Origin of the sequence: Micromonospora humidisoli, from assembly GCF_016900955.1 — a bacterium.
GTDB classification, from domain to species: Bacteria; Actinomycetota; Actinomycetes; order Mycobacteriales; family Micromonosporaceae; genus Micromonospora; species Micromonospora wenchangensis.
Genome location: NZ_JAFEUO010000001.1, coordinates 519,043 through 634,385 on the forward strand (window position 1 = coordinate 519,043; position 115,343 = coordinate 634,385).

At 73.4% G+C, this 115,343-nt stretch carries 94 protein-coding genes and 2 pseudogenes (2 of these 96 only partly in view); 60 read left to right on the top strand and 36 right to left on the bottom strand.

All coding sequences use genetic code 11. The annotated features are described in order from the left end of the window. Together JQN84_RS02285 and JQN84_RS02290 are read left to right on the top strand one after the other, a co-directional pair. A protein-coding gene (locus JQN84_RS02285) for an RCC1 domain-containing protein (protein WP_204956727.1) crosses the window boundary here: on the top strand, positions 1 to 865 show its 3' portion. It extends 371 nt beyond the left edge of the window; only the last 865 of its 1,236 coding nucleotides appear in the window; its start codon lies beyond the left edge, outside the window; it ends in the stop codon at positions 863 to 865. 327 nt (positions 866 to 1,192) lie between these two features. Further along, positions 1,193 to 3,643, top strand: a complete 2,451-nt coding sequence (locus tag JQN84_RS02290; protein WP_204956728.1) for a ricin-type beta-trefoil lectin domain protein — start codon at positions 1,193 to 1,195, stop codon at positions 3,641 to 3,643. An 80-nt stretch (positions 3,644 to 3,723) separates the two neighbouring features. Here JQN84_RS02290 and JQN84_RS02295 read toward each other — a convergent pair whose 3' ends face one another. From JQN84_RS02295 to JQN84_RS02320, 6 genes are all read right to left on the bottom strand, one after another. Beyond that, a complete protein-coding gene (locus JQN84_RS02295) occupies positions 3,724 to 4,758 on the bottom strand; it encodes a glycoside hydrolase family 11 protein (protein ID WP_204956729.1) in 1,035 nt (344 codons plus the stop codon). A gap of 481 nt (positions 4,759 to 5,239) precedes the next feature. Further along, positions 5,240 to 5,923 carry a DUF5825 family protein gene (locus tag JQN84_RS02300; protein ID WP_204956730.1) on the bottom strand — a complete coding sequence of 228 codons (684 nt, stop codon included), beginning with the start codon at positions 5,921 to 5,923 and terminating at the stop codon, positions 5,240 to 5,242. 11 nt (positions 5,924 to 5,934) lie between these two features. Next, positions 5,935 to 7,902 carry a RiPP maturation radical SAM C-methyltransferase gene (locus JQN84_RS02305; RefSeq protein WP_204956731.1) on the bottom strand — a complete coding sequence of 656 codons (1,968 nt, stop codon included), beginning with the start codon at positions 7,900 to 7,902 and terminating at the stop codon, positions 5,935 to 5,937. Positions 7,903 to 8,137: 235 nt separating this feature from the next. Next, positions 8,138 to 9,955 (bottom strand): prolyl oligopeptidase family serine peptidase, encoded by a 1,818-nt coding sequence (locus JQN84_RS02310; protein WP_204956732.1) that lies wholly within the window; start codon positions 9,953 to 9,955, stop codon positions 8,138 to 8,140. Beyond that, the gene (locus tag JQN84_RS02315) at positions 9,952 to 11,274 is read right to left on the bottom strand and encodes an MFS transporter (RefSeq protein WP_204956733.1); all 1,323 of its coding nucleotides are present in this window, start codon (positions 11,272 to 11,274) and stop codon (positions 9,952 to 9,954) included. The genes JQN84_RS02310 and JQN84_RS02315 overlap by 4 nt, the downstream gene beginning before the upstream one ends. Before the next feature lie 498 nt (positions 11,275 to 11,772). Next, complete coding sequence (locus JQN84_RS02320; protein ID WP_204956734.1) at positions 11,773 to 13,050, bottom strand: chymotrypsin family serine protease; 1,278 nt, start codon at positions 13,048 to 13,050, stop codon at positions 11,773 to 11,775. A 277-nt stretch (positions 13,051 to 13,327) separates the two neighbouring features. Here JQN84_RS02320 and JQN84_RS02325 point away from each other — a divergent pair, with 277 nt between their 5' ends. After that, entirely contained in the window at positions 13,328 to 15,817 is a 2,490-nt protein-coding gene (locus tag JQN84_RS02325; RefSeq protein ID WP_204956735.1) for an ATP-binding protein, read from the top strand. Positions 15,818 to 15,874: 57 nt separating this feature from the next. Here JQN84_RS02325 and JQN84_RS31885 read toward each other — a convergent pair whose 3' ends face one another. From JQN84_RS31885 to JQN84_RS02345, 4 genes are all read right to left on the bottom strand, one after another. Beyond that, a complete protein-coding gene (locus JQN84_RS31885) occupies positions 15,875 to 18,013 on the bottom strand; it encodes a CotH kinase family protein (protein WP_204956736.1) in 2,139 nt (712 codons plus the stop codon). Then, positions 18,004 to 18,840, bottom strand: coding sequence for a polyphosphate polymerase domain-containing protein (locus tag JQN84_RS02335; protein WP_204956737.1), 837 nt, complete (start codon positions 18,838 to 18,840; stop codon positions 18,004 to 18,006). Before JQN84_RS02335 ends, JQN84_RS31885 begins: the two co-directional genes overlap by 10 nt. Beyond that, the gene (locus JQN84_RS02340; protein WP_204956738.1) at positions 18,837 to 19,439 is read right to left on the bottom strand and encodes a DUF4956 domain-containing protein; all 603 of its coding nucleotides are present in this window, start codon (positions 19,437 to 19,439) and stop codon (positions 18,837 to 18,839) included. The genes JQN84_RS02335 and JQN84_RS02340 overlap by 4 nt, the downstream gene beginning before the upstream one ends. Before the next feature lie 328 nt (positions 19,440 to 19,767). Then, entirely contained in the window at positions 19,768 to 20,619 is an 852-nt protein-coding gene (locus tag JQN84_RS02345) for a DUF72 domain-containing protein (protein ID WP_504739422.1), read from the bottom strand. 157 nt (positions 20,620 to 20,776) lie between these two features. On the opposite strand from JQN84_RS02345, the gene JQN84_RS02350 reads away from it, so the two are divergent. Next, the gene (locus JQN84_RS02350; protein WP_204956739.1) at positions 20,777 to 21,505 is read left to right on the top strand and encodes a Clp protease N-terminal domain-containing protein; all 729 of its coding nucleotides are present in this window, start codon (positions 20,777 to 20,779) and stop codon (positions 21,503 to 21,505) included. A 97-nt stretch (positions 21,506 to 21,602) separates the two neighbouring features. On the opposite strand, the gene JQN84_RS02355 is transcribed toward JQN84_RS02350, so the two are convergent. Both JQN84_RS02355 and JQN84_RS02360 read right to left on the bottom strand, forming a co-directional pair. Continuing rightward, positions 21,603 to 22,121 carry a hypothetical protein gene (locus JQN84_RS02355; protein ID WP_204956740.1) on the bottom strand — a complete coding sequence of 173 codons (519 nt, stop codon included), beginning with the start codon at positions 22,119 to 22,121 and terminating at the stop codon, positions 21,603 to 21,605. Positions 22,122 to 22,343: 222 nt separating this feature from the next. Further along, positions 22,344 to 22,544: a DNA repair protein gene (locus JQN84_RS02360; RefSeq protein WP_204956741.1), complete on the bottom strand. Its 201-nt coding sequence runs from the start codon at positions 22,542 to 22,544 to the stop codon at positions 22,344 to 22,346. Positions 22,545 to 22,741: 197 nt separating this feature from the next. Between JQN84_RS02360 and JQN84_RS02365 the strand changes: the two genes are divergently transcribed. Both JQN84_RS02365 and JQN84_RS02370 read left to right on the top strand, forming a co-directional pair. Further along, positions 22,742 to 23,404 carry a GNAT family N-acetyltransferase gene (locus tag JQN84_RS02365; protein ID WP_204956742.1) on the top strand — a complete coding sequence of 221 codons (663 nt, stop codon included), beginning with the start codon at positions 22,742 to 22,744 and terminating at the stop codon, positions 23,402 to 23,404. Positions 23,405 to 23,783: 379 nt separating this feature from the next. Then, positions 23,784 to 24,125: an STAS domain-containing protein gene (locus tag JQN84_RS02370; protein ID WP_204956743.1), complete on the top strand. Its 342-nt coding sequence runs from the start codon at positions 23,784 to 23,786 to the stop codon at positions 24,123 to 24,125. Between the two features lie 126 nt (positions 24,126 to 24,251). Here JQN84_RS02370 and JQN84_RS02375 read toward each other — a convergent pair whose 3' ends face one another. After that, entirely contained in the window at positions 24,252 to 25,712 is a 1,461-nt protein-coding gene (locus JQN84_RS02375) for a glycoside hydrolase family 3 N-terminal domain-containing protein (RefSeq protein ID WP_204956744.1), read from the bottom strand. 199 nt (positions 25,713 to 25,911) lie between these two features. On the opposite strand from JQN84_RS02375, the gene JQN84_RS02380 reads away from it, so the two are divergent. Continuing rightward, on the top strand, positions 25,912 to 27,087 hold the full coding sequence (locus JQN84_RS02380; RefSeq protein WP_088641729.1) for an ROK family transcriptional regulator: 1,176 nt from the start codon (positions 25,912 to 25,914) through the stop codon (positions 27,085 to 27,087). Between the two features lie 96 nt (positions 27,088 to 27,183). Here the strand turns inward: JQN84_RS02380 and JQN84_RS02385 are convergent, their stop codons facing one another. Next, positions 27,184 to 28,197, bottom strand: coding sequence for an ABC transporter permease subunit (locus JQN84_RS02385; RefSeq protein ID WP_204956745.1), 1,014 nt, complete (start codon positions 28,195 to 28,197; stop codon positions 27,184 to 27,186). Continuing rightward, positions 28,194 to 29,192: an ABC transporter ATP-binding protein gene (locus JQN84_RS02390; protein WP_204956746.1), complete on the bottom strand. Its 999-nt coding sequence runs from the start codon at positions 29,190 to 29,192 to the stop codon at positions 28,194 to 28,196. The genes JQN84_RS02385 and JQN84_RS02390 overlap by 4 nt, the downstream gene beginning before the upstream one ends. A gap of 75 nt (positions 29,193 to 29,267) precedes the next feature. Here JQN84_RS02390 and JQN84_RS02395 point away from each other — a divergent pair, with 75 nt between their 5' ends. Both JQN84_RS02395 and JQN84_RS02400 read left to right on the top strand, forming a co-directional pair. Next, positions 29,268 to 30,155 carry an ABC transporter ATP-binding protein gene (locus tag JQN84_RS02395; protein WP_204957293.1) on the top strand — a complete coding sequence of 296 codons (888 nt, stop codon included), beginning with the start codon at positions 29,268 to 29,270 and terminating at the stop codon, positions 30,153 to 30,155. A 206-nt stretch (positions 30,156 to 30,361) separates the two neighbouring features. Beyond that, positions 30,362 to 31,261: a ribokinase gene (locus JQN84_RS02400; protein WP_204957294.1), complete on the top strand. Its 900-nt coding sequence runs from the start codon at positions 30,362 to 30,364 to the stop codon at positions 31,259 to 31,261. Between the two features lie 8 nt (positions 31,262 to 31,269). On the opposite strand, the gene JQN84_RS02405 is transcribed toward JQN84_RS02400, so the two are convergent. Then, positions 31,270 to 31,998, bottom strand: coding sequence for a hypothetical protein (locus tag JQN84_RS02405; protein WP_204956747.1), 729 nt, complete (start codon positions 31,996 to 31,998; stop codon positions 31,270 to 31,272). A gap of 193 nt (positions 31,999 to 32,191) precedes the next feature. Between JQN84_RS02405 and JQN84_RS02410 the strand changes: the two genes are divergently transcribed. After that, positions 32,192 to 33,832 carry an alpha/beta hydrolase gene (locus tag JQN84_RS02410; protein ID WP_204956748.1) on the top strand — a complete coding sequence of 547 codons (1,641 nt, stop codon included), beginning with the start codon at positions 32,192 to 32,194 and terminating at the stop codon, positions 33,830 to 33,832. 46 nt (positions 33,833 to 33,878) lie between these two features. Here JQN84_RS02410 and JQN84_RS02415 read toward each other — a convergent pair whose 3' ends face one another. Both JQN84_RS02415 and JQN84_RS02420 read right to left on the bottom strand, forming a co-directional pair. Further along, positions 33,879 to 34,361 (bottom strand): DUF6232 family protein, encoded by a 483-nt coding sequence (locus JQN84_RS02415; protein WP_204956749.1) that lies wholly within the window; start codon positions 34,359 to 34,361, stop codon positions 33,879 to 33,881. Positions 34,362 to 34,507: 146 nt separating this feature from the next. Beyond that, complete coding sequence (locus JQN84_RS02420; RefSeq protein ID WP_204956750.1) at positions 34,508 to 35,035, bottom strand: DUF6232 family protein; 528 nt, start codon at positions 35,033 to 35,035, stop codon at positions 34,508 to 34,510. Between the two features lie 100 nt (positions 35,036 to 35,135). Here JQN84_RS02420 and JQN84_RS02425 point away from each other — a divergent pair, with 100 nt between their 5' ends. From JQN84_RS02425 to JQN84_RS02440, 4 genes are all read left to right on the top strand, one after another. Next, complete coding sequence (locus tag JQN84_RS02425) at positions 35,136 to 35,909, top strand: enoyl-CoA hydratase-related protein (RefSeq protein ID WP_204956751.1); 774 nt, start codon at positions 35,136 to 35,138, stop codon at positions 35,907 to 35,909. Positions 35,910 to 36,049: 140 nt separating this feature from the next. Next, entirely contained in the window at positions 36,050 to 37,672 is a 1,623-nt protein-coding gene (locus JQN84_RS02430; RefSeq protein WP_204956752.1) for an acetolactate synthase, read from the top strand. Between the two features lie 144 nt (positions 37,673 to 37,816). Further along, entirely contained in the window at positions 37,817 to 38,785 is a 969-nt protein-coding gene (locus JQN84_RS02435; RefSeq protein WP_204956753.1) for an ATP-binding cassette domain-containing protein, read from the top strand. After that, positions 38,782 to 39,600, top strand: coding sequence for an ABC transporter permease (locus tag JQN84_RS02440; RefSeq protein ID WP_204956754.1), 819 nt, complete (start codon positions 38,782 to 38,784; stop codon positions 39,598 to 39,600). The genes JQN84_RS02435 and JQN84_RS02440 overlap by 4 nt, the downstream gene beginning before the upstream one ends. A gap of 117 nt (positions 39,601 to 39,717) precedes the next feature. Here JQN84_RS02440 and JQN84_RS02445 read toward each other — a convergent pair. The 3 genes and pseudogenes from JQN84_RS02445 to JQN84_RS02455 form a co-directional block, all read right to left on the bottom strand. After that, a pseudogene (locus JQN84_RS02445) lies at positions 39,718 to 40,101 on the bottom strand (PLD nuclease N-terminal domain-containing protein); the annotation flags it as partial. Positions 40,102 to 40,128: 27 nt separating this feature from the next. Then, a complete protein-coding gene (locus tag JQN84_RS02450; RefSeq protein ID WP_204956756.1) occupies positions 40,129 to 40,455 on the bottom strand; it encodes a DUF202 domain-containing protein in 327 nt (108 codons plus the stop codon). Further along, on the bottom strand, positions 40,452 to 40,874 hold the full coding sequence (locus JQN84_RS02455) for a YidH family protein (RefSeq protein WP_204956757.1): 423 nt from the start codon (positions 40,872 to 40,874) through the stop codon (positions 40,452 to 40,454). Before JQN84_RS02455 ends, JQN84_RS02450 begins: the two co-directional genes overlap by 4 nt. An 11-nt stretch (positions 40,875 to 40,885) precedes the next feature. On the opposite strand from JQN84_RS02455, the gene JQN84_RS02460 reads away from it, so the two are divergent. The 4 genes from JQN84_RS02460 (at position 40,886) to JQN84_RS02475 (ending at position 44,055) form a co-directional block, all read left to right on the top strand. Then, entirely contained in the window at positions 40,886 to 41,683 is a 798-nt protein-coding gene (locus tag JQN84_RS02460) for a GNAT family N-acetyltransferase (protein ID WP_204956758.1), read from the top strand. After that, positions 41,680 to 42,102 carry a hypothetical protein gene (locus tag JQN84_RS02465; protein ID WP_204956759.1) on the top strand — a complete coding sequence of 141 codons (423 nt, stop codon included), beginning with the start codon at positions 41,680 to 41,682 and terminating at the stop codon, positions 42,100 to 42,102. The genes JQN84_RS02460 and JQN84_RS02465 overlap by 4 nt, the downstream gene beginning before the upstream one ends. A gap of 202 nt (positions 42,103 to 42,304) precedes the next feature. Beyond that, entirely contained in the window at positions 42,305 to 43,084 is a 780-nt protein-coding gene (locus JQN84_RS02470) for an electron transfer flavoprotein subunit beta/FixA family protein (RefSeq protein WP_204956760.1), read from the top strand. 11 nt (positions 43,085 to 43,095) lie between these two features. Beyond that, positions 43,096 to 44,055 (top strand): electron transfer flavoprotein subunit alpha/FixB family protein, encoded by a 960-nt coding sequence (locus JQN84_RS02475; protein ID WP_204956761.1) that lies wholly within the window; start codon positions 43,096 to 43,098, stop codon positions 44,053 to 44,055. 137 nt (positions 44,056 to 44,192) lie between these two features. Here the strand turns inward: JQN84_RS02475 and JQN84_RS02480 are convergent, their stop codons facing one another. Then, on the bottom strand, positions 44,193 to 45,134 hold the full coding sequence (locus JQN84_RS02480) for an anti-sigma factor (protein ID WP_204956762.1): 942 nt from the start codon (positions 45,132 to 45,134) through the stop codon (positions 44,193 to 44,195). Next, positions 45,088 to 45,690, bottom strand: coding sequence for an RNA polymerase sigma factor (locus JQN84_RS02485; RefSeq protein ID WP_281899975.1), 603 nt, complete (start codon positions 45,688 to 45,690; stop codon positions 45,088 to 45,090). Before JQN84_RS02485 ends, JQN84_RS02480 begins: the two co-directional genes overlap by 47 nt. A 250-nt stretch (positions 45,691 to 45,940) precedes the next feature. Here JQN84_RS02485 and JQN84_RS02490 point away from each other — a divergent pair, with 250 nt between their 5' ends. The 7 genes from JQN84_RS02490 (at position 45,941) to JQN84_RS02520 (ending at position 52,824) form a co-directional block, all read left to right on the top strand. Then, a complete protein-coding gene (locus JQN84_RS02490; RefSeq protein WP_204956764.1) occupies positions 45,941 to 46,771 on the top strand; it encodes a DUF4397 domain-containing protein in 831 nt (276 codons plus the stop codon). Next, positions 46,768 to 47,436, top strand: coding sequence for a class F sortase (locus JQN84_RS02495; protein ID WP_204956765.1), 669 nt, complete (start codon positions 46,768 to 46,770; stop codon positions 47,434 to 47,436). Before JQN84_RS02490 ends, JQN84_RS02495 begins: the two co-directional genes overlap by 4 nt. 103 nt (positions 47,437 to 47,539) lie before the next feature. Then, positions 47,540 to 48,715 (top strand): cysteine desulfurase family protein, encoded by a 1,176-nt coding sequence (locus JQN84_RS02500; RefSeq protein ID WP_204956766.1) that lies wholly within the window; start codon positions 47,540 to 47,542, stop codon positions 48,713 to 48,715. 429 nt (positions 48,716 to 49,144) lie between these two features. After that, positions 49,145 to 50,218 (top strand): tRNA 2-thiouridine(34) synthase MnmA, encoded by a 1,074-nt coding sequence (gene mnmA / locus JQN84_RS02505; protein ID WP_204956767.1) that lies wholly within the window; start codon positions 49,145 to 49,147, stop codon positions 50,216 to 50,218. Positions 50,219 to 50,262: 44 nt separating this feature from the next. Further along, on the top strand, positions 50,263 to 51,270 hold the full coding sequence (locus JQN84_RS02510; protein WP_204956768.1) for a methionine synthase: 1,008 nt from the start codon (positions 50,263 to 50,265) through the stop codon (positions 51,268 to 51,270). Between the two features lie 37 nt (positions 51,271 to 51,307). Continuing rightward, on the top strand, positions 51,308 to 51,676 hold the full coding sequence (locus tag JQN84_RS02515; RefSeq protein WP_204956769.1) for a VOC family protein: 369 nt from the start codon (positions 51,308 to 51,310) through the stop codon (positions 51,674 to 51,676). 134 nt (positions 51,677 to 51,810) lie between these two features. After that, positions 51,811 to 52,824, top strand: a complete 1,014-nt coding sequence (locus JQN84_RS02520; protein ID WP_204956770.1) for an ADP-ribosylglycohydrolase family protein — start codon at positions 51,811 to 51,813, stop codon at positions 52,822 to 52,824. Positions 52,825 to 52,899: 75 nt separating this feature from the next. Here the strand turns inward: JQN84_RS02520 and JQN84_RS02525 are convergent, their stop codons facing one another. After that, positions 52,900 to 53,412: a type II toxin-antitoxin system PemK/MazF family toxin gene (locus tag JQN84_RS02525; RefSeq protein ID WP_204956771.1), complete on the bottom strand. Its 513-nt coding sequence runs from the start codon at positions 53,410 to 53,412 to the stop codon at positions 52,900 to 52,902. 181 nt (positions 53,413 to 53,593) lie between these two features. Between JQN84_RS02525 and ligA the strand changes: the two genes are divergently transcribed. The 6 genes from ligA to JQN84_RS02555 all read left to right on the top strand — a co-directional run bounded on the left by ligA (position 53,594) and on the right by JQN84_RS02555 (position 64,458). Further along, entirely contained in the window at positions 53,594 to 55,732 is a 2,139-nt protein-coding gene (gene ligA / locus JQN84_RS02530; protein ID WP_204956772.1) for an NAD-dependent DNA ligase LigA, read from the top strand. A 173-nt stretch (positions 55,733 to 55,905) separates the two neighbouring features. Then, positions 55,906 to 58,368 (top strand): putative bifunctional diguanylate cyclase/phosphodiesterase, encoded by a 2,463-nt coding sequence (locus JQN84_RS02535; protein WP_204956773.1) that lies wholly within the window; start codon positions 55,906 to 55,908, stop codon positions 58,366 to 58,368. A 188-nt stretch (positions 58,369 to 58,556) separates the two neighbouring features. After that, positions 58,557 to 58,862, top strand: a complete 306-nt coding sequence (gene gatC / locus JQN84_RS02540) for an Asp-tRNA(Asn)/Glu-tRNA(Gln) amidotransferase subunit GatC (RefSeq protein ID WP_088641698.1) — start codon at positions 58,557 to 58,559, stop codon at positions 58,860 to 58,862. 94 nt (positions 58,863 to 58,956) lie between these two features. Beyond that, complete coding sequence (gene gatA, locus JQN84_RS02545) at positions 58,957 to 60,432, top strand: Asp-tRNA(Asn)/Glu-tRNA(Gln) amidotransferase subunit GatA (RefSeq protein ID WP_204956774.1); 1,476 nt, start codon at positions 58,957 to 58,959, stop codon at positions 60,430 to 60,432. Between the two features lie 13 nt (positions 60,433 to 60,445). Further along, positions 60,446 to 61,945, top strand: a complete 1,500-nt coding sequence (gatB, locus tag JQN84_RS02550; RefSeq protein WP_204956775.1) for an Asp-tRNA(Asn)/Glu-tRNA(Gln) amidotransferase subunit GatB — start codon at positions 60,446 to 60,448, stop codon at positions 61,943 to 61,945. A 155-nt stretch (positions 61,946 to 62,100) separates the two neighbouring features. Beyond that, positions 62,101 to 64,458, top strand: coding sequence for a thiamine pyrophosphate-binding protein (locus tag JQN84_RS02555; RefSeq protein ID WP_204956776.1), 2,358 nt, complete (start codon positions 62,101 to 62,103; stop codon positions 64,456 to 64,458). Between the two features lie 519 nt (positions 64,459 to 64,977). On the opposite strand, the gene JQN84_RS02560 is transcribed toward JQN84_RS02555, so the two are convergent. The 3 genes from JQN84_RS02560 to JQN84_RS02570 form a co-directional block, all read right to left on the bottom strand. Continuing rightward, a complete protein-coding gene (locus JQN84_RS02560; protein ID WP_204956777.1) occupies positions 64,978 to 66,612 on the bottom strand; it encodes a metallophosphoesterase in 1,635 nt (544 codons plus the stop codon). Positions 66,613 to 66,714: 102 nt separating this feature from the next. After that, positions 66,715 to 67,878 (bottom strand): PQQ-dependent sugar dehydrogenase, encoded by a 1,164-nt coding sequence (locus JQN84_RS02565; protein ID WP_194821141.1) that lies wholly within the window; start codon positions 67,876 to 67,878, stop codon positions 66,715 to 66,717. A gap of 71 nt (positions 67,879 to 67,949) precedes the next feature. Next, positions 67,950 to 69,755, bottom strand: a complete 1,806-nt coding sequence (locus tag JQN84_RS02570; RefSeq protein WP_204956778.1) for a GAF domain-containing SpoIIE family protein phosphatase — start codon at positions 69,753 to 69,755, stop codon at positions 67,950 to 67,952. 168 nt (positions 69,756 to 69,923) lie between these two features. Between JQN84_RS02570 and JQN84_RS02575 the strand changes: the two genes are divergently transcribed. Further along, positions 69,924 to 70,850, top strand: coding sequence for a 2-hydroxyacid dehydrogenase (locus tag JQN84_RS02575; protein WP_204956779.1), 927 nt, complete (start codon positions 69,924 to 69,926; stop codon positions 70,848 to 70,850). 27 nt (positions 70,851 to 70,877) lie between these two features. On the opposite strand, the gene JQN84_RS02580 is transcribed toward JQN84_RS02575, so the two are convergent. Continuing rightward, complete coding sequence (locus JQN84_RS02580; RefSeq protein ID WP_204956780.1) at positions 70,878 to 71,252, bottom strand: PH domain-containing protein; 375 nt, start codon at positions 71,250 to 71,252, stop codon at positions 70,878 to 70,880. A gap of 177 nt (positions 71,253 to 71,429) precedes the next feature. On the opposite strand from JQN84_RS02580, the gene JQN84_RS02585 reads away from it, so the two are divergent. Further along, complete coding sequence (locus JQN84_RS02585; protein ID WP_307820963.1) at positions 71,430 to 73,991, top strand: putative bifunctional diguanylate cyclase/phosphodiesterase; 2,562 nt, start codon at positions 71,430 to 71,432, stop codon at positions 73,989 to 73,991. 28 nt (positions 73,992 to 74,019) lie between these two features. Here JQN84_RS02585 and JQN84_RS02590 read toward each other — a convergent pair whose 3' ends face one another. Further along, positions 74,020 to 75,039, bottom strand: coding sequence for a LacI family DNA-binding transcriptional regulator (locus JQN84_RS02590; protein WP_204956781.1), 1,020 nt, complete (start codon positions 75,037 to 75,039; stop codon positions 74,020 to 74,022). Between the two features lie 384 nt (positions 75,040 to 75,423). On the opposite strand from JQN84_RS02590, the gene JQN84_RS02595 reads away from it, so the two are divergent. The 8 genes and pseudogenes from JQN84_RS02595 to JQN84_RS02630 all read left to right on the top strand — a co-directional run bounded on the left by JQN84_RS02595 (position 75,424) and on the right by JQN84_RS02630 (position 86,662). After that, the gene (locus JQN84_RS02595; RefSeq protein WP_204956782.1) at positions 75,424 to 76,701 is read left to right on the top strand and encodes an ABC transporter substrate-binding protein; all 1,278 of its coding nucleotides are present in this window, start codon (positions 75,424 to 75,426) and stop codon (positions 76,699 to 76,701) included. A gap of 47 nt (positions 76,702 to 76,748) precedes the next feature. Continuing rightward, positions 76,749 to 77,762, top strand: coding sequence for a carbohydrate ABC transporter permease (locus JQN84_RS02600; protein ID WP_204956783.1), 1,014 nt, complete (start codon positions 76,749 to 76,751; stop codon positions 77,760 to 77,762). Between the two features lie 55 nt (positions 77,763 to 77,817). Beyond that, positions 77,818 to 78,720: a carbohydrate ABC transporter permease gene (locus JQN84_RS02605; protein ID WP_239484635.1), complete on the top strand. Its 903-nt coding sequence runs from the start codon at positions 77,818 to 77,820 to the stop codon at positions 78,718 to 78,720. Continuing rightward, positions 78,717 to 81,188 (top strand): glycoside hydrolase family 2 protein, encoded by a 2,472-nt coding sequence (locus tag JQN84_RS02610; protein ID WP_204956784.1) that lies wholly within the window; start codon positions 78,717 to 78,719, stop codon positions 81,186 to 81,188. Before JQN84_RS02605 ends, JQN84_RS02610 begins: the two co-directional genes overlap by 4 nt. Before the next feature lie 133 nt (positions 81,189 to 81,321). Beyond that, the gene (locus tag JQN84_RS02615; RefSeq protein WP_204956785.1) at positions 81,322 to 83,331 is read left to right on the top strand and encodes an FAD-dependent oxidoreductase; all 2,010 of its coding nucleotides are present in this window, start codon (positions 81,322 to 81,324) and stop codon (positions 83,329 to 83,331) included. A gap of 161 nt (positions 83,332 to 83,492) precedes the next feature. After that, positions 83,493 to 84,386 (top strand): acetyltransferase, encoded by an 894-nt coding sequence (locus JQN84_RS02620; RefSeq protein WP_204956786.1) that lies wholly within the window; start codon positions 83,493 to 83,495, stop codon positions 84,384 to 84,386. A 144-nt stretch (positions 84,387 to 84,530) separates the two neighbouring features. Beyond that, positions 84,531 to 84,854: pseudogene (locus JQN84_RS02625) on the top strand (ArsR/SmtB family transcription factor); the annotation flags it as partial. Between the two features lie 143 nt (positions 84,855 to 84,997). Beyond that, entirely contained in the window at positions 84,998 to 86,662 is a 1,665-nt protein-coding gene (locus tag JQN84_RS02630) for a SulP family inorganic anion transporter (RefSeq protein ID WP_204956787.1), read from the top strand. Between the two features lie 219 nt (positions 86,663 to 86,881). On the opposite strand, the gene JQN84_RS31190 is transcribed toward JQN84_RS02630, so the two are convergent. Then, positions 86,882 to 87,142, bottom strand: a complete 261-nt coding sequence (locus JQN84_RS31190) for a hypothetical protein (protein WP_239484636.1) — start codon at positions 87,140 to 87,142, stop codon at positions 86,882 to 86,884. On the opposite strand from JQN84_RS31190, the gene JQN84_RS02640 reads away from it, so the two are divergent. Further along, positions 87,116 to 89,038, top strand: a complete 1,923-nt coding sequence (locus JQN84_RS02640) for an RHS repeat domain-containing protein (protein WP_204956788.1) — start codon at positions 87,116 to 87,118, stop codon at positions 89,036 to 89,038. The genes JQN84_RS31190 and JQN84_RS02640 overlap by 27 nt on opposite strands. Before the next feature lie 26 nt (positions 89,039 to 89,064). Further along, a complete protein-coding gene (locus JQN84_RS02645; protein WP_204956789.1) occupies positions 89,065 to 89,466 on the top strand; it encodes a hypothetical protein in 402 nt (133 codons plus the stop codon). Positions 89,467 to 89,523: 57 nt separating this feature from the next. On the opposite strand, the gene ilvD is transcribed toward JQN84_RS02645, so the two are convergent. Continuing rightward, the gene (ilvD, locus tag JQN84_RS02650) at positions 89,524 to 91,371 is read right to left on the bottom strand and encodes a dihydroxy-acid dehydratase (protein WP_204956790.1); all 1,848 of its coding nucleotides are present in this window, start codon (positions 91,369 to 91,371) and stop codon (positions 89,524 to 89,526) included. 110 nt (positions 91,372 to 91,481) lie between these two features. Between ilvD and JQN84_RS02655 the strand changes: the two genes are divergently transcribed. The 5 genes from JQN84_RS02655 (at position 91,482) to serA (ending at position 99,800) form a co-directional block, all read left to right on the top strand. Next, positions 91,482 to 93,896, top strand: a complete 2,415-nt coding sequence (locus tag JQN84_RS02655; protein WP_204956791.1) for a putative bifunctional diguanylate cyclase/phosphodiesterase — start codon at positions 91,482 to 91,484, stop codon at positions 93,894 to 93,896. A gap of 239 nt (positions 93,897 to 94,135) precedes the next feature. Next, positions 94,136 to 96,019 carry an acetolactate synthase large subunit gene (locus JQN84_RS02660; RefSeq protein WP_204956792.1) on the top strand — a complete coding sequence of 628 codons (1,884 nt, stop codon included), beginning with the start codon at positions 94,136 to 94,138 and terminating at the stop codon, positions 96,017 to 96,019. 66 nt (positions 96,020 to 96,085) lie between these two features. After that, positions 96,086 to 96,601 carry an acetolactate synthase small subunit gene (gene ilvN, locus JQN84_RS02665; protein ID WP_204923742.1) on the top strand — a complete coding sequence of 172 codons (516 nt, stop codon included), beginning with the start codon at positions 96,086 to 96,088 and terminating at the stop codon, positions 96,599 to 96,601. Between the two features lie 70 nt (positions 96,602 to 96,671). Beyond that, positions 96,672 to 97,685 carry a ketol-acid reductoisomerase gene (gene ilvC, locus JQN84_RS02670; RefSeq protein ID WP_204923743.1) on the top strand — a complete coding sequence of 338 codons (1,014 nt, stop codon included), beginning with the start codon at positions 96,672 to 96,674 and terminating at the stop codon, positions 97,683 to 97,685. A gap of 516 nt (positions 97,686 to 98,201) precedes the next feature. Beyond that, positions 98,202 to 99,800 carry a phosphoglycerate dehydrogenase gene (gene serA / locus JQN84_RS02675; protein ID WP_204956793.1) on the top strand — a complete coding sequence of 533 codons (1,599 nt, stop codon included), beginning with the start codon at positions 98,202 to 98,204 and terminating at the stop codon, positions 99,798 to 99,800. An 85-nt stretch (positions 99,801 to 99,885) separates the two neighbouring features. On the opposite strand, the gene JQN84_RS02680 is transcribed toward serA, so the two are convergent. Next, a complete protein-coding gene (locus tag JQN84_RS02680; protein WP_204956794.1) occupies positions 99,886 to 100,242 on the bottom strand; it encodes a hypothetical protein in 357 nt (118 codons plus the stop codon). Positions 100,243 to 100,600: 358 nt separating this feature from the next. Continuing rightward, positions 100,601 to 101,476 carry an FAD:protein FMN transferase gene (locus JQN84_RS02685; RefSeq protein ID WP_204956795.1) on the bottom strand — a complete coding sequence of 292 codons (876 nt, stop codon included), beginning with the start codon at positions 101,474 to 101,476 and terminating at the stop codon, positions 100,601 to 100,603. A gap of 221 nt (positions 101,477 to 101,697) precedes the next feature. Here JQN84_RS02685 and JQN84_RS02690 point away from each other — a divergent pair, with 221 nt between their 5' ends. Together JQN84_RS02690 and JQN84_RS02695 are read left to right on the top strand one after the other, a co-directional pair. After that, positions 101,698 to 102,729, top strand: a complete 1,032-nt coding sequence (locus JQN84_RS02690; protein WP_204956796.1) for a 3-isopropylmalate dehydrogenase — start codon at positions 101,698 to 101,700, stop codon at positions 102,727 to 102,729. Positions 102,730 to 102,840: 111 nt separating this feature from the next. Then, entirely contained in the window at positions 102,841 to 103,938 is a 1,098-nt protein-coding gene (locus tag JQN84_RS02695) for a branched-chain amino acid aminotransferase (RefSeq protein WP_204956797.1), read from the top strand. Between the two features lie 699 nt (positions 103,939 to 104,637). Here JQN84_RS02695 and JQN84_RS02700 read toward each other — a convergent pair. Both JQN84_RS02700 and JQN84_RS02705 read right to left on the bottom strand, forming a co-directional pair. Beyond that, on the bottom strand, positions 104,638 to 105,393 hold the full coding sequence (locus JQN84_RS02700) for a tyrosine-protein phosphatase (protein WP_204956798.1): 756 nt from the start codon (positions 105,391 to 105,393) through the stop codon (positions 104,638 to 104,640). Between the two features lie 78 nt (positions 105,394 to 105,471). Continuing rightward, positions 105,472 to 105,930, bottom strand: coding sequence for a PRC-barrel domain-containing protein (locus tag JQN84_RS02705; protein ID WP_204956799.1), 459 nt, complete (start codon positions 105,928 to 105,930; stop codon positions 105,472 to 105,474). A 286-nt stretch (positions 105,931 to 106,216) separates the two neighbouring features. On the opposite strand from JQN84_RS02705, the gene cimA reads away from it, so the two are divergent. Beyond that, positions 106,217 to 107,800, top strand: a complete 1,584-nt coding sequence (gene cimA, locus JQN84_RS02710) for a citramalate synthase (protein WP_204956800.1) — start codon at positions 106,217 to 106,219, stop codon at positions 107,798 to 107,800. A gap of 15 nt (positions 107,801 to 107,815) precedes the next feature. Here cimA and JQN84_RS02715 read toward each other — a convergent pair whose 3' ends face one another. Then, positions 107,816 to 108,751, bottom strand: coding sequence for an endonuclease/exonuclease/phosphatase family protein (locus tag JQN84_RS02715; RefSeq protein ID WP_239484811.1), 936 nt, complete (start codon positions 108,749 to 108,751; stop codon positions 107,816 to 107,818). Between the two features lie 397 nt (positions 108,752 to 109,148). On the opposite strand from JQN84_RS02715, the gene JQN84_RS02720 reads away from it, so the two are divergent. From JQN84_RS02720 to JQN84_RS02760, 9 genes are all read left to right on the top strand, one after another. Beyond that, on the top strand, positions 109,149 to 109,670 hold the full coding sequence (locus JQN84_RS02720) for a hypothetical protein (protein WP_204956802.1): 522 nt from the start codon (positions 109,149 to 109,151) through the stop codon (positions 109,668 to 109,670). 226 nt (positions 109,671 to 109,896) lie between these two features. Beyond that, the gene (locus JQN84_RS02725; protein ID WP_088641647.1) at positions 109,897 to 110,946 is read left to right on the top strand and encodes an AAA family ATPase; all 1,050 of its coding nucleotides are present in this window, start codon (positions 109,897 to 109,899) and stop codon (positions 110,944 to 110,946) included. Next, positions 110,943 to 111,938, top strand: a complete 996-nt coding sequence (locus JQN84_RS02730) for a DUF58 domain-containing protein (protein ID WP_281899919.1) — start codon at positions 110,943 to 110,945, stop codon at positions 111,936 to 111,938. Before JQN84_RS02725 ends, JQN84_RS02730 begins: the two co-directional genes overlap by 4 nt. Continuing rightward, positions 111,935 to 112,894, top strand: coding sequence for a VWA domain-containing protein (locus tag JQN84_RS02735; RefSeq protein WP_204956803.1), 960 nt, complete (start codon positions 111,935 to 111,937; stop codon positions 112,892 to 112,894). Before JQN84_RS02730 ends, JQN84_RS02735 begins: the two co-directional genes overlap by 4 nt. Before the next feature lie 57 nt (positions 112,895 to 112,951). Further along, the gene (locus JQN84_RS02740) at positions 112,952 to 113,815 is read left to right on the top strand and encodes a S1C family serine protease (protein WP_204956804.1); all 864 of its coding nucleotides are present in this window, start codon (positions 112,952 to 112,954) and stop codon (positions 113,813 to 113,815) included. Between the two features lie 52 nt (positions 113,816 to 113,867). Further along, positions 113,868 to 114,005: a hypothetical protein gene (locus JQN84_RS02745; RefSeq protein WP_204956805.1), complete on the top strand. Its 138-nt coding sequence runs from the start codon at positions 113,868 to 113,870 to the stop codon at positions 114,003 to 114,005. 9 nt (positions 114,006 to 114,014) lie between these two features. After that, a complete protein-coding gene (gene arfB / locus JQN84_RS02750; RefSeq protein ID WP_088641642.1) occupies positions 114,015 to 114,440 on the top strand; it encodes an alternative ribosome rescue aminoacyl-tRNA hydrolase ArfB in 426 nt (141 codons plus the stop codon). A gap of 131 nt (positions 114,441 to 114,571) precedes the next feature. Beyond that, complete coding sequence (locus JQN84_RS02755) at positions 114,572 to 114,970, top strand: DUF4180 domain-containing protein (RefSeq protein ID WP_204956806.1); 399 nt, start codon at positions 114,572 to 114,574, stop codon at positions 114,968 to 114,970. Between the two features lie 88 nt (positions 114,971 to 115,058). Continuing rightward, a protein-coding gene (locus tag JQN84_RS02760) for a cellulose binding domain-containing protein (RefSeq protein WP_204956807.1) crosses the window boundary here: on the top strand, positions 115,059 to 115,343 show its 5' portion. Its footprint extends 870 nt past the window's final position; 285 of the gene's 1,155 nt are visible here — the first part of the coding sequence; it begins with the start codon at positions 115,059 to 115,061; its stop codon lies off the right edge, out of view.

Below are 115,343 nucleotides of genomic sequence, written 5' to 3' on the forward strand. Positions count from 1 at the left end.
CGCGATCCGCACCGACGGCACGCTGTGGTGCTGGGGCGGCAACTACAACGGGCAGCTCGGTGACGGCACCACCACCAGCCGGAGCACCCCGGTGCAGGTCGGCACCGCCACCACCTGGGCCAGCGTCAGCGCGGGCGCCAACCACACCTGTGGCGTCCAGACCACGGGCACCCTGTGGTGCTGGGGCCTGAACCGCAACGCGCAGCTCGGCGTCGGCACGTCCCCCTCCCGGGCGACCAGCCCGGTGCAGGTGGGCACGGAGACCACCTGGACGAGCGTCACCACCGGGTACGCGCACAGCTGCGGCGTGCGCTCCGGCGGCACCCTGTGGTGCTGGGGCGACAGCACCGACGGGCAGCTCGGCGTCGGCATCCTCGGCTACCGGGCCACCCCGGCGCAGGTCGGCACCGCGACCTCGTGGGCGGGCGTGACGGCCGGGCACGCGCACACCTGCGCGAACCGCACCGACGGGACGCTGTGGTGCTGGGGCGAGAACGGGTACGGCCAGGTCGGCGCCGGCACCGGCGTGCAGACCAGCCCGATCCAGGTCGGCACCGCGACCACCTGGACGAAGGTGGACGCCAGTGTGGACTCGTCGTGCGCGGTGCGTACCGACGGGAGTCTGTGGTGCTGGGGCAACAACGGGTTCGGGCAGTTGGGTGACGGCACCACCACCCACCGGTCCGCACCGCTGCGCGTCGGCACCCTGACCACGTGGACGCAGAACCTGTCCGTCAGCTACCACAGCTGCGGCGTGCGTACCGACGGGAGCCTGTGGTGCTGGGGCAACAACATGTCCGGGCAGTTGGGTGACGGCACCACCACCCACCGCTCGACCCCGGCGCAGCTGGTCCTGCCGGGCTGATCCGTACGCGCCACGCCGCCGACCCGCGCCGCCGCCCATCCGGCGACGGCCGGGTCGGCGGTGTGCCCGCCTCCTGCCGGCGCGGAGCTCCGCCGGAACATTCGTCTGATCATTACAAAAGTCTGCCGTCGGATCCGTTCATCAAAAGGCGCGCTGATCGGCGGTTTCGCTCCACTGGTGACGTTGACCGCAGCGCGTTACGGTGCCTAACATGTGACGTCTGATCATCGATGATCAACGATGTCAGGGCCGCGTGGGTCGACGGGCAGCGTCCCGTCCCGCGCCGGAGAGCTTCGGGGCCGGAGACCGGCTGGGGAGGCGAGTCAGATGTTCAGTTCAACAAGTCGTCGACGGGGTGTGGGTGGCGGCGGGGCACCGCGCGGACCGTGGCACAGCGGATGGCGTCCCCGGCGGTGGGCCGTATCGTTGCTCGGGGCGACGGTCGCGGCGGCGGCCGTGCTCACCGGGTTCGCCTCACCCGCCCAGGCGGCCACCGCCATCACGATCAACGGCGGGTCCGGCGGCCGGGCGCTGGACGGCATCGGCGCGGTCAGCGGCGGTGGCGGCAACAGCCGGCTGCTCGTCGACTACCCGGAGCCGCAACGCAGCGACATCCTGGACTACCTGTTCAAGCCGGGCTACGGCGCGGCGATGCAACTGATGAAGGTGGAGATCGGCGGCGACACCAACTCCACCTCCGGCGCCGAGCCCAGCCACGAGCACACCCGGGGCAGCATCAACTGCAACCGGGGCTACGAGTGGTGGATGATGGAGCAGGCCCGCGCCCGTAACCCCAACATCGCCCTGGTCGGCCTGGCCTGGGGTGCGCCGGGCTGGATCGGCAACGGCAACTTCTGGTCCACCGACTCCATCGACTACCTGGTGGCCTGGCTGGACTGCGCAGGCACCCACGGGCTGACCATCAACTACCTGGGCGGGTGGAACGAGAAGGGCTACAACGCCACCTGGTACAAGAACCTGCGCTCCACCCTCAACGCCCGGGGCTACGCCAACGTGAAGATCGTCGCGTCGGACGACTTCGGCTGGGGCGCCGCCGACGAGTCGCTGCGCGACCCGGCCTTCGGCAACGCCGTGCAGGTCTTCGGCAGCCACTACGTCTGCGGCTACCGCAGCGCCCAGACCAGCTGCCCCAGCTCGAACAACGCGGTGTCCACCGGCAAGTCGCTGTGGGCCAGCGAGAACGGCTCCGACGACTACAACGCGGGCGCACAGGCGCTCGCCCGGGGCATCAACCGGGGCTACCTCGACGGCAAGATGACCGCGTACATCAACTGGCCGGTCATCGCCGCCATCACCCCGAACATCCCGTGGGCGACCACCGGTGTGGCGGTGGCCCAGCAGCCCTGGTCCGGGGCGTACTCGATCGGCAAGAACGCCTGGGTGATGGCGCAGACCACCCAGTTCACCGCCCCGGGCTGGCGCTACCTCGACGCGTCGGGCGGGTATATCGGCGGCAACCGCAACAACGGCAGCTACGTCTCGCTGAAGTCCACCAACAACAGCGACTACAGCACCATCATCGAGACGATGGACGCCGGTGGCGCGCAGACCCTCGACTTCACCGTCACCGGCGGCCTGTCCACCGGCACGGTACGGGTCTGGTCGACCAACGTGCGCTCCAACAACACCGCCGACCACTTCGTGCGGGGCAGCGACATCACCCCGAGCGGCGGGCGCTTCTCGCTCACCGTCCAGCCCGGCTACGTCTACAGCATCACCACCACCAGCGGGCAGGGCAAGGGCACGGCGGTCAGCCCGGCGCAGGGCAACCTGAAGCTGCCGTACACCGACACCTTCGACTCGTACGCCACCGGCCGTGAGGCGCGGTACCTGATGGACCAGCAGGGCTCCTTCGAGATCGTCGGGTGCGCCGCCGGCCGCAGCGGGCAGTGCGTCCGCCAGATGTCCGAGCAGGCCCCGATCTACTGGACCTCCGGGCAGGCCGAGCCGTACACCCTGCTGGGCGACCTGACCTGGCGCAACTACACGGTCTCCTCCGACGTGCTGCTGGAGAAGTCCGGCTACGCGCAGCTCATCGGGCGCGGCAACACCTACAACCACCAGGGCCCGCAGAACATGAACGGGTACTACTTCCGGGTCACCGACGGCGGGGCCTGGTCGATCCGCAGCAACAACACCAGCGGCAACTGGCGCACCCTGGCCAGCGGCAACACCTCGGCGCTGGGCACCGGGCGGTGGCACAACCTGGCGTTCACGCTCAACGGCAGCACGCTGACCGCCGCCATCGACGGCACCACCGTCGGCACGGCCACCGACTCCACCTGGGTCGCCGGCCAGATCGGCTACGGCACCGGCCAGGGCGTCACCGCCCAGTTCGACAACCTCTCGGTGACCGCCGTCGGCTCCCCGGGCACCCCGACGGGGGAGATCCGGGGCGCGGGCTCGAACCGGTGCCTGGACGTCAACGGGGCCAGCCAGACCGACGGCGCGGTGGTGCAGATCTGGGACTGCAACGGCGGTGCCAACCAGCGTTGGTCGCTCACCTCGACCAACCAGCTCACCGTCTACGGCAACAAGTGCCTGGACGTGGCGAGCGCCGCGTCGGGGACCCGGGCCCGGATCTGGAGCTGCACCGGCGGCACCAACCAGCAGTGGCGGCTCAACGCCGACGGCACCATCGTCGGGGTCGCCTCCGGGTTGTGCCTGGACATCAACGGCGGGGCCACCGCCAACGGCTCCGCCGTCCAGCTCTGGACCTGTAACGGCGGCAGCAACCAGCAGTGGATACGCGGCTGACCGCAGGCAACGGCACGGCGGGCGGTCCCGGTGTCACCGGGGCCGCCCGCCGCTGTGTCGTGCTCAGGAACCGGTCGGGATCAGGCCGTTCGACAGCTGACCGTCGGCCAGCTCCAGTTGCCGTTCGCCATGATGGTGATGCCGAAGTTGTTGCCGTTGCCGTTCGGCCTGGCGGTGACGGTGCCGCTGGTGCCGCTGACCGAGGCGTTCCAGCTGTTCTGGATGCTCTGGCCGCCGCCCAGGCCGAGGCTGACCACCCAGTTGCTGGTGCCGCTGACCGCGACGTTCAGGTTGAACCGGTCACCCCACTGCTCGGCGGCCGAGAGCACCGCGGTGCAGTTGCCGCCGGCAGGCGGGGTGGTGGTCGGGTTGCCGGTCGGCCCGCTGGTCGGGTTGCTGCCGCCACCCTCGCGGACGGTGATGTCGGAGCTGCCCTGGCTCTGGTAACCCTCGGTCGCCATGATCTGGTAGCTGTGGTTGGTGCCGAGGTTCAGGCCGGCGCGGGCCCAGGCGTCGAAGTGGTTGGCGGTGGTGATGGTGCCGCTGCTGCGCTTCTGCTGCCTGACGCTCCAGTACTGGTAGAACGTCTGGATGCCGTCGATCGACGGGGCGTTGGTGCGCAGACTGCGCAGGATGTCGTAGGTGCCGCCGTCGGTGGTCACCGTGCCCAGCCGGGTCGCGCCGCTGCTCGGGTTGTAGCTGCCGAAGTTCTCCACCACGTAGTACTCGATGAGCGGGTTGCGGGTCCAGCCGTACAGGGCGAGGTAGGTGTTGTTGTTGCCCGGGTTGTAGCTGCCCGAGTAGCTGACCGTCCGCCGGGTGCCGGTGGCCCAGCCCTTGCCGCCGACCCAGTTGTTGGTGCTCCGGTCCCAGCTGCTGCTGTAGCGGCCGTCGGCACGCAGCGTCATGCTGGCGTTGCCGCTGTCCTTCCAGAACGAGAAGAAGTAGCCGTTGTGCGTGCCGGTGAGGTTCGAGGTGAGGGTCCGGTCGTTCTCCGCGTACGCGTTGGGCGAGGCGATGAACGTGCCGGTGACGGCGAGCGCCGCGGCGCACGCGGCGCTGAGCAGCAGCCGCAGGCGACCGCTCCTTCGCGGTCGGGTCGAGGTGTCGCTCATGTACGTGTTCCTCCTCGTGACAGCTGGCGGACGCCAGCGACGCGGTACGACCCGGTGGACTGTCCGTGGCCAGGTGCGGCAGCCGGTCATTCGGTGTGTGCCACCACGCGGTGGTGGGCCGGTCGTCCAGCAGAAACCGGGGGGACGGGTCGCGGTGGGTGGTGTCGACAGCATCGAGTGCCGTCGATGGCGACGGTAGGGTGTCGATGCTCCACCTGTCAACAAGTTTCGGAAATCTTCCCGAAACATCGTCCTGAGCGGCGGTCCGACGCGGAACCGATTTCGACGGGCTGACGTCGGCTGTCACCGAGATGGGGCCGCAGGGGGCGTGTGTTAATTCGGCCGCGAGGGGGCCGCCTCTCCTGTATACCCGAAACTTTCGAGAACCGCCAGCCGAGGGTGGACGCGAGACCGCCCGCCCACCGGCCCGGGGTCGCGGGCGGGTGGGCGGGCGGTCGGTGACGCGGCCGGTGCCGGGCGGTCAGATCACCATCGACGGCAGGGGCCAGCGGCGCAGCCGGTGCGGCAGCCACACCAGCAGCTCGCCGATCTTCGTGACCAGCCCCTCCGCGCCGAAGTCACGGGCGATGGCGAGGTCGACCTCCGTGACGGCGGCACCGTCCAGCAACTGGTCGAGCACCGCCAGGTACGCCGGATCGTCGATGGTCAGCAGGTTCAACCGGCCGGAGCGGCGGTCCCGCACCTGGACGAACCCCGGACCCCGACGGTAGGTGCACTTGTCGAAGTAGAAGCCCCGGACCCAGGCGTCGAGCTGCCCGGCCGGGTCACCCTCGCCCCCCGGTGCCGCGAGCAGCTCGACCGGTGCCCGCAGGTGGCTGTACGGGAGCCACTCGTCGGCCTCGACGCCCGGCAGCCGCAGCCGCCAGTCGACGGCGATGCCGTGGCTGGTCAGCTCCCGGACCAGCACCAGCCGGCGGACCGTGTCGACGGCCGTCGCGCCGTCCCCGGTGACCGTCAGGTCCACCGGGTCGGGAACGTCGACCCGGCGTACCCCGTCGGCACGCCAGCGGGCGACCGCGTCGGCGGCCGGTTCGCGCAGCTCGGCCGGACCGATGGTCATGCCGGGGATGGACAGGACGGCCGGGTCGTGGTCCCGGGCGAGACCGACCAGGATGGGCCGTAGACCGGTGTCGGTGGTGGACACGTTCCCTCCCCTCAGACCGCGCTGAGCACGGCCGGCTCGCCCGCCCCGGCGGCTGCCCCGGTCTCCGCGGCCTCGCGTTCCAGGTGCAGGTGGTCGATGCGCAGCAGATCCTGGTTCATCGCCTGCGGGGCGATCTGGATGAACTGCCCCGCGTCCTCGTAGACCAGGCCGAGATCGCGCCAGCGCCTCAACAACGCCGTAAGGAACGGCTCGTCGACCGACAGCCGTCGGCTCAACGTGGCGATGCTGTGCGGCTGGTCGAGCTGCCGGAAGACGGCCACCTCGACGGGGTCGGTCAGCCGTAGCAGGTGCCAGTCGAAGTGCTTGCGCCGGCTGACCAGCACGATCTCGTCACCGAGGTCGTGGTGGGTGAGCCGGCTGCGGGCGTACTCGTGTTGCCACTCGGTGACCGCCCGGCCCAGCCGGTCGGCCGTCGCGCCGTCGATGCCCTGCGGCGCGACGTCGAACAGGTAGGCCAGGTCCATCAGCTCCGACTCGGGCAGGTCGTAGATCAGCCGGTACTGCGCCGCCGGCCGCAGGTCGGTGAAACCCAGCTCGGGACGGACGAAGAACGGGCTGAACCGTTCGATGGCGATCCGGGTGCTGCCGTCGGCCGGGCACAGGTGGTGCAGGGCCGGCATCTGCTCGATGACCGGCAGGTAGTCGGCCTCGGTCTCGCCCGGGAACCCGTACAGGTAGTTCCAGGCGATGGTGATGCCGCTGGTCTCGGCGTCGCGCAGCATCCGGATGTTGAGGCAGCCGCTGACCCCCTTGTCCATCAGCTTGAGCACCCGGCTGTTGAGGCTCTCGATGCCGGGCTGCACGCTGACCAGGCCGGCGTCGGCCAGCGCCTGCACCTGCGGGCCCTTCATGTTCGACTTGATCTCGTACTGCAACCGCAGGTCGTAGCCGGACTCGGTGAGCCGGGGCAGCAGCGAGGTCACGTAGCTCATGTCGAGGATGTTGTCCACGACGAACATGTCCAGCACCTGGTGCCGCTCGACCAGTTCGATGATCTCGTCGTAGAACCTGCCCGGGTGCTTGCTGCGGAACTGCATGAACGACCCGTTGAGGCCGCAGAACGTGCAGTGGTGCTTCTCGCCCCACCAGCAGCCCCGCGCCCCCTCGACGACCAGCCGGGGCTCGACCCAGTTGCGGGCCCGGGAGGCGGCCAGCCGCTCGAAGTAGCCACCGTAGTCCGGGGCGACGATCTCGGCCGGCGGCAGCGGTTTGCTGCTCATCGGGTTGGCCACCGAACGACCGTCGGCGTCGGCCCAGCACAGCCCCTCGATGCCGGTCAGCGCGTCCGCCGGCACCGCGCCGGCCGGGTCGGCTGGCTCGGCCGGGTCGGCTGCGGGCAGTGTCGCGCCGATCGCGGCGAGCAGTCTGGGGAACACCGCCTCGCCCTCGCCACGGACCACGTAGTCGACGAACGAGAAGTTGCGGTGGATCGCGGCACCCTGCTCGCCGTCGCAGTTCGCGCCGCCCATCACCGTACGGATGCCGGGCGCCCGCTGCTTGACCGCCCGTGCGGTGGCGAGCGCGGCGGCGTTCTGCTGGAACGTGGAGGTGAAGCCGACCACGTCGGGCTTCCTGGCGACGATCCGGTCGGCCAGTTCGGCGACGAACTCCGGCGCCAACCGGTGCAACTCCAGGTTGAGCGCGAGTTCCCGTTCCGTCATCTGGGTCCGGACGCGGTCGGTGAACTCTTTCACGCGCCATTGTGGATCGTCGTACAGGGCGGAGGAGAAGACCCAGTCGCCGCAGCCGGCAAAATAGGTGAACAACGAGTAGTAGTAATAGTCGCTCAGCCCGAACTCCGTCCGGTCGACCACCCAGTCGACGAAGTCGAGATTCGCGTGGACGGCCTCGACCTCGGCATCCGGCAATTTCTGGCGGACACTGTTGGTGAGGATTCCGATTGCCAACGAGGGGACGTCGATGGAAGTCCAGGGCGTATTGACCAGCAGAACCCGCACGTGAACTCTCCTTTCTCGTGATGTCCGGGCCGGATGACGGGGGATACGGGGCGCGGGCCACCTGGACCCGCACCCCGTACGGCCGCTAGAAGCTGACCTTGACCGTGACCGTGACCGTGACGTTCGAGGCCCGAAGCTGGTCGCGGTTGCCGTTGATCGGGTCGTTCTCGACAACGTTCTTGCGCATGTCGTTCACCTCCTCTCCGGTATCGGGGGGACAGGTCACGTGCCGGGGTCAGCCCACCGGGCGCGCCATCGCGAGCGCGACCGGGGTGCCTTCGTCCTGCACGCCGTCGAAGTGCCGCTGCATGAACAGCAGCACGGTCTGCATCAGAGCCAGGTGGCTCTGCGCGTCGAAGTCCTCGTGTCCGGCCCGCCGCCGGACCACCTGGTGCGGGATGCGCCGCTCGGCCAGCAGCCGCGCGTAGTGCTCCACCGGGGCCGGCGGGCAACGCACGTCACCCGTGGAGATGGCCAGCAGCACCGGCGCCCGGACCCGGTCGACGTAGGTGACCGGCGAGGAGCGGGCGTAGCGCTGCGGCACCTCGTCCGGGGTGCCACCGAACAGCAGCACGTCCAGCTCCCGGAGCGCCGGGGTGGCCGCCTCGAACGCGGCGACGTAGTCGGCCACCGGGCTGATCGCGATGCCGAGCCGCCACAGCTCCGGTTGCCGGCCGAGCGCGAGCAGGGTCAGGTAGCCGCCCCACGAGGTGCCCCACAGCGCGGTGCGCCGCTCCTCGACGACACCCTCGGCGACCAGGTGGGCCCGGACCGCGGCGAGATCCTCCAACTGGGTGAGGCCGACCCCGGCGGAGAAGTCGTTGCGCCAGGCCGCGCCGTACCCGCTGGAGCCCCGGTAGTTGACCCGGACCACCGCGCAGCCGGTGCTGACCAGGATCTCGACCAGCGGGTCGTAGGCGTCGCGGGCGTGCTGGAACGGCCCGCCGTGGACCAGGAAGACGGCCGGCCGGGGCCCTTCCCGGTCGGCCGGGAGGGCCACCAGCGCGGGGATCGGGCCGCCCGGTCCGGGCACCAGGATCTCCTCGCGGCGGTAGTCCGTAGGTGCCGCGACGGCCTCCGGCCCGCCCACGTCGGGCCGACCGCCGGGGTGCTGCGGCAGCTCCACACCCCGCACGGAGCGCAGTTGCGGCGGGGTCACCGAGTCGGTCCACACGTACGCGATGTCACCGTCCGGCCAGACCGCGGCGTCCAGGACGCTGCCCGCCGGGGTGTCGACCACCGCCCGGGTACGGGCGGCGAGGTCCACCTCGTGCAGCAGGGTGCGGGCGTGCCGGTCCTGTCGGACGAGCAGGCGCTGCCCGTCGGGGAACCAGCCGGCGGTGATCTCGGTGTCGAAGCGGCACCAGTCGTGCCTGACCACCCCCTCGGCGGCGGTCCAGGTGGCCGGCAGGTAGCCCCCCTCGTCCTCGACGACCAGCAGCAGCCGGGCCAGGTCGACGCCCGGCGCGAAGCCGAGCGCCCACACCCGGCGGTCCGGCCCGCCGGGGATGTCGGCCAGCCGGGTGCCGTCGGCGGTGAACACCGTGACCGCCCGGTCGGTGGCGGCGTCGCCGCCGACCACCAGCAGCCGGCCGGCCGGGTCGAGATCGACCAGGTAGGCGTAGCCGCCGACGTGGACGCGTTCACCGACCCGCCCGTCGCCGGTACGCAGGAAGACGGTCATCCCGCCGTCGTCGGAGAGGCCGACGGCGGTGCTGCCGTCGGCGGCCATCGCGATGCCGGCATGCCGGGCGGGCAGCACCGACGGCAGCGCCCGCGTCGACCGGTCGGGCCGGTCGAAGTCGCACGTCCGCCAGGTGCCCACACCGCCGAGATCGTCGTCGAACCACCAGATGGTGGCCCCCGTCGGGTCGAGCGCCGCCCGGACCGTGCCGGCCGGGCGGTCGGTCACCTGCCGGGCGGTGCCGGCGGCCCGGTCCCAGGCCAGGATCTCGCAGCGGCCGTCGGCGTCGCCGACGTAGACGGCCCGGTGCGGGGCGTGTTCGGCGACGACCGGCAGCGCCGGGTAGAAGAGCCGGTGGCCGCGACTCATCGGTGGGCCTCCTCGGGATCGGCGCTGGCCCCGGCGTCGCCGTCGGCGGTCCCGTCGGGGTCGGCGGCGACGCCGTCGTCGGTGCCGGCCGTCGCGCCGGCGCCGGCCCGGAGCTGGCGCACGACGAGCGTGGTGTACGTGGCCAGCACCGCCAGCGCGGCGGCGAACACCAGGGCGACCGTGGCCGGGCTGTACCAGGCGACCAGCACCCCGGCCAGCAGCGGTGCGGGCGTCTGGAGCACCTCGCCGACGGTGCCCATCACGGTGGCCACCCGACCCTGGAGCCCGTCGGGCGTCACCGCGATCACCCGGGACTGGAAGATCACCCCGAGCAGCGGGCTGAGCAGGAAGACCAGCCCGAACAGCAGACCGTAGCTCCAGGTCTGCCGGGCCTGGGACATCGCGACGACCAGGGCGACCATGGCCCACGAGGCGAACACGATGACGGTGACCGGTCGGACCCGGCTGAAGATCATCGGTGCGGCCAGCGCCCCGCCGAGGCCGCCGACGCTGGCGATGGTGAGGATAAGGCCGATCGACGCGGCCGGGGCGCCCTGCCGGCCGGCGGTCAGGATGGCGTAGTAGACGAGCGCGCCGAAGGTGACGTTGATGCCGGCGGCCCAGATCGTCACGAAGCGCAGGAACGGCTGCCGCCAGACGAACCGCAGCCCCTCCCGCAGGTCGGTGCGGAACGAGGTGCGCTCCCGGCGTTCGGGGGTGAGGTCGGTGCGGATGGTGGCCACCAGCCCGGCCGCGACCAGGTAGGACACCACGTCCGCCAGGAACGGCAGCCAACGCGCGAGCTGGTAGAGCGCGCCGCCGAGCAGTGGGCCGACGATCCGGGCGGCGTTGTTGCGGGCCTCCAGCCGGGCCAGCGCCTTCTGGTCGTCGGTGGGCAACAGTCGCCGGATCGCGCCGGAGCCGGCCGCCTCGTAGCCGCTCTGCGCGACCCCCTCGACGAACGCGGCGGCGGCCAGCAACCCGAGGGTCGGCACGCCGGCTGCGACGCAGACGAGGATCGCGGTCATCGCGCCGGCCGCGACCAGCAGCGAGACGATCATCATGCGTTTGCGCGGCAGCCGGTCGGCCAGCACCCCCGCCACCGGCGCGGCGACGAGCCGGCCGGTGAGGGCCAGCGCGCCCACCAGCCCGGCCGCCGCCGGTGACCGGGTCACGGCCAGGGTGGCCAGCGGGAGCACGATGCCGGTGGCCTGCGATCCGAGCTGGTCGATCGCCCCGGCTATCCAGTAACGGTGGAAATCGCCGCCGCGGTGGGGGTTCTCGCCCGGTTTAACCGCTGCGGTGGGGGTGGCTGTCATAGCCTCGTCCGCACAGTTTCCATGATTTTCCCAAATCTGTGTGCGAGGTCTGTCGGTAAGAGTTCGCGTGATCCGGGTGACATTTGTCGGCCCCAATGGTCGCGGGGGGTGTCCACGAGGCTAACAATGCAGTGTGCGGAAAGCAAGGATTCGAATACGGCCGGTTATGGCACTTATTCGGTTGTGGGGATGATGGGCGGCTTGTGCACCTCTGTCAATGAATCTGCACTACGCGCCAAACCTCCGGGCGGCGGTCTGTGTCGATTGTTTTCGGCCCGCCGTCATTTGTCGTGAATTAGTGACGTGCGACGATGTCACAAGATGATGCCGTCATTCCGGTCGACGATTTCGTGAATCCCGCGCCGACCGGTCGATGACGAGCGGCCGGGTCGGTACGCGAGCCACGCGTACCGACCCGGCCGTCGGGTGGACCGGCGCACGGGGCCGCGCCGGTCCACCCTCCTCCGCCGGCCCCCCGTCGACCGGAGACCTGGTCCGTCAGCCGAGGATCACGCCCGAGGCGCCGACGCCCGCCATCCCGGAGATGATGTCCTCGTAGTACATCCGCCAGGCGCAGACCCGACCGGTGGGCCGGTAACCGGTGCAGGCGGTCACCGCGCCGCCGTCGTCGATGGCGGTGTTGGTGCCGGTGGCCCAGACCTGGAGGGTGTTCGCCGCGTTGACGATCTCCACCGGGCCGCCGCTGTCGCCCTGGCCGACCGCGTTGGTACGGGTGGTGCTCTCCGCCTGCACCTGGCCGCAGACCGTGCCGAAGTCACGCACGTTGATGCACAGGTTCCGGGCCTTGACCTGGATCGAGCACCGGGTTCCCGAGTACGCCCCCGAGGTGCAGACGAAGTTGCCGACCTGGCTGGCCTGCGCGCCGATCACCTGGTTGCTGAACTCGCTGACCACCGCGCCGTTGGCGTCGGTGCTGTTGTTGAAGACCCGTCCGCCCGAGGCACCCGACAGCAGCAGGGTGTCGGTGCCGGCGTTGCGGGTGCCGACGATGCCCATCGACTGCCCGGTCGGGTCGGTCGCGGCGTTGTTGATGTTGCCGCAGTGCGCGGCGGAGAGCATCCGCGCCGACCCGCCCTGGAAGACCCCGAAGCCGGTCGAGCAACCGCCACCGGTGGTGGCGTTGCGCCACGCGCCGCCGCCCCACCACGGGGCGGTGTCGTCCCACCGGGTGGCGGGCGCGGCGGCGACACCGGTCTGCACGGTCACCGGGACGCCGGCCATGCCGGCCGCGCCGAGCAGGCCGCTCTGCGTACCGACGAGGAGGCCGGCACCGTCGGCGCGCGGCCCGACCGTGGTGAGCCTGTCACCGGCCGCCCGGCGTAGCCTGGCCGCCGCGACGTCCAGCTCCCGCCGGGTGTACGCGGCGGGCAGCACCTCGGTCGGTACGGTGGCCCGGCTGGTCGCCACCAGGCTGGCCGGTGCCTCGCCCTTCCAGAAGACCTGCAGCTTGCGGGTGGTGGGATCGGCGATCACCCCGGCGAAACCGGACTTCGCGTCGCGCTGCGCGAGCTTCGTGATCCGGGCGGCGGCGGTGTTCATCCGCTGCTGGAGTTCGAGCAGCTCCTTCCAGGAGGCGAAGCCGCCCGGCACCGGCGTACTGTCGACGAACGACCCGGCGGCGGTCACCTTGCCCCCGGCGGCGGGAGCGGGCGCGGCGGTGGCCGGTGCGGTGGCCACCGCGGTGACGAGCACGGTGACGCCGAACGCCGCGGCGGCGGCCCGGCGCAGCAGCCCGGTCGGGTGTGGACGAGACATACGTACCCCTTCCCCAGGGTTTCGTGGTGCGGGCCTCAACCCGCCCTGGGGACATTGGCAGGTGCCCCGGGTGTCCGGCGGCGCATCCTGGACACGGCCGGACACCCCCGGACAACGCCGGACGGACGGCGGACGAACGCTGGAGGACTGCGGTCGACGAAACCGGACCGACATGAAACTGTCATACATCGGCGGTCGCCTACCCGACGCTGTGCCGCCGGTCCTACCCTCCCCCTGTCGGCATCCGGGGCGACGGATGGCCGGGGGTGGAGGCCGCATGTCCGACCAACGGGTCCCTTCGGGCATCCGGCAGCCGACGGCCGGGACGGTTCGTGCGGCGGCCCCGATGTCCCCACTGGACACCGGGATACACACCGTCGAGGAACTGGCCGCCCTGCTGCGGCAGCTCCGCCGCCGGGAGGCCCGGCAACAGGGCGAGACCCCGCTGACCTACCGCCAGCTCGCGGCGAAGACCGGCTGGTCACGTGGGGTGATCGGGGAGTACTTCGCCGGGAACATCCTGCCCCCGCCGGAGCGGTTCGACACCCTGATCCGGTTGCTCGGGGCCAGCCCCGCCGAGCAGGGGGCGCTGGCCACCGCGCGGGACCGGGTCGAGGAGCGCCGCCGGCTCGCCAGCCCGGAACACCCCTCCACCGGCCGGGCCGGTCGCGCGGTCGTCCGTTCCCGGGCCGGCGGCGGGCGGGCCGGCCTCCCGCCGACCCGGCTGCCGGTGCCCCGCCAGCTACCGCCGGCGCTGCCCGGCTTCGTCGGCCGGGCCGCGCAACTCGCCCAGCTCGACGCCGGCTGCGCCGGACACGACACACCCGACGGTGACGGGCCGACCACCACGATGACCCTGTCGGGTACGGCCGGCGTCGGCAAGACGACCCTCGCCGTGCACTGGGCCCACCGGGTCGCCGACCGCTTCCCCGACGGACAGCTCTACGTCGACCTGCGGGGATTCGACGCCACCGGCGCGGTGGTGACGCCCGCCGAGGCGGTCCGGGGTTTCCTGGAAGCCCTGGAGGTGCCGCCCGACCGGGTCCCCACCCACCTGCCCGCGCAGGTCGGGCTCTACCGCAGCCTGCTCGCCGGCCGACGGATGCTGGTGCTGCTGGACAACGCCCGCGACGTCGAGCAGGTACGGCCGCTGCTGGCCGGCAGCCCGGGCTGCCTGTTCCTGGTCACCAGCCGCAACCGGCTGGCCGGCCTGATCACCGCCGAGGGGGCCCGGCAGATCGCCGTCGACCTGCTCAGCACCGCCGAGGCGTGGCAACTGCTCGCCCGACGGCTCGGCCCGGACCGGCTGACCGTCGAGCCGCAGGCGGTCGACGAGATGATCGAACGCTGCGTACGGCTGCCGCTGGCGCTGGCCGTGCTCGCCGCGCGGGGGGCGGCGCACCCCACGTTCCCGCTGGCCACCATCGTCGCCGAGCTACGCGGGTCGCCGCGTCTGCTGGACTCCTTCGACGGCGGGGACACCGGGACGGACGTGCAGTCGGTCTTCTCCTGGTCGTACCGGAACCTGACGCCGGCGGCGGCGCGACTGTTCCGGCTGCTGGGCTGCCATCCGGGGCCCGACGTCGGGCTGGCCGCGGCGGCGAGCCTGGCCGGCCTGCCCCGCAGCCAGGTGTCCCGGCTGCTGGCCGAGCTGGCCCATGCCCACCTGGTCACCGAGCACGCACCCGGCCGGTTCGTCGCGCACGACCTGCTGCGCGCGTACGCGGGGGAGCTGGCCGAGAACCTCGACCCGGGCGAGGACCGGCGGGCGGCGGTCCGGCGGGGGCTGGACCACTACGTGCACAGCGCCCACGCGGCGGCACTGCTGCTGCAACCGGGCCGCGACCCGGTGGCCCTGGCCGACCCGCTGCCCGGGGTGCACCCCGAGGAGCCGACCGACCACGGGCGGGCGCTGGCCTGGTTCACCGCCGAGTACCCGGTGCTGCTGTCGGCGGTCACCCACGCCGGGCGGCACGGCTTCGACGGTCACGCCTGGCAACTGGCCTGGAGCCTGGTGGATTTCCTCCAGCGCCGGGGCAACTGGTCGGACCTGGCCGCCGCCCAGCATGCCGCCCTGGCCGGGGCGCGGCGGGCGGGCGACCGACCCGGGCAGGCGAACGCCCACCGTGATCTCGCCCGGGTGCTCAGCCGGCTGGGCCTGGTCGACGAGGCGGTGGAGCACTACCGGGAAGCGCTGAGCCTGTTCGGGGCGCTCGGCGACCGCACCGGTCAGGCGCGTACCCACCGGGCGTTCGGGGCGATGCTCGACGGGCTCGGCCGGTACGCCGAGGCGCTGGGGCACGGGCAGCGGGCGTTGGCGCTGTACCGGGCCGCCGGCCACCCGGCGGGGGAGGCCAGCGCCCGCAACGCGGTCGGGTGGGCGCACGCCCAGCTCGGCCAGTACGGGCCGGCGCTGGAGCACTGCACCCGGGCGTTGACGTTGCTGCGCCCGACCGGCGACCGGCACGGCGAGGCGAACACCTGGGACAGCCTGGGCTTCATCCACGACCGGCTCGGCCACCACCGGCAGGCGATCCGCTGCTACGGCCGGGCGCTGGCGCTGTACCGGCGGATCGGCGACCGGTACGACGAGGCGGACACCCTGACCCGGCTCGCCGAGGCCCGGCACACGGCGGGCGACCCCGACGGGGCGGTGCGGACCTGGCGACGGGCGCTGGACATCCTCGACGACCTGGGCCACCCGGACGCCGCCCGGGTCCGGGAGCGGCTGAACCGGGCCACGACCGGGACCGCGGCCGGGGACTGACGGTCCGACGCTACCTGGCACCGGCGGAAAGACCGGCCGGTGCCAGGTAGCCCGGGGTCAACCCGTGGTGCAGCTCGGTACCGGGAGGCCGGGGCTGCCGGTGGACGAGCCGAGGAACCCGAACGAGGTGCTGGCACCGGCCGCGAGCGCGCCGTTGTAGGCGACGTTGCGGGCGGTGACCGTCGTGCCCTGGCTGGTCACCGTCGCGTTCCAGGCCTGGGTGACCCGCTCGCCGTTGGCGTACGCCCAGGTCACGGTCCAGTTGCTGATCGCCGAGGTACCGGCGGTGACCCGTACCTCGCCCTGGAACCCGCCGGTCCACTGGCTGGTCACGGTGTACGTCGCGGTGCAGCGCGCGGTGGCCGGGGGCGGGGTGGTGGTGGGCGGCGGCGGGGTCGTCGTCGGCGGTGCGGTGGTGGGCGGCGGGGTGGTCGGGGCGGGTGACGTGGGCGACGGGGGCGGGGTGGTGACCGGGCCACCCCAGCCGGCGGTGGAGTCCAACCAGGCCGCCCGGCGCAGCATCCAGTCCCGCATGGCCTGGACCTGGCCCTGCCAGGTGGACGCGGTCGGGGTGTAGAACGGGCCGACCATCGGCGCGGTCAGGTTGGGCCAGCGCTGGAAGTTGCGCTGCGCGGCGTTGGTCAACGGTGCGGCCAGCGCGTTGATCCGGGTCTGCAGGGCGGCGTCGGCGAGCGGGCCCCGGCGTAGCGTCTGCCAGCGGGACCGGAGCTGGTTGACGAAGGCCGGGTCCCGCACCAGCTGCGGGAACCAGTCGTTGGCCAGCGGCTGCCGGGTCTGCTGGTACTGCCAGCCGGCGATCTGGTCGTTGCCGAAGTAGCCGCCGACGCCGAAGGTGAGGTCGTAGTCCCACAGCGGGCCGGCGAGGATCTTGGTGTCGCGGTCCTTGTAGAAGTACGCGCTGCGGATGTAGGAGTCCATCTCCCGGCTGAGTTCGTTGAGGACCATCTGGTCCACGAACGAGTCGACGTCGATGTACTTCCGGTAGCCGGTGACCGGGTCGGCGGAGTTCGGTGCCCGCAGCACGTCGTGGAACTCCTGGACGTAGCCCCGCAGCCAGTCCCGCTGGGGTGCCTGCAACGGTGAGGGGTCGCGCACCTCCAGGTAGTTCCAGCAGGTCGCCGCCGTACCGGTGCAGGTCAGCGTCGGCTCCTCGGCGGCCAGCCATTCGAAGCTCCAGATGTACCCGCCCTGGATCTTGGGCAGGGTCAGGTCGTCCTCGTCGAGCTGCTTGAGGTCGAGCCGGTTCTTCGAGTTCTTGATCGTCTCCACCAGCATGTAGACGCCCATGTAGTCACCGGCGGCCACCGGGGCGGCGTCGGTGTTCAGGTAGAACTCCACGAACCGGTACCGCGGCGCCGGCATGCCCATCTCGCGCCCGAGGTCGTAGACGAGCGCCTCCCGGATCAACGCCTTGTCGCTGAACGGCCCGCGCAGCACCCAGTCGGAGTCGGCCGGCATGCCGAGCATCGGGTAGTCGGCGTCGTCGTTGTCGTTGCCCCGCAGCTCGACGCGGTACGGCGTCTTCTCGAACGACGCCGACGACTGGCCGCGCAGGTGGAACCCGGCGCGGGTGGCGACCGTCGGGGTCGCGGCCAGCGAGGTGGTGCCACCGCCGCCCGGCTCGAAGACCATGGCGGTGGCGTCGAGGTACTCACGGCCGGGCTTGCCGGCACCGTACGAGTCGAGCAGGACCACCGGCAGGTCGTGGGCGGTGGCGACGTTCTGGGCGACGTACATGGCGGTCCCGGGCGCACCGGCGGCGGTCTGGCCGACGAAGGCCTGCCCGCGGAGCTGGGTGGTCCGGGTGAACCGCAGCGGTGTGCCGGCGTACAGCGGCGACTGCGCGGTGGGCAGCCGGCCGTCGGTGGTGTACCGCACCTGCGCGCCGCCGATCGCGGTGCTCAGCGACACCGTCACCTCCCCCTGGAAGGTGCCGCTCGGCCGGGAGAAGACGATGTCGCCGACCAGCTCGTCCGCCGCCCCGGCGGCGGCGATGGCGTCGGCGGCGGAGGTGTCCAGGCCGGTGGTGATCCCGGCGCGGGCGGCGGGCGGGCCGGCGGTCGCGGTGGACGGGCCGGCCTGTGCCGTGTGCGGCACGAGGAGCCCGGTGAGGAGCACGGCCACGGCCGCGATCCCGACGGTACGTCGGGTGGGCGGGCGGACGGTCAGACGCACGATGTCTCCTGGGTGACTCGGGGGGTGGTGGGTGCCGGTGCCGGTGTCGCCGACCCGGTGGCGTCGCGGAAGTGGCGGCGCAGCGTCCGTCGCCACGGCACGTCCGGCAGGTCCGGTCGCAGGGCGGCCAGACCGGTCGCGTACTTCGAGATGCGGGCGGGTCGGGTGCCGCGCTGCCACAGCAGCCGGTCGATCGGGCCGGCCGCCGACCGGGTCTTGGTCTCGACCACGGCGACCCCGGGCAGGCCGAGGGCGCGCCGGTCGTCCTGCCAGTGCAGGTCGGTGTCGATGGTGACCCGGCTCGCGGTCGCCGGCAGCAGCAGCGTGGTACGCCGGTAGCCGGTCACCAGCACCGGTTCGAGGTGACCACCGGCGGGGGCGGACCGGATCGACTCACGGTCGAGCGCCTCGTCCACGAAGTCCCGCCCCGACCGGACGGTACGACGGTCCTCCGGCCGGTAGGGCAGCCGGTGCTTGGTGACCAGCCCCCGGGCTCCGCTGACCTTGACTTCCAGCCAGCACTGCGCCGAGTCGAGATAGGTGCGGGTGCGCACCTTGAAGCGTCGCCGCCGCCGGTACGCCGCGCCGTGGTAGCTGGCCAGGCAGGGGGTGTCGAAGTACACCGACTCGTAGCGGAAGGTGCGGGTGCCGTCGATGTCCAGCACCCGGGCGGACGGGGCGATCCGGTCGAGCAGGCCGGGCAGTTCGTCCAGGGCGACGACGTACTTGCGGTCCACCCGGCTCTGCAGCGCGGCCCGGTCGATCAGCTCGGCGAGCCCGACCGGGGGCAGGTCGGCCAGCGCCGACGCGAACGGCGGCGGGGTCATCGACGTGCTCCCGCCGGCACCGGCGAACCGGGGGTGGACGCCGGGGTGCGGTGGGCCACCGAGTAGCGCACGTCGACCACGGTGGTCTCGTTGACCAGGTCGACCCGCTGGGCGGTGGCGACGTGCACCCGGGCGTTGAGCAGCTGTTCCAGGTGGGCGACGAGGGCGACGTGGTCGGTGACGGCCGAGTCGAGCACCAGGATCTGGTGCCGGTAGTGCCGGAACACCCGGCGGTGGTCGCCGAGGAACATCACCGCGAGGATGAGCGCCATCAGGCCGCCGTTGAGCCAGACCGAGCGGGTGCCCAGCGCGCCGAGCAGGCCGAGGGCGAGGGCCGAGAAGTAGTACGCCACCTCGTGCTGGTCCAGTTCGGTCGAGCGGAGCCGGATGATGGACAGCACCCCGAACAGGGCCATCCCCAGCCCGACTCCGGCACCGACGTTGCTGGCGCTCAGGGCGCTGGCCACCGCGAGGACCCCGACGTTGACCCCCAGGTAGGCGACGACGAGGTCGCGGCGTCGGTGTCGGGGGAAGTAGAGCCCGAACACGAGCAGCGCCACCGCGCAGATGTCGATCGCGAACAGGACGACCTGCGTCATGTCTCTGGTTCCTCCCGGCTCGTCGGCGTGCCGGTCCGGCACCGCCTGCGTCAGCCCGGGGAGAAGCCACGGCGGTCAGCCGGAGCCGATCATCTTTTCGGTAAACTTTCGGTTACTCTTTCGGAACTGTAGGCATAACATTGAGAAACGTCAATCAGTTGTCCTGTGTGGGTGACGTGGTGAGACGCCGACGAGACGGCTGGTCCGGGCGGGGAGGGGCGGCTGGCGGAGGGCCGCACTCGGCGGAGTGTCCGGGCCCGGGTGTCGAAACTTTCGGGAGCGTCCGGCGCGGGATGGCCGGAACCTTCGACGGGGCGTCCGGCGGGTGTCAGAACAGGGTGAGCGGCCCGGTCGGGATCGGTTCGGGCAGCGCCGCCAGGGCGGGCACCCGGGCCCGTACCTCGGCGTGGAACCGGCGGGCGAGCAGCGGTGCGTCGGTGTTGTCCGGGGTGTGCACGAACACGGTGGGCGAGCGGCCCTCCCGCAACCAGCCGACGGTGATCTCGACCCAGCGCTGCCAGCCCGCCACGGTCTCCGCCTCGGCGTCGCGGCCGAGGTACCTGACGATCGGCCGGTCGGTCAGCGCCGCCGTCCGCAACGGCAGCCGGGGCTTCTTCGTCCACGCCTCCCGTTCCGCGTCACTGGTCGGCGGGGTGCGGAAGAACGCGGTGGTGTCGAAGGGCACCCACTCGGCGGACGCCTCGGCGAGCACCGCCTCCAGCAGTCGCGTCGCGCGGGGCTCCCGGAAGAAGGCGGGGTGCCGGACCTCGACGGCGTACCGGTGTCCTTGCGGCAGCCGGCGCAGGAAGTCGGCGAGCACGGGGACGTCCGTCGGGGTGAACGATCCCGGCAGCTGGATCCACAGGGCGTGCGTCCGGCTGCCCAGCGGGGCGATCGCGTCGAAGTAGGCCCGCAGCGGCGCGTCGGCGTCGACGAGCCGCCGTTCGTGGGTGACCACCTTCGGCAGCTTGAGGACGAACCGGAAGTCGGGCCCGGTCTGCCGGGCCCAGGACTCCACGGTCTCCCGGGCCGGGGTGGCGTAGAACGTGGTGTTGCCCTCGACCGCGTCGCACCAGCCGGCGTAGTGCCGCAGTCGCTCGTGCACCGGCAGCGGGTGGGCGATCAGCCGCCCCTGCCAGGACCGGTGGGTCCACATCGCGCAGCCGACGTGCAACCGCATGCTCCCGACCCTCCCGCGACGCCACCCGACCCGTCCGATCGCCGCACGCTATCGGAGCGCCGGCGACGCGCCACGGGCGGTCCGGTGGACCCGCCCCGGAGGTCGCAATCGTCAACTTCCGGTTGACGATGCGAGGGCGTCAACCTATGGTTGACGCATGACGGAATCCACTCAGCTTCCGCACCCTGTCCGCCTCGACGAGCTGATCCAGGCCATCAAGAAGGCCCGGCCGGACGCGCTCGACCAACTCAGCGACGCGGTGCTCGTCGCCGACCACCTCGGCGACCTCGCCGACCACCTGATCGGCCACTTCGTCGACCAGGCCCGCCGCTCCGGAGCCTCCTGGACCGAGATCGGCAACAGCATGGGGGTGAGCAAGCAGGCCGCCCAGAAGCGCTCCGCCGCGAAGGCCGACGCGGCCGCGACGCTGGACCCCAACGCCGGCTTCAGCCGCTTCACCCCGCGTGCCCGCAACGTGGTGATCGCCTCGCAGGAGGAGGCCCGCAGCGCCGGCAACCCGGAGATCCGCCCGGAACACCTGGCGCTCGGCCTGCTCGCCGAACCCGACGGCCTCGCCGCCCGGGCCCTGGTCGCCGAAGGGCTGGGCCCGGACACCGTCCGGGAGGCGGTCGTCGCCGCGCTGCCCGCCGCGTCCGACCAGGTCCCCGACCTGATCCCGTACGACGCGCAGGGCAAGAAGGCCCTCGAACTCACCTTCCGGGAGGCGCTGCGGCTCGGGCACAACTACGTCGGCACCGAGCACATCCTGCTGGCCCTGCTGGAACTGGAGGACGGCACGGGCGTGCTGTCCGGCCTCGGCCTGACCAAGGAACGGGCCGAGGCCCACCTGGCCGCCGCCCTCGCCGGATTCGCCGACGGCAAGTAACAGCCCGACCTGGCCGGGGGCCGTACCGCATGGCAGGCCGGGGGAGGGAAGGGCAGGCCGGGGCCGGGCGCGGCAGGGGGCGCGCCCGGCGGGCCGGTCAGTCGTCGGTGCGGAAGCCGTACCGCAGCGCGTGCTCCGGGTCGGCCGGGTCGATCTGCCGGATGCCGGCGTCGGCGAGCCGCTTGTTGACCTCGTCGAGCTGCTCGCGCACCAGCCGGGCCTCCTCCTCGGTGACCCGCCCCCGGTGGGGCTTCCCGGCGTGGTCGAGGGTGCCGTAGTCGATTTTCTCGGCGCTCTTGCGGGCCTTCGGCGGGCGGACCCGCTCGGCGGTACGCAGCAACTGGGCCATCGGGGTGTCGGTCGCCATCGCGTCGAACTCGCTGGCGGTCAGCACCACCCGACGCGGTTCCCCGCCGGCGTGCCGGTCGTGGATCTCGACCACCGCCACGTCGAGCGCGGCGTCGTCGATGCCCTCCACCTCGGTCGCGGTGGCGTCCAACTGCACGGGCCCGGCCACCAGGTCGGGGTGCTCCAGCACGACGACCCGGACCACCTCGTCGTCGGGACGCAGCACCGTGCCGCTGAAGTCGGAGACGTGGATCGTCTTCTTGCCCATGCGCTGCGGTTCTCCTGTCGCTGGCCGGAATCGACCACAAGACGCTACCCGACAGGTGTGCGAACGCCCCGGCCGGACACCCCGGCGGGACGGTCGGCGCGTGGTGGAGCCGCCGGCCGCGCGGTGGCACCCGGCGGGTCGGCGCGGTCGTCGGTCCGGGCGCGTCCGCCGGTGGCCACGGGGGACGGACCGGGGCCGTCGTCGCGGGCGCGCCGTGCCGGGTCAGTGGGCGGTGAGGCCGCGTCGGGAGGAGATGCCGGCGGGGAGGATGTTCAACTCGCTCCAGGACAGTCGGGCGTTGACACCGCGACCGCGCCGGGCCTCCCGGTAGCGCGGCTGGGCCGGGAACCGGCCGACACCCCCCGCCGTGTTCCACACGCGTGCGCTGTCCTGCTGGTACCGCTCGTTCGGCTGCATGGGCATGGCCATTACCGTCCCAAAGAAAGGTGTCCATGTATGGAAATAGATATGACGCACGGTCGATGGACCGGGTTCCGGTGAGGCAGCTCACGGTCCGGTTCCCCTCTACCCGTGACGTACTCCCGGTAACCGTGAGTCGGCCGGGCCGGCCCGGCGTACCGTGGATCATGGAGCGATCCACGGGGTGAGAGGGGCGGGCGGTGCTGGACCGGCGGTTGTACCTGCACCTGGCGACCTGGCTCGGGCAGTGGCCGGCCCCGCCCGGCCTGCACGTGGTCGGCTCGTGGCGGCGGACCCGGCCGGCGTGGGACGGCCGGGTCCGTCCGGCCGTCGCGGTCCGGGTCGCCGGCAGCACCGTGCTCTCCGTGCCACCCGCGCTGGTCGCGGCCGTCCGGGAGTTGGCGGCCGGACCACGCTGCGCGCTGTACGGGGCGTTGCCGGCACTGGTCGGGCGACCCTCCTGGGTGGCGCACGACGACGTGTTCCGGTGGTGCCTCGCGCCGGCCGCGCTGCCCGACGTCGGCGTCTGGACCGCCCCCACCGACCCCGCCCTGCCACCCTGGCTGCACCTGTTCGACCGCGAGGTGCTCGTGGTGCGCGACGCCGACGGCGGCTATCTGGCCGGGGTCGGCGTCAAACGGCACGACGCGTACGGGCACGAGCTGGCCGTCGGCACGGTGCCCGCGGCGCGCGGCCGGGGGCTGGCCCGACGGCTCGTCGCGCAGGCCGCCCGCCGGGTGCTCGACGAGGGCGCCGTCCCCACCTACCGGCACGATCCGGCGAACACCGGTTCCGCCCGGGTCGCCGAGGCCGCCGGGTTCGCCGACCGGGGCTGGTCGACCTACGGCGTCTATCCGCCGTGAGGGCGGGCCGGGTGTACGGCGTCTGTCCGCCGCGCCGGCCGGCGGCGCGGACCGTGGATCCCGGGCCGGATCCACGGTCCGCTGCCTGCCCCAGGCCCCGCCGTGACCGGCGTCCACCGGTCGACCCTTGGTGCTGGTCACGCTACGTACTCGAATGCCCGTCCGGCAAGTGGTGATCGGTGGGTCGACTCTGTCCAGTAGTGGACTTGAGCTGGGGTTAAGGAAAAATTTCCTGGCTGGGCTCGGTAACGCAACGTGCTTGTCTCCTGCCGCGGTGGCTGCCCGGCAGAGCGGTGTCAGGGGCCACCGGTAGGGTCGGGCGTCGCGGCGAGAGCCGGCGCGCGGTCGGGGACGGCCGGTTGGCCAGGAGTGGACGGGTATGCAGCTGCCGACGCCGGGCGAGGGACCCGGGCGGGTGGTCCTGGCACCGGTGGGTGACCTGGACATCGCCACCGTCCCCGGGCTGCAACGCGACCTCGACGAGGCGCTGCGCCACCCGGGCCTGTTGGAGATCGTCGTCGACCTGACGGCTGTCACCTTCCTCGATTCGACGGGGGTGGCCGCGTTGCTGCGCGGGGCGGCCGAGGCGGTCGGCCGGGGGGCCACCCTGCGACTGGTCGACCCGCAACCTGTGGTGTCCCGGGTCCTGCGGATCACCGCGGTCGCCCGGCTGCTCGGCCTCCCCGACGACCGCGGCGACCCGGCCCCCTGGCGGCGCTGACCGCCTCACCTCGCCGACCGCTCCGGTCCCGTCCGGGGAGCGGCCGGCACCGGGGCGGACCGGTCAGGTGCGGTGCCGGTGCGGTGCGGCGGCCGGGTGCTCCGCCCAGGCATGCCCGTCGGCGGGTCAGCCGGTCAGGCCGAGCACCTCCGCCGCCGCACGGCCGTTGGCGTGGCTCGCGCCGTAGGTGGTGACGAAGGCCCGTACCCCGGCCGGCCGCCACCGCCCCGGCCAGCCCATCTCCACCACCGTCACCTGATGCGTCGCGGCCAGTGCCCCGACCAGCGCGGGGCCGCCGGGCAGCCGGTGCAGGTGCCGTCCGACCAGCACCACCGGCCGGTCCCCGGCGAGCCGTCGTACCGTGGCCGGGTCGACCTCGGTGGCGACCACCCGGAGCTGCTCGACGTCGGTCAGGTGGGGGCCCAGTCCCCAGGGCACCCGGCCCTCGGCGACGGTGGCGGCGGCGTACACCTGCACCACGAGCGGCCGGGCCGGGCCGGTCGGGTCGCCCTCCACCCGCACCGCCAGGCGGGCGGCCCGGTAGCCCAGACCGGCATCGGCCGGGCCGGCGGGACCGGCCGGGCGGGCGGTACCGGTCCAGGCGGCGAGCGCGGCGGCGCGACCGGCGGCCTGCTCCACCCGGGCCCGGTCCAGCCGGCCGTCCCCGAGCGCCCCGACGATCTCGGCCACCACCCGCTCGACCAGCGCCGCGTCGACCTTCGCGCCCAGGCAGAGCAGGTCCGCCCCGGCGGCCAGGGCCCGTACGGCGGCCGGCCCGACCCCACCGGCGGCGACCGCCGCGCCCTTCATCTCCAAGGCGTCGGTGACCACCGCGCCGGTGAAGCCGTACTCGCCGCGCAGCAGGTCGACCAGGATGGCCCGGCTGAAGGTGGCCGGCCCGTCCCCGGTCAGCGTCGGCACCCGGATGTGCGCCGTCATGACCGCCTGCACGCCCGCGTCGACCGCCGCCGCGAAGGGCGGCAGGTCACGGGCCCGCAGCAGCGCCGCGTCGGCGTCCACGGTGGGCAGCTCGTGGTGCGAGTCGGCGACGGTCGCGCCGTGGCCGGGGAAGTGCTTGGCGCAGGCCGCCACCCCGACCGACTGGAGACCCGCCACGGCGGCGGCCGTGTGGGCGGCCACCCGCGCCGGGTCGGCCCCGAACGCGCGGGTGCCGATCACCGGGTTGTCGTCGGCGGTGTTCACGTCCACCGTGGGGGCCAGGTCGACGGTGACGCCGACGGCGGCCAACTCGACGCCGATCGCCGCGTAGACCTCCCGGGTGAGCGCGGTGTCGTCGACCGCGCCGAGCGCCGCGTTGCCCGGGTACGGGCTGCCGGTGGCGTGTGCCAGCCGGGTCACGTCGCCGCCCTCCTCGTCGATGGCGAGCAGCACGTCGGGCCGGGCGGCGCGCAGCGCGGCGGTGCTCGCCGCGAGCTGGCCCGGGTCGTGCACGTTGCCGCCGAACAGGGTGTGCCCGGCCAGCCCCTCGGCGACCAGCGCGACCGCCCAGTCCGGCGGCACCGGCCCCGGGTACGCGGCCAGCAGCGTGCCCAGCGCCAGCCGGCGCAGTCCTGGATCGATCCCCACCTGAACCCCCTCTCCCGCCGCCCGAACCCGCGCCACGGGCGGACCGGCCGGATGTCGGCGTGTGCCGGTGGACGGCACGTGTGTCGTCCCGGGCGGCCGGGTCGTCCGAGTTACCCGCCGCGGGCCGGCCGATACGCTACGGACATCCCTGATCAACGCGATTCGGTTAGCAGAGTTTACGGAAACCAGAGGACGTGGCATGAGTGCGACCCGGCTGCCCGGAACCCCCCGACTGTTGCGGGCGCTCAACGACCGTGCGGCGCTGGAGCTCCTGCTCGAACGCGGCCCGCTCACCCGCGCCCGGCTCGGCGAGCTGACCGGCCTGTCCAAGGTCACCGCCTCGCAGCTGGTCGAGCGGCTGGAGGAGCGGGGACTGGTCGCCCGGGTCGGTGAGCAGGCCGGTGGGCGGGGGCCGAACGCGCAGCTGTACGCCGTGCGGCCGGGCAGCGCGTACGTGGTCGGGGTGGACGTCGGGGCGGAGCGGGTGGTGGCCGCCTGTGCGGACATCACGGGCGCGGTGGTCAGCCAGGTCGAGCAGTCCACCCGGGACACCGACGACCCGGTCGGCGTGGTGCACACGGCGGTGGTGCAGGCGGCCAGCCGGGCCGGCGCGGAGCTGGACAGCGTACGGCGGGTGGTGCTCGGCACCCCGGGTCTGGTCGACCCGGCCACCGGGGACATCACGTTCGCGTTCAACCTGCCCCGCTGGCACCGGGGTTTGCTCGCCGCGCTGCGCGAGGACCTGCACACCCCGGTCGTCTTCGAGAACGACGTCAACCTGGCCGCCGTCGCCGAGGCGCAGTCCGGGGCGGCACAGGGGCTGGCGGATTTCGTCCTGGTCTGGGTCGGTGCCGGGGTGGGCCTGGCGATCATGCTGGGGGGCCGGCTGCACCACGGCAGCAGCGGCGCGGCCGGCGAGATCGGCTACCTGCCGGTGCCGGGGGTGCCGATCCCCCGGGACGTCTCGCGTCGGGCCAAGCCGGCGTTCCAGCAGCTCGCCGGGGCGGACGCGGTCCAGGCGGTGGCCCGGGAGCACGGCATCGACGCGCCCGACGCGGCAGGTGCCGTGCGGGCCGCCATCGCCGCCGGCACCGCCGGTGGCCCGCTGCTCGACGAGCTGGCCCGACGGCTCGCCCTCGGGGTGGCCAGCACCTGCGTGGTGCTGGACCCGCCGCTGGTGGTGCTCGCCGGTGAGGTGGGGCAGGCCGGCGGGGCGGCGCTGGCCGAACGGGTGCAACACGAGGTGGCCGCGATCACCCTGGTCCGGCCCCGGGTGGTGCCCACCGGGCTGACCGAGGAGCCGATCCTGCGGGGGGCGCTGCGGACCGCACTGGACGCCGTGCGGGACGAGGTGTTCGGGTCGACCGTCGGCTGACCGACCACCCTGCCCGCCCGTCACCATGAAGGAATACTTCACCACTGCGCCGATCACGGCAAGATGTTGCCGTGATCGGCGCGGGTCGGGCCGCCCCTAGACCAGGTCGCGGCGGCGGAACGCGACGAACGCGGACCCGGTGACCGCACCGGTCAGCGCCAGCAGCACCAGCAGTGCCGGCCCCCAGGTGATCGTGTAGAAACCGCCGTCGCAGAGGCCGCTGCCCGGCGCGCAACCCCGGTCGTCCCAGAACTCCAACCGGCCGGACAGCCAGGCGCCCAGGTAGTTGGAGAGCATCAGCAGGTCGGCCCGGGCCACGTCGAGGATCTGCAGCACCAGCCGGACGCCCATCTCCCAGACCACCGCGTACGCGGCGACCGCGCCGAGCGCCGCCGAGGTGTGCCGGCCCAGCGTGGCGATCCCGAAGCCGAGCACGGTCGACAGCAGTACCAGCACCAGACCCCGCCCGTAGATCGCCCCGAGCCCGCCCCAGAACTGCCCGTCCAGCGGGCCCGGCGCGCCGGCCGTCTGCCCGATCGTCCAGAAGGTGCCCAGATAGAGCACCGATGCCAGCACCGCGAGCACGGCCACCACCCCGACCAGGGTGCCCAGCTTCGTGCCGAGCACGCTCAGCCGGCCCGGACGCCACAGCAGCAGGTTGACCACCCCGCCCGAGTTCAGGTCGGCCCCGATGTACGACGCGCCCACCAGGAAGCCGAACAGCACCAGGAACGCGATCAGGAAGTAGAGCAACCCCCGCGCCTCCTGGGAGAAGACGAAGACCGAGGTGAGGTAGTCGGTGGCCACCGGCAGCCGCTCCATCCGCGCCGGGTCCAGCTCACCGCAGTCGGCCGGCACGTAGCCCGAGTCCTCGGTGATCGGGATCTCGCCGGCCCGGACCCGCAGGCAGCGGGTGTGCTCCGCCTCCATCGCGGCCACCGCCTGCGCGGCCTGCTGCTGCGCGGCGGACAACTCCTGCGCCGTCGGCCGGTGCGACCCGATCAGGGTGGTCGCGGTGGTCACCGCGAAAGCCACCGCGAGCAGCAGCACCATCAACTGGACGAAGCGGCGCGCGGTCAACCGCTCCACCTCGGCACGGACCAGGTTCACGCGTCCACCCTCCGACCGTCGGTCCGGTCCAGTTCGATCAGCGGCTCGTCGCCGGCGGTGTCGTCCGCCTGCCGGGGCGGGGCCGCGCCGGCGGTGAGGTCGAGGAAGACACTCTCCAGGTCCGGCCGGATCGGGGTCAGCTCGCGTACCCACAACCCCTGCCCGCCGAGGGTGCTGCTGATCAGCTCCGGCTCCGACGCGCCCCCGACCACCAGCACGTCGTCGGGGTGGACGGCTACCGTCAGCCCGACCTCCCGCAGCAGCTCCGCGCCCCGCTCCGACTCGGCCACCCGGACCCGCCACTCGTGCGGGTCGTGCCCGGCCAGCACGTCGTCCACCCGGCCGGCCGCCACCCGACGACCCCTCGCGATGATCGTGACGTGGTCGCAGATCAGCTGGATCTCGGCCAGGATGTGGCTCGACACCAGCACGGTCACCCCGGACCCGGCGAGGGTCCGCATCAGGTCCCGCATCTCCCGGATACCGGCCGGGTCCAGCCCGTTCGCCGGCTCGTCCAGGATCAGCAGCTCCGGGTTCTTCAACAACGCCGACGCGACGGCGAGCCGCTGCTTCATGCCCAGCGAGTAGCTGCGCACCCGGTCCTCGCCCCGTTCCCGCAGGCCCACCTGGTCGAGCACCTCGTCCACCCGGGACGTCGGCACGCCACCGGCCACCGCCAGCAACCGCAACGTCCGGTGCCCGGTGAAGTTGCCGAAGAACTGCGGACTCTCCACGATCGCGCCCACCCGCCCGGTGACCCGACCCAACTGCTCCGGGGCCGGGGCACCCAGCACCCGCAGCTCCCCGGCGTCGGCGTTGACCAGCCCCAACAGGGCACGCAGCGTGGTGGTCTTGCCGGAGCCGTTGGGGCCGAGGAAGCCGTGCACCTGACCGGCCTCGACGACCATGTCGAAGCCGTCGACCGCCACCCGCCTGCCCCGCCGGATGGTGCGGAACGTCTTGCGCAGACCGGCGATCTCGATGACCGCGCTCATCCGCACCGCCCCTCGTCTCGTACGGGCATGGGTCGTCCTCCCGGGATGGTGACCAACGACACGGTGCCCCACCCTATGGCCGGGCCACCCGCCCGTGGGGGGCGGCCTCGGGCTGCGTGGTTGGATGGAGCGGTGACTGGTGACCCGTTCCCCGCCGCAGCCACCCCCCCGACCGTGGACGCGGATCTGGTGGTCAGCCTGGACGGCGTCGCCGTCCGGCGATCCGGCACCGCCCTGCTGCACGACGTCGACTGGCGGGTCGAGCTGGACGAACGCTGGGTGGTGCTCGGCCCCAACGGCGCCGGCAAGACCACCCTGCTCAACCTCGCCTGCGGCCAACTGCACCCGAGCGCCGGTGTCGCGCACGTGCTCGGCGAGCGGATCGGCCGCACCGACCTCACCGAGTTGCGGACCCGGATCGGCCTGACCACCGCCGCCGTGGCCGAGCGCATCCCCGCCGAGGAGCGGGTCGGTGACGTCGTGCTCACCGCCGCCTGGTCGGTGGTCGGCCGCTGGCGGGAGAGCTACGACCAGGCCGACGAGGCCCGCGCCCGTGCCCTGCTCGGGCAGCTCGGCGTCGGCCACCTGGCGGAACGGGCGTACGGCACCCTCTCCGAGGGTGAACGCAAGCGGGTGCAGGTCGCCCGCGCCCTGATGACCGATCCGGAACTGCTGCTGCTCGACGAGCCGGCCGCCGGGCTCGACCTGGGTGGCCGCGAGGACCTCGTCGGGCGGCTCGCCGAGCTGGCCCACGACCCGGACGCCCCGGCCCTGGTGCTGGTCACCCACCACGTCGAGGAGATCCCGCCCGGGTTCACCCACGCCCTGCTGCTGCGCGACGGCGCGGTGGTCGCCCAGGGCCTGCTCGCCGACACCCTGACCGCCGACAACCTCACCAAGACCTTCGGCCTCCCCCTCCTGGTCGAACGCCACGGCCCCCGCTGGACCGCCCGCGCCACCTAACCCCCCACCCCCACCCCCACCCCCCACCCCGGCGTCGATCATGGAGTTGTGGTGGGGGAAAGGCCCTCCCATGCCCCTTTTGCGGCCACCGTAAGTCCATGATCGACCGGATGGGCGGGTGGGTGGGAGGGGTGGGTGGGGTGGGGATTTAGACTTGTCGTGGTTGGTGGGGTGGTGGGGAGGGTGGGGGTTTGGTGGGGGGTGGAGTGCGGCAGAGTCGGATCGTTGTGGTGGGCAGCGCGAACATGGACGTGGTCGGGGCCGGTCCGAGGCTGCCCCGACCCGGCGAGACCGTCCTCGGCGACGACTTCGTGATGGTGCCCGGCGGTAAGGGCGCCAACCAGGCCATCGCCGCCGTCCGCGCCGGTGCCGCCTGCACCTTCCTCGGCGCGCTCGGCTCCGACTCGTTCGGGGTCACCCTGCGGGCCAGGATCACCGCCGCCCAGGTGGACGCCAGCCACCTGCGGGTGGTCTACGGGGCATCCGGGGTCGCCCTGGTGATGGTCAACGCGGCCGGGGAGAACGCCATCCTGGTCACCCCCGGCGCGAACGCCGCCTTCACCGCCCTCACCACCGCTGAGCTTTCCGCCGTACGCGGGGCGGACGTGCTGGTCGCCCAGCTGGAGATCCCGGTCGAGACGGTGACCGAGGCGGCGCTGGCAGCACAGGCCGCCGGCACCCGGGTGATCCTCAACGCCGCACCGGCCCGGCAGGTGCCCGCCGAACTGCTGGCGGCGGTGGACCTGCTGGTGGTCAACGAGACCGAGGCGCACCTGCTCACCGGCCGGGGACGGGACGATCCGGGGGCGCTGCTGGCCCTGGTGCCCCGGGCGGTGCTCACCCTCGGCGGCGGGGGTGCCTGGTACGTCGAGCGGGACGCCCCCGCCGTGCACGTGCCCGCTGTCGCGGTGGACGTGGTCGACACGACCGCCGCCGGGGACGCGTTCACCGGGGCCCTGGCTGTGGCCTGGGGTGAGGGCCGGCCGGTGGTCGACGCGGTGCGCTGGGCGGCGGCGGCCGGTGCGGCCTGCGTGCGGCGGCTCGGCGCGTCGGTGGCGCTGCCCGAGCGTGCCGAGATCGACGCCCTCTACACCCCCGCCACCTGACCGACGGCTCAGCCGGCCGGGTCGTCGCTGAGCCGTTCACCCCGGCGACGCAGCATGCCCAGGCCGGGGATGCCGGCGACGGCGAGCTTGAGGTCACGGGTCACGTCGAGCAGGTCGTGCAGGTCCGGGCCGACCCGGTCGAGGGTGGCCAGGATCGGCAGCACGTCCGAGGTCAGGTGCTCCTTGAGTTTCGGTAGCTCGTCGACGAGGCGGATCGCCGCAGCCAGTTCCTCGTGGCTCAGCTCGGCCACGAACCGGTTCGCCATCGGCGCACCCCGCCGCAACGCCGGCTCGTACGCGGCGAGCAGCTCGGCCGCGACGGTGGCGGCGCTACCGGCGGTGGCCACGGTACCGGCGGCCCGGTCGGCCACCGCCTCGGCCTCGGCGACCACCACGCCGGCCGCCCTCGACACCTGCCCGGCCCCGGCCACCACCCCGGCTGCCGCATCGGCGACGTCGGTGGCCCGGGTGATGGCCGTGGTCGCCGCCGCGCTGATCACCGCCACCTCCCGCACCGCCTCCTCGGCGTCGGTGAGCACCCGGTCCGTGCGGTCCAGGGTGCCCTCGATCCGGTCCACCACCCCGTTGATCCGGGCCAGCAGCGCCTCCACCCCGTCGAGCACGGCGAAGGCGCGGGCCGGTACGGCGGCGAACGAGGCGGCCGAACCGAACGCCTGGTCGAGGGCGGAGCGGGTGAGGCCGACGACGGCGGCCGGTCGGGGCAGGGGGATGGCCATGTGACCCAGTGTGCGCCGGGTCGGCCAGTGCCGCCCGCCGGCACGGTCGGTGGGCAGTGGCCGACCCGGTCGGTCCGCGGGTCGTGGGCCCGGGGAGCACGATCGGCGGCCCTGGCCCGGAGCACGGCCCCGGCCCCGGGCGAGCGGGGAAGCGGGTGCCGGTTCGTGCCCGGATGGGCGGTAGGGTGCCGGCATGTCGCTCCGTCCCCCCGGCGAGCCGCCGGCCGGTCGGGGCCACGCGGCGCTGACGGTCCTCGCCGTGCTCGCCCTGCTCCTCGGTGGCTACGGACTGTTCCGGGCGGACGCGGGCCTGGCCACCCGGCAGGTCACCGTCGACGGGGTGCCGCTGACCGAGGTGCGGACCGACGACGGGGCGGGCGCGGCGCGTCGGCCGGGGGTGGTGATCGCGCACGGCTTCGCCGGTTCGGCCCGGTTGATGCGTCCGCTCGCCGACACGGCCGCCCGACGGGGCGCGGTCGCGTTGCTGCTCGACTTTGCCGGGCACGGCGGCAACCCGGCCGGGCTGCCCGGGGCGGGCGGCGACGACGCCGCGTCCCGCGTCGCCCTGGAACACGCCCTGGCGGTCGCCGTCGCCCACCTGCGGGGCCGGCCCGACGTCGACCCGACACGGATCGTCCTGGTCGGACACTCGATGGGTGCGGGCGCGGTGACCAGGTACGCCGCCGGCCACCCCGACATCGCCGGCACCGTCGCCATCTCGCTGCCCGACGGCGGTGACCTGCCCGACGCCCGGCCGCAGCGGCTGCTGCTGATCGTCGGCGGCCTGGAGTTCCCCGCCTTCCGGGCCACCGCCGAGGCGACCGCCCGGCGGGGCGTCGGGCGACGGGTGGTGGTCGTTCCCGGCGTCGAGCACATCTCGGTGCTCTTCGCCGAGCGCACCCACCGTGAGGTCGCCGGATGGGTCGGTGGTGGCGGCGGTGCGGCACCGCGTCCGGCCGCCCGACTGGTCCCGGCGGGGCTGCTGCTGCTCGGTTTCGGGCTCGGCTTCGTGCCACTGGCGGCCGTGCTGACCGGCCACCGTCCGCGCCCCCGGCGCGGGCGACAGGTCGCCCCGGCACCCGTCGTGCTGGCGGTGGCGACGGCCGCCATCGGCCCGGGGGTGCTGCTCGCCCGGGTGCTGCCGACCACCCGTCTGCCGCTCGCCGTCGGCGACTACCTGACCGGTTTCCTGCTGGTCACCGGCGTCCTGCTGGCAGCCGTCCGGCACGTGCCGGGCCGCCTCTTCCCCGCCGGCCCCGCCTCCGTCGGGCCGGCTGCGGCCGACGACCCTGTCCCGGTCGGTGGCCCCGCCCTCGTCGGGCCGGCTGCGGCCGACGACCCTGTCCCGGTCGGTGGCCCCGCCCTCGTCGGGCCGGCTGCGGCCGACGACCCTGTCCCGGCCGACGGGCACACACCGCTGCGGCCGGTGGTCGCGGCCCTGCTGCTGACCGGGTACGCCGTGGCCGCCGTCGCCGTGCCGATCCACCTCGGTCTCACCTGGGCGCGGCCGGTGGGCGCCCGGTGGTGGCTGCTGCCGGTGGTGGCGGTCGGCTGCCTGGCGTTCCTGGCCGGCGCGGAGCTGGTCACGCAGGGGCGGAGCTGGCGGTACGCGGCGGTCGGCGCGCTCGCCGTACCGGCGTTGGGCGGGGCGGCCGTGGTGGGGGTGGCCCCCGGTTTCGTGCTGCTGGTGGTGCCGCTGTTCGCGGTGCTGTTCGGTTGGCAGGCCGCCTGGGCGGCGGTGCTGCGGCGGACCGGTGCGCCCTGGTGGGCACCGGCCCTGGTGGGTGCGGTCCTGGTGGCCTGGCCGCTCGCCACCGCGCTGCCGTTGAGTTGACCCGCGGCCACGGGGCGGGGCCGACCGCGGCCGGGGCGGACCGGTGTCACCGGGGTTCCCCCTGCTGCTCGACGGCACGCTGGACGGCGCGGTAGATCTGCCCGAACCGCAGCGCGTCCGGGGTACGCAGCAGCATCACCTCCTGCCCCAGGTGCTGCACCCACAGCTCGTTGACCTTGTTGCCGCGTTCGTAGGACCGGTCCAGCCAGCCGAGCGGCAGCTCCAGGAAGGGCAGCAGGGCGAGCACCCCGACGCCGCAGGCGGCCAGCACGAGCAGGGCCGGTTTCCACTCGCCCCGGTCCTGCGCCGACCAGACCAGCGAGACCACACAGATCAGCGCGATCAACGGGGGCAGCGAGAGCAGCAGCACCAGCATCCCGCGCCCGAGGATGCGGGACCGGACGGCCATCGTGGTGGCCCCGCGTGCGTGCCAGACGTACGCGACGTCGGCGATCCGTACGACCTGCCCGCCGGCCCGGATCGACTCGGAGGTCACCTGCACCGTGTCGTCCCGGTAATAGAGGGTCATCACTAACCCTAACCGTTCGCAGGCGACCGGTGCCGCTGTGTGGCCGACGGATCGTGCGCCGGGTCGCGCGCCAGGCGGTCCGCGCGAGGGGCCCCGCCCTGCGCCCCGACTCAGCCCCGACCCGGCACCCTGTCGCGTCGGGGCGGTCAGCGCCTGCTGTCCGGGCCGGGCGTGCCCGGCCCCGTCGCCCGCGCCGGTGACCCGCCGGGCCGGCGGGGCGGGGCGGCATTCTCCATCGCCCGCTGCACCGCCCGGTAGATCCGGCCGAAGCGCAGCGCGTCGCCGGTGCTCAGCAGCAGCACCGGCCGCCCCTGCCAGCGCACCCACAGCTCACGCTGCCGGCTGCCCCGGTCCCAGGAGCGGTCCAGGCGGTCGAAGAGGAAGTCGGCGACCGGCCCGACGGCCAGCCCGACCAGCACCGACGCCCCGACGATGGCGATCGTGACGGTGGGGGAGCGGTGCAGCCGGACCGCCACCGCGATGCCGCCCACCGCGGCCACCAGCGGGCCCGCCAGGGCTGCCCCGATCGCGCCCCGCCCGGCCAGCACCCGCCAGGAGCGGTCGCCCCGGCGGTGCCAGACCAGGCCGATCTCGGCCAGCGGGAAGGCCCGGCCGTCGACCCGGATGGCGGCGGAGGTGACCTGCACCGACCGGTCGTCGTAGTACGTGATCATCGCTGGACTCCCGAGCGCGGGTGGCGAACACCAGACTACGTACCCCAACGACCCGGGTCGTAAGGTTGGCACGCGACTTCGACGAGGAAGTGAGGGCAGCGTGAGCGAGTTCGTGCGGCTGGAGACCAGGGACGGCATCGGCACCATCCGGCTGGAGCGGCCACCGATGAACGCGCTCAACAAGCAGGTCCAGGAGGAACTGCGGGCCGCCGCCACGGCCGCCGCCGCCGACCCGGCCGTCCGCGCCGTCATCGTGTACGGCGGGGAGAAGGTCTTCGCCGCCGGCGCGGACATCAAGGAGATGGCCGACATGTCCTACGTGGACATGGCCGAGCGGGCCGCCGACCTGTCCAGCGCCGTCGGCGCGCTCGCCCGGATCCCCAAGCCGGTGGTCGCCGCGATCACCGGGTACGCCCTCGGTGGCGGCTGCGAGTTGGCGCTGGCCTGCGACTGGCGGGTGGTGGCCGAGGACGCCAAGCTCGGCCAGCCGGAGATCAAGCTCGGCGTCATCCCCGGTGCGGGCGGCACCCAGCGGCTGGCCCGGCTGGTCGGTCCGGCCCGCGCGAAGGATCTGATCATGTCCGGCCGGATGGTGGACGCGGCGGAGGCGCTGCGGATCGGGCTGGCCGACCGGGTCGCCCCGGCGGCCGAGGTCTACGACACCGCCGTCGCGCTGGTGCGCCCTTACCTGACCGGGCCGGTGCAGGCGTTGCGGGCGGCGAAGCTGGCGGTCGACGCCGGGCTGGACATGGACCTCGGCTCCGGGCTGGCCTGGGAGAGCCAGCTCTTCGCCGGACTCTTCGCCACCGACGACCGGCGTGAGGGGATGGCCGCGTTCGTCGAGAAGCGCAAGCCCGACTTCACCGGCCGCTGACCCGCCCCCGCCCCGGGACCGCGATCCGTGGGCCCCGGGGCGGGCCACCGTCCCGTCGCCGGCACCGTGCCGAGAACTGTTCACATCCCGCCTACCGGCCAGTAGCGTGTGACTCCGGTCAGCGGACGAGGGGAGCGGCGATGACGGAACGGGTCGAGGGTCACGGCGGAGCGTTGGCGCTGGCGGCACTGCGGGCGTACGGCGTACGGGAGATGTTCACCCTCTCCGGCGGGCACGTCTTCCCGCTCTACGACGCCGCCCACACCGCCGGCTTCCCGCTCTACGACGTCCGGCACGAGCAGTCGGCCGTCTTCGCCGCCGAGGCGGTGGCCAAGCTCCAGCGCCGTCCCGGCCTCGCCGTGCTCACCGCCGGCCCCGGCGTCACCAACGGCATCTCCGGCCTGACCAGCGCCTTTTTCAACGCCTCGCCGGTGCTGGTGCTGGGCGGGCGGGCCCCGCAGTTCCGGTGGGGTTCCGGCAGCCTCCAGGAGATGGACCACCTGCCGCTGGTCGCCCCGGTCACCAAGCACGCCGAGACGGTGTTCACCGCCGACGACATCCCCCGCGCGGTCTGCGCCGCGCTGACCACCGCGCTCACCCCGCACCGGGGCCCGGTCTTCCTCGACTTCCCGCTGGAGGCGATCTTCTCCGTCGGCGACGCCGACCTGCCCGCCCCGACGCCCGTCGCGCCGGTCGAACCCGACCCGGACGAGGTGACGAAGGCCGCCCGGTTGATCGCCGCCGCCGCCCGACCGGTGATCATCGCCGGTTCCGACGTGTACGCCGGGGACGCCGTCGCCGCGCTCCGCGAGGCCGCCGAGGCGTTGCAGGTGCCGGTCTTCACCAACGGCATGGGACGCGGCGCGCTCCCGCCGGAACACCCGCTCGCCTTCGCCAAGGCCCGCCGGGTCGCACTCGGCGACGCGGACGTGGTGGTCGTCGTCGGCACCCCGCTGGACTTCCGGCTCAGCTTCGGCGACTTCGGCGACGCGGCGGTGGTGCACGTCGTCGACGCCCCCACCCAGCGGGCCGGGCACGTCCAGCCGGCCGCCAGCCCCGCCGGTGACCTGCGGCTGATCCTGTCCGCGTTCGCCGACCACACCGGCGACCGGGCCGACCACGCCGACTGGATCGAGCGGCTGCGCACCGCCGAGGACGCGGCACGGGCCCGCGACGCCGCCGAGATGGCCGCCGACACCGACCCGATCCGCCCCGCCCGGGTCTACGGCGAGCTGCGCCGGGCCCTGGCCCCGGACGCGATCACCATCGGCGACGGCGGCGACTTCGTCTCGTACGCCGGGCGCTACCTGGAGCCGTCGCAGCCCGGCACCTGGCTCGACCCCGGCCCGTACGGCTGTCTGGGCACCGGGATGGGCTATGCGATGGGGGCCCGGGTCAGCCACCCCGACCGGCAGATCTGCGTGCTGATGGGCGACGGCGCGGCCGGCTTCTCGCTGATGGACGTCGAGTCGCTGGTCCGGCAGCGGCTGCCGGTGGTGATCGTGGTCGGCAACAACGGCATCTGGGGGCTGGAGAAGCACCCGATGCGGGCCATGTACGGCTACGACGTCGCCGCCGACCTCCAGCCCGAACTGCGCTACGACAAGGTGGTGGAGGCGCTCGGCGGCGCCGGGGAGACGGTGGCGAAGGCCGCCGACCTCGGCCCGGCGCTGGGGCGGGCGTTCGACGCCGGGGTGCCGTACCTGGTCAACGTGCTCACCGACCCGGCCGACGCGTACCCGCGCTCGTCCAACCTGGCCTGACCACGCGGCCCGCGACCGCCGCTGGGCCCGGCGGCGGTCGGGTTCTGCCGGGCGGATAAATCGGCGGAATGTCAGCGGCGACGCACGTAACGTCAGACCCCTCGCTCATCGTTGGACGATCCAGCGATAACGACGGGAGTTCTGATGACACACGCCATCCGCGCCGAGGGGCTGGTGCGCCGGTTCGGCGACACCACCGCCCTGGCCGGGGTCGACCTGGCGGTCCCGGCCGGCACGGTCTTCGGTCTGCTCGGCCCCAACGGCGCCGGCAAGACCACCGCGGTACGGGTGCTCGCCACCCTGCTCGCCGCCGACGAGGGGCACGCCACCGTCGGCGGGTACGACGTCCGGCGCGACGCCCACCGGGTCCGCCAGCTGATCGGCCTCACCGGCCAGTACGCCTCGGTCGACGAGAACCTGACCGGCACCGAGAACCTGCTGCTCATCGGCCGGCTGCTGGGCCTGTCCCGGCGGGGCGCCCGGGACCGGGCGGCCGAGCTGCTGGCCGGGTTCCAGCTCACCGACGCCGCCGGCCGGGCCGCCAAGACCTACTCGGGGGGCATGCGCCGCCGGCTCGACCTGGCGGCCAGCCTGGTCGGTCGGCCGCAGGTGCTCTTCCTCGACGAGCCGACCACCGGCCTCGACCCGCGCAGCCGTAACGACCTGTGGGACATCGTCCGGGGTCTGGTCGCCGAGGGGGTGACCGTGCTGCTGACCACGCAGTACCTGGAGGAGGCCGACCAGTTGGCCGACGAGATCGCCGTGGTCGACCACGGGCGGGTGATCGCCCAGGGCACCCCGGAGGAGCTGAAGGCCAAGACCGGCGGCCAGGTGCTGACCGTCCGGCCGGTCGAGGCCGCCGACCTGCCCACCGTGCTCGCCGTCGTCGGCGCGGTGACCGGGGTCGACCCGGAGGTCACCCAGACCACGGTCAGCGCGCCGGTCAACGGTCCGGACGCGCTGCCCGCCGTGGTCCGCCGGCTCGACGACGCCGAGGTGCAGGTCGGCGAGCTGGCCCTGCGCGGGTCCAGCCTCGACGAGGTGTTCCTCTCCCTCACCGGCCACCGGGCCGAGGACGAGACCAGTCCGGCCCTGGAAGGGAGCCCGGCATGACCGCCGCGACCGTCTCCGCCCCGGCGGCCCCCGCCACGCCGGCCCGCCGGCTCGGCCCGACCGCCGGGCTGCGGCACACCGGCACGCTGGCCTGGCGCAGCCTGGTGCAGATCAAGCACAACCCGATGGAGCTGCTCGACCTGAGCATCCAACCGGTGATGTTCGTGCTGCTGTTCACGTACGTCTTCGGCGGGGCGATCTCCGGCAGCCCGGGGGAGTACCTGACCTTCGCGTTGCCGGGCATCATCGTGCAGAACGCCTTCTTCGCCACGATGACCACCGGTTTCGGCCTCAACCAGGATCTGACCAAGGGGGTGTTCGACAGGCTCCGGTCGCTGCCGGTGGCCCGCTGGTCCCCGCTCGCCGGTCGGATCGTCGCCGACACGGTCAAGCAGGCGTGGTCGTTGACCCTGCTGCTCGGCGTCGGGATGATCCTCGGCTTCCGGCTCGGCAACGGGGTGTTCGGCCTGCTCGGCGCGTTCGTCCTGCTGCTGGTCTTCTCGCTCGCCGCCGCCTGGATGTCGGTGCTGGTCGGGGTGCTGGTCAGCGAGCCGGACAAGGTGCAGATCTTCGGCTTCACGGTGATCTTCCCGCTGAGCTTCACCAGTAACGCGTTCGTGCCGACCGAGACCATGCCGTCCTGGCTGCAACACTGGGTCGAGGTGAACCCGGTGACGATCCTGGCGAACGCGCTGCGGGGGCTGCTGGTCGGCGGGCCGGTGGCCACGCCGGTGCTCCAGTCGCTGCTGTGGGCGGCGGTCATCGCCGCCGTCTTCGCCCCGCTCGCGGTGCGGGGACTGCGCCGGCGGGTGTGACCCCGGCCGCCGTCAGAGTTCGGGCCGCTCGCCGTCGCGGGGCCGCTCACCCTCCCGGGGAGCGGCGTCCTTCCGCGGCGGCGTGCGGTCGGCGGACGCCGGACCGGCCGGGGGCGCGGTGTCGTCGGGGGACGGGCCGCCGTCGCGGCGGCGCGGGTCGTCCTCCCGGCCACGCAGGTCCTCCTCCCACCGCTGGAAGAGGGCGTTGTCGTCGCGGCGGACGCGCTCGTCGATCGACTTGAGGAACTCGGGATCGTCGTCGGGCGCGACGGGCCGTCGACCGGCCGACGGCCAGCCCCGGCGGCGGTCACCCTCGGCGACCGGGCGGCCGGCGAGGAACCAGGCGATCGAGCCGACCAACGGGAGGAACAGGATGACCACCACCCAGGCGAACCGGGGCAGCCCGCGGACCGTCCCGTCCTCGGCGGAGAGGCAACTGATCAGCGCGCAGGCGGCGAGCACCACCTGGAGCAGGAACAACAGCACATAGAGCCGGGCCATGCACCCATCATGGCGCAGCCGCGCGCGTCACCACACCCCGCGCAGCACGAGCGACACGCACAGCAGCGCCAGGCCGGCCGTGCCGAGGGCCACCAGTGGTACGGCCCGCGCGTCCAGGCGGGACCGCCGGCGACCGGTGGCCCGGCCCCAGCCCACCACCAGCGTCGCCCACCAGGCCAGCACGGTGGCCCCGGCGAGCAGCGCCCCGCCGACGTCACCGGTGAGCGCCAGCCGGACCGCCAGCACCGCCACCACCGTGTACGCCAGCCCGGTGCGTCGCCAGGCCAGCCGGGTGCGCTCGGGTTGCAGGCCGGGGTCGCGTCCGCCGACGTCGTCCGCCGGGAGTCCGGTCACCTGCCGCTCACCCCACGGGCCAGGAGGGCCACCACCAGCAGCAGCGCGCCCACCGCCACGATCAGGGCGAGCACGGCCGGGAACCGGGAGGCCGGCAGGCGTCGCCCGAGCCGGATGGCCCGTTCGGTGCGTGACCAGTGGTCCACCGCGCGGACGGCGACGGTGCCGCCGAGCAGCAGCAGTGTCACCGCGATCGCCTCCCGCAGGTGCCGCAGCGGTAGCGGCGGCAGGAACTGGGCGGCGGCCAGCCCGCCGGCGATCAGTGCCAGCCCGGTGCGCAGCCAGGCCAGGAAGGTCCGTTCGTTGGCCAGGGAGAAGCGGTAGTCGGGGGTGGTGCCCACGGAGTCGAGGTCCGACGGGTCGAACCACCGTCTGATCGCCTGCCACACGACGCCGATTATCCGCTTTGCCACCGGCATAGCCTGGACCGATGACCGATCTTGATGCCTCCACCCTGCGCGACAGCTACGACCGGCAGCTCCGGCCGGAGATCCCCGACCCGGTCCCGGCCGGCGTGACCGTCGAACGCGACGGGCCGCTGGTGCGCATCCTGGGCCTGGACCACGGCGGTTTCCTCACCTACCGCACGCTGGACGGGCTGGCCGGGCCGGAGTTGGACGCGCTGATCGCCCGCCAGGTCGACCTGTTCCGGCAGCGCGGCGAGCCGGTGGAGTGGAAGCACAACAGCCACGACGAGCCCGCCGACCTGCCGGACCGGCTGCGCGCCGCCGGCTTCGTCCCGCAGGAGCGGGAGACCGTCGTGATCGGCCCGGTCGCGCCGCTGGCCGCCGCCGTGCCGGTGCTCCCCGAGGGGGTACGGCTACGCGAGGTCACCGGCCTCGACGACCTGGAGCGGATCGCCGCGATGGAGGAGGAGGTCTGGGGCGAGGACCGTTCGCACCTGGTCACCGGCCTGCTGCGGGAGATCGAGGCGGACCCGCGGTCGATCACCGTGGTGGTGGCCGAGGCGGGGGAGACGGTGGTCAGCGCCGGCTGGGTGCGCTATCTCAACGGCACCGGCTTCGCCAGCCTGTGGGGCGGTTCGACACTGGCGCAGTGGCGACGCCGGGGCGTCTACCGGGCGCTGGTGGTCTACCGGGCCCGGCTGGCCGACCAGCGCAGCAAGGTGTTGTTGCAGGTGGACGCGTCGGAGGACAGCCGGCCCATCCTGGAGCGACTCGGCTTCGTCCCGGTCACCACGACCACCCCGTACGTCTACACTCCGTGATCATGGAGCAGCGGCTGACGGACGACGAGCAGCAGGTCCTCAAGACGGGCGCGTTCGGCGCGGTCTTCCTGGTGTCGAACGCCGACCCGGGGGTGTTCGCGATGATCCGGGAGAGCTTCGCCGCGTCCGGGGCGTTCGCCGGGGCCAGCGGGCTGGTGAAGGAGGCGCTCAGCGCCGGTGGGCTGCCCCGGCTGCCCCGGGACTCGGCCCTGGACGTCGAGTCGGTGGTGCTGCCGGCGCTGGCCCGGGCGGTGGACATCCTGCGGGAGAAGTCCCCGGCCGACGTGTCGGCGTACCGCGAGCTGGTGCTGGCCGCCGCGGAGCAGGTGGCCCGCGCACACCGGGGGGTGACCCCGGCCGAGCAGGACGCGATCGCCCGGATCGGGGCCGCCCTGGCCGACCCCGTCGGTCCGGCCTGACGCCGCTGCGGGGCCCGGCCGGTACGCGGTGAGCTGTGTCACCGTGGGTGGTGGAGAGGGTTAACCTACTGGCAGGTAACATTGCGTTCGTGGGCAACTGCACAGCGGCCCGCGGTTGACCGGGTGTCAACGACGCGCAAAGCTCCGCCCTTAACCGGGCGAGCAGATCGCACACCACCAACAGGAGGGTTGTCGAATCGCGATGAACATCGTCGTACTCGTCAAGCAGGTGCCTGATTCGGGCGCGGACCGCAACCTGCGTGCTGACGACAACACCGTCGACCGCGGTTCGGCGAACAACGTGATCAACGAGATGGACGAGTACGCCATCGAGGAGGCGCTGAAGATCAAGGAAGCGCACGGCGGCGAGGTCACCGTCCTGACCATGGGGCCGGACCGGGCCACCGAGTCGATCCGCAAGGCGCTCTCCATGGGCCCGGACGCCGCCGTGCACGTCCTCGACGACGCCCTGCACGGGTCCTGCGCCGTGGCCACCTCGAAGGTGCTCGCCGCCGCCCTCGGGCAGCTGGGCGCCGACCTGGTGATCTGCGGCGCCGAGTCGACCGACGGCCGGGTGCAGGTCATGCCGCACATGCTCGCCGAGCGGCTGGGGGTCGCCGCGCTGACCGGTGCCCGCAAGCTCACCGTGGACGGCGCGACGCTGACCGTGGAGCGGCAGACCGAGGAGGGCTACGAGGTGGTCACCGCCTCGACCCCGGCCGTCGTCTCGGTCTGGGACACCATCAACGAGCCGCGCTACCCCTCCTTCAAGGGCATCATGGCCGCCAAGAAGAAGCCGGTGAAGACGCTCTCCCTGGCCGACCTGGGCGTCGCGCCCACCGAGGTGGGTTTCGAGGGCGCGACCAGCGCCGTCGTCGAGCACACCAAGCGTCCACCGCGCGCCGGCGGCGCGAAGATCACCGACGAGGGCTCCGGCGGCGTCCAGCTGGTCGAGTTCCTCGCCACCGAGAAGTTCGTCTGAGGGGTCTGAACATGGCTGAGGTACTCGTCGTCGTCGAAGCCACCAGGGAGTTCGGCGTCAAGAAGGTCACCCTGGAAATGCTCACCCTGGCCCGTGGGCTGGGCACCCCGAGCGCCGTGGTGCTCGGCGGCCCCGGTGCCGCCGAGGCGCTGGCCGCCAAGCTCGGCGAGTACGGCGCGGAGAAGATCTACGCCGCCGAGAGCGAGGAGATCGACGGTCACCTGGTGGCCCCCAAGGCCACCGTGCTGGCCGAACTGGTCAACCGGGTGCAGCCGGCCGCCGTCCTGCTGGCCTCGGCCCAGGAGGGCAAGGAGATCGCCGCCCGGCTGGCCGTCAAGCTGGACAACGGCATCCTGACCGACGTGGTCGGCCTCGACGCCGACGGCACCGCCACCCAGGTCGCCTTCGCCGGCTCCACCATCGTCAAGTCCAAGGTCACCAAGGGCCTGCCGCTGGTCACCGTACGGCCGAACTCGGTCACCCCGGCCCCGGCGGCGGCCACCCCGACCGTCGAGCAGCTCACCGTGTCGGTCACCGACACCGACAAGCTGGCGAAGGTCGTCGAGCGGGTCGCCGAGCAGAAGGGCTCCCGCCCGGAGCTGACCGAGGCCGGCATCGTCGTCTCCGGTGGGCGCGGGGTCGGCAACGCCGACAACTTCAAGCTGGTCGAGGAGCTGGCCGACCTGCTCGGCGGCGCGGTCGGGGCGTCCCGCGCGGCGGTCGACTCCGGCTACTACCCGCACCAGTTCCAGGTCGGGCAGACCGGCAAGACCGTCTCCCCGCAGCTCTACGTCGCGCTGGGCATCTCCGGCGCGATCCAGCACCGGGCCGGCATGCAGACCTCGAAGACGATCGTCGCCGTGAACAAGGACGGCGAGGCACCGATCTTCGAGCTGGCCGACTACGGCGTGGTGGGTGACCTGTTCAAGGTCGTCCCGCAGGCCGCCGAGGAGATCCGCAAGCGCAAGTGACCCGTCGCGGGTCCCGCACCGAGCCGCCGTCCGGTCCGCCGGGCGGCGGCTCCGTCGTATCCGCCCGGCCGGCGGGTCCGCGCGGATGCGTCGATGGGAGCTGATCGGCGGGCCGGGGAGCTGAGCCGGCCCGCCGATCAGCCCGTCAGGGTGCCCCTCAGCAGGCTGTCGCCGGAGTGGGCGGGCTGGTTGTCGTACTGCTCGGCGGAGACGTCGACCACCGAGTATGCCTGAAGATCAACATTCGGGGGCAGGGGCAGCAGGGCGTCGCCGGAGCTGCCCCGCAGCACACCCACCGAGAACATCTCCATGGTCGTCGGATTGATCAGCCAGACCTCGTAGTACCCCGTAACGTCCGGGAGATTCGCGACGTGCAGGTGCAGTCGTCCGTCGGCGAAGACCCGGGCGTCGCCCCGGGCGTCGGCCGGCGTGCTGCCGTACGCGGCCAGCGGCGCGCTGGCCAACACGTCCTGCCGGGGTGTCGTCCCCCGGTCGCCGAGGACGAGGACGGTGCCGAGCACCGCGATCGCGGCGGCGGCGGTAGCCGAGACGACGGTGGTCGCCCAACGCGGCCACCGCCGGGCCCGGCCCGCCGGTCGGGTGGCACGCCCCCCGCCGGGGGACGACGACCGCCGCCGGGACTCCGGCCGGCCACCGGTCACGGCCGCCGGCTGCCGGTCGCCGGTCGCCCCTGACGGCTGCCGGTCACCGCTCGCCGCAGCCGGGTGCCGGTCGCCCGTCACTCCGGCCGGAAGCCGGGTGGTCGGGCCGATGCCGTCGTCGGTCGCCGGACGTGCCGGTGTCGGGCCCGGCGCGAGATCCTGCCGGTGCGCCTCGGCCAGCGCCGGCACCTGCGCGACGGCGTCGAGTTCGGCAAGGATGCCCGCCCAGAGATGGGCCGGCGGGTCGGGCAGGGTGTGCAGGCCCTGGGTGCCCGCGCCCAGCCCGGCGACGTGCCGCAGCGACTCCAGCTCGTGCCGGCAGGTCACGCAGCCGCCGAGGTGGTCGGTCTCGCCGTGGTCCGCCTCGCTCTCACCGAGCGCCAGAAATATCAGCCGGTCGTGGTCCAGGTGCTGCACCGTCCACCTCCCATCTGCGTTTCAAGCTCGCCATGCCCCGCCTGATGTGGCTCTTGACCGTGCCCAGCGGCACCCCGGTCACCGTCGCGATCTGTTGGTGTGTCAGGTCGTCGTAGAAGGCCAGCTCCAGCATCCGTCGCTGATCGTCGGGGAGCCGGGCCAGTTCGTCGGCGACCACCAACCGGTCGACCACCGTGTCCGGGTCCCCGCCGGTGCCGACCGGTTCGGGTAGCTGCCGCACCGTCTCCACCACCCGGGCCTCCCGGGCCGAGGCGCGCAGCCGGTCGATCACCTTGCGCCGGCCGATGCCGAGCAGCCACCCGATCAACGAGCCCTTGGCCGGGTCGAAGGTCTCCCGCCCCAGCCAGGCGGCGACGAACGTCGCCTGGGTCACGTCCTCCGCGTCGCTGCGGTTGGCCAACGTGCTGGTCGCCAGGTGGAGCACGGCGCGGCCGAACCGGTCGTACGCCTCCCGCAGCGCGGTCTCGTCGCCCGCCCGGAAGCGCGCGGCCAACTCGTCGGGGGGTGGTTCGGGTTCGTGTCCTGCTGTTCCCACCGCTGTCACCGGGCGGGTCGCCTTCCCTGGGGCATGCCCGACTGTAACGCCCACAGCCTCCGCCCCACTCTCCTGGTCCGGTCCGCCTCCACTCGTCTCACCAGCTATTCGTCGCCGGAACCGGCCCCGGATGCACCCCCGGCGAAGAAAAAGAAAGTGGTGCCGGGCTGCATCCGACGGTGCGACGGGCGGCGTAACCCGTTCTGCAAGCCAGACCTGACGAACCAGCACCAATCACCAGGAGGCAGACATGCAGCTCGCTATCTTCCGTCGGGTCGCCGCAGGCGGCGCGGTGGCCGCTCTGGCCTTCGCCGGCGTCGGCGTCGCGACCACGGGCCCGGCGTACGCCGCCTCGTCCAAGGTCTCCGTCGTGCACGGCATCCCGGACACCCCGGTCGACGTCTACGTCAACGGCAAGAAGACCCTCGACAACTTCAAGCCCGGTGACGTCGCCGGCCCGCTGACCCTGCCCGAGGGCGAGTACGACATCGCCCTGACCAAGCCGGGCGAGCCGGTCGGCAGCGCGATCCTGAAGGTCGACGACGCCGAAGTGCCGGGCGGCGCCAACATCAGCCTCGCCGCGCACCTCGGCGCGGACGGCAAGCCGCAGATCACCCCGTTCGTCAACGACACCGCCAAGCTGGCCGCCGGCAAGGCCCGGCTGATCGTCAGGCACACCGCCGCCGCCCCGGCGGTCGACGTCCGGGCCGGTGGCAAGCCGGTCTTCGAGGACCTCACCAACCCGAAGGAGGCCAAGGCCGACGTCGACGCGGGCACGGTCAAGGCCGACGTGGTGCTGGCCGGCACCGACACCGTGGCGATCGGCCCGGCGGACCTCAACCTCAAGGAGGGCACCGCCACCATCGTCTACGCGATCGGCTCGGCCGAGGCCAAGAACCTCGACCTGGTCGCCCAGACCATCACCGGTCTGCACTCCGCCCCCGGCGGCGTGCCCAGCGGCACCGGCGGGCAGGCCGGCACCGGCGTCGACACCTGGTGGTACGTGCTGGCCGGTGCCGGCGTACTGCTGCTGGTCGGCGGCGGGGCGCGGGTGGCCGCCACCCGGACCGGTCGCCGGTGACGGTGCGACACCGCGGGGCGCTGGCGGCGATGGCCGCCGGCGTCGCCGCGCTCACCGTCGCCACCGTGGTCGCCTGCGGCTCGCAGCCGGCCGGGGACGTCGGCGCGGACGAGGCGGCGGCCCTGGCCAGCAGCAGCCCGCCGAGCCCGACGACCGGCACCGGCGGCGCACCGTCGGTGCCGGTGACCGCCGGTGACCTGCCGACCGGCGAACGGACCGTGCCGCCGGTGAAGCTGCGCATCCCGGCGATCGACGTCACCGCCACGGTCAACCCGGTGGGCGTCGACACCCGCACCGACGAGTTCGACGTCCCGCCGAGCGTGGACCAGATCGGCTGGTACCGGTATGGCCCCGGGCTGGAGACCGCCGCCGGCTCGGTGGTGATCGCCGGTCACGTCGACAGCTCGGAGCAGGGCAAGGGCGCGTTCTTCCGGCTCCGCGAACTCGACCGGGGGGACACCGTCACCGCCACCGGCGCGGACGGCAAGCAGAGCGCCTACCGGGTCGTCGCCCGCGAGGAGTACGCCAAGACGAAGATCCCGCTGGACCGGTACTTCGCCCGGGACGGCAAGCCGCGGCTGACCCTGATCACCTGCGGCGGGCCGTTCGACCCGAAGACCCGGCACTACCGGGACAACATCGTCGTCACCGCCGTACCGGCCTGAGACCGGGCCGGGGCCGATCCGGTCCCGGCCCGGCCCCTCCACGCTTCGGCAAAGGTGGTCCGGCATCCGATGGGCCGTGCGCTGGCCGTTACGCTGAACCGTGATGGCATACCTGGATCACGCGGCGACCACCCCGATGCTCGACGAGGCGTTGGAGGCGTACGTCGCCACCGCCCGCGAGGTCGGCAACGCGTCGTCGTTGCACGCGACGGGCCGGCGCGCCCGGCGTCGGGTGGAGGAGTCCCGCGAGCGGGTGGCCGCCGTGCTGGGCGCCCGCCCGTCCGAGGTCGTCTTCACCGGAGGCGGCACCGAGAGCGACAACCTCGCCGTCAAAGGCATCTTCTGGGCCCGGCGGGCCGCCCGGCCCGCCCGGTTCCGGGTGGTCTCCAGCGCGGTCGAGCACCACGCCGTCCTCGACGCGGTCGACTGGCTCGCCGACCACGAGGGCGCCGAGGTCGCCTGGCTGCCGGCCGACGCCGCCGGCAAGCTCGACCCGGCGCTGCTGCGCGCCGAGCTGGCCGCGCACGCCGACCGGGTCGCCGTGGTGACCGCGATGTGGGCCAACAACGAGGTCGGCACGGTGCAGCCGGTGGCGGAACTGGCCGCCGTCGCCGCCGAGCACGGGGTGCCGTTCCACACCGACGCGGTGCAGGCGGTCGGCCAGGTGCCTGTCGACTTCGCGGCCAGCGGTGTCTCCGCGCTCACCGTGACCGGACACAAGCTCGGCGGCCCGATCGGGGTGGGCGCGCTGCTGCTCGCCCGGGACGTCGCCGCCACCCCGCTGCTGCACGGCGGCGGGCAGGAGCGTGACGTCCGCTCCGGCACCCTGGACACCGCAGGCATCGTCGCCTTCGCGGTCGCCGTCGAGACAGCGGTCAAGGGCCAGCAGGAGTACGCGGCCCGGGTGGCGGCGCTCCGCGACGACCTGGTGCGGCGGGTCCGGGAGGCGGTGCCCGAGGTGGTGTTCAACGGCGACCCCGACGACCGGCTGCCCGGCAACGCGCACTTCTCCTTCCCCGGCTGCGAGGGGGACGCCCTGCTGCTCCTGCTCGACGCCCAGGGCATCGCCTGCTCCACCGGCTCGGCCTGTTCGGCCGGAGTGGCCCAGCCCAGTCACGTGCTGCTGGCGATGGGTGCCGACCACGACCGGGCCCGGTCCTCGTTGCGTCTGACCCTCGGCCACACCAGCACCCCCGCCGACGTCGACGCCCTCATCGCGGCTCTCCCCGCCGCCGTCGACCGCGCCCGCCGGGCCGCCGCCCTCCGCACCCCCCGCTGACCCTCCCCTCCCTCACCGCGCCCGGCCCCGCCGCGCCTCGCCTCGCCTCCGGCCCGGCCCGGCCCCGCCTCGCCCGGCCCGGTGATCAAGAGGTTTACGTCACCCCTGGGCCGGATGCTGACGTAAACCTCTTGATCACCCGCTCCTACCGGTCCGTTTCTGCCGGCGTCCACCCCCACCCCAGCGCGCGCGCCTGCCAGGCTTCCCCTGGCTGCGGGGCGGTGGTGGTGTTCGGTGATCAAGAGGTTCAGGTCAGGAATTGGCGCTGGGATGACGTAAACCTCTTGATCACCGGGCCGGGCCGGGCCGGGGCGGGGCGGGGCAGGGCAGGGCAGGACGGAGCGGGGGCGGGCGCGGGGCGGGCGGGAGCGGGGGACGGGACGGGGTGGGGTGGGTGGGTAGGCTCGGTGGGGAAGGGAGCGTGGGCTGGTGAAGGTTCTGGCGGCGATGTCGGGCGGGGTGGACTCCGCCGTCGCGGCGGCGCGGGCGGTGGACGCAGGGCACGACGTGACCGGGGTGCACCTGGCGCTGGCCCGTAATCCGCAGACCTTCCGCACCGGGGCCCGGGGGTGCTGCACGCTGGAGGATTCCCGGGACGCGCGCCGGGCCGCCGACGTCATCGGCATCCCCTTCTACGTGTGGGACATGGCCGACCGTTTCCACGCCGACGTGGTGGACGACTTCGTCGCCGAGTACGCGGCCGGTCGTACCCCGAACCCGTGCCTGCGCTGCAACGAGAAGATCAAGTTCGCGGCGGTGCTGGACCGGGCCGTGGCCCTCGGCTTCGACGCCGTGGTCACCGGCCACCACGCCCGGCTCGGCCCCGACGGGCTGCTGCGTCGCAGCGTCGACCTCGCCAAGGATCAGTCGTACGTGCTGGCGGTGCTCACCCGTGCGCAGCTCGACCGGGCGATGTTCCCGCTCGGTGACGCCACCAAGGCCGAGGTGCGGGCCGAGGCGGCCCGGCGTGACCTGGCGGTGGCCGAGAAGCCCGACTCGCACGACATCTGCTTCATCGCCGACGGCGACACCCGGGGGTTCCTCGCCGGGCGGCTCGGCGAGACCCCCGGCGCGGTGGTCGACGCGCTGACCGGCGCGGTCGTCGGCAGCCACACCGGCGCGTACGCCTACACGGTGGGCCAGCGGCGCGGCCTGCACCTGGACCGACCGGCCCCGGACGGCCGACCCCGCTACGTGCTCTCCATCACCCCGAAGACCAACACGGTCACCGTCGGCCCCGCCGAGGCGCTGGAGGTCTCCCTGGTCCGGGCCACCCGTCCGGTCTGGACCGGGGGTGACCTGCCGACCGTGCCGACCGGGTGCGAGGTGCAGTTGCGGGCGCACGGCGACGTCGTACCGGCCACCGTACGGGTGGACGGCGACAACCTCACCGCCGAGCTGGGCCGTCCCGTGCGCGGGGTGGCCGCCGGGCAGGCCGTGGTGGCGTACCGGTCGGACCCGGCCGGTGACGTGGTGCTCGGCTCCGCCACCATCACCGGCTGACCCACCGGGCGGGTGCGCCGACCGATGCCGGTTACCCTTCGGCCGTGACCCAACAGCAGCTCTGGCCCTGGCCGGCGGGCGCGGCGACCGGCATCGGTTCGCTGCCCGGCACCGACATCGCCGAGGCGCAACGGATCGTCCTGGGTGAACTGCCCGCCCTGCCCCACCTGCCGGAGCTGCCCGCCCGGGGGCCGGGCGCCGACCTGGTCGGGCGGACCGGTGGGCTGCTCGTGGAGCTGCCGGTCGAGCTGTACGCCGCGCGCTGGCGGATCGCCCCCCGCCCGGGCCGGGACCTGCGCCGTGCCCGGGACCTGATGGAACGCGACCTCGACCAGCTCGCCGAGCAGGCCGAGGCGTACGCCGGGCCGGTGAAGGTGCAGGCGGCCGGGCCGTTCACCCTGGCCACGGCGGTCGAACTGCCGGTCGGTGGTCGGCTGCTGCGCGACCCGGGCGCGGTGCGGGAGCTGACCGCGTCCCTGGCCGAAGGGCTGCGGCTGCACGTCGCGGCCGTGGCCCGCCGGTTGCCCCGGGCGTCGGTGCTGCTCCAGCTCGACGAGCCGTCGCTGCCGGCGGCGTTGGCCGGCCGGGTCCGCACCGAGAGTGGCCTGGGCACCTACCGGCCGGTCGACCCGGCCGTCGCCCGTACCCTGCTCGGCGAAGTGATCACGGCGGCCGGGGTGCCGACGGTGGTGCACTGCTGCGCCCCGGACGTGCCGCTGGAGCTGATCCGTACCGCCGGGGCGGTCGGGGCGGCGCTGGATCTCGCCCTGGTCACCGACCTGGACCCGCTGGGCGAGGCGATCGACGCCGGCCTCGGCCTGCTGGCCGGGGTGGCACCGACCCTGCCGCCGTCGGCCGGCGTCGCGCCGACCTCGGCACAGCTCGCCGACCGGGTACGCGGACTCTGGGACCGGCTCGGTTTTCCGCGCCGCCAACTCGCCGAGCAGGTGGTGGTCACCCCCGCCTGTGGCCTGGCCGGGGCCACCCCCGGGTACGCCCGCGCGGTGCTCACCGCCTGCCGGGACGCCGGCCGCCGGCTGCACGAGGAGTGAAGGTTTTCCGTCGTACCCGGTGGGCAGGATGACGGTCATGATTGGACAACTGCGGTCCGTCGCCATCGACTGTCCCGACCCGCGAGCCCTGGCCAATTTCTACGCCGAGCTGCTCGGCCTGCCCCTGGCCGAGGAGGACTCCGACGGCAACGAGTGGGTGGTGCTCGGCGGCCCGGTCGGGCACCAGCCCCGGCTCGCCTTCCAGCAGGCACCCGACCTGATTCCCCCGGCCTGGCCCGATCCGGCGCGCCCACAGCAGTTCCACCTCGACGTCACTGTCGACGACATCGAGGTGGCCGAGAAGGCGGCGCTCGCCCTGGGCGCCCGCCGGCTGCCCGGCGAGGGGGAGGGCTTCCGGGTGTACGCCGACCCGGTGGGCCACCCGTTCTGCCTCTGCTGGGACTGACTCTCCCGGGAGCACGACCCGCGACGGGCGGCCCGGACCGGGTCGGCCGTCGCCGGGCGGCCCGACCTGCCGCGTCGGGCGGCCCGACCTGCCGCGTCGGGCGGCCCGGAGTGCCGGGGTGGTGCGGGCGGGGCATGATCGGGTGCGTGATCGACTCCTCGCTGCGCCGTGCCTCCGGTTCGCTGTTCGGGCTCGCCTACGGCGATGCGCTCGGCAAGCCGACCGAGTTCCTCACCGTCACCGAGATCCACCGTCGCTACGGCCCGACCGGGCCACGGGAACTCGTCGGCGATCCGGTGCTGGTCACCGACGACACCCAGATGGCGCTCGCGGTCGCCTGGGCGCTGCACGACGCGCCGGAGCACACCGCCGGGGCAGTCGAGCCGCTGCTGCGGCGGCGCTTCCTGGACTGGGCGGCCAGCCCGGACAACAACCGGGCACCGGGGATGACCTGCCTGCGGGCGTGCGGCGAGTTGGGCCGGGGGCTGCCCTGGCAGCAGGCCACGGTGGTCGACTCGAAGGGGTGCGGGGCGAACATGCGGGTCACCCCGGTCGGGCTGCTCGACGTCGACCCGGACACCCTCGCCGGGTTGTCCCAGCTCCAGGCCGGTCTCACCCACGGTCACCCGACCGGGCTGGCCGCCAGCGAGCTGACCGCGTACGCGGTGCGGTTGCTGCGCGACGGCGCGGCACCGGCGCGACTGCCCGGCCTGCTCGTCGACCGGGCCCGCAGCCAGCGCGGCCGTTACCGGGACGACTGGCTGGGCGACCTGTGGCAGCGTGCCGGTGCGGGCGCCCCGGAGCAGTTCAGCGCCGCCGGCTGGGACGAGTGCCTGTCGGCGCTGGACCGGCTGGCCGCCGCGCTGCGCCGGCCGGACGACGGTGACGACCCCTGCCGGCTCACCGGTGAGGGCTGGATCGCCGAGGAGGCGCTGGCGACCGCGCTGCTGTGCGTGCTGCGGCACCCCGACGACCCGGTGGCCGCGATCGGCCGGGGTGCGAGCACCGCCGGCGACTCCGACTCGATCGCCGCGCTGGCCGGCGCGTTCCTCGGCGCGGCCCACGGGATGTCCGGCTGGCCGGCCGACTGGTCCACCCGCATCGAGTACGCCGACCAGCTCGCCACCCTCGGCGCGACCTGGGACTGACCCGCCCGATCGGCCGGATGCCGCGCCGTCGCGGTGCCGGCCGGCACAAACGGGGATGCCGGGCCGGTGCGCTGCTCAGGCCGGGCTGCGCCGCCCGTGCAGGCGTTTCACCTGACGCCACAGCGCCGGGTCGCAGCTACCGGCCCGGCGGGAGAACGCGTCGGCGGGGATACGCAGCGGCTCGGCGAGATCCAGCCAGCTGTCGTGGTCGGCGTCCGGGTCCCAGTCCCGGGTCGGGATCGGCACGTGGTCGTCCCGGTCGCTCTTGTCCTGGCTGGTGATCTTCAGGACCTCCGCGCCCCGGTCGTCGGCGCGTACCACCAGGCAGGGCCGGACCTTCGAGCCGGTGCCGTCGTGGAACGGCACGTCCGCCCACCAGATGTCACCCGGCCGGGGCGTCCCGGTGGGGGTGCGGGGGCGGGGCGGCGCGGTCGGGCGGGCCCGGTCCCGGGGCGGGGTGCCCCGCTCCGGCCGGGTGCGCCCGCCACCGCTCGACGGGCGACCACCCCGGCGTCGCCACTCGTTCCACACCCAGCCGGCGGCGACCGCCAGGACGATCAGCAGCCCCCACAGCAACCACTGCGGCATCGGTACCCCCGACTCCCTCCCGGGCGGCCACCGCCGCCGACGTGGGGCGATCGTCGCATGCTGCGGGGCCGGCCGCCCGTCGGGCGGGGTGGGGGAGGCGGCCGAATGTCCTACCGGCCGGTTACCGTGCACCAGTAGCGTGATCACGGGGGAGGTTCGCACGGTGTCCGGAGGCGACAGGGTGTCGGAAGAAGAGATTCCCCAGCAGGTCAGCGCGGAGCAGGAGGCGGCGGCCGGCGGCGAGCCCACCCCCGAGGCCCGGGAACGGCACGCCACGTTGAGCCAGGAGCTGACCGAACACCAGTACCGCTACTACGTCCTCGACGCGCCGACCATCACCGACGCCGAGTTCGACAGGCAGCTGCGCGAGCTGGAGGCGTTGGAGGCGGATTACCCGGCGCTGCGTACCCCCGACTCGCCGACACAGCGGGTCGGCGGCACCTTCTCCACCGACTTCACCCCGGTCACCCACGCCGAGCGGATGCTCTCGCTGGACAACGCCTTCGCCGACGAGGAACTGGCCGCCTGGGCCGAGCGGGTCGAGCGGGACGCCGGTGGCCCGGTGCCCTACCTGTGCGAGCTGAAGGTCGACGGCCTGGCCATCAACCTGACCTACGAGAAGGGCCGGCTGGTCCGGGCGGCCACCCGGGGCGACGGGCGTACCGGCGAGGACGTCACCGCCAACGTCCGCAGCATCCGCGACGTGCCGGCCCGGCTCACCCCCTCCGACGAGTTCCCCGACGTGCCGGAGCTGCTGGAGGTGCGGGGCGAGATCTACTTCCCGGTCGCCGGGTTCGCCGACCTCAACGCCAGCCTGGTCGAGCAGGGCAAGGCGCCGTTCGCCAACCCGCGCAACGCCGCCGCCGGCAGCCTGCGCCAGAAGGACCCCCGGATCACCGCGTCCCGGCCGCTGCGGCTGGTGGTGCACGGCACCGGTGCCCGCGCCGGCTTCCGGCCGGCCACCCAGTCCGAGTCGTACGCGGCGCTCAAGGCGTGGGGGCTGCCGACCAGCGACCGCTGGCGGGTGGTGCCCGACCTGGCCGGCGTGGCGGAGTACATCGCCCACTACGCCGAACACCGGCACGACGTCGAACACGAGATCGACGGGGTGGTGGTCAAGGTCGACCCGGTGCCCATCCAGGGCCGGCTCGGCTCGACCAGCCGGGCACCCCGCTGGGCGATCGCCTTCAAGTACCCGCCGGAGGAGGTCAACACCCGGCTGCTCGACATCGAGGTCGGCGTCGGGCGGACGGGCCGGATCACCCCGTACGCGGTGCTGGAGCCGGTGCACGTGGCCGGTTCGACGGTCGCCCAGGCCACCCTGCACAACGCCCGCGAGGTCGAGCGCAAGGGGGTGCTGATCGGCGACACGGTGGTGCTGCGCAAGGCCGGCGACGTGATCCCCGAGGTGCTCGGCCCGGTGGTCGAGCTGCGTCCCGCCGACGCCCGCCCGTTCGTCATGCCCACCCACTGCCCGTCCTGCGGCACGGCGCTCGCCCCGGCCAAGGAGAGCGACGTCGACATCCGCTGCCCGAACTCCCGCAGCTGCCCGGCGCAGCTGCGGGAACGGGTCTTCCACCTGGCCGGGCGGGGTGCGTTCGACATCGAGGTGCTCGGCTACAAGGGTGCCGCCGCGCTGCTCGACGCCGCGATCATCAGCGACGAGGGGGACCTGTTCGCCCTCGACGCCGCGCAGCTCGCCCGGTCGCCGTTCTTCGTCAACAAGGACGGCAGTCTCGGCACCAACGCCACCAAGCTGCTCGACAACCTCGCCGTGGCCCGGGAACGCGACCTGTGGCGGGTGCTGGTGGCGCTCTCCATCCGGCACGTCGGGCCGACCGCCGCGCAGGCCCTGGCCCGGCACTTCCGCTCCGTCGAGGCGATCGAGGCGGCCGCCGAGGAGGAACTGTCCTCGGTCGACGGGGTCGGCCCGACCATCGCCGCCAGCATCACGGAGTGGTTCGCCGTCGACTGGCACCGCGACGTGGTCCGCAAGTGGGCCGAGGCGGGCGTCCGGATGGCCGAGGAGGCGGTCGACGAGGGGCCCCGCCCGTTGGAGGGCGTCACCGTGGTGGTGACCGGCACCCTCGCCGGGTTCAGCCGGGACCAGGCGGCCGAGGCGATCCAGACCCGGGGCGGCAAGGTCACCGGCTCGGTCTCCAAGAAGACCGGCTTCGTGGTGGTGGGCGACAACCCCGGTTCCAAGGCCGACAAGGCGGCCGGCCTCAAGGTGCCGGTGCTCGACGAGGACGGTTTCCGGGTGCTCCTCGATGCCGGCCCGGACGCGGCCCGCGAGGTGGCCCGGGTCGACGAGGGCTGACCGCCAGACCACCCGGCCCGCTGCACCCATAGGTGAATCTCGGCCCGTATACCAACTTAGTCACGACTACGACCGATTCGCGGCTGTCGTGCGGGTCCACCGACGCCCAGGGCGTTTCATGGTGGCAGGTGTACGGCCGGCGTACACCCTGATGGGCGTGCCCGGGAGGTGCGATGGAGACCGCCGACCCCCGTAACTCGTTCCCGGGTGGGCGGGAGGGGCCGTTCCTGGGCCTCGTCACCGGGGTGCTCGGCCTGGCCGCCCTGGTCTCCGTCGCGTCGCTGGTCGACCTCGTCGACCGGCCCGACGGGCTGCCGGCGGCGTTCTGGACGATGGCGGTGCTCGCGGTCGGCTGCGACGCCCGCCCCTTCGTGCCCTCCGGCCGCCGGCAGACCTCGGCGGTCTTCCCGTCCACCTGCTTCACCTTCGCCATCCTGCTCGGCTGGGGCCTCGGCCCGGCGGTGCTCGTGCAGGCTCTCGCGGTCACCGTGTCGGGTGTCCGGCTGGGGCACGCCCCCTGGCGGACCACCTTCAACGCCGCCCAGTACGCCTGCGCGCTCGCCGCCGCCCACCTGGTGCTGCGGTCCGGGCCCGGGGGCCTGTTCGACGGCGACCGGTTGGGCTGGACCGACGTGCTCGCCGTGGGCGGCGCGACGGTCACCTGGTTCGTCGTCAACTACGGCCTGGTCAGCACCGCGCTGCGGCTGCGCTTCGGCGGCCGGTGGTGGCCGGCGGTCCGGCAGGGGTTGCCGTTCGAGCTGCTCTCCACCGGCTCGCTGCTGCTGCTCGCCCCCGTTCTGGTCACCGCCGCGCGGGCCAGCGCCGCGCTGATCCCACTGGTGCTGGTGCCGCTGTTCGCGGTCTACCGGATGGCCCACCTCTCCGACGAACAGGTCCAGCTCGCCGCCCTCGACCCGTTGACCGGTCTGCCCAACCGCAAGGCGCTGCTCGCCGAGGTGGCCGAGCAGGTGCACCGGCACGCCGAGCGGGTCGCCCGGGGGGAACCGGGGGCGCGGGTGGCGCTCCTGCTGATCGACCTGGACCGGTTCAAGAACGTCAACGACGCGCTCGGCCACGCCGTCGGCGACCGGCTGCTGGTCGAGGTGGGTGCCCGGCTCGCCGGCGTGGTCGGCGAGCGGGACCTGCTGGCCCGGCTCGGCGGGGACGAGTTCGCCATCGTCGCCGGTGGGCTCGACGGTGTCGACGAGGCGCGTGAGCTGGCCGGGCGGGTGGTCGCCGCGCTGACCGAGCCGGTGTCGCTGGACGGCCTGCCGCTCGACGTCGGTGGCTCGATCGGCATCGCGCTCTTCCCCGACCACGGCGAGGACTACGCCACCCTGATGCGTCACGCCGACGTCGCCATGTACGACGCGAAGCACCGCAACGACACCGTCGCCGTGTACGCCGCCGAGTCCGACCACAACTCCGCCGAGCGGTTGGCGCTCCTGGCCGACCTGCGGCGCGTACTGGAGAACGGGCCGGTGGCCGGGTCGACCGTGCGCGGCGGTGACGGCGCGGCGCTGCCACCCCGGCTGGCCCCCGACGACGGACCCGGCGATGCCCCGCGCCCCGCCGTCGGCGGCGGACCGGGCAGCGGACCGGGCCCCGGCCTCGGGAGGGGCCCCGGCAGCGGCGTGCGCACCGACCCCGGCGGCGGCCCGGGCGTCGGCGGCACCGGCCGGTGGTGGCTGCCCCGGCGGCGCTCCCGGCCCGCCCCGGCGCACCCCGACGAACTGCTGAACCGCATCCTCACCGGAGCCGACCCGGTCCGCCGGCACGGCCCACCGGAGCACCCGCCGGCCGGACCGGCCCCGGACACCGGGCCGGCGGCGACGCCCCCCGCCCCGGCGGCCGAGGTCGGCGAGATCACCATGTACTACCAACCGCAGGTCGCCATCGCCACCGGCGAGGTGGTCGGGGTGGAGGCGCTGCTGCGCTGGCGGCACCCGCGCCGGGGGATGGTCGACCCGGAGGAGCTGATCCGGGTCGCCGAGCAGAGCGCCGTGATGCGCCTGCTCACCTACCGGGTGATCGACGACGTGGTGGCGCAGCTGGCGAAGTGGTCGGCCGCCGGCACCACGCTGCGGGCGGCGCTCAACGTCAGCGTCCGCGACCTGCACACCGGGGAGATCGTCGACCGGATCGCCGACCGGCTCGCCGGCCACGGGGTACGCCCGGACCGGCTGCAACTGGAGATCACCGAGGGGGCGCTGATGGCCGACCCCCGGCGGGTGCTCGCCACCATCACCCGGCTGCACCAGCTCGGGGTGGCCATCTCGCTCGACGACTTCGGCACCGGCTACTCGTCGTTGCAGCACCTGCGCCGGCTGCCGCTGTCCGAGGTGAAGGTGGACCGGTCGTTCGTGCTGGGGATGGCCGGCGACGCCGACGACGCGGCGATCGTCAGGTCGACCATCGAGCTGGCCGGCGCGCTCGGCCTGCGGGTGGTGGCGGAGGGGGTGGAGGACGAACGGACCTGGCGGCTGCTGCACGCGGCCGGCTGTGACGCCGCGCAGGGCTGGTTCTACGCCCGCCCGATGCCCGCTGACGAGTTGACCGCCTGGCTGGCCCGGTACCGGCCGCTGAGCCCCGTGCCCAGCCCGGACGCCGAGATCCCCCGCCGGCACGCCCGCTGACGGTCGCCGGCACACCCCGAGGGCCCGGGTGGGCGGCCCCGGACCGGCCGGCGGCCCGGACGCGGGGGGAGTCGGAGGCGTCGGGTCCGGCGCAGGACAATAGACTCGCTCCGGTCACCGCGCGTCATCCCGTCGACGTCGCGGCCGGCCCACCCGCACGCAGCAGCACAGCCACGAAGGGGGCACCGATGGCCGCCATCTCCCGCGAGGAGGTCGCGCACCTCGCGCGACTGTCGCGGCTCGCCGTCACCGAGGAGGAGCTGGACACCTTCGCCGGTCAACTCGACGTGATCCTCCAGTCGGTCGCGCAGGTCGGCGAGGTCACGGCGGCGGACATTCCGCCGACCTCCCACTCGGTGCCGCTGACCAACGTGCTCCGCGACGACGTGGTGGTGCCCGGACTGACCCCGCAGGAGGCGCTGTCGGGTGCCCCCGACGTCGCCGAGCAGCGGTTCCGCGTCCCGCGCATCCTGGACGAGGACGTGGCGTCGTGAGCGGCTGTGTGGTTGACACCGGGCGTGACAGGCGAACCATCGAGCCCAGTGCGCCGGCTGCCCGGGGCACCGGTGAGCGGAGCGAGGCGACGGCATGACCGACCTGACCAGAATGACCGCGACCGACCTGGCCGGGCTGGTGGCCTCGGGGGAGACCTCCGCCGTCGAGGTGACCCGGGCCCACCTGGACCGGATCGCCGCCGTCGACGACCGGGTGCACGCGTTCCTGCACGTCGACACCGAGGGGGCGCTGGCCGCCGCCCGCGCCGTCGACGAGCGCCGGGCCGCCGGTGAGCAGCTGGGGCCGCTGGCCGGGGTGCCGGTGGCGGTGAAGGACGTGCTCACCACGAAGGGTGTGCCGACCACCGTCGGCTCGAAGATCCTCGAAGGCTGGCGTCCGCCGTACGACGCGACGATCGTGCAGCGGCTGCGCGCGGCCGGCACGGTGATGCTCGGCAAGACCAACATGGACGAGTTCGCGATGGGCTCCTCCACGGAATACTCGGCGTACGGCCCGACCCACAACCCGTGGGACACCGACCGGATCCCGGGCGGCTCGGGTGGGGGCAGTGCCGCCGCGCTGGCCGCGTACGAGGCCCCGCTGGCCATCGGTTCCGACACCGGTGGCTCGATCCGCCAGCCCGGCGCGGTCACCGGCACCGTCGGCGCGAAGCCCACCTACGGCGGCACCTCCCGGTACGGCCTGGTCGCGTTCTCCTCCTCGCTGGACACCCCCGGCCCGTGCGCCCGCACGGTGCTCGACGCGGCGCTGCTGCACCAGGTCATCGGCGGGCACGACCCGCGCGACTCCACCTCCATCCCGCAGCCGGTGCCGGACGTGGTGGCCGCCGCGAAACTCGGCGCGACAGGCGACCTGACCGGGGTGAAGCTCGGCATCGTCAAGGAGTTCACCGGTGAGGGTGCGGAGCCGGGCGTGATGGCCGCGTTCCGCGAGTCGGTGGACACCCTGGCCAAGCTGGGCGCCGAGATCGTCGAGGTGTCCTGCCCGCACTTCCGGTACGCGCTGCCGGCGTACTACCTGATCGCGCCCAGCGAGTGCTCCTCCAACCTGGCCCGGTTCGACGGGGTCCGGTTCGGGCTGCGGGTCGGCGACGACGGCAACCGGTCGCTGGAGGAGGTCATGTCGCTGACCCGGGAGGCCGGGTTCGGGGCCGAGGTCAAGCGGCGGATCATGGTCGGCACGTACGCGCTGTCGTCGGGCTACTACGACGCCTACTACGGGCAGGCGCAGAAGGTCCGTACCCTGATCACCAGGGACTTCACCGCGGCGTTCGAGCAGGTCGACGCGCTGATCTCGCCCACCACGCCGTTCGTGGCGTTCCCGATCGGGGCGCGCACCGCCGACCCGTACCAGATGTACCTGGCGGACCTGTTCACCATCCCGACGAACCTGTACGGCGGGCCGGGCATCTCGGTGCCGTGCGGCCTGTCCGAGGGGCTGCCCGTCGGTCTGCAGGTGATGGCCCCGACGATGGCCGACGACCGGATGTACCGGGTCGCCGCCGCGCTGGAGTCCGTGGTCGGCACGTTCACCCCACCGGCACTGTGAGGCTGGAGTTCAGATGACGACGACACTGCCCGCGTACGACGAGGTCGTTGCGCGTTACGAGCCGGTGATCGGCCTGGAGACCCACGTCGAGCTGGGCACGAACACCAAGATGTTCTGCGGCTGCCCGACCGACTTCGGCGGCGAGCCGAACACCCGGGTCTGCCCGGTGTGCCTGGGCCTGCCCGGGTCGCTGCCGGTGGCGAACAGGGCGGCGATCGAGGCGACCATCCGGATCGGCCTGGCGCTGAACTGTTCCATCGCGCAGTGGTGCCGGTTCGCCCGGAAGAACTACTTCTACCCGGACATGCCGAAGGACTTCCAGATCAGCCAGTACGACGAGCCGCTGTGCTCCGACGGCTACCTGGACGTCGAGGTCGACGGCGAGCTGGTGCGGATCGGCATCGAGCGGGTGCACCTGGAGGAGGACACCGGCAAGACGCTGCACGTCGGCGGGGCCACCGGCCGGATCCACGGCGCGACCGAGTCGCTCGTCGACTACAACCGGGCCGGCATCCCCCTGGTGGAGATCGTCACCAAGCCGGTTCCGGGCACCGGCGCGCTCGCCCCCGAGGTGGCCAAGGCGTACGTGACCGAGCTGCGGGACGTGCTGCGCTCGCTGGGCGTCTCCGACGTCCGGATGGAGGAGGGGTCGCTGCGCTGCGACGTCAACACCTCCCTCAACCTGCCGGGACAGGAGTGGGGCACCCGCACCGAGACCAAGAACGTCAACTCGTTGCGGTCGGTGGAGCGGGCGGTCCGCTCGGAGATCCTGCGCCAGGCGTCGGTGCTGGACGCGGGCGGCCGGATCACCCAGGAGACCCGGCACTTCCACGAGGACACCGGGGACACCACGCCGGGCCGGTCCAAGGAGACCGCAACCGACTACCGGTACTTCCCCGAGCCGGATCTGGTGCCGCTCGCCCCGGACACCGCCTGGGTGGCCGAGCTGAAGGCGGCCCTGCCGGAGCTGCCCCGGCTGCACCGCCGCCGGCTCCAGGAGCAGTGGGGCCTGTCCGACCTCGACATGCAGTCGGTGCTCAACGCCGGTGCGGTCGAGCTGATCGAGGCGACCGTGGCGGCCGGCACCACCCCGGCGGCGGCCCGCAAGTGGTGGCTGGGTGAGTTGTCCCGCCGGGCCAACGAGACCGGCACCGAGCTGGCCGACATCGGGGCCACCCCGGCACAGGTCGCCGAGCTCCAGGGCCTGGTCGACGCCGGCAAGCTCAACGACAAGCTGGCCCGGACGGTGCTGGAGGGCGTGGTGGCCGGCGAGGGCTCGCCGACCGAGATCATGACCAACCGGGGCCTGGAGGTGGTCTCCGACACCGGCGCGCTCACCGCCGCCGTCGACGAGGCGATCGCCGCCAACCCGGGCATCGCCGACAAGATCCGCAGCGGCAAGGTCGCCGCTGCCGGTGCGCTGGTCGGCGCGGTGATGAAGGCCACCCGTGGCCAGGCCGACGCCAAGACCGTCCGTGACCTGGTCCTGGAGCGCCTCGGCGTCCAGGGCTGACCCGACCGGGCCGGGGCCGAGGGTTCCCGCCCGCGACCGGCGAGGGCCGCCGTCGTGACCCGACGGTGGCCCTCACCCTCTTCCCCCGGGGTACGCGCGCGACCCGCGCGACCCCCCACCGAGGGCGTCAACGGCGACGCCCGGATGGAGTCCCCGTGAACGAGCACGACCTCGACGTCCTCGACGAGATCCAGCGGCGGGTGCTGTGGCTCGCCACCCGGATCGTGGACGCGGCCAACCACGACCGGGACACCGGCGACGGGGTGAAGGTCGGCGGCCACCAGGCGTCCAGCGCCTCCCTGGTCACCGCGATGACCGCGCTGTGGTTCGCCCACCTGGACGCCGAGGACCGGGTGGCGGTCAAGCCGCACGCCTCCCCGGTGTTCCACGCGATCCAGTACCTGCTCGGCAACCTGGACCGGTCATACCTGACGAGGCTGCGGGCGCGGGGCGGGTTGCAGTCGTACCCGTCGCGGACCAAGGACCCGGACGAGGTGGACTTCTCCACCGGCTCCGTCGGGTTGGGCGCGGCGGCACCGCTGTTCGCCGCGGTGACCCGCCGCTACGTCGACGCCCACTTCGGGACCCGCCCGCACTCGCGGTTCGTCGCGTTGATCGGCGACGCCGAGCTGGACGAGGGGAACATCTGGGAGGCGGTCGCCGACCCGGCCACCAGCGGCCTGGGCAACGTGATGTGGTTGGTCGACTTCAATCGGCAGTCGCTGGACCGGGTGGTGCCCGGCATCCGGATCGACCAGTGGCGGGGGCAGTTCGAGGCCGCCGGTTGGCACGTCGTCGAGGTCAAGTACGGCCGCCGGCTCGCCCAGGCGTACGCCCGGCCGGGTGGGGCGGCGCTGCGCGACTGGATCGACCGGATGCCCAACGAGCAGTACCAGTCGCTGTTCGGGCTGACCGGGCCGGCGCTGCGGCAGCAGTTCCTGGACGGCGCGCCCGACGGCATCGCCGGGTTCATCGCCGACCTGACCGACGAGGAGTTGGCCCCACTCGTCACCGACCTCGGCGGGCACGACCTGGAGGCGATGCTCGACGCGTACGCCCAGTGCGACGCGGTGACCGACCGGCCCAGCGTCGTCTTCGCGTACACGGTCAAGGGGTGGGGGTTGCCGATCGCCGGCAACCCGCGCAACCATTCCGCGCTGCTGTCCACCGCGCAGGTCGACGCGCTGCGCGCGGCGCACGGCCTGACCGCGGCGACCGAGTGGGACCGGCTCGACCCGGCGAGCCCGGCCGGCATCCGGGCCGGCGCGCGCCGCGAGGCGCTGGCCCGGGCGCCCCGCCAACGGTCGCTGGGGGTCACCGTCCCGGAGGCCACCGGGGTACGCACGCAGAAGCCGGTCTCCACCCAGGAGGCCTTCGGCCGGGTGCTGGTGGAGCTGGCCCGGGATCCGCAGGTCGCGCCCTACCTGGTCACCACCGCGCCGGACGTGGCGACCTCCACCAACCTGGCCGGGTTCATCAACCGGACCGGGGTGTTCGCCCCGACCGAGCGGCGGTCCTGGTCGCAGGACCGGATGCTGCGCTGGACGGAGAGCCCCGCCGGGCAGCACATCGAACTGGGCATCTCCGAGATGAACCTGTTCCTGCTGCTGGGGCAGCTCGGCCTGTCGTGGGACCTGTCCGGGCAGCCGCTGCTGCCGGTCGGCACGGTCTACGACCCGTTCGTGCTGCGCGGGCTGGACGCCTTCCTCTACGGCACCTACTCGGGTTCCCGGTTCGTGGTGGCCGGCACCCCGTCGGGTGTCACCCTGGCCCCGGAGGGCGGCGCGCACCAGTCCACCATCACCGCGTCCGTCGGCCTGGAACTGCCAGGCGTGACCCTCTGCGAGCCGGCCTACGCCACCAGTCTCGACTGGCTGCTCTGCGACGCGCTCGGGCAGATCGCGCAGGGGGCCGCGCCGGCCGCCACCGCCGCGCCGGCCGAGGACGGGGCCTACTACTTCCGGTTGAGCACCCGTCCGTTGGACCAGTCGCCGTTCGAGGCGGCCCGGGTCCGCCTCGGCGACGCGGTGCTGCGCCGGCAGGTGGTCGCCGGGGCGTACCGGCTGGTGGACGCGCACCAGGCGCATCCGCAGCTGGCCGACGCGCCGGTGGTGACCCTGGCCGCCTCCGGGGCGGTGCTGCCGGAGACGCTGGCCGCCGCCGCCGAGTTGGCCGAGGAGGGCATCGCCGCGCACGTGGTCGATGTGACCAGCCTGGACCGGCTCTACCGGGCCTGGCAGCGCACCCTGCGCCAGGGCGTGCGTACGGCGACCGTGCCGAGCGTGCCGGGGGCGTTGCGGGCGGCCTTCGGGGACCGTACCCCGCTGGTGACCGTGCACGACGCCGCCTCGCACGCGATGGCCTGGCTCGGCTCGGCGCTCGGGGTGCCGGCGGTGCCGCTGGGGGTGGACGAGTTCGGCCAGTCCGGCAGCGTCCGTGAGCTGTACGAGCTGCACGACCTGCTTCCCGGCAGCATCGTCAACGCCGCCCTGGCCGCCCTGTCGCTGCGCTGACCGCTGCCCTGCCTCTCCCCTCCCTGCCCCGCCTGCTCTGCCCGCCGCTGGCGGGTGTCGTGCCCCGCCATCCACCGGTGGAACGTGTCGCTGACCTGATTACTCTCCGTGTTTCCATGACCGGTGCTGGCTGTGGTCACCCTCAGTGTTCGATGTGGCGGCTCCCATGACTCAGGTGCGCCTCCTTTGCTCTGCTGCCATGGCGGCGACAAGCTGCTGATTAGGGGAAATGTCGACGACTGTTGGCGGCGTCGAGCATCGGTGCCATAACGCAGGGTGACTGTCGCTGTGAGGGCAGCAGAGCAAAGTCTCCGAGAGTGGGTAGGTGGGTGCGGCGCGGCGGTCACCTTCGGTGACGTCGGGCGGAGGGTGGGGCCCGGGTGAGGCGGGGCGCATCCGCGAGTCGCGGCCCGACGGTCGAGGCGCAGCCACGGCCGCCGGCTCTGCGCTGCCGGCCCGCATGGGCCGGCTGACCGCCGCCGCCCGGGCCGCCCTGTCGCTGCGCTGACCGCTGGTGCGTCAGCCGGTCGGGCTGAGGGTCGGTGAGGTGGGGGCCGTGCCGGTCCCGGACGGGGACGGGGACTCCGAGCCGCCCCGGGTCGGGGTGGGGGTGACCGGGACGTCGGCGCCCTTCGCCGGGTCGCGGATCACGTGCCGTTCCAGGTTCACCTGGGCCTGCCCGGTACCGCCGACGGTGATGTCGTCGTAGGCCTGGAGCAGCTTCTGCTGGTCGAAGTAGAGCACCGTCATCGACAGCGGGGTCGGCTTCTCGCCCTCCAGGCCGCGCAGCCCGGCACCACCGGTCGAGCCCTCCACCATCAGCTGCGTCGGCTGCTGGCCGTCCACCTGCGGCAGCTTGGAGATCTGCCGGGCGTGGGTGTGCCCGGCCAGCACCAGTGGGCAGGTGCCCGAGAGCGGGCCGGCCGAGGCCGGGTCGTGCACCAGCGCGATGTTCACCGGTCGCGGCGAGTCGCGGACCGTGGTGGCGAGCGTCTCGCCGGCCCCGATCACCTGGTTGGCTACCTGCGCGGTGAGCCCGCTGCCGGCCGGAGAGGTCTCCTTGTCCGGGGTGAACCGGGGGTCGCCGATGCCGGCGATGGTGAGGCCGGCGACGGTGGTGGTCGAGTTGTTCAGCACGACCGCGTTCGGCTGCCGGGCCACCGCCGCCGCCGTCCGGGGTGAGTCGTGGTTGCCGCGGATGTAGACGTACGGCTTCTTGAGCAGCCCGATCGAGCCGACGTACGACGCCTCGGGTTCGCTGCCCCAGTCGGTCAGGTCACCGGTGTCGATCACCACGTCGATGCCGAACTGTTCGACCACGGTGCGGATCAGCTGCCAGCCCGTCGGGTTGAGGTGCATGTCGGAGACGTGCAGCACCCGGGTGGTGCCCGGTGCCGGTTCGTACACCGGCAGCGCCGACACCGTGGTGTAGAGCTGGCTGACGTTGCCGACCAGCCGCTGCAACTGCTCGGCGTAGCGGCTGTAGTCGTTGGCGATCCGCCGCGCGTCACCGACGATCGCCGGGGCGTTGACCAGCAGACCCTCGTAGCGGGGTTCCTCGATGGCCTGCGGGCGGATGGTGCCGGCGGCCAGGCCGAGACTACCGGCGGTGACCGCCAGGGCCACCCCGCCGGCCCAGGCGGTCCGCCGGGTGTCCCGGAAGACCAGCGCGGCCAGCAGCAGGGTGACCAGCACGGCCGCCCCGAGGGTACGCAGCCCGAGCCGCAGCACCCCGTTGCGGACGTCGGTCACCGCCGACTGGCTGGCCCGGCTGATGCTGGCCGGGTCGTCGATCAACGCCTCGGTCTTGCGCTGGTCCAGCGCGCCGAGGCCGACCGTCAGGTGGGTGGGGCCCTGGTGGCTGTCGAGTTGGAGCGCCCCCAGCGGGGGGATGTCGACGGTGGTGCCGCCCCGCACCGCCGGGGCGAGGGTCAGGTCGGCGCGGAACGGGCCGATGTCGGTGCTGACCCGGCCGCCGGCGAACACGCCGATGACCGTCCCGGTCAGGGCGACCAGCAGCACCGCCAGCACCACGCCGGCCCGTCGGGCCCGGGTCGACCGCAGGGCCGACCACCAGGTCCGCCAGCGTCGCTCACGCCGGGCGGGAAGGTCCGTCTCCCCAGGCCCGCGTTGCTCGTTCTCCTGACCGCCCATGATGAGATTCTGACCTGCCCCGTGAAAGATCTTGGCAAACCCGTCAGACGGGCAGCCGATCCGCCCGTTACCTGCCCGGCTGTCCGGCCCGTCGGCGTGTCGTCAGCTCCGGCCGGCCCCACCCTCGGCGAAGACCAGCCGCAGCAGCCGGTCGTCCTCCGGGGTCGGCTGACCCCGCCCGTCGTGGTTGGAGGTGGACACCCAGAGCGAACCGTCCGGGGCGGCGGCGACCGCCCGCAACCGGCCGTACTTCCCGGTGAGCAGTTCCCGGGGTGCGCCGAGCGCGGTGCCGGCGTCGGTCAGCTCCACCAGCCAGAGCCGCTCCCCGCGCAGACAGGCGGCGGCCAGCAGCCGGCCCGTGGCCGCCAGCCCCGAACAGGACGCCTCGTCGGTGCCCCACTGCACGACCGGGTCGACGAACCTGCCGTCGCCGGCCTGCCCCTCCACCGTCGGCCAGCCGTAGTTCGCCCCCTTGTCGATCTTGTTGATCTCGTCCCAGGTGTTCTGCCCGAACTCGGTGGCGTACATCCGCTTCCCGGCGTCCCAGGCCAGGCCCTGCACGTTGCGGTGCCCCAGGGACCAGACCGGCGAGCCGGGGAACGGGTTGCCCGCCGCCGGCTTGCCGTCCGGGGTGATCCGCAGGATCTTGCCGGCCAGGCTGGCGCGGTCCTGGGCGGCGTCCCGGTCACCGGCGTCACCGGTGCTGACGTAGAGCTGCCCGTCCGGGCCGAACGCCAACCCGCCGCCGTTGTGGTTGCCGGACTTCGGGATGCCGGTCAAGACCGGGGTGGGGGTGCCGCCCAACGTCAACCGGGCCACCCGGTTGTCCTGCTCGGTGGTGTAGTAGACGAAGACCGTCCGGTCCTGCGCGTACGCCGGGGAGACGGCGATGCCGAGCAGGCCCGCCTCGCCGGACGCGGCCACCCCCGGCACGGTCTGCGCCGGAGTGACGGTCAACCCCTGCGGCCCCGACTCCGGCCCGACCTTGAGGATCCTGCCGCTGTCCCGCTCGGTGACCAGCGCCGCCCCGTCGGGCAGGAAGGCGATGCCCCACGGCACCCGCAGCCCCTTGGCCAGGACCGTGGCCACCACCTGCTGCTCGGGGGTGTTCGCCGACGCCGACGGGGTCGGCAGGTTGGGCGGCTCACCGGCCGGATCGGGCTCCGGCGGGCCGAAACTGCACCCGGTCAGCAGCAGCGCGGCACCGGAGGCCGCCAGGGCCGCGCGGACCCGGACGGTGCGGGGGTACGGGAGACGGGCGCTCACCCGCCCCAGCCTAGCCCGCGAATCCGGACCGGCCGGGCCACCCGGGCCGGGACCGGCGGCCGGCCGACCCCTCAACGGGCCCGCAGGGCCAGCAGCGCCACGTCGTCCTCGCGCCGGTGCCCGGCGCCGAGCAGCAGGTCACACAGTTCGGCGGCAGGTCGGGTACCGGTGGCGGCGACCCGGGCGCACAACTGGGCCATGCCCTCGTCGATCGGCTGGTCCCGCCGCTCCACCAGCCCGTCGGTGTAGAGCAGCAGGGTGTCCCCGGGGGCGAGCAGCACCTCCGCCCCGGTGCGTGGGGTCGGCCGGGTCAGCCCCAGCAGCGGCTCCCGCCGGCCGTCGAGCAGCCGTACCGTGCCGTCGGCGGTGACCAGCAGCGGCGCGGGATGACCGGCGTTGCACCAGGTGACCGCCACCCCGTCCGGGACCGGTCGGAGCCGGGCCAGCACCGCCGTGGCGGCGGTCGGGATGCGCAACCCCGAGATGGTGGCGTCCAACCGCCGCATCAGCTCCTCGACCGGGTCGTCCCGGCCGAACGCGTTGCCCCGCACCAGGTTGCGTAGCTGTCCCATGGTCGCGGCGGCCTCGATGTCGTGGCCGGCGACGTCGCCGATCGCCGCCACCAGGTCGCCGTCGGGCTGGACGAAGGCGTCGTACCAGTCGCCGCCCACCTCCACCCGGTCGGCGGCCGGCTGGTAGCGGGCCGCCAGCTCCACCCACGGGCTCTGCGGCAACTGCGGCAGCATGCTGTGTTGCAGCACCTCGGCGACGTGCCGCTGCTCGCCGTAGATCCAGCCGTTGCCGACCGCCTGCCCGGCGCGCCGGCCGATCTCCAGGGCGGTGCCCAGGTCGTCGTCGTCGAAGGCCCGTCGGTCCGGCCCGTTGACCAGGGTCACCGCGCCCATCACCGTGCCCCGGCCGGGGGCCGGCACCGGCACGGTCAGGTGCGAGGCGAAACCCAGCCGGTCGGCGAGCGCCACCAGCTCCGGGGCGTCGCTGGCCCGGCGGACGTCGTCCAGGTCGGCCACACCGCACAGCACCGGCTGGCCCGTCCGCAGCACCGTCCGGGTGACCGAGGCGGGGCCGAGCCGGCGCAGCGCCACCTCGCCGAACCGGGCGATGTCGGCGGCGCGGGCCGGGTCGCGGTGCACGGCGGTCACCCAACGGGGTGTGCCGCCCTGGTCGATCAGGGTCACCATGGCCCAGTCGGCCAGCCGGGGCACCACCGCGTCGGCCAGCCGCCCCACCGCCGTCTCCACGTCGAGCGTCCCGGTCAGCTCCTCGCTGAGCGAGGCGAGCAGGTTGAGCCGTTCGTGTGCCTGCTCGACCAGCCGGCGGGCCGCCTCGGCCGCGTCCAGGGCGATCCGCAGCCGCAGCTCCGACGAGCAGGCCGCCGCCAGGTCGGCAAGTGTCCTTAGCTGCGCCTTCGTCCAGGCCCGGGGCTTGCTGTCGATCGCGCACAGCGAGCCGAGCACCCGCCCGTCCAGGTCGGTCAGCGGCATCCCGGCGTAAGCGACGACGCCCAGCTCCGGCACGGCCAGGTTGTCCCGCACCCGGGGGTAGAGCCGGGCGTCCGGCAGCACCAGCGGAATCTCCGTGTCGATCACGTGCTGGCAGAACGAGTGGCTCAGCGGGGTCTGCCGGCGGGCGGCCCACGGCTCGGGCAGCCCGACCGCGCCGGGGAAGAACTGCCGGGTCTCGGTGACCAGCGAGACCAGTGCCACCGGCACGTCGAGCAGGTCGCTGACCAGCCTGGCGAACCGGTCGAACGCCTCGTCCGGGGTGGCGTCCAGGCCGGTCTCGGTCAACGACCGCAGCCGGGCCGGATCGGCCAGCGCGGCGACGTCCAGGTCCGGCCGTACGGTGCGTTCGGTCATCGACCACCTGTCTGCCGTGATGGGGAGGACACCGTTCGGCGCTCCGACCCCCGCTTATACCCGTCCCGCCCGACCGTCACCCGTGGCCGTCTGGCGACGTCGCCCGGTCCGGCGTGGGTTGCCGGCCCGGCGGCGTGGCCCGTCGCCGCAGGGCTATCGTCGGCACGTGTGAAGGTATGGATTCCGCACCCCGAAGGGGTCGAGCTGCTCGGTTCCGTTCCGGCCGGTGTCACGGTACAGCCGTGGACCGACCCGGCGAATCCGCCAGGTGACCCGACCCACGTCCGGTTCTGGGTGCCGCCGTTCCTGGCCGGGGTGGACACCACGGCGATGCTGGACCGGCTGCCCGACCTGGCGGTGGTGCAGCTGCTCTCCGCCGGGGCGGACGCCTGGACGGGCCGGGTGCCCGCCGGGGTCACCCTCTGCGACGCCCGGGGGGTGCACGACGCCGGCACCGCCGAGTGGGTGGTCACCGCGATCCTCGCCCAGCTACGCGGCTTCCCGGAGCTGGCCCGCGCGCAGGCCCGCCGGGAGTGGGCGTACGACCGGGTCGCGCCGACCGACGAGCTGACCGGCAAGCGGGTGCTGATCGTCGGGGCCGGCTCGATCGGCGCGGCGGTCCGGGCCCGGCTGGCCCCGTTCGACGTGACCTTCACCCTGGTCGCCCGGACCGCCCGGCCGGACGAGGGGGTGCACGCGGTGACCGAGCTGCCGCGCCTGCTGCCGGAGGCCGACGTGGTGGTGCTGCTGGTGCCGCTGACCGATGCCACCCGGGGGCTGGTCGACGCCGGGTTCCTGGCCGCCATGCCGGACGGGGCGCTGCTGGTCAACGCCGCCCGGGGCCCGGTGGCGGACACGGCGGCGCTGGTCGCGGAGCTGACCTCGGGCCGGCTACGGGCGGCGTTGGACGTGACCGACCCGGAGCCGCTGCCGGCGGACCATCCGCTCTGGGAACTGCCGAACGTACTGCTCACCCCGCACGTCGCCGGTTCGGTACGCGGGCTGCTGCCCCGGGCGTACCGGCTGGTGGGGAAGCAGGTGCGCCGGTTCGTCGCCGGGTCCCCGCTGGTCAACACGGTGGTCGACGACTACTGACCGGTGTCGGGCCGGGGGTGTACCGGCTCAGCGCGCGTCCGGCAGGGCCTGTCCGGTGACCGCGACCAGCCGGGGGAGGTCGACACCCCGGACGGCGGGCAGCGGCAGCTGGTGCCCGTCGGTGAGCCGGACGACGGCCCGGCCGCGCGGGTCGGTGGCCAGCTCGACGACCTGCTCCCAGGCGATGCGCCGTCCCCCGGCCAGGGCCCGCAGCCGTAGCCCGCGCGGGTCGGCGTCGGTGCCGGAGCGCCAGGCCCAGACCGCGACGGTCAGCGGGACCAGCAGCACCGGCAGCAGGTACCACCGGGCGGCGGCCAGGGGCAGCGCACCGATGGTGGCGATGACGGCCGCGACCAGGATGACCTGGTTGTGCCGGAAGCGGATGGTGTCGGCGCGACTCACCCCCCGATGATTCCACCCGGGGCCGGGGCGGCACCGGGCGGGCGGCGGCCCGACCCCGGCCGACGCTGGCCGGTGACGTAGGTCACGACCGGAAGGCGTAACCGGGATGGTGACGCCTCGTTGAACCGCTAACCCCCTGTCGCACCGCGCCGTGTCCCCCTCACGAAGGTGACCGCCGTGACCGTCGCCCACCCCCTCCGCCGCCCACCGTCCGCATCCGTGGTGCTCGTCCTGCTGGTCGCGCTGCTTTTCGCTGCGGCCCTGGTCGACGCCGTCCCGCCGCTGGCCGTCACCACGATGGCCGGCGTGGGCGGCTGCGCCGTGGCCGCCACCCGGCTGTTCCGCCTCGCCGCCGTCGGGCGGGACGGTCGCGCCCTGCGCCGGGCCGCCGTCCTGTTCACCGTCGCGGTGGCCGTCGTCGGGACGGCGCTGGTGGTGCTACCGCTGACGCCGGCGGCACGACGCGCCGAGGTCGCGGCGGCCGGGCTCGGCGCGGCCACACTTGCCTACGCGGTCGGGCTGCTCCTGCTGCCCGGTCCCGCCCGGCTGGCCCCCCGGGCCCGGTGGCGGCGCGGCGTCGACGTGGCCGGCCTCGGCACCGCCCTGCTCTTCGCCGGCTGGGTGCTGGTCCCGCCCGGCCCGGTGCCGCAGGTGGTCCGGGTGGTCACCGTCGCGGGCGCGGGCGTCCTGGCCTGGCTGCTGGTGGGTGCGCTGGCCCGCCTCCGTCGGCACCCCGGCCCGGCCCGGTGCCTGCTCGGGGTGGCGACCGTCCTGCTCGGCCTCGCCGACCTGGTGGTGCTGCTGGCCTACCGGGCCCCCACGGTGGGCCTGCTGACCGCGGTGCCGCTGCTGGTCGGTGGGGCGTTGCTGACGGCTGCCGGGATGGCCCGGGTCGCGGCGGGCGACCCGGTGGGCCCGGCCGGTCCGGCACCGGCCTGGCCCCGGGTGACCGCACCGGCGGCGGTGGCGACCGTGGCGGCGGCCGGCCATCTGGCGTTCGTCGGCGGCTTCACCCCGACCGCCGTCCTGCTCGGGCTGGCGGTGATCCCGCCGCTGGTGGCCCGGGAGCTGATCTCCGTCACCGACCAGCGGCGGTGGGCCGGGCAGTTGGCCGCCCGCGAGGCGTACTTCCGCACGCTGGTCGCCGGGGGTCGTGACCTGGTCCTCGTCCTCGACGACGGGTTGCGGGTGCACTGGCTCTCGGCGGCCGGTGAACGCTGGTTCGGGCTGCGTCAGGAGGCGGTGTGTGGGCGGGCGCTGGCCGACCTGCTGCATCCGGACGACGCGCCGGGCGTCCTGGCCCGGCTGGCCGGGCGGCCCGGTGACGCCGTCGCGCCGCTGCTGGTGGCCCGGATGCGTACCGGTGACGGCGGTTGGCGGGAGACCGAGGCGACGGTGAGCGACCAGCGGGCCGTGCCGGAGGTGGCCGCGGTGGTGCTGCACGTCCGCGACGTCGGCGACCGCCGCCGGCTGGAGCGGGAGCGGCGTCGGGTCGCCGCCACCGACCCGCTCACCGGCCTGTCCACCCGGCAGGAGCTGCTGCGGGTGCTCGACGAGCGGGGCGGCATCCCGGGCGCGCTGCTCCTGGTCGACGTGCACGGCCTCGGCCCGGCGCAGGACGCCGCCGGCCCGGACCCGCTGCTGGCCGCCACCGTCCGCCGGCTGCGTGACGTGGTCGGCCCCCGGGACCTGGTCGCCAGGCTGTCCGGGGAGGAGTTCGCGGTGGTCACCGACGCCGGCCCGGTCCCGGCGTACGCACTGGGTGAGCGGTTGCTCGCGGCGTTGACCGAGCCGTGCCCGGTTGCCACCGGGATGGGGCGGCTCCGGGTCGGCGTGGGCCTGACCGAGCTGGCCGCGACGTCGCCGCAGGACGCGGTGCGCCAGGCCGACCTGGCCCGCCGCCGGGCCGTCCAGCTCGGCCGCAACCGGGTCGAGTGGTACGACGCCTGCCTGGAGGAGGAGCTGGTCCGCCGGCTGGACCTGGAACGGGAGCTGCCCGGGGCGGCGGACCGGGGCGAACTGGATCTGGTCTACCAGCCGGTGCTGGCGCTGGCCGACCGGCGGCCGGCCGGCATCGAGGCGTTGCTGCGCTGGCGCAGCCCGGTCCTGGGCACCGTGCTGCCGGCCGAATTCCTGCCCGTCGCCGAGGATCTCGGCCTGCTGGGGGAGTTGGGCCGGTGGGTGCTCGACCGGGCCTGCCGGCAGCTCGCCGACTGGTCGGTCGGCGGCCGGGAGCTGTGGCTGGCGGTCAACGTCACGCTCGCCGAGCTGTTGGCGCCGGATCTGGTGCCCCGGGTGGCGGCGGTGCTGGCCGGGCACGGCGTCCCGGCGGAGCGGCTGGTGCTGGAGATCGCCGAGTCGCGGCTCGGGGCCGACCTGCCCACGGTGGTGGCCCGGCTGGCCGGCCTGCGGTCGCTCGGGGTACGCACCGCGTTGGACAGCTTCCGGGCGGAGCACGCCTCCCTGGCCCAGCTGCGCCGGCTGCCGATCGACCTGTTGAAGGTGCAGCCCCGGCCGGTCGATCCGGACGAGGAGTCCCGCCCGTTGATCGACGTGGTGGTGGGTCTGGGGGAGCGGCTGGGGGTGACCGTGGTGATGGCCGAGCTGGAGTCGGAGCCGGACGTGGCCCGGGCGACCAGGGCCGGCTGCCGGTACGGCCAGGGGTTCGCGTTGGCGCGTCCGGCCACCGCCGAGCGGGTCGAGGCGTACTTCGCGGAGTTCCCGTCGACGTCCCGCTGACCTGGAGGGCGCAGCGGGATGAACCGGTTCACCTCGTCCGGGGTGGTGCGGTGCTGCCCCGGGGGGTGAGGTGCGCCGTCTCGTCCTGGAGCCCGCGCACCGGCTCACCGGCGATGACGCCGAGCAACTGGCGGGCGGCGTGCGCGCCGTAGGCGGGGATGTCCCGGCCGAGCGCGGTCAGCGGCGGGTGCACGAGCTGGCAGAGCGGGGAGTCGTCCCAGGCCACGATGGACAGGTCGGTGGGAACGCCGAGGCCCATCTCCTGCGCCACGGCGAGCCCGGCGATCGCCATCACGTCGTTGTCGTAGATCACCGCGGTCGGGCGGTGGGCGGAACTGAGCAGCCGCCGGGTGGCGCGCGCGCCCTCCTCGCCGGTGTAGTCCGACCAGACGGTCGCCGCGTCGGTGAGCCCGAGCCGGCCGCACACCTCGGCGAACGCGTCGGTACGGATCTCGGTGTGCAGCAGCGACGGCAGCCCACCGATCCGGGCGATCTTGCGGTGGCCGAGGGCGACCAGGTACTCCACCGCCTCGGCGAGCGCCGCCGCGTCGTCCGACCAGACGTGGGCGAGCGTGCCGGTGTGCCTCGGTCCGCCGATCACCACGGCGGGCAGTTGCAGCTCCTCCAGGGCGGGCACCCGGATGTCGTCGGTGCGCAGGTCGCAGACGAGGACCCCGTCGACCCGTCGTTCGGCCCACCACCGGCGGTAGACCGCGATCTCCGCCTCCTGGTCGGCCACCACCTGCAGGGTCAGCGCGTACGACCTCGCGGAGAGTTCGGCCTCGACACCGCTGATCAGCTCCATGAAGAACGGCTCGATGCCGAGTATCCGGGCCGGTCGGCACAGGGCCAGGCCGACGGCGTTGGCGGTGGCGCCGGAGAGCGCGCGGGCCGCACTGCTCGGGCTGAAACCGATCTCGGTGGCGATCGCCAGGATGCGCTGCCGGGTGGCTTCCGAGACGCCCGGCTGCCCGTTGAGCGCGTACGACACCGCGCCCTTGGACACTCCGGCGCGTCGGGCGACGTCGGCGATGGTCGGCCGCTTCACCGGCGGTTTCCTCCACTTCTCGCGGCCTGGGCAGGCCGTCCTCGGGCCGGGGTCACCGGCGGTGCTCACGCTACCGGTGCCCCCGCCGGCCGTCGTCCCCGGCCGTGGCCGGTCCCGTTCGGCAGGGGCGCCTGATTCGCTTGCTCGGTTAAGTGTGCCGGTCGGCCTCTGCGCCGCCACCGGTGACCGCTGCCTTTCCATCTGCCGGAAGGCGTGGACAGGCATGCCGGAACGGCTTTCGGGGCGGCCCGGGTTACCGCTCGGGGTCGTCGTTCACCGGCCGTTGACAGTGCACGGGGTGGCCCGTACGGTGGCCTCACTTATCCGGTTCAGTCGACGTTCCTCGATGTGTGGAGCGTTCCACAAGCGTGCGCGGAGGATGAGATGACACGGTCCTGGACCCGCTGGGCCCGCGCGGCGGCGGTCGGCGTCGTCAGCCTGACGCTCGTCGCTGCGTGCAGCGGCAGGAGCGGCACCGGCTCGGACGGCGGCGGCCAGGTCACCCTGAAGATCAATTTCTGGGGCGATTTCGGTCTCCAGGACCTCAAGGCCCGTTACGAGGCCGACCACCCCAACATCAAGATCCAACTCAACTCGGGCGAGTACAACGCCCAGCACGAGGATCTCCAGAAGAAGCTCGTCGCCGGCTCCGGAGCGGCCGACATCGCCGCCATCGACGAGGGCTTCATGGTCCAGTTCCGCAGCCAGTCCGACAAGTTCGTCAACCTCCTCGACAAGGGCGCCGGCTCGTACGAGAGCAAGTACCTGCCGTGGAAGTGGAAGCAGTCGCTGTCGGCCGACGGCAAGACGCAGATCGGCCTCGGCACCGACGTCGGCGGGCTGGCCATGTGCTACCGCACCGACCTGTTCGCCGCCGCCGGGCTGCCCACCGACCGCGACCAGGTCTCCGCTCTCTGGCCCACCTGGGACAGCTTCATCCAGGTCGGCCAGGACTACACCGGCCGGACGAAGAAGAAGTTCCTCGACTCCGGCACCAACCTGTTCAACCCGATCCTGGGCCAGCAGCCCGTCGGCTTCTACGACGAGCAGGAACAGCTCCAGATGGAGCAGGGCCCCAAGGTCGCCTTCGACTACACGATCAGGGCGGTGCAGGCCGGGCTCTCGGCCAACCTGGCCAGCTTCCAGGCCGACTGGGACAAGGGCTTCACCGCCGGCTCGTTCGCCGTCCTCGCCTGCCCGGCGTGGATGCTCGGCCACATCAAGGACACCGCGCCCGGCACCCAGGGCAAGTGGGACATCGCCGCGGTGCCCGGCGGCGGCGGCAACTGGGGCGGTTCGTTCCTCACCATCCCCAAGCAGAGCAGGCACGTCGACGAGGCGTACCAGCTGCTGGAGTGGCTGATCCAGCCGGAACAGCAGATCGAGATCTTCAAGAAGGTCGGCAACCTGCCCTCGCAACCGGCGCTCTACGCCGACCCGGCGATCGCCGAGTTCAAGAACCCGTTCTTCCACGACGCGCCCGTCGGGCAGATCTTCCCGAAGATGGCGCAGGGGCTGACCCCGCAGTACCTGGGCAGGAAGAACGGCCCGACCCGGGTGGCCGTGGAGAACGTCATCAACCGGGTGCAGAACGGAACCCTGAAGCCGGACGCCGCCTGGGCCGAGGCGGTCAAGGAGGCGGAGAAGGCCCGCACCTCCTGACCGTACGCCGTCCGCCCCCGTACCGTCCCGGCCCTGGAGGGTGCCCCGTGTCCACCACCCGTGCCGTGCCGCCGTCGAGTCGACGCACCGGGCCGGAGCGCGACGCCTCCGGGGCCGGCGAGCGGTCGCTCGGCTGGCGCGACCGGCTGTACCGGTTCGACCTGCGCTACCTGCCCTACCTGATGGTCGCGCCGTTCTTCCTGCTGTTCGGCGTCTTCGGGCTCTTCCCGCTGCTGTTCAACGGGGTCGTCGCGCTGCGCAACTACCGGCTCGACGATCCCACCCTGCCCTACTGGGCCGGCCTCGCGAACTTCACCCGGCTCGGCGGTGACGAGGACTTCTGGAACGCGCTCTACAACACGTTCGGCATCTTCCTGCTCTCCTCGGTGCCGCAACTGCTGCTGGCGCTGGTGGTCGCCTGGCTGCTCAACCGCAGGCTGCGGGCGCAGACCTGGTGGCGGGTCGGGGTGCTGCTGCCGTACGTCACCCCGATCGTGGCCTCGACGATGGTGTTCAGCGTCTTCTTCTCCCGCAGTTTCGGGATGGCGAACTGGCTGCTCGCCGAGGTGGGTATCGGCGGGACGGGGGACGCGGCGATCGACTGGCGGGCCGACAAGCCGCACGCCTGGATCGCCATCGCCACGATGGTCAACTGGAAGTGGATCGGCTACAACGCCCTGCTCTACCTGGCCGCCATGCAGTCCATCCCGCGTGACGTCTACGAGGCGTCGGCGATCGACGGGGCCGGGCCGTGGCGGCAGCTGTGGCGGATCACGGTGCCGATGATCCAGCCGGTGATCGTGTTCACGGTGGTGCTGTCCACCATCGGCGGGCTGCAACTGTTCACCGAGCCGATGCTGTTCGACCTCAACGCGCAGGCCGCCACCGGCGGGCCGAACGGGGAGTGGCAGACCATCGCCCAGCTCATCTACAAGGTCGGCTGGAAGGACCTCAACCTCGGCTACGCCGCCGCGATGTCCTGGGCGTTGTTCCTGATCATCCTGCTGGTCACCGGGCTCAACACCCTGCTCACCAACCGCCTGTCAGGAGGTCGCCGGTGAGCGCGAGGAACGCAGCGCAGCGGAGTCCCGCAGTCGCGAACGGAAGGGGGCACCGATGACCGCCGCCGCCCCGCCGCGACCCACCCGGCCGGCCCGCCGGCACCGGCCCGCCCTGTCGGGGCGCGCGCCGCAGGACACCCCGGCCGGCCTCGGCACGTACCTGCTGCTGTCGTTGACCTTCCTGTTCGCCGCGTTCCCGCTGTACTGGATGTTCGTCATCGCCACCAGCGACGACGAGGCGCTGGCGAAGCTGCCCCCGGCGGTCGTGCCCGGCGACCGGTTCCTGGCCAACCTGGCGGAGGTCTTCTCCCTCCAGGACGTCTACTTCGCCGCCTCCCTGGTCAACAGCGTCATCGTGTCGACAGTGGTGACCGCCTCGGTGCTGTTCTTCTGCTCGCTGGCCGGGTTCGCCTTCGCCAAGCTGCGGTTCCGGGGCAGCAACGCGCTGATGCTGCTCGTCGTGCTCACCCTCACCGTGCCCAACCAGCTCGGCATCGTCGCGCTCTACATCGTGATGGGCCGGCTCGGCTGGAACGGCACCCTGCTGGCGGTCATCGCGCCGGGTCTGGTCACCGCGTTCGGGGTGTTCTACATGCGGCAGTTCATCGTCAACAGCGTTCCCGACGAGCTGGTCGAATCGGCCCGGGTCGACGGGGCGACCACCATGCGGATCTACCGCAGCATCGCGCTGCCGGCGATCCGCCCGGCCCTGGCGGTGCTGGGCCTGCTCACCTTCGTGGCCACCTGGAACGACTTCCAGTGGCCGCTGATCACGCTCAGCGGCACCGACTATCCGACCTCGATGGTCGCCGTCTCCGATCTGGCGAGCGGCAACTACGTCATCTACCGTCGGGTGCTCGCGGGGGCGTTCATCGCCACGGTCCCGCTGCTGGTGATGCTCTTCATCGGCGGCCGGCAGATCGTCCGGGGAATCATGGAAGGCGCGGTGAAGTCGTGAACCGTCAGGCGTTGCACGAGGGTTGGCAGTTGCGCGCGGTGTCCGGGCCGCAGGTGCCCGACGCCGTCGCCGGCCGGGCGGTGCCCGCCACCGTGCCGGGTTGCGTGCACACCGACCTGCTCGCCGCCGGCCTGATCGACGACCCCTACCTCGACGCCAACGAGACGACGCTGGCCTGGATCGGCCGTACCGACTGGGAGTACGCGACCACGTTCGTGCACCGGCCCGGCGACGACGACCGGGTCGAGCTGGCCTGCGCCGGGCTGGACACGGTCGCCACGATCACGCTCAACGGTGTCGAGTTGGGCCGCACCGCCAACATGCACCGGTCGTACCGGTTCGACGTGGCCCCGGCGCTGCGGCCGGGGGAGAACACCCTCGCCGTCCGGTTCGACTCGGCGTACCGGTACGCCGAGGAGCAGCGGGACCGGCTCGGCGACCGGCCCAACGCCTACCCGGAGCCGTTCGGGTTCATCCGCAAGATGGCCTGCAACTTCGGCTGGGACTGGGGGCCGACGCTGGTCACCGCCGGGATCTGGCAGGAGATCGGGCTGCACGCCTGGTCCACCGCCCGGCTCGGCACCGTCCGTCCACTGGTGACGGTGGTCGACGGGCAGGGGCGGGTGGAGCTGCACGTCGAGGTCGCGCGGGTGGCCGACGTGCCGCTGACCGTCCGGGCCGAGGTCGCCGGGGTCGCCGCCGTCACGACCGTCCCGGCCGGGCGGCGCACGGCCGCGCTGACCCTCACCGTCGCCGACCCCGAGCTGTGGTGGCCCCGGGGGTACGGCGCACAGCCGCTGCACCCGCTGACGGTGACCCTGGCGACGGCCGACGGCAGCCCGCTGGACACCTGGTCGCAGCGGATCGGCTTCCGCTCGGTACGCCTGGACACCACGCCCGACGCCCACGGCACCCCGTTCACCCTGCACGTCAACGACGTGCCGGTGCTGGTCCGGGGGGTCAACTGGATCCCCGACGACGCGTTCCCCACCCGGATCACCCGGGACCGGCTGGCCCACCGGTTCACCCAGGCCGCCGACGCCAACGTCAACCTGCTGCGGGTCTGGGGCGGCGGCCGGTACGAGTCGGCCGACTTCTACTCCCTCGCCGACGAGCACGGCCTGCTGGTCCAGCAGGACTTCCTGTTCGCCTGCGCGGCCTACCCGGAGGAGGAGCCGTTCGGCACGGAGGTCGAGGCGGAGGCGCGGGAGCAGGTGACCCGGCTGGCCGGGCACCCGTCGCTGGTGCTGTGGACCGGCAACAACGAGAACATCTGGGGCTGGCACGACTGGGACTGGCAGGGGCCGCTGGCCGGGCGCAGTTGGGGGCGGGGCTTCTATCTCGACCTGCTGCCCCGGGTGGTGGGTGAGCTGGACCCGACCCGCCCGTACTGGCCGGGCAGCCCGTGGTCGGGTAGCGAGGCGGTCCACCCCAACGACCCGGCGCACGGCACCACGCACATCTGGGACGTCTGGAACACCGACGACTACACGAAGTACCGCGAGTACGTCCCCCGGTTCGTCGCCGAGTTCGGCTACCAGGCGCCTCCGGCGTACGCGACGCTGCGCCGGGCGTTGTCCGACGAGCCGCTCGCGCCCGACTCGCCGGGAATGGCCCACCACCAGAAAGCGGCCGACGGGGACGCCAAGCTGCGTCGGGGGCTCGACGCGCACCTGCCCGCCCCGGCCGACTTCGACGACTGGCACTACCTGACCCAGCTCAACCAGGCGCGGGCCATCCAGCTCGGGGTGGAGCACTTCCGGTCGCACCGGGACGTCTGCTCCGGCACGATCGTCTGGCAGCTCAACGACTGCTGGCCGGTCACCTCCTGGTCGGCCGTCGACGGTGACGGCCGCCGCAAACCGCTGTGGTACGCGCTGCGCCGGGCGTACGCCGACCGGCTGCTCACCGTCCAGCCCCGCGACGGTGGGCTGGTGCTGGTGGCGGTGAACGAGACCGGCACCCCGTGGCGGGCCCCGCTGACGGTGACCAGGTCCACCCTGCACGGCGAGCCGAGGGCGAAGACGTCGTACCCGCTCGACGTGCCGGCGTACGCGGCGGTGACGGTGCCGCTGCCGGCGGACCTGGCGGTGGCCGAGGAGGAACGCCGGGAGCTGCTGGTCGCCGAGGCCGGTGACACCACCGGGCGGGCCCTGTGGTTCTTCGCCGAGGACCGGGACGTGCACTGGCCGGCGGCCCGTTACGAGGCGGCGGTGGAGGCGGTCGACGGCGGCCGGCGGGTCCGGGTGACCGCGCGGACCGTGCTGCGGGACCTGACGCTGTTCCCGGACCGGCTCGACCCGGCCGCCGAGGTGGACACCGCGCTGGTCACCCTGCTGCCGGGGGAGTCGGTCACGTTCACGGTGAGTTCCGGGTCGCCGCTGGACCCGGCGGCGTTGACCACCCGGCCGGTGCTGCGCTGCGTCAACGACCTGGTCGACGACGCGACCGGGATCCCGGCGGGCTGACCGGACGGGGTGCCGCCCCGCCCCGGCTGTCAAGGGGCGGACCGCCCCTTGACAGCCCCGGTGCGATCAGCGAGGGTCGATGCGTTCCGGGTGCGGCGGCGCGCTCCTTCCCCTCGCTCGAAGGGCAGCCGTGATGTCGTCCGCGTTCACCCGCCGCCACCTGTTCCGCCTCGGCGGGGCCACCCTCGTCGTCGCCGCCGGCACCGGTCTCGGCCTGCCCGCCCTGGCCGCCGGCACCGTCACCGTCGACCTGGTGGTCTACGGCGCGACCTCGGCCGGCATCATGGCCGCCGTGCAGATGCGCCGGCTCGGCGGCACCGCCGTGATCGTCGAACCGGGCCACCACGTCGGCGGGCTCACCACCGGCGGGCTCGGCTACACCGACAGCGGCACCAGCGCAGCCATCGGCGGCCTCGCCGGGGAGTTCTACCGCCGGGTGTACGCCCGCTACCAGGGCACCCCGGTCACCCCCGACTCGCCGATGCGGCTGGTCTTCGAGCCGCACGTCGCCGCCGGGGTCTTCGACGATCTGCTCACCGAGCACGCGGTCCCGGTCTACCTGGACGCCCCGCTGGCCACCGTCGAGCGGGCCGGCGACCGGATCACCGGGCTGGTCACCGCGCACGGGCAGCTCTTCGCCGGCCCGATGTTCGTCGACGCGACGTACGAGGGTGACCTGATGGCCGCCGCCGGGGTGTCGTACACGGTCGGCCGGGAGGCCAACACCGCGTACGGCGAAACCATCAACGGGGTGCAACTGCGCGGGGCACACCAGTTCACCCTGCCGGTCGACCCGTACGTGGTGCCGGGCAGCCCGGCCAGCGGGCTGCTCCCCGGTATCTCCGCCGCCCCGGTCGCGCCCAACGGCACCGGCGACGAGCGGATCCAGGCGTACAACTTCCGGATGTGCCTGACCCGGGACGCCGGGCGGGTCCCGTTCCCGCGGCCGGCCGGCTACGACCCGGCCGACTACGAACTGCTGCTGCGGTACGTGCAGGCCGGCTACACCGGACCGTTCTTCACCACCCAGAGCGTCGGCGGCGGCAAGACCGACTCGAACAACACGGGGGCGTTCTCCACCGACTTCATCGCCGCGAACCACACCTACCCGACGGCGACCCGGGCGCAGCGGGACAGCCTGGTCGCCGACCACCTGACGTACCAGCAGGGGCTGATGTGGTTCCTGGCCAACGACCCCCGGCTGCCGGCGTCGGTACGGTCCGGGGTCGCCAGTTGGGGCCTGGCCGCGGACGAGTTCACCGCCACCGGCAACTGGCCCCCGCAGCTCTACGTCCGCGAGGCCCGCCGGATGGTCTCGGCGTACGTGATGACCGAGCGGGACTGCCGAGGCAGCGTGCGGGCCGCCGACTCGGTCGGGTTGGCCAGCTACACCATGGACTCGCACAACTGCCAGCGGGCGGTGGTCGACGGGCTGCTGAAGAACGAGGGGGACGTGCAGGTCGGGGTGCCCGGCCCGTACCCGGTCAGCTACCGGTCGATCGTGCCCGCCGCCGGGCAGTGCGCCAACCTGTTCGTGCCGGTCTGCCTGTCGGCCACCCACATCGCGTACGGGTCGATCCGGATGGAACCGGTCTTCATGATCCTCGCCCAGTCGGCGGCGACGGCGGCGAAACTGGCGCTCGACACGGGCGTGCCGGTGCAGCAGGTGGACGTGGCGGCCCTCCAGGCCCGGCTGCGCGCCGACGGGCAGATCCTCACCTGGCCGCCCACCGTCGACGGCGAGATCGTGGTGGACAACCGCTCGGCCGGGGTCACCCGGGCCGGTGTCTGGGTGGGCAGCACCGCGATCGGCGGCTACTGGGGGTCGGACTACGAGCACGACGGCAACACCGGCAAGGGCGTCAACCGGCTGCGGTTCACCCCGTCCCTGCCGACGGCCGGGAACTGGGCGGTCCACCTACGATGGACCGCCGACCCGAACCGGGCCGGCGCCGTCCCGGTCGACGTGGTGCACGGCGGCGGGGTGACCACCCGGGTGGTCGACCAGCGCACGTCGGGCGGGCAGTGGGTGTCGCTGGGGACGTACCAGTTCCCATCGGGTACGGCCGGCAGCGTCCTGATCCGCACCGAGGGCACCGACGGGTACGTGGTCGCCGACGCGGCCCGCTTCGTCCCGGCCTGACCCGTCGGCGGTGTTGCGGCCGTGCTGGCGCGTTGGGTACGTTTTCCGGCACGCCGTCGAGCCGGAAGGAGGTCAGAACGATGTCCGATGTTCTGCGCCCCCTCCGCGTCCCGGCGTCCACGCGGATCTGACCGGGGCGTTCGCCTTCCGGAGGATTCCCCATGACCCACCTGGTCATCCGCCCGCTCGTCGCGGGCGAGGAAGATCTGTTCGAGTCCATGCCCGACCCGCTGCCCCACCTGCGCAAGGTCCGTTACGCCGACGGTGTCGCCGGGGGTGGCTACCGGCCCGAGCGCACCTGGATCGCCCTGCGGGACGGCCGGGTGGTCGGTCGGGCCGCGTGGCTCCTGCCGCCCGGGGCCGCCGGTGCGCCCTGGCTGGACCGCTTCGACCTGACCGCCGAACCCGAGGTGGGGGCCGTGCTGCTGCGGGCGGCCCACGAGGCGCTCGGTGGCCCGCACCCGTACCACGCCGGGCTGCCCGCGTACTGGCGGCGGCGGCCGGAGGTGCTCGCCGTGGTCCGGGCGCCACTGGCGGCGGCCCGGCTCGCCGGGCTGGTCGAGCGCGGCGAGCGGCTCCGCTGCTCGTGGGCGGGCACCCCGCTGCCGACGACCTCCGGCCGCTACGCCGTCCGCCCGGCCGCCGACGGCAGCGAGGTCGACGCCCTCGTCGCCCGGATCGCCGAGCCGGACGTGCTGACCGGCCGGGAGATCGCCCGGGCGGTGGCCGGGGTGGACCTGGCCACCGATCCACGGGCCTGGCTGACCGGCGCGACCTGGCGGGTCGCCCTGGTCGACGAGGAGCCGGTCGGGCTCGCCGGGACGACCGGGGACGCCTGTTTCCCACAGCTCGGCTACCTCGGGGTGGTGGACGGGGCGGCGCGGGGCGAGTTGCTCGCCGACTCGGTCGCGGCGTTGGTGGCCGACGGTGCCCGGGAGGTGGTGGCCGACGTGGACGCCCACCGGGTCGCGGTGGTCGCCGAGCTGGAACGCACCGGGTTCCGGCAGTTGCGTACCCGGCTGTTCTTCGAGCCCACCACGGCTGCGGTCGACTGACCCGTACGGCGTGCCCCCGGCGTACCGGCCGGGGGCACGCCACCTGACCGGCCACGAACCGGGAGTCACGAACCACACGACAGGTCAATTGAAGAATTTCGCAAGTGCTAAAGTGTTCACGACGTCGACGGAAGAAGGTCCCGGGTGTCGGTCCCGCTGTACCAGGCCAAGGCGGAGCTGTTCCGCACCCTCGGGCACCCGGTGCGCATCCGGGTGCTCGAACTGCTCCAGGACGGCCCGAAGCCGGTCCGCGACCTGCTCGCCGTCATCGAGGTCGAGCCGTCCAACCTCTCCCAGCAGCTCGCCGTGCTGCGCCGGGCCGGCATGGTCACCTCCTACCGGGACGGCCCGCTGGTGATGTACTCGCTGAGCACCCCCGACGTGGCCGACCTGCTGGCCGCCGGCCGACGCATCCTCGGCACCGTCCTCACCGACCGCGACGCCCTCCTCGACGAACTCCGCACCGCCACCGCCACCGCCACCGCCACCGCCACCGCCGACCCGGCCGCCGGCAGCCCCGCAGCCGCACCCGCCGCCGGACCGTCCGGTCCCGTCATGGCCGGCGACAGGCCCCGTAACCCCACGAACGGCTCGCCGACCCGGCCCGGCCGGTGAGCATCGCCGCCGTCGCCGACCGGTTCCTCGGCCTGCTGCCCGACCGCGCCGACTGGCAGGCGGTACGCCGCTCACCCCGGCGGGACCTGGCCGCCGGGCTGACCGTTGCCGTGGTGGCCCTGCCACTCGCCCTCGCCTTCGGCGTCACCTCCGGGCTGGGCGCGCAGGCCGGCCTGGTCACCGCCGTCGTCGCCGGGGCGGTGGCGGCCGTGTTCGGCGGCTCCCACCTCCAGGTCTCCGGCCCCACCGGGGCGATGACGGTGGTGCTGGTGCCGGTGGTGCAGCAGTTCGGCCCGACCGGGGTGCTGATGGTCGGCGTGCTGGCCGGGCTGCTGCTGATCGCCCTCGCCCTGGCCCGCCTCGGCCGGTACGTCCGCTACCTGCCCACCCCCGTCATCGAGGGCTTCACCGCAGGCATCGCCGTGGTCATCGCCCTGCAACAGGTGCCCGCCGCGCTCGGCGTCACCGACGCGCACGGCGACCGGGTGTGGGCCGTCGCCGCCGACGCCGTCGCCCGGTTCGCCGTACACCCCCGGCCGGTGGCGCTGGCGGTCGCGCTCGGGGTGGCGGCGCTGATGCTGCTCGGCGCACGCTTCCGGCCCGGCGTACCGTTCTCGCTGCTCGGGGTGGCCGTTACCACGGTGCTCGCCGAAACCCTCCCGCTCGACCTGGCCCGGATCGGTGCCCTGCCGCAGGGGCTGCCCGCGCCGTCGCTGGGCTTCCTCGACCCCGGCGCGGTCGGCGTGCTGCTGCCGTCGGCGCTGGCGGTGGCCGCGCTCGCCGCGCTGGAGAGCCTGCTGTCGGCCACCGTCGCCGACGGGATGACCGTCGGACAACGGCACGACCCGGACCGGGAACTGTTCGGTCAGGGCCTGGCCAACCTCGCCGCACCCGTGTTCGGCGGCATCCCGGCCACCGCCGCCATCGCCCGTACGGCCGTCAACGTCCGCGCCGGGGCGGCGTCGAAGCTGGCCGCGCTCACCCACGCGGTGGCGCTCGCCGCGATCGTGCTCGCCGCCGCCCCGCTGGTCGGCCGGATCCCGCTCGCCGCGCTCGCCGGGGTGCTGCTCGCCACCACGGTACGGATGATCGAGGCTGGTTCACTCTGGGCGCTGGCCCGCGCCACCCGGGGCGACGCCCTGGTGCTGGTGCTCACCTTCGTCGTCACGGTCGCCTGGGACCTGGTCACCGCCGTCGCCGTCGGGGTCGCCGTGGCGGTGGTGATCGCGCTGCGCGCGGTGGCCCGCAGCGCCCGGCTGGAACAGGTCCCGCTCGACCGGGGGGAGCACAGCGCCGAGGAGCACGCCCTGCTGGCCGAGCACATCGTGGCGTACCGGCTGGACGGGCCGCTGTTCTTCGCCGCCGCGCACACCTTCCTGCTGGAACTGTCCGAGGTGGCCGACGTCCGGGTGGTCATCCTGCGGATGTCCCGGGTGTCGGCGCTCGACGCCACCGGCGCGCACGTGCTCGGCGACGCCATCGGGCGGCTGCGCGGACGGGGGATCACCGTGCTGCTCTCCGGCATCACCCCCGACCACGACCAGGTGCTTTCGACCCTCGGGGTGGCCGACGAGTTGCGCCGCGACGGGCTGGTCTTCCCCGACACCCCGGCCGCCATCGCCCACGCCCGGGAACTGCTGCGGGGCACCGTCACCACCTGACGGTGGTCGGCCGCGAATGCGGCGGTGGGCGACACCGTCATTCAAAGCCGCCCGGCGGGCGGCGCGCACCTCGCCGCACTGTCGACGCTCCGGCCGGCAAGCCCGTCGATCAGCTCGCCGAGGACCCAGGCCTGGTCCGGGTCGGCGACGCCGCGATGCTCCTTTTGGATCACCGCCTGGGTCAGGATCTCCGACCAGGGCAGGTGGTACAGGGCGACCTTACCGCAGCTTGCGCCGGTCGACGGTGGTTGGATGCTGGCCCGGCACGGGGGTGATCTTGTCGGAGATCGTGATGAGGGCGTCCAAGCCCTGCCCCCGGGCGATGTCGAGGTTCGGCTCCAACTGGTCGGACTTCAGAGTGTTGCCGCTGGTCTTCGCCTCGGCCAGGGAGGTCCACTGGCGCTGTCCCCTGGTGAGCTCGTCGAGCGGACCCTGGGGGCGTTCGGCAAACGTGTGCAGATCAACTACACCATCGAGCACGGCACCAACCGGCTGCGGAACACCAAGGTGTCGCCCGAGGGTACCGCGGTACCGGCCGACATCAGCTACGACTACGACGACGCCGGCAACCTGACCCGGGTCCACGACGCGCCGTACGGCCAGTCCACCGACACGCAGTGCTTCAGCTACGACCACCTGCGCCGGCTGAAGGAGGCCTGGACCCCCGGCGCGGGTGACTGCGGCGACGCCACGCGGTCGGTGACGGGCCTGGGCGGGCCGGCGCCCTACTGGCACAGCTACGAGTACAACGACGCGGCCGGGCAGACCGGTAGTCGGAGCAGGGAGATCCTGCATGCGGCGGGCGGCGACACCATCAGGACCTATCGCTACCCGGCGCAGGGCGGTGTGGCCGGCTCCGGACCGCACGAACTGCGGGACGTGACGACCGACCGCCCGGTCGGCGCCGACCAGGTGGACACGTACCAGTACGACGAGTCCGGCAACACCACCGTGCGGAACCTGGCGGGCACGGCGCAGAATCTGACCTGGGACAACGAGGGCCGCCTCAGTTCCGCGCAGACCGGCAGTCGGACCGTCAGCTACCTGTACGACGCCGAGGGCAACCGGCTCATTCGGCGTGACCCGCAGGGCGGCGGGAGCACGTTGTATCTGCCCAACGGCATGGAGGTGAAGGTTGCGGCCGGGTCCACGGCCGCCACCTGCACCCGCTACTACACGCACCTGGACCAGCAGATCGCGGTCCGTACCAAGGCCGGTGGTTTGACGTGGTTCGTCACGGACCAGCACAACACGGCTGAGCTGAGCCTGAAGGCGACTGACCTCCTGGTTGAGCGACGGCGGACCCTGCCCTTCGGGGACGTCCGCGGTTCTGCTCCGACGGCGTGGGCCGGCGACCGTGGCTTCGTCGGAGGCACGATCGACCCGACAGGTCTGACCCATCTCGGTGCCCGCGAGTACGACCCGAGCACCGGTCGCTTCATCTCCGTCGACCCGATCATCGACACCAGCGACCCCCAGCAGATGCACGGCTACGCCTACGGCAACAACGCACCACCGAGCTTCTCCGATCCCAGCGGCCTGCTCTTCTCCGGGTTGTGGAACAAGGCCAAGGGCGCGGTGAGTTCAGCTGTCGACACCGTCGTCGACGATGTCAGTGCGGCGGCGAAGTCCGTGGTCGACTCCTACCAGGAGGACCCGTGGAAGTTCGTCGCACAGGTCGCGGTCGGGGTCGCCGTCGGTGTCGGTGTGGCCGCGCTGTGCGGAGCCACCGCGGGCGTGGGTTGCGCCGTTACGGCCGCGGTCGTCGGCGGTGCACTCGCCGGGGGTGCGTCAGCGGCGACCGGCCACGCGGTCGACGCCGCCCAGGGCGAGGGTTTCGACATCGACGAGTTCAACACCGACGTCACGAACGGGATGATCGGGGGAGCGGTCGTCGGGGGCCTCTTCGCCCCACTGGCCGGAGCGTCGGCGGCCGCGTCCCGCCCGGCGATCGATGCGGCGGCGCTGCCCGCCGCGCCCCGGGCTGCCGCGGCGACGACGGCCTCGGCGGGCCCGGGGACGGCTGTTCGGCCGGTGGGTGCCCAGCTCGAGTCCGTCGAGGACATCATGGGCAACCCGTATCTGCTCTACGACATGTCACCTGCCCAGGTGGAAGCCATCGTCAAGGGATCACCTGGCTGGCAGATCGAAAAGCTCGGTAAGGGCGCCCACAAGGGGCAGGGATGGATGTTCCGTGAATACACTTTCAAGCGGGGCAAGCAGTTCACGACCGGTAGGATGATCCAGTGGCATCCCGGCGGTGGCCATCACGGGAAGCTTCCCTATTGGAAGGTCAAGCAGCCGAACAAGCCGGAGGCCAGGTTGCCTCAGTACCGGGAGAAGCTGCCGCAGTGGAAGCTCGACCAGCTGAAGTGACGGCTTCGCTCTGGAGAGGTGATTCGATGTCCCAGGCGCCGGGCTACGATCCGGGTGACCTCCTCCATCCTGCCCGTGTCACCTCGGTGCTGTGCGGGCTGACGCGGGTGGTCGCCCGCCTCGCGCTGGCTCCCGACGAACAGCGGGAGTACCTGCGCCGGGCCGGTACCGGTGGCCTGGCGGACGAGTTGGCGTTGCAGCTCGAGGCCGTGGTCACTCTCCTTGAACCGTTGGAGGAAGCCAATCTGGTCGACCCGGCGCAGGCCGCGTTGGCTCACCGCATCGACCAGATGCTCGATATGATGAGCGGGGCGGACAAGGCCCACCTCTGGGAACCTGAGGCGTTGTCAACGGCCCCGGAGTGGGTCGAGGTCCGCGCCCTCGCCAAGGAGTTCCTGTTCCTACCCGATCCTTTCGGCGGCACATAGCGGACGATCGGTGGCCCGGGGCGAGTTCGCTCGCCCCGGACCACCCGTCGCGAGTTCCTACTCGGGTACGCGGCGGTACGCGCCGTCGCTGGCCGATGTCGCCATCGAGGCGTACGCGCGCAGGGCGGCGGACACCGGGCGCTGCCGGTCCAGCGGGGTGTATGGCCGGTCCCGCTTCTCCTGCGCCACCCGGCGGGCCGCCAGCACGTCGTCGGGCACGTTCAGCTCGATCGACCGGGCCGGGATGTCGATGACGATCTCGTCGCCCGGCTCGACCAGGGCGATCAGCCCACCGGAGGCCGCCTCGGGGGAGGCGTGCCCGATGGACAGCCCGGAGGTGCCGCCGGAGAACCGGCCGTCGGTGAGCAGCGCGCAGGACCGGCCCAGCCCGCGCCCCTTGAGGAACGAGGTGGGGTAGAGCATCTCCTGCATGCCGGGGCCGCCCTTGGGCCCCTCGTAGCGGATCACCACGACGTCGCCGGCGACGATCTCCTTGGCGAGGATCGCCGCGACCGCGTCGTCCTGCGACTCGTAGACCTTGGCCGGGCCCCGGAAGGTCAGGCACTCCTCGGGCACCCCGGCGGTCTTCACCACGCAGCCGTCCGGCGCGATGTTGCCGTGCAGGATGGCCAGCCCGCCGTCGGCGCTGTAGGCGTGCGCCAGGTCCCGCACGCAGCCCTGCGCGGCGTCGGTGTCCAGGGTGGACCAGCGGTTGGTGGTGGAGAACGGCTCGACGGTACGCACCCCGCCGGGCGCGGCGTGGAACAGCTCCACCGCCTCGGGGGTGGGTGAGCCGCCCCGGACGTCCCAGTCGGTGAGCCACTGGGCCAGCGAGGGGGAGTGCACGGCGTGCACGTCGCGGTGCAGCAGGCCGGCGCGGTCCAGCTCACCGAGGATGGCCGGGATGCCACCGGCGCGGTGCACGTCCTCCATGTGGTAGTTCGGCGAGTTCGGGGCGACCTTGGCCAGGCAGGGCACCCGCCGGGAGATGGCGTCGATGTCGGCGACGCCGAAGTCGAGTTCGGCCTCACGGGCGGCGGCGAGCAGGTGCAGGATCGTGTTGGTCGACCCGCCCATCGCCACGTCGAGGGCGACCGCGTTGTCGAACGCCCTGCGGTTGGCGACGGCGCGGGGCAGCACGGAGGCGTCGTCGTCGTCGTACCAGCGCTTGGCGATCTGGACGGCGGTCCGGCCGGCCTCCACGAAGAGCGACCGGCGCGCGGCGTGGGTGGCCAGCGTCGAGCCGTTGCCGGGCAGCGCCAGGCCGATCGCCTCGGTGAGGCAGTTCATCGAGTTGGCGGTGAACATGCCGGAGCAGGAGCCGCAGGTCGGGCAGGCGGAGCGCTCGATCTCGCCGAGCTGGTCGTCGGTGACGGCCTCGTTCGAGGAGGCGATCATCGCGTCGATCAGGTCGATCTTGGAGTGCACGACGCCCTCGATGGCCACCGTCTTGCCGGCCTCCATCGGGCCGCCGGAGACGAAGACGGTCGGGATGTTGAGCCGCAGCGCGGCCAGCAGCATGCCGGGGGTGATCTTGTCGCAGTTGGAGATGCAGACCAGGGCGTCGGCGCAGTGGGCGTTGACCATGTATTCGACCGCGTCGGCGATCAGCTCCCGGCTGGGCAGCGAGTAGAGCATGCCGCCGTGGCCCATGGCGATGCCGTCGTCGACGGCGATGGTGTTGAACTCGCGCCCCACCCCGCCGGCCTCGGCCACCGCGTCCGCGACCAGGCCACCCATGTCCTTCAGGTGGACGTGACCGGGGACGAACTGGGTGAAACTGTTCGCGATGGCGACGATCGGCTTGCCGAAGTCGTCGTCGGTCATCCCGGTGGCCCGCCACAGGGCCCGGGCGCCGGCCATCGTCCGACCGTGGGTGGAGGTCCTCGACCGCAGCTCAGGCATGGGTACCAGTCTTACACCGCCCGGCGGGCGGCTCCTACCGCTCGCGCCGTGTCCCAACAGTTGCACACCCGGTACCCCGTAGCGGGTGCCGATCCGGCACAGTTGAGGTCGTGCGTTTACCCCCGGGCATGGTCGCCGTGGCGGTGTTGAGCGGCCTGCTCGCCGTCGCCGCCGCCGCACTGTTGGCCGACTCGGCCCGGCGGCGCGGCGGGCCGCACCGCCAGGCGCACCTGTTGTTCGCCGTGGCCGCCACGATCGCCCTGGCCACCGTGGTCGCCGGCGTCGTCGCGGTGCTCGGCGCGACCGAGCACGGGGCGCACCGGCGCGGTCAGGGAATGGGCTGGGCGTCGCTGATCGCGGTCGGCACCGCGCTGAGCGGGCTGGGCTACTGCGCGGGTCTGCTCCGCCTGCCCGGCGCGATGGTGGCCCGGGCCGCCGCCGCGCGGCTGCTGCTCGACGGGCTGACCGTGGCCGCCGCGATCTGGTTCGTCGGCTGGGTGCTCCTGTCGGAGCCGACCCGGCTGCTCGGGCCGGCGACCCCGAGCGCCTGCCCGGCGATCCTGCTCGCCTCGGTGACCGCAGCGATCACCGCCGGCCTCACCGGCATGGTGGTGGCCCGCGCCGACGGCCCCCGGACCCGGCTGGCCGTGCTCGGTGTCGGCACCACCGCGACCGCCACCGGTGGCCTCGTCCTGGCCGCCGGGGTCTGCCAGGGCGGCTCGGCGATGGCGCTGACCGGTGCCGCACTGCTCGCCGTGGGCATGCTGGCCGGGGCGCTCGCCGTGCACCGGGTGGACGCCCCCGGCCAGGTCGACATCGACCTGATCAGCCGCGACGGCGAGTACGCCTTCATCCCGATGGTGGCGATGGCCGGTTCGGCGATGTACCACCTCGTCCAGGGCGGCCGGTTCGACGCGCTGGGCATCATCGCCGGCAGCCTGGAGGGCTTCGCCCTGGTCACCCGGCAGTACCTCACCCTCAACGACGTACGCAGCTACGCCCACCGGCTGGCCGACCGGGAGGCGCACTTCCGGGAGCTGGCCCACACCGACCCGCTGACCACCCTCGCCAACCGGCGTGGCCTGCTGCGGGAGATGCAGCGCTGCGCCACCGAGGGGGGTGGCTGCGTGTTGCTCGGCCTCGACCTGGACGGCTTCAAGAACGTCAACGACATGCGTGGCCACGACGTCGGCGACATGGTGCTGGCCGAGGTGGGCCGGCGGCTGCGGAGCAACCTGCGCCCCGGTGACCTGGCCGCCCGGCTCGGCGGCGACGAGTTCGCGGTGCTGATGCGGGGCCGGCCGACCGACGCGGACGTGGTGGCCGAGCGGCTGCTGGGGGTGCTCGGCCGGCCCTACGACCAGGAGGGCGGGGCGGTCTTCCTCTCGGTCAGCATCGGGGTGGCCGGCCAGGGCGGCGACGACCCGGACGTGGTCGGCCTGCTGCGCCACGCCGACCTGGCCCTGCGCTACGCCAAGCAGCGCGGCAAGAACCGGATCGAACGCTACGACGGCAGCTACGACCAGCTGCTGACCCGGCGTACCCGGCTGGAGCACGAGATGCGTGGCGCGATCGAGCGCGACGAGCTGCGGCTGGCCTTCCAGCCGGTGGCGTCGCTGCCCTCGGTCCGGCCGGTGGGTGCCGAGGCGCTGCTCCGCTGGCACCACCCCGAGTTGGGCAACGTCCGGCCGGACGAGTTCATCCCGCTGGCCGAGGAGTGCGGGATGATCGCCAAGCTGGGTGCCTGGGTGCTGCACCAGGCGTGCTGGCAGCTGTCCCGTTGGCTGGCCGACGGCCACGACGTCTGGGTGTCGGTCAACGTCTCCCCGCGCGAGCTGCACGCCCCGGAGTACGTGGTGCAGGTGGCCGAGGCGTTGCGCGCCCACCACGTGCCGCCGCAGCGGCTGGTGCTGGAGGTCACCGAGCATGCCGTCGCCACCGACCTGGACGAGCTGATCCGCCGGCTGACCGCGCTGCGGCGGACCGGGGTGCGGATCGCGCTCGACGACTTCGGTGCGGGGTACTCGTCGCTGGGGCAGTTGCGTCGGCTGCCGATCGACATCCTCAAGATCGATCACAGTCTGGTCGCCGAGCACGAGCCGGTCCGCCCGGTGGGCCGGGACGGGCCGGCGTTCGCCCCGATGGTCGACATCGTCATGCGGCTGGGCCACCAGTTCGGCCTGGAGGTGATCGCCGAGGGGGTCACCAACCCGGCTGAGCTGGCCGCGGTGGTCGCCGCCGGCTGCCGGTTCGGGCAGGGCGCGCTCTTCGGCTGGGGGGTGCCGGCCGAGCATCTGGAGGCGATGCTGGAGGCGGCCACCTCGCCGGGCGCGCGCCCCGCGTCTGCTCCGCCGGCCCCGCCGCCCCCGCCGCTGCGACCCACCTCGTCGCCGCTGCTGCCCCGGCTGCGATCCCACCCACCGGCATCTCCGTCGGTGCCCGCCCCGCGCCCCGCGTATGAGGAGTCCACGCAGGCCGGGCCGGTTGACGAGACCCCGAACGGGGACGGCATCCCTCGTTCGTGAACCAACATGTGGGATCAGTTGACTCATCGCGTGAGATGCGTCAGGCTTGGCCCATGTCGTCGAACCGGTCGCTGCGAGTACTTACCTGAGCGCACTCTCCCGCTGTCGAGAGTGCGCTGGCCCCGTGCATCTGCACGAGGGCCGTTTTTATTGCCGTCGGAACCACCGGGGCGGGCCGCCGCCCCCGTCGCACCTGTCGTAGCAGCTCCACCCAACTCCAGCCGAAGGCCTGAACCGCCATGACGAGACCCACGCCAGAGACCCTCGCCCACTCCGCCCGGCGGGCCCGTACGGTCACCGAGCCGGCCGGCGACGCCGACCACACCACCCCGCCGCGCGCCGCCGCGCCGGCCACCCCGGCCGTACGGCCGTCCGGGCCGGTCCCGGTCTCCGGTGCCGGCTCCCTGGTGCGGTCGTTGGAGGCGCTCGGCGTCGACGTCGTCTTCGGCATCCCCGGCGGGGCGATCCTGCCCGCCTACGACCCGCTCTACGACTCCTCGGTGCGGCACGTCCTGGTCCGGCACGAGCAGGGCGCGGGACACGCCGCCACCGGGTACGCGCAGGCCACCGGCCGGGTGGGCGTCTGCATCGCCACCTCCGGGCCGGGCGCGACGAACCTGGTCACCCCGATCGCCGACGCGTACATGGACTCGGTGCCGATCGTCGCGATCACCGGGCAGGTGGCCCGCCCGATGATCGGTACGGACGCCTTCCAGGAGGCGGACATCCAGGGCATCACCCTGCCGATCACCAAGCACAACTTCCTGGTGCAGAACGCCGAGGAGATCCCGCAGGTCCTCGCCGAGGCGTTCCACCTGGCCGCGACCGGGCGTCCCGGGCCGGTGCTGGTGGACATCCCCAAGGACGTCCTCCAGGCGGCTACCACCTTCTCCTGGCCGCCCACCCTGGACCTGCCCGGCTACCGGCCGACCCTGCACCCGCACGGCAAGCAGATCCGGGAGGCGGCGCGGCTGATCAGCGGCGCCCGCCGGCCGGTGCTCTACGTCGGCGGCGGGGTGCTCAAGGCCGGTGCGACCGAGTCGCTGCGCCAGCTCGCCGAGCTGACCGGCATCCCGGTGGTGACCACGCTGATGGCGCTGGGCGCGTTCCCCGACTCGCACCGTCAGCACCTGGGCATGCCCGGCATGCACGGCACCGTCGCCGCCGTCTACGGCCTGCAGAAGGCCGACCTGATCGTGGCGCTGGGGGCCCGGTTCGACGACCGGGTGACCGGCAAGCTCGACTCGTTCGCCCCGGACGCCACGGTGGTGCACGCCGACATCGACCCGGCCGAGATCGGCAAGAACCGGCACGCCGACGTCCCGATCGTCGGCGACGCCAAGCACGTCATCGACGAGCTGATCGCGGCGGTGACCACCGAGCAGAAGGCCGGCCGTCGCACCGAACTGCACGACTGGTGGCACCAGCTCGACGACCTGCGCGAGCGGTACCCGCTGGGCTACGACGAGCCGGCCGACGGCACCCTGTCCCCGCAGTACGTGATCAAGCGGCTGGGCGAGATCGTCGGCCCGGACGCGATCTACGTGGCCGGGGTCGGCCAGCACCAGATGTGGGCCAGCCAGTTCATCTCGTACGAGAAGCCGGGCACCTGGCTCAACTCCGGCGGCCTCGGCACCATGGGGTACGCCGTCCCGGCGGCGATGGGCGCGAAGGCCGGCCGGCCGGACACGGTGGTGTGGGCGGTGGACGGCGACGGCTGCTTCCAGATGACCAACCAGGAGCTGGCCACCTGCGCGCTGGAGGGCATCCCGGTCAAGATCGCGGTGATCAACAACGGCAACCTGGGCATGGTCCGGCAGTGGCAGACCCTGTTCTACGAGGGGCGCTACTCCAACACCGAGCTGGGCACCCACAAGCACCGCATCCCCGACTTCGTCAAGCTGGCCGAGGCGCTCGGCTGTGTCGGCCTACGCTGCGAGAACGCCGAGGACGTCGACAAGACGATCGAGGCGGCGATGGCGATCACCGACGCACCTGTCGTGATTGACTTCACGGTCGGCAAGGACGCGATGGTCTGGCCGATGGTGGCCGCCGGCACCAGCAACGACGAGATCATGTTCGCCCGGGGCGTCCGCCCGACGTTCGACGAGGACGACATCTGAGATGAGTGACCGATTCCCCGGGACCGTGCACCGGCACGGCCCGACCGAGCGAAGCGAGACGGTGGCATGACCCTGCACACCCTGTCCGTGCTGGTGGAGAACAAGCCCGGTGTCCTGGCCCGGGTCTCCGGCCTGTTCTCCCGGCGCGGCTTCAACATCGACAGCCTGGCCGTCGGTGAGACCGAGAACCCCGACGTCTCCCGGATCACCATCGTGGTCAACGCCGACTCGTCGCCGCTGGAGCAGGTCACCAAGCAGCTCAACAAGCTGGTCAACGTACTGAAGATCGTCGAGTTGGACCCGCAGGTCTCGGTGGCGCGGGAGCTGCTGCTGGTCAAGGTCCGCGCCGACCGCGCCGCCCGCGCGCAGGTGCTGGAGACGGTCGCCCTGTTCCGGGCCCGGGTGGTCGACGTCGCGCCGGACACCCTCACCGTCGAGGCCACCGGCACCCCCGACAAGCTCGACGCGCTGCTGCGCGACCTGGAGCCGTTCGGGATCAAGGAGATGGTCCAGTCCGGCACGGTGGCGATCGGGCGCGGCTCGCGGTCGATCACCGCCGGCCCGGCGCTGCGCGCCGCCTGAGCGCGCCGCCCACCCGCCACCGCACACAGTCCACGACGGTCGACGAGACCGCCGTACGAAAGGGAAGTCAATGAGCGTTGAGGTGTACTACGACGACGACGCCGACCTGGGCCTGATCCAGGGCCGCAAGGTCGCCGTGATCGGGTACGGCAGCCAGGGCCACGCCCACGCGCTGTCGCTGCGTGACTCCGGTGTCGACGTGGTGATCGGCCTGCCGGCGGGCTCCAAGAGCCGGCCCAAGGCCGAGGAGCAGGGCCTGCGGGTGCTCACCCCGGCCGAGGCGGCGGCCGAGGCCGACGTGATCATGATCCTGGCGCCGGACACCGCCCAGCGGACCATCTACGCCGAGTCGATCGCCCCCAACCTCGCCCCCGGCAAGGCGCTCTTCTTCGGGCACGGCTTCAACATCCGGTACGGCCTGATCACCCCGCCGGCCGACGTGGACGTGGCGATGGTCGCCCCGAAGGGCCCCGGCCACCTGGTCCGCCGCCAGTACGTCGACGGCAAGGGCGTGCCCTGCCTGGTCGCCGTCGAACAGGACGCCAGCGGCAACGCCTTCCCGCTCGCCCTGGCGTACGCCAAGGGCATCGGCGGCACCCGGGCCGGCGCCATCAAGACCACCTTCACCGAGGAGACCGAGACCGACCTCTTCGGCGAGCAGGCGGTCCTCTGCGGTGGCGCGGCGGCTCTGGTGCAGACCGGGTTCGAGGTGCTCACCGAGGCCGGCTACGCCCCCGAGGTGGCCTACTTCGAGTGCCTGCACGAGCTGAAGCTCATCGTCGACCTGATGTACGAGGGCGGCATCGCCCGGATGCGGTACAGCATCTCCGACACCGCCGAGTACGGCGACCTGTCCCGGGGCCCGCGCGTGGTCGACTCGCGGGTCAAGGAGGAGATGCGCAAGATTCTCGGTGAGATCCAGTCCGGCGAGTTCGCCCGCGAGTGGGTGGCCGAGGACGAGGCGGGCCGGCCGAACTTCGCCAAGTGGCGGGCCGAGGGCGCGGCGCACCCGATCGAGGAGACCGGGCAGAAGCTGCGCTCGATGATGAGCTGGGTGGACCGCCCGCTCACCGAGACCGCCTGACCCGTCGGCCGTACCTGTGCCCCGGCTCGGGCGTGTCGTGGGCCGGGTGATCTGCTGACGTGAAGCGGTATGACTGGCAGGCATAAATATGCCTGCCAGTCATACCGCTTTCTGCGTGACCATCTCCCGGGCGGCCGGGGCTGCGCCGGGGCCGGGTCACTGCCGCCCGTCCCGTCGGCCCGCCACCGGACCCGCCCCGGCTCACCCGTCCCGCCGGTCGCCGTCGCCGTGCGCGGTGGCCGGTTCACCAGGCGGGACGGGGTGATCGTCGCCTCATCGACCGCGATCGGCCCCCGCGCCGTGCTCCCGGACCGGATGAACGGGGGATGACAGGCGTGCGACAACCCTGTGTGAGGGCCCTCACCCCGTAGACCGGGACCTGCCGGCGGGAGCGACCCCTACCATCCTTGGTGAGGTGCGTGACCGGCACCTGACGGCCATGGCACGGATCGGCGCAGGGCGCATCGCGGCGCCCGGTCGCCCCGGCCGAACCTAATACGACGTCTACGAGGACCGATGAATCCTGTCGTACTGATCGCCGAAGAACTCGCCCCCGCCGCCATCGAGGTGCTCGCGCACGACTTCGACGTACGCCACGTCGACGGCACCGACCGCCCGGCACTGCTCTCCGCGCTGGCGGAGGCCGACGCGGTCATCGTGCGCAGTGCCACGCAGATCGACGCCGAGGCGGTCTCCGCCGCGCCGCGCCTGAAGGTGGTCGCCCGGGCCGGCGTCGGGCTGGACAACGTCGAGGTCCCGGCCGCCACCGCGCGGGGCGTCATGGTCGTCAACGCCCCCACCTCCAACATCGTCTCCGCCGCCGAGCAGGCCGTCGCGCTGCTGCTCGCCGTCGCGCGCAACACCGCCAGCGCCAGCGCCGCGCTCAAGGCCGGCGAGTGGAAGCGGTCCAAGTACACGGGTGTCGAGTTGCAGGGCAAGACCGTCGGCGTGGTCGGCCTCGGCCGCATCGGCGTGCTGTTCGCCCAGCGCATCGCCGCCTTCGGCACCCGGCTGATCGCGTACGACCCCTACATCCAGCCGGCCCGCGCCGCCCAGCTCGGCGTCCGCCTGGTGGGGCTGGAGGAACTGCTGCGGGAGGCCGACTTCATCTCGATCCACCTGCCGAAGACCCCGGAGACGGTCGGCCTGATCGGCGAGAAGGAGCTGTCGATCGTCAAGCCGGGCGTCCGGATCGTCAACGCCGCCCGGGGTGGCCTGGTCGACGAGCAGGCCCTCGCGGACGCGATCGCCGAGGGCCGGGTCGCCGGCGCCGGCGTCGACGTGTACGCCAAGGAGCCGTGCACCTCCTCGCCGCTGTTCGCCTTCGACAACGTGGTGGCCACCCCGCACCTGGGCGCTTCCACCCACGAGGCGCAGGACAAGGCCGGTCTGGCCGTGGCCAAGAGCGTCAAGCTGGCGTTGCAGGGCGAGTTCGTGCCGGACGCGGTGAACGTGCAGGCCGGCGGGGTCGTCGCCGAGGACGTCCGGCCGCTGCTGCCGCTGGCCGAGAAGCTGGGCCGGGCGTTCACCGCCGTGGCCGGCGGGGTGGCCGCCAGCGTCACCGTCGAGGTGCGCGGCGAGATCGTCAACCACGACGTGTCGGTGCTGAAGCTCGCCGCCACCAAGGGGCTGTTCAGCTCCGTGGTCGAGGACCAGGTCACCTACGTCAACGCGCCGCACCTGGCCGCCGAGCGGGGCGTCGAGGTGACCCTCGCCACCCTGGCCGAGACGGTCGACCACCCGAACCTGGTCACCGTGCGGGGCGCGCTGCCCGACGGTCGTACGGTCAGCGTCTCCGGCACGGTCGCCCACACCGGCGCCCGCGACGTCATCAAGCTGACCGAGGTGGACGGCTTCGACGTGGAGATCGGCGCGGAGGGCATCCTGCTCTTCCTGCGGTACGTCGACCGGCCGGGCGTGGTCGGCACCGTCGGCACGCTGCTCGGCGAGGCCGGCATCAACATCGCCGCCATGCAGGTGGCCCGTCGGGAGGCCGGCGGCGAGACCCTGATGACCCTCACCGTCGACCAGGCGCTCGGGGCGGACCTGCTCACCTCGGCCGCCGACTCGATCGGGGCGACCGCCGCCAGCGCGGCCGACCTGCGCGACGAGTAGTCGCACCCGCACGGTTCACCACGGAGGGCCCGGCCGCACGGCCGGGCCCTCCGCCGTCCACACCCGAGCGTCCCGGGTGGTGCGGTCAGCGGGCCAGGCGCGACGGCGGCGGGTAGACCGAACCGTCCTGCGGGTCGAAGAGCATCAGGTCGTACTCCCCGGCCAGCCGTTCGATGTCGAGCAGCACCTGGTCGTCGCAGGTCGGTACGAGGTTCAGCGCCACGTGGTCGGCCGCCGCGTGCAGCGGCGACACCTCCCACGGGGTGCCCTGATGGGCGGGCCGGTCGGGGTACGAGGCGGTGATGGCGCGGTAGAAGGCGACCACCCGGGGGTCCGGATACCGCTCGCCGTGCCGTCCCTCGTGGCACTGCCGCACCGCGGCCCGGACGTCCTCGGGCGTGGCTCCGTCGTGCAGGGCCCACACGCTCAGATCGAAACTCACGGCGGACAGCGTGCCATCACCCGGACGCCCGAGCGACACTGACCCGCCGTGATCGCCACGAGTGGTCGAGAGTGTACGGAGAAACACGGTCCGCTGTGGAGACTCTTGCGTCGAGTTGCGTCGATTCGCTAGCGTACCGGTGCGGTCATCGGGAAAGTCGGAAGTCGACCCGTCTTCGGGTGACGGGGCCGAGCGTCCGGCCGGCCGGTCCGCACCCCTCGAATGCGCGAGCCACGCGCACTCGTCGCTGACCGGCCCCCACGGTCGTTGCCGAGACCGTGGGGGCCGATCGCCGGCCCGTCGACCGCGCCACCCCGTGGACCCCCTCCACAGGTCGGCCGACACGCCGCGACACCGCTCAGCGGCGTCGGTGGGCGAAGAGAGCCTGATAGGCCGAGTCGGCGCGGAACCACGACAGTCCCACCGGCCCGGCCGCGTACAACGCGGTCGCGTAGGCGTCGGCCACCGCCAGGTCCGGGCCGACGACGGTCGCGGCGACCAGCTGTCCGGCCGGTTCGCCGGTGTGCGGGTCGACCACGTGCCCCTGCCGGCCGGTGACCCCGGAGGTGCCCACCGCGCCGGCCGTCATCTCCAGCACCAGCGGGGTCCGCCGGCCGTCGGTCGGGTGGTGCACCGCCACCCGCCACGGGCCGCCGTGCGCGGCGTGCCCGCGTACCGTCAGGTCGGCGCCGGAGAGCACCGCGTAGTCGGTGATGCCGGCGGCGCGCAGCCGGGTCGCGGCCCGTTCCACCGCCCAGCCGTTGAGCAGGCCGCCGGGGTCGAAGCCGCCGGGGACGGCCCAGGCGTCGAACCAGCCGTCGGTGGCGGCCCGCATGGCCGCACAGCGGTCCACCAGGTCGGTCAGCGGCGGGTACGACTCGGGGCTGATCTCGCCGCGCCGCAGCCGGGAGACCAGGCTCTGCGGCCGGTTCGGCCCGTAGGTGAGGTCGATCGCCCGCAGTTCGGCGACGGCGTCGCGTAGCGCGTCGCCGACCGCCCGGTGGCCCAGTTCCTCGGGGGCGTTGAGCAGGAGCGAGTATTCGGCGGTGCCGGTCCGGACGGAGTGCTGCACGGCGATCCGCCCGCCGGACGGGTCACCGGCGCGGTCGAGGCGGTGGCTGCGGGTGCCCAGGCGCAGGTCGGGACGGCGGCGGGAGAACGCCTTCTGGTCCACCCAGCGGGTGCGCGGTTGCTCGTCCAGTCGGCCTGGCCCCCGCTGCTGCTCGGTCCGCATCATCCTGCTCCTTCGCCGACGGTGCCGCGCCGTCGCGGCCGGTCCGTCCCGGGCCCCCACGACCCGTCCTGCACCGACCCTAGGCAGTGGAGATGACCGCACCATGAATGCTGCCTGGGAGCCTGCTGAGCATTTCGCTCTCCCAGATGGTGGAAGGCGCGTACCGGGAGGCGGGACGGGGACGTACCGTTGCGCTCAGCGGACGAGGTGAGGAGCAGCAGGTGGCACGGATCGCGGTGGTGGCCGGGGACGGGATCGGACCCGAGGTGGTCGCGCAGGCCCTCAAGGTCCTCGACGCCGTGCTTCCCGGCGTCGAGGCCACCCGGTACGACCTCGGCGCGGCGCGGTACCACCGCACCGGCGAGGTGCTGCCCGACTCGGTGCTGGCCGAGCTGGCCGGCCACGACGCCATCCTGCTCGGCGCGGTGGGCGACCCCACCGTGCCGCCGGGCGTGCTGGAGCGGGGCCTGCTGCTGAAGCTGCGCTTCGCCTTCGACCAGTACGTCAACCTGCGCCCGTCCCGGCTCTGGCCCGGGGTGCCCGGCCCGCTGGCCAACGTCAAGCCGGGCGAGGTCGACCTGGTCGTCGTCCGGGAGGGCACCGAGGGGCTCTACGCCGGGGCCGGCGGCAGCCTGCACCGGGACACCCCGGCCGAGGTGGCCACGGAGGAGAGCCTGAACACCAGGCACGGGGTGGAGCGGGTCATCCGGGACGCCTTCGCCCGGGCCGGTCGCCGGGAGCGGCGCAAGGTCACCCTGGTGCACAAGACCAACGTGCTGACCCACGCCGGGTCGCTGTGGGCCCGTGCCTTCGCGGCCGTCGCCGCCGAGCACCCCGACGTCACCACCGAGTACCAGCACGTCGACGCCGCCGCCATGTTCCTGGTCACCCAGCCCCAGCGGTACGACGTGGTGGTCACCGACAACCTCTTCGGCGACATCCTCACCGACATCGCCGCCGCGGTCACCGGGGGGATCGGCCTGGCCGCCAGCGGCTGCATCAACCCCACCGGGGCGTACCCGTCGATGTTCGAGCCGGTGCACGGCTCCGCGCCGGACATCGCCGGCAAGGGGGTCGCCGACCCGGTGGCCGCGGTGCTCTCCGCCGCGCTCCTGCTCGACCAGCTCGGCCACGCCGACGCCGCCGCCCGGGTGACCGGCGCGGTCGCCGCCGAGCTGGCCGGCCGGACGCCGGGTGTGGCGTTGCGCACCGACGAGGTGGGGGACCGGCTCGCCGCGCAGGCGGTGGCCTGACCCCGCGGGACGTGGAGCTATCCACTGAACGACCGTTCGGGGTAGGTTTTCTGGGACGTCAGCCCGGTGCGTGGTTCCCGCGTGCCGTCGATCCGCAGGGAGGTCAGCGCGATGAGCGGTGGTGACATGCTCGATTTCGAGATCCGTCCGAATCCCGCGCCGGTATCCGCCGCCGAGCGGGCCGCCCTGCTGGTCGACCCCGGCTTCGGCCGGGTCTTCACCGACCACATGGTGACCATCCGGTACGCCGACGGCAAGGGCTGGTACGACCCCCGGGTCGAGGCCCGCGCGCCGATCCCGATGGACCCGGCCAGCGCCGTCCTGCACTACGCGCAGGAGATCTTCGAGGGGTTGAAGGCGTACCGCAGGGCCGACGGCTCGGTGACCATGTTCCGGCCGGAGGCCAACGCGGCCCGGTTCATCGCCTCCGCCCGGCGGCTGGCCATGCCGGAACTGCCTGCGGAGCTGTTCGTCGAGTCGCTGCGCAAGCTGGTCGAGATCGACCGGGACTGGATCCCCGACGCCGCCGACGCCAGCCTCTACCTGCGGCCGTTCATGTTCGCCAGCGAGGTGTTCCTCGGCGTCCGCCCGTCCCGGGAGTATCTCTACTGCGTCATCGCCTCACCGGCCGGTTCCTACTTCGCCGGCGGGGTGAAGCCGGTCACCGTCTGGGTCTCGCCGGACTACACCCGGGCGGCCCCCGGCGGCACCGGCGCGGCCAAGTGCGGCGGCAACTACGCGGCGTCGCTGTCGGCCCAGGCCGAGGCGATCGAGGCCGGCTGCGACCAGGTGGTCTTCCTCGACGCGGTCGAGCGTCGCTACGTCGAGGAACTGGGCGGCATGAACGTGTTCTTCGTCTACGACGACGACACCCTGGTCACCCCGCCGCTGACCGGCACCATCCTGCCGGGCATCACCAGGGATGCGCTGCTCGCCCTGGCCGCCGCCTCCGGGCACCGGGTCGTCGAGCGTCCGGTGAGCTTCGACGAGTGGCAGGCCGACGCCGCGAGCGGCCGGCTGCGCGAGGCCTTCGCCTGCGGCACCGCCGCGGTGATCACCCCGATCGCCCGGGTACGGCACCCCGGCGGCGAGTTCGTGATCGGCGGCGGTGAGCCGGGCCGGGCCAGCGCGGCGCTGCGGGAGCAGTTGGTGGCGGTCCAGCGGGGTGACGCACCCGATCCGCACGGCTGGGTCACCCACATCCGCTGACCATCCCGGCCGTCCTCCGGCCCGCCCCTCGTCGCTGGCGTGGGGGTGGGCCCCGACGGTCGGCTGCCCGCGTCCGGAGCCGGAGCCGACGGGCTGCTCCGGACAGCGTGCTGTGGTACTCCCCGGCCGGGCAGGTAACCATGTCTGTGCGTCCTTTCGAGCTGATGACGTCGACGAATCAGCCGAGCTGTGGCCGCTCTGCCTGCGCCAACGGTCGGGCCGGCGGTGACAGCCGGTAGGGGACGCCCGTCGCTCGGTGGGCTACGCCACACCGGCCCACTCGGGCTGCGCCCTTCCACCCCGGCTGCGTGTCCCGCTCGGGTTGAGTGTCGCGCTCGGGTCGGGCTGCGTGTCCCGCTCGGGCTACGTGTCCCGCTCGGGTCGAGCGTCCCGCTTGGGCTGCGTGTCGCGCTCGGGCTGCGTGTCGCGCTTGGGCTCGTCCCGGCTCGCTTCGGCGTGCTGCGGGTGTCGCGGTCGCCGGGGTGATGCTGACTCGTTTGCGTCATCAGCTCTAAAGGACGCACCCGGGCATCTGGAGGGTCTGGGCCCCGACCTGTCGCCCCGCCCGCCGGTGGCGATTCTCAGGGCTGGCAGGGCGCGTCGGCAGAAGCGGGCGCGGGTGGCGCGGGGCGCGTCGGCAGAAGCGGGCGTCGGGCACCGACGTGCCCGACGCCCGCTGCCGGAACGTCGGCGGTGCGCTCACCGCAGCGCGGGCGGCTCCAGCAGGTGGTCGCGCAGGGCGGCGAGCTGGTCGTCGGTGACGCCCGCGTGCCGCAGGTAGTCCTCGATCGAACCGTGCCGCTGGCGCAGCTCGGCGAGGAAGAGCGACATCGCCTCGGCGGGGGAGCCCAGGAAGGGCGCGGGCGGTGCTTCGGCCTCCGGCATGGACGCCGCCAGCCAGGCGCTGAACCGCTGGGACGCCTCGCTGCTCAGCGCGTAGTCCTCGGCGATCTGCTCGTCGTCGACGCCGAGCACGGACAGGGTCAGCGCGCAGACGATGCCGGTGCGGTCCTTGCCGGCGACGCAGTGCACCAGGACGGGCGCGTTGGCGCTGTCGGCGATCAGCCCGACCGCCTCGGCCAGCCCGGCGGTGCCGGTCTCGGCGAGGTCGGCGTACCGGTCGGCGAGGTAGCGGGCCAGGCTGGCCTCCGGCTCGTGGCGGCTCAGCGCCCAGTCGGCGTGCTCGGGGTGGATGTGCCGGTAGGCGAGGCCGTCGAGGTCGGGCACCCGGCCGTCCCGGTCCACCTCGGTCGGGCGGCGCAGGTCGATCACCGTACGGATGCCGAGCGCGGCGAACGCCTCCCGGTCGGTGCCGTCGATGCGGTGCGGGGAGTCCGAGCGGTAGAGCCGACCCCAGCGGACGGTACGTGCGTCGTGGCCGGGATAGCCGCCGACGTCGCGGAAGTTGAACATCGCGGAGAACGGGATACGCCGGCTGTTCTCGGTGGGGTTCACCCGCACACGGTAACGGCCGGCGGGGCGAGCACGCCGCCCCGCCGGCCGTTACCGTCGATCGACAGTTGTGCCTGCCGGCTACCGGGCGGTGCCGGGCGGCAGGTTGCCGTAGGTGTCGTCGTAGTAGCCGCCCAGCTTGTCGCGGTAGGCCGCGTCGCCGTGGCTGGTCTCGTCGTACTCGGGAGCGGCCTTGATCTGGTCCCGGGTGCGGTCGACGTGGACCTTCCGGTCGTCGTGGTCGACCTGGTTGACGGTGCCGGCGGGGAGCATCACCTTCTTGCCGAAGATCCACGGGCCGGTGTCGACGACGAGGTAGCTGCCGCCGACCTCGTGGCTCGCCTCGTCGATCTTGCCGATGCCGCCGTCGGTCGCCTCGACCTTGTAGCCGACCAGGTCGGCGTCGGCGACCCCGGCCTCGTCGCGGTAGCTCCAGGGGTTGAACGCCCCGCCGGGGGCACCGCCGGCGATCGCGCCCTGGCCGTCGTCGACCATCGGGTCGGTGGTGCCGTGGGCGGTGTGCGGATCGAGCCTGTCCATGGGAACTCCTGCCTCGACTGTCGTAGTCGTTATCGGAGAAAAGCGCTTCGTGTCCGCATCTGAGGTACCCGAGGGGAGACGTCCCACACACCCCGTCCCGGGATGTGGATTCTGTCTCCCAGATTCGGGCGGGAGTGGCAGAGTGGCGACCGTGACCAGCTCCGCCCGCATTATTGGCAGCTAGCGCGCCGGCCTCCCCTCTGCCGAGCGCGCAGACCTCCCGCATCCGCGGGGGGTCTTTTTGTTGCCCCCGCAAGGTTCGACGGTCCGAAGGAAGGGACTCGCGATGACGTTCCAGGTCTACGACACCACGCTGCGCGACGGCGCCCAGCGCGAGGGGCTCAGCTACTCGGTGATCGACAAGCTGGCGGTGGCCCGGCTGCTCGACGAGTTCGGCGTCGGTTTCATCGAGGGCGGATGGCCGGGTGCCGTGCCGAAGGACACCGAGTTCTTCCGTCGGGCCCGCACCGAACTGGACCTGCGGCACGCCCTGCTGGTCGCCTTCGGGGCCACCCGCAAGGCCGGGGTCGCCGTCGCCGACGACCCACAGGTGCGGGCGCTGCTCGACGCGCAGACCCCGGCCGTCGCCCTGGTCGCCAAGGCCGACATCCGGCACGTCGAACGCGCCCTGCGCACCACCGGCGCGGAGAACCTGGCGATGGTCCGGGACACGGTCGCCCACCTGGTCGCCGAAGGACGACGGGTCTTCGTCGACGGCGAGCACTTCTTCGACGGGTTCCGGCACGACCCGGCGTACACCGCCTCGGTGGTCGAGGCCGCGCTCGCCGCGGGGGCCGAACGGTTCGTGCTCTGCGACACCAACGGGGGGATGCTGCCGTCCCGGGTGACCGCCGCGATCGCCGACCTGACCGCCCGGACCGGCATCGCCCCGGAACTGTTCGGCATGCACGCCCAGAACGACACCGCCTGCGCGGTGGCCAACACCATCGCGGCCGTCGAGGCCGGGGTCCGGCACGTGCAGGGCACCGCCAACGGGTACGGCGAGCGCCCCGGCAACGCCGACCTCTTCGCCGTCGTGGCCAACCTCCAGCTCAAGCTCGGGCTGCCCGTCCTACCCGACGGCTGCCTGGAACAGATGGTGCGGGTCTCGCACGCCATCTCCGAGATCGCCAACATCGCCCCCGACACCCACCAGGCGTACGCCGGGGCCGCCGCCTTCGCCCACAAGGCGGGGCTGCACGCGAGCGCGATCAAGGTCGACCCGTTGCTCTACAACCACGTGGACCCGTCGGTGGTGGGCAACGACATGCGGATCCTGGTGACCGAGATGGCCGGCCGGGCCAGCATCGAGCTGAAGAGCCGCGAGCTGGGTCTTGACCTGGCCGGCCATCCGGACGCCGTGTCGAAGGTGACCACCCGGGTCAAGGAGCTGGAGGCGGGCGGCTGGTCGTTCGAGGCCGCCGACGCGTCGTTCGAGTTGCTGGTCCGCTCCGAGCTGCCGGACGCCGCCCCGGTGCGACCGTTCGCGCTGGAGTCGTACCGGGTGCTGGTCGAGCACCGGGAGGACGGCGCGGTGGTCTCCGAGGCCACCGTCAAGATCCGGGTACGCGGTGAGCGGGTGATCGCCACCGCCGAGGGCAACGGCCCGGTCAACGCCCTCGACGAGGCGCTGCGGGTCGGGCTGACCCGGTACTACCCGGAGCTGCGTCACTTCGAGCTGGCCGACTACAAGGTGCGCATCCTGGAGGGCACCCACGGCACCGGGGCGGTGACCCGGGTGCTGGTGGAGACCGCCGACGGCACCGGCCGGGACTGGACCACCGTCGGCGTGCACCCCAACGTGGTCGAGGCGTCCTGGCACGCCCTGGTCGACGCCCTCACCTACGGCCTCGACCGCGCGGCGGTGTGAGCCGACCTCCCGGCGTCAGGGGGCGGGCAGGCGCAGGGTGGCCAGCACGGCGCGGTGGTCGGTGGCGGGGACCCGGTGGACGGTGACCGCACGGACGGCGATCCGGCGGTCGACCAGGACGTGGTCGATGGTGACCGGCGGGATCGGGTCGCCGTCGTACGGGCCCCACGTGCCCACCAGCCCGGCCCCGACGGCGTCGGCGGCGTCGACGTAGCCGCTGGCCAGGAGGGCACGCAGCGGGGAGTGGTCGAGGGTGGCGTTGAAGTCCCCGGCGAGGATGCCGAGCTGTCCGTCGGGGGTGGCGCGCGGCTGGCCCGCCAGGTCGGTGCGCCACTCGTCGACCACCCCGACCGACCAGGGAGCCGCCGGGTGGGCCGACTCCACCCGCAGCGCCGGTGCGCCGGGCACCGCCACCGTCGCGTACGCCTGGGTGAACGCGAACCCGGTATTGCGCCGGAAACCGCCGCCGGTGAGGGGGAACCGGGCGTAGAGCCCGGAGCCGGTGGTGCCCACCTCGGGGTTGAGTTGGCGGTGGGGGAGCAGGTCGGCGAGGCCGGCCCGGTCGAGGGCGTCCCGCGCCGCCGGGGTGAACTCCTGCACGGTGAGCACGTCCACCTGGTTGCGGCGGACCAGTTCGACCAGGGTGGCCGCGTCGGCGTTGCCGGCGAGCAGGTTGGCGGTGAGCACCCGCAGTTGCGGCCCCCGGGTCGCCTGCTGCCGGTCCGGTAGCGCACGGGGTACCACCGCGCCGAGGAGGGCCAGCGCCGCCACCGCCGCGGCCACCGCCGGCCACCGGCACCGCAGGGCGAGGGCCAGCATCAGGGCCAGCAGGCTGCCTCCCGCCACGTACGGGGTGAAGGCGAGCGCCTGCACGAGCGGGCCCCGGTCCAACCCGACGAGGCGGACCACGGCCCAGACGAGGCCGGGTGCCACCGCCAGCCAGCAGATCAGCGGGACGGCGCGAGGGCGGGCGGTGGCCGGCGCCGGGGTCGTCAGCACGGCGGCCAGCCTAGCGGCCGATGCCGCCCCCGCGGGGCGCGGAGCCGTTCCATGAACGGTCGAGACTTCACGTTTCGCAATTTCCAACATCGTTTTCGAGATGGCAAAACGGGTTGGTGTGCTATTGACGCTCCGCTTTTCGCGGTGCTACGTTCCTCCTCGTTGAGGTGCCGCAACAGAGCGTAGTTTTCCCAGCTCAGGCCGGTCGGAAATGTTTCTTCTTCACTATTTCCGGTGCGGGTGGAAGGCTTTCCGCCCGCGTCCATTCCGGCTCGATCGCACCATCTCCATCCGGCTCGCCGTACGGTGGGTCGGCCGTATTGCCACGGTCACAAAAGGGAGACCTGTCATGGCCACATTCTTCAGGCGTAAGGCGGCGGCGGTGACGCTCGGCGTCCTGGCGCTCACCCTGGCCGGCGGCGGGATCGCCGTCGCGCAACCGGCGACCAAGGCCCCGGCCGAGGTGGCTCAGCCCGGGGCGCGGCTGGCCGGTGCCACCGGTCAGCCGCCGGTGACGGCGGCCGAAGCCAAGCAGGCCCGCGCGGCGCTGAAGGCTTCGCTCGCCCCGCCGGCCTCGGGTTCGGTCGCCTGGGCGGTCGTCGCCAGCGACGGCACCCTGCTCCAGCACTCGGCGAACGTCGTGTCGTCGACCAAGTACGGCACCGGCCAGTACCAGGTGCTGCTCGACTACAGCGTGGTCGGGAAGGCGTTCCAGGCCACCATCGGCACCAACGACCAGTTCAACGTGCCGCCGGCCGGCGAGATCGCGGTCGCCCCGCGCAACCAGACACCGAACGGCGTCTTCATCCAGACGTACAGCTCCAGCGGATCGGTGTCGAGCAAGCCGTTCCACCTGTTCGTCGCCAACTGAGGCGCGGACCCGTCGGCGGTGCCGGCCCCCACCGGGGGTCGGCACCGTCCGTTGTGGACCTCCTGTCCGTGACGGGTGGGGCGCGGATCGTCCGGTGACACCCGCATTGCGCCGCCGCACGGCGTTGCCGCCCCGCCGGGCCGGTCGTCCCTGTCCGGGGCGAATCGGCCCGTCGGGGCCGGAAATTCCGACGTTTGCCGGGCGGTGACCCCGGGAAGCAAGCACCGTGACGGACATCTCGGACACCCTGGCCAGCCTGCCCCGCCCGGTCGATGCCGACGCGGCGGGCGCCGAGTTGGAACAGACCCTCTTCGAGGTCAAACGCGTGATCGTCGGGCAGGACCGACTCGTCGAACGGCTGCTCACCGCGCTGATCGCCGACGGCCACTGCCTCCTTGAGGGGGTGCCCGGCGTGGCCAAGACGCTGGCCGCGCAGACCCTCGCCACCGTCGTCGGCGGCACCTTCACCCGCATCCAGTTCACCCCCGACCTGGTCCCCTCCGACATCGTCGGCACCCGGATCTACCGGGCCTCGACCGAGAACTTCGACGTCGAGCTGGGCCCGATCATGGCCAACCTGGTGCTCGCCGACGAGATCAACCGGGCCCCGGCCAAGGTGCAGTCCGCGCTGCTGGAGGCGATGGCCGAACGGCAGGTCACCATCGGCGGGCGGAGCTGGCCGGTGCCGGAGCCGTTCCTGGTGCTGGCCACCCAGAACCCGATCGAGTCCGAGGGGGTCTACCAGCTCCCCGAGGCGCAGCGGGACCGCTTCCTCATGAAGATCGTCGTCGACTATCCGGGCGACGCCGACGAGCTGGCCATCCTCTACCGGATGAGCAGCGACCGGCCCCGCCCCCGCCAGGTGCTCGACCCGGTCCGGCTGCGTGACTACCAGCGTCGGGCCGCCCAGGTCTTCGTACACCACGCGCTCGCCGAGTACGTGGTCCGGCTGATCCTCGCCACCCGCGACCCGGGCCGCTTCGGGCTGCCGGAGATCGCCCCGCTGCTGGCGTACGGGGCGAGCCCCCGGGCCACCCTCGGCCTGGTCGCCGCCGCCCGCGCCCAGGCGTTGCTGCGGGGCCGCGAGTACGTGCTCCCCGACGACGTCCGCGAACTCGCGGTCGACGTGCTCGCCCACCGGCTGGTGCTCTCGTTCGACGCGGTCGCCGACGGGGTCAGCGCCGAGGCGGTGGTGCACCGGCTGGTCCAGGCGGTGCCGCCCCCGGTGCTCGCCACCGGCCACCCCGAGTACACGCCCGACCTGGCGGCGGCGTGAACGCCCCGGCACCCCTGGCCGGCCCGACGCTTGCCGACCTCGCCCCCGAACGGCGGCTGCGCCGCCTCGAACTGACCGTCACCCGCCGGCTGGACGGGCTGCTCCAGGGCCAGTTGCGTGGTCTGCTGCCCGGCCCCGGCAGCGAGATCGCCGGCAGCCGCGAGTACCGCCCCGGCGAGGACGAGGTACGCCGGATGGACTGGGCGGTCACCGCCCGTACCACCGTCCCGCACGTCCGCGAGGTCGACGCCGACCGGGAGCTGACCACCTGGCTGCTGGTCGACGCCAGCCCCAGCATGGAGTACGGCACCGCCGAACTGGACAAACGGGAACTCTCGGTGGCGGCCGTCGCCGCGGTCGGGTTCCTCACCGCCGGCACCGGCAACCGGCTCGGCGCACAGGTGCTCGGCCGCGACGGGCTGCGCCGGTTCCCCGCCCGCAGCGGGCGTACCCACCTGCTGAGCCTGCTCCGCGCGTTGCTGCACGCCCCCCGGGCGGACGTCGAGCCACCGACCGGCCCGCCGGTCGGCCCCGACCTGGCCGCGGCCTTCGCGGCGGTGCACCGGACCGCCGTCCGGCGGGGGCTGGTGGTGGTGGTCTCCGACTTCCTCGACGGGCTGCCCGACGACCCCGACGGCCCCACCCCGTGGGAGCCGGCGCTGCGTCGCCTCGCCGCCCGGCACCAGGTGCTCGCGGTCGAGGTGACCGACCCACGTGAGCTGGAGCTGCCCGACGTCGGCCTGATCACCCTGGTCGATCCGGAGACCGGCCGGCGGCGCGAGGTGTGGACCGGTGACCCGGAGTTGCGCCGCCGGTACGCCGACGCCGCCGCCGCGCAACGCGCCCAGGTGACCCGCGCGCTGCGCCGCAGCGGGGCCGGTCACCTGGCGTTGCGCACCGACCGGGACTGGACCGCCGACATCGTGCGGCACGTGCACGCCCAGCGTCGGCTGGCGGCCGCGCCCGCCGCCTCCCGGGGAGGTGCCGCGTGAACTGGCAGTCACCCGTCCGGCTCCTGCTGCTGCTCGGGGTGGCCGCGCTGGCCGCCGGCTACCTGCTGGCGCAGCGCCGCCGCAGCCGGTACGCGGTCCGCTTCACCAACCTGCGGCTGCTCGACCGGGTCGCCCCGCAACGCCCCGCCTGGCGGCGGCACGTGCCCGCCGGGCTCTTCCTGGCCATGCTGGCGCTGCTGGTGGTCGGCTTCGCCCGGCCCACCGCCGAGGTACGGGTGCCCCGCGAGCGGGCCACCGTGATGGTCGCCGTGGACGTCTCCACGTCGATGCTCGCCACCGACGTGGAACCGGACCGGTTGACCGCCGCCAAGGAGGCCGCCCGGACCTTCGCCGACGGGCTGCCCGACGAGTTCAACGTGGGGCTGGTCGCGTTCGCCGGCAGCGCGGCGGTGCTGGTGCCGCCGAGCACCGACCGGGGTGCCCTGCACGACGGGATCGACCGGCTCGCCGAGGGGATCACCGGGGTGCAGGGCACCGCCATCGGCGAGGCGATCAGCGCCTGTCTCGGCGCGGTCAAGAGCCTCGACGAGAAGGCGGCCAAGCAACCGCCGCCGGCCCGGGTCGTCCTGCTCTCCGACGGGGCGAACACGTCAGGCGCGGACCCGATGGAGGCCGCCGCGGCGGCCGTCGCGGCGAAGGTGCCGGTGCACACCATCTCGTTCGGGACCCCTGGCGGGTTCGTCGACCGCGGTGGCCGCCCGATCCAGGTGCCGGTCGACGGGCAGACCCTGCGGGAGGTCGCCGACCAGACCGGGGGCGGGTTCCATGAGGCCGGCAGCAGTGCCGAACTGCGTGACGTCTACGAGGACATCGGCTCCTCCGTCGGCTACCGCAAGGAACGCCAGGACATCTCCGCCCGGTTCATCGGGCTCGGGCTGGTCTTCGCCATGGGGGCGGCGGCCGGGTCGATGCGCTGGTTCTCCCGCCTGCCCTGAGCGGGACGACGCGGGCCCACCTGCCCCTGATCCGTCGCAACAGTGAGGAGCGGACGTATGGCAGTACAGACCGGTCTGGGGGAACCCCGGGGTCCCTGGTTCCTCTCACCCGACCTGGGGCCGGACGGCCGGCACCGGTGGGACGTACCCGATCCGGGGGAGGACCCGTCCCGGCGGCGCTGGCGTGGCCGGTTGTGGACCGCCGTGGCGGTGGTCGCCCTGTCCACCGTCTCCGGGGCGGCGGCCGGCGGTTGGGTGGCCGGCCAGGGCGGGGCGGGCCCGACGGCGGCCTCCGCCGCCCCGGTGCCGGCGGAACTGGTCACCGCCGCCCAGAAGACCGTTCCCGGGGTGGTGTCCGTGCTGGTCGGCGGCGGCGCCAACGGGCAGTCGGCGACCGGCTCCGGCTTCGCCATCGACAACGAACAGCACATCGTCACCAACGACCACATCCTGGCCAAGGGGGGTGGTGGCGCGGTGACCGTGGAGATGCCCGACGGCCGCCGGTACGCCGCCGAGGTGGTGGGCCGGGAACCCGGCAGCGACCTGGCCGTGCTGAAGGTGCCGTCGGCCGCCGGGTTGGCCCCGCTGCCGTTGGCCAAGCCCCGGTCCACCCGGGTCGGCGAACCGGTGCTCGCGGTCGGCTCGCCGCTCGGCCTGGCCGGCACGGTGACCGCCGGGATCGTCAGCGCCCTCAACCGGCAGGTACGGCTGGGCACCAACCGGCGCAGCGCGGTGCAGACCGACGCGTCGATCAACCCGGGTAACTCCGGCGGCCCGCTGGTCAACGCCCGGGGCGAGGTGGTCGGGGTGAACACGGCGATCGCCACCATCGACGGCAGCGGCTCGATCGGCATCGGCTTCGCCATCCCCATCGACCAGGTGCAGCAGACCGCCGACACCATCATCGGCAAGGGCGGCTGAGCCCGGAGGACCCGGGCCGGGCCGCCGTGCCCACCGGCGCGGTGGGGTCCGCGTGGTCTTCACCCGGGTCGGGGTGATCGCGCTGCTGCTGTTCGGCGCGGTCGCCTACGCCACCGTCGGGCCCGACCACGACCGGGCCGAACCGGCACCCTCGGCGACCGTGACGCCCACCGGCGACCGGGGGCGCTAACCTCGCCGGATGGACGACGGACTACGGGTGACCGACCGGTGGACCGTGCCCGCCGCCGAGCTGCGGGAACGGTTCTCGCGTTCGTCCGGGCCGGGTGGGCAGGGGGTCAACACCACCGACTCCCGGGTCGAGCTGAGCTTCGACGTGGCCGGCACCACCAGCCTGCCCCCGGCGCTGCGCGAGCGGGTACGGGAACGCCTCGCCGGCCGGCTCGTCGACGGGGTGCTCACCATCGCCGCCAGCGAGCACCGCGCGCAACTGGCCAACCGGGAGGCGGCCCGGGAACGGCTGGTCGCCCTGCTGCGCGAGGCCGTCGCCCCGCCCCCGCCGCCCCGGCGTCCCACCCGCCCCTCCCGGGGTGCCAAGGAACGCCGGCTGGCCGACAAGAAGCGCCAGTCCCAGCGCAAACGGGACCGTCGTGCCGACGGCGACTGACCGCCGCCCGCGCCGGTCGGGTCCCGGCGGCGGCACCGTCGACGCGGTGCTGTGCGCCGGTGACGCGGTGCGGTGCGCCGGTGACGGAAAACCCGGGCCGGGGCGGGCCGGCGCTGCCTAGGCTGGCGGGCATGTCCACCGACACCCTGGTCACCCTCGCCGGCGTCACCGCGCTCGCCGGTGCCCCCGACGGGCCGAGGATCTGCGGCGGCGACGACGCCACCGACGTGATCGGCGCGGCGCTGGGTCACGGGGTCGGCCTGGTGGTGCTTCCGGTACGCCGGCTCGCCGTCGAGTTCTTCACGCTGCGTACCGGGGTGGCGGGCGCGGTGGTGCAGAAGTTCGTCAACTACCGGCTGCGGCTGGCCGTGGTCGGTGACATCTCGGGGCACGTCGGGCGGAGCACCGCCCTGCGCGACTTCGTCGTCGAGGCCAACCGGGGCGACCAGCTCTGGTTCGTCGACACCACGGCCGAGCTGGAGGAACGGCTGCGTGTCGAAGCGCTTCGCCAGGATGCGGGAGGGCGTTGAGCCGGGGCGGCCGGTCTGGTGGGATGTCCGTGGGAGCAACCGGGCCGTCACCGACCGCACGTCGTCACGTGACAGGAGTCCCCTCACCATGCTCCGAAGGCCGTTCCTCTCCGCTCTGCTCGCCGCGTTCGCGGCAGTTCCGCTCACCCTGCTCGTCGGATTGGTCGCCACCCCGGCGGCCCACCCTGCCGCCGCCATCCCCGTCCGTGTGATGCCGCTCGGTGACTCGATCACCGGCTCGCCCGGCTGCTGGCGGTCCCTGCTGTGGAACCGTCTCCAGTCCACCGGCCACACCGACGTCGACTTCGTCGGCACCCTCGGCCCGCAGGGCTGCGGGCAGCCGTACGACGGGGACAACGAGGGCCACGGCGGT

What these genes read in the sequence shown, in the direction of transcription:
- JQN84_RS02720 (WP_204956802.1), top strand. Translation starts at nt 109,149, where the DNA reads ATGGCCACATTCTTCAGGCGTAAGGCGGCGGCGGTGACGCTCGGCGTC.
- JQN84_RS02570 (WP_204956778.1), bottom strand. Translation starts at nt 69,755, where the DNA reads ATGACCGAACGCACCGTACGGCCGGACCTGGACGTCGCCGCGCTGGCC.
- JQN84_RS02440 (WP_204956754.1), top strand. Translation starts at nt 38,782, where the DNA reads ATGACCGCCGCGACCGTCTCCGCCCCGGCGGCCCCCGCCACGCCGGCC.
- JQN84_RS02685 (WP_204956795.1), bottom strand. Translation starts at nt 101,476, where the DNA reads ATGCGGACCGAGCAGCAGCGGGGGCCAGGCCGACTGGACGAGCAACCG.
- arfB (WP_088641642.1), top strand. Translation starts at nt 114,015, where the DNA reads ATGGACGACGGACTACGGGTGACCGACCGGTGGACCGTGCCCGCCGCC.
- JQN84_RS02525 (WP_204956771.1), bottom strand. Translation starts at nt 53,412, where the DNA reads ATGCCGCAGTGGTTGCTGTGGGGGCTGCTGATCGTCCTGGCGGTCGCC.
- JQN84_RS02620 (WP_204956786.1), top strand. Translation starts at nt 83,493, where the DNA reads ATGACCCACCTGGTCATCCGCCCGCTCGTCGCGGGCGAGGAAGATCTG.
- JQN84_RS02405 (WP_204956747.1), bottom strand. Translation starts at nt 31,998, where the DNA reads ATGGCCATCCCCCTGCCCCGACCGGCCGCCGTCGTCGGCCTCACCCGC.
- JQN84_RS02695 (WP_204956797.1), top strand. Translation starts at nt 102,841, where the DNA reads ATGAGCGGTGGTGACATGCTCGATTTCGAGATCCGTCCGAATCCCGCG.
- JQN84_RS02435 (WP_204956753.1), top strand. Translation starts at nt 37,817, where the DNA reads ATGACACACGCCATCCGCGCCGAGGGGCTGGTGCGCCGGTTCGGCGAC.
- JQN84_RS02470 (WP_204956760.1), top strand. Translation starts at nt 42,305, where the DNA reads ATGAACATCGTCGTACTCGTCAAGCAGGTGCCTGATTCGGGCGCGGAC.
- JQN84_RS02350 (WP_204956739.1), top strand. Translation starts at nt 20,777, where the DNA reads ATGACGGAATCCACTCAGCTTCCGCACCCTGTCCGCCTCGACGAGCTG.
- JQN84_RS02355 (WP_204956740.1), bottom strand. Translation starts at nt 22,121, where the DNA reads ATGGGCAAGAAGACGATCCACGTCTCCGACTTCAGCGGCACGGTGCTG.
- JQN84_RS02360 (WP_204956741.1), bottom strand. Translation starts at nt 22,544, where the DNA reads ATGCCCATGCAGCCGAACGAGCGGTACCAGCAGGACAGCGCACGCGTG.
- JQN84_RS02705 (WP_204956799.1), bottom strand. Translation starts at nt 105,930, where the DNA reads ATGGACAGGCTCGATCCGCACACCGCCCACGGCACCACCGACCCGATG.
- JQN84_RS02430 (WP_204956752.1), top strand. Translation starts at nt 36,050, where the DNA reads ATGACGGAACGGGTCGAGGGTCACGGCGGAGCGTTGGCGCTGGCGGCA.
- JQN84_RS02520 (WP_204956770.1), top strand. Translation starts at nt 51,811, where the DNA reads ATGATCGGGTGCGTGATCGACTCCTCGCTGCGCCGTGCCTCCGGTTCG.
- JQN84_RS02325 (WP_204956735.1), top strand. Translation starts at nt 13,328, where the DNA reads ATGTCCGACCAACGGGTCCCTTCGGGCATCCGGCAGCCGACGGCCGGG.
- ilvC (WP_204923743.1), top strand. Translation starts at nt 96,672, where the DNA reads ATGAGCGTTGAGGTGTACTACGACGACGACGCCGACCTGGGCCTGATC.
- JQN84_RS02415 (WP_204956749.1), bottom strand. Translation starts at nt 34,361, where the DNA reads ATGACCCTCTATTACCGGGACGACACGGTGCAGGTGACCTCCGAGTCG.
- JQN84_RS02560 (WP_204956777.1), bottom strand. Translation starts at nt 66,612, where the DNA reads ATGGGCGGTCAGGAGAACGAGCAACGCGGGCCTGGGGAGACGGACCTT.
- gatA (WP_204956774.1), top strand. Translation starts at nt 58,957, where the DNA reads ATGACCGACCTGACCAGAATGACCGCGACCGACCTGGCCGGGCTGGTG.
- JQN84_RS02410 (WP_204956748.1), top strand. Translation starts at nt 32,192, where the DNA reads ATGTCGCTCCGTCCCCCCGGCGAGCCGCCGGCCGGTCGGGGCCACGCG.
- JQN84_RS02605 (WP_239484635.1), top strand. Translation starts at nt 77,818, where the DNA reads ATGACCGCCGCCGCCCCGCCGCGACCCACCCGGCCGGCCCGCCGGCAC.
- gatB (WP_204956775.1), top strand. Translation starts at nt 60,446, where the DNA reads ATGACGACGACACTGCCCGCGTACGACGAGGTCGTTGCGCGTTACGAG.
- JQN84_RS02475 (WP_204956761.1), top strand. Translation starts at nt 43,096, where the DNA reads ATGGCTGAGGTACTCGTCGTCGTCGAAGCCACCAGGGAGTTCGGCGTC.
- JQN84_RS02500 (WP_204956766.1), top strand. Translation starts at nt 47,540, where the DNA reads ATGGCATACCTGGATCACGCGGCGACCACCCCGATGCTCGACGAGGCG.
- JQN84_RS02645 (WP_204956789.1), top strand. Translation starts at nt 89,065, where the DNA reads ATGTCCCAGGCGCCGGGCTACGATCCGGGTGACCTCCTCCATCCTGCC.
- JQN84_RS02460 (WP_204956758.1), top strand. Translation starts at nt 40,886, where the DNA reads ATGACCGATCTTGATGCCTCCACCCTGCGCGACAGCTACGACCGGCAG.
- JQN84_RS02380 (WP_088641729.1), top strand. Translation starts at nt 25,912, where the DNA reads ATGAGTGCGACCCGGCTGCCCGGAACCCCCCGACTGTTGCGGGCGCTC.
- JQN84_RS02345 (WP_504739422.1), bottom strand. Translation starts at nt 20,619, where the DNA reads ATGCGGTTGCACGTCGGCTGCGCGATGTGGACCCACCGGTCCTGGCAG.
- JQN84_RS02310 (WP_204956732.1), bottom strand. Translation starts at nt 9,955, where the DNA reads ATGAGTCGCGGCCACCGGCTCTTCTACCCGGCGCTGCCGGTCGTCGCC.
- ilvN (WP_204923742.1), top strand. Translation starts at nt 96,086, where the DNA reads ATGACCCTGCACACCCTGTCCGTGCTGGTGGAGAACAAGCCCGGTGTC.
- JQN84_RS02490 (WP_204956764.1), top strand. Translation starts at nt 45,941, where the DNA reads ATGCAGCTCGCTATCTTCCGTCGGGTCGCCGCAGGCGGCGCGGTGGCC.
- JQN84_RS02395 (WP_204957293.1), top strand. Translation starts at nt 29,268, where the DNA reads ATGGCCGGGCCACCCGCCCGTGGGGGGCGGCCTCGGGCTGCGTGGTTG.
- JQN84_RS02340 (WP_204956738.1), bottom strand. Translation starts at nt 19,439, where the DNA reads ATGACGCAGGTCGTCCTGTTCGCGATCGACATCTGCGCGGTGGCGCTG.
- JQN84_RS02535 (WP_204956773.1), top strand. Translation starts at nt 55,906, where the DNA reads ATGGAGACCGCCGACCCCCGTAACTCGTTCCCGGGTGGGCGGGAGGGG.
- JQN84_RS02660 (WP_204956792.1), top strand. Translation starts at nt 94,136, where the DNA reads ATGACGAGACCCACGCCAGAGACCCTCGCCCACTCCGCCCGGCGGGCC.
- JQN84_RS02315 (WP_204956733.1), bottom strand. Translation starts at nt 11,274, where the DNA reads ATGACAGCCACCCCCACCGCAGCGGTTAAACCGGGCGAGAACCCCCAC.
- cimA (WP_204956800.1), top strand. Translation starts at nt 106,217, where the DNA reads ATGACGTTCCAGGTCTACGACACCACGCTGCGCGACGGCGCCCAGCGC.
- gatC (WP_088641698.1), top strand. Translation starts at nt 58,557, where the DNA reads ATGGCCGCCATCTCCCGCGAGGAGGTCGCGCACCTCGCGCGACTGTCG.
- JQN84_RS02595 (WP_204956782.1), top strand. Translation starts at nt 75,424, where the DNA reads ATGACACGGTCCTGGACCCGCTGGGCCCGCGCGGCGGCGGTCGGCGTC.
- JQN84_RS02390 (WP_204956746.1), bottom strand. Translation starts at nt 29,192, where the DNA reads ATGAGCGCGGTCATCGAGATCGCCGGTCTGCGCAAGACGTTCCGCACC.
- JQN84_RS02370 (WP_204956743.1), top strand. Translation starts at nt 23,784, where the DNA reads ATGCAGCTGCCGACGCCGGGCGAGGGACCCGGGCGGGTGGTCCTGGCA.
- JQN84_RS02755 (WP_204956806.1), top strand. Translation starts at nt 114,572, where the DNA reads ATGTCCACCGACACCCTGGTCACCCTCGCCGGCGTCACCGCGCTCGCC.
- JQN84_RS02420 (WP_204956750.1), bottom strand. Translation starts at nt 35,035, where the DNA reads ATGATCACGTACTACGACGACCGGTCGGTGCAGGTCACCTCCGCCGCC.
- JQN84_RS02290 (WP_204956728.1), top strand. Translation starts at nt 1,193, where the DNA reads ATGTTCAGTTCAACAAGTCGTCGACGGGGTGTGGGTGGCGGCGGGGCA.
- JQN84_RS02515 (WP_204956769.1), top strand. Translation starts at nt 51,308, where the DNA reads ATGATTGGACAACTGCGGTCCGTCGCCATCGACTGTCCCGACCCGCGA.
- JQN84_RS02335 (WP_204956737.1), bottom strand. Translation starts at nt 18,840, where the DNA reads ATGACCCCGCCGCCGTTCGCGTCGGCGCTGGCCGACCTGCCCCCGGTC.
- JQN84_RS02455 (WP_204956757.1), bottom strand. Translation starts at nt 40,874, where the DNA reads ATGCCGGTGGCAAAGCGGATAATCGGCGTCGTGTGGCAGGCGATCAGA.
- ilvD (WP_204956790.1), bottom strand. Translation starts at nt 91,371, where the DNA reads ATGCCTGAGCTGCGGTCGAGGACCTCCACCCACGGTCGGACGATGGCC.
- JQN84_RS02295 (WP_204956729.1), bottom strand. Translation starts at nt 4,758, where the DNA reads ATGAGCGACACCTCGACCCGACCGCGAAGGAGCGGTCGCCTGCGGCTG.
- serA (WP_204956793.1), top strand. Translation starts at nt 98,202, where the DNA reads ATGAATCCTGTCGTACTGATCGCCGAAGAACTCGCCCCCGCCGCCATC.
- JQN84_RS02740 (WP_204956804.1), top strand. Translation starts at nt 112,952, where the DNA reads ATGGCAGTACAGACCGGTCTGGGGGAACCCCGGGGTCCCTGGTTCCTC.
- JQN84_RS02615 (WP_204956785.1), top strand. Translation starts at nt 81,322, where the DNA reads ATGTCGTCCGCGTTCACCCGCCGCCACCTGTTCCGCCTCGGCGGGGCC.
- JQN84_RS02320 (WP_204956734.1), bottom strand. Translation starts at nt 13,050, where the DNA reads ATGTCTCGTCCACACCCGACCGGGCTGCTGCGCCGGGCCGCCGCCGCG.